At 66.8% G+C, this 114,106-nt stretch carries 106 protein-coding genes, 4 tRNA genes, 1 other RNA gene and 1 pseudogene (2 of these 112 only partly in view); 34 read left to right on the top strand and 78 right to left on the bottom strand.

Annotated elements, in window-relative coordinates; translation table 11 throughout:
* The 8 genes from murA to A4X17_RS14045 all read right to left on the bottom strand — a co-directional run.
* Positions 1–48, bottom strand: partial view of a UDP-N-acetylglucosamine 1-carboxyvinyltransferase gene (gene murA / locus A4X17_RS14080; RefSeq protein ID WP_064296294.1) — the 5' portion only. Its footprint begins 1,323 nt before the window's first position; the window shows 48 of its 1,371 coding nt (coding positions 1–48); the start codon lies at positions 46–48; its stop codon lies beyond the left edge, outside the window.
* 19 nt (positions 49–67) lie between these two features.
* Complete coding sequence (leuD, locus tag A4X17_RS14075; protein ID WP_064296293.1) at positions 68–664, bottom strand: 3-isopropylmalate dehydratase small subunit; 597 nt, start codon at positions 662–664, stop codon at positions 68–70.
* Complete coding sequence (gene leuC, locus A4X17_RS14070) at positions 664–2,160, bottom strand: 3-isopropylmalate dehydratase large subunit (RefSeq protein ID WP_064296292.1); 1,497 nt, start codon at positions 2,158–2,160, stop codon at positions 664–666. The genes leuD and leuC overlap by 1 nt, the downstream gene beginning before the upstream one ends.
* Positions 2,161–2,350: 190 nt before the next feature.
* Positions 2,351–2,650: a DUF4333 domain-containing protein gene (locus A4X17_RS19520; protein ID WP_079705634.1), complete on the bottom strand. Its 300-nt coding sequence runs from the start codon at positions 2,648–2,650 to the stop codon at positions 2,351–2,353.
* 818 nt (positions 2,651–3,468) lie between these two features.
* Positions 3,469–4,395, bottom strand: a complete 927-nt coding sequence (locus A4X17_RS14060) for a hypothetical protein (protein ID WP_064296291.1) — start codon at positions 4,393–4,395, stop codon at positions 3,469–3,471.
* Positions 4,392–5,447, bottom strand: a complete 1,056-nt coding sequence (locus A4X17_RS14055) for a serine protease (RefSeq protein ID WP_064296290.1) — start codon at positions 5,445–5,447, stop codon at positions 4,392–4,394. Before A4X17_RS14055 ends, A4X17_RS14060 begins: the two co-directional genes overlap by 4 nt.
* Positions 5,448–5,611: 164 nt before the next feature.
* Positions 5,612–5,684: transfer RNA gene (locus A4X17_RS14050), tRNA-Glu, on the bottom strand.
* A 108-nt stretch (positions 5,685–5,792) separates the two neighbouring features.
* On the bottom strand, positions 5,793–6,695 hold the full coding sequence (locus tag A4X17_RS14045; RefSeq protein WP_064296289.1) for a diacylglycerol kinase family protein: 903 nt from the start codon (positions 6,693–6,695) through the stop codon (positions 5,793–5,795).
* An 83-nt stretch (positions 6,696–6,778) separates the two neighbouring features.
* Here A4X17_RS14045 and A4X17_RS14040 point away from each other — a divergent pair, with 83 nt between their 5' ends.
* Positions 6,779–7,417, top strand: a complete 639-nt coding sequence (locus A4X17_RS14040) for an MBL fold metallo-hydrolase (protein ID WP_064296288.1) — start codon at positions 6,779–6,781, stop codon at positions 7,415–7,417.
* A gap of 10 nt (positions 7,418–7,427) precedes the next feature.
* On the opposite strand, the gene A4X17_RS14035 is transcribed toward A4X17_RS14040, so the two are convergent.
* A complete protein-coding gene (locus tag A4X17_RS14035) occupies positions 7,428–8,522 on the bottom strand; it encodes an acyl-CoA desaturase (RefSeq protein ID WP_064296287.1) in 1,095 nt (364 codons plus the stop codon).
* A 372-nt stretch (positions 8,523–8,894) separates the two neighbouring features.
* On the opposite strand from A4X17_RS14035, the gene A4X17_RS14030 reads away from it, so the two are divergent.
* Positions 8,895–9,098 (top strand): cold-shock protein, encoded by a 204-nt coding sequence (locus A4X17_RS14030; protein ID WP_056006986.1) that lies wholly within the window; start codon positions 8,895–8,897, stop codon positions 9,096–9,098.
* Positions 9,099–9,270: 172 nt separating this feature from the next.
* Here the strand turns inward: A4X17_RS14030 and A4X17_RS14025 are convergent, their stop codons facing one another.
* On the bottom strand, positions 9,271–9,972 hold the full coding sequence (locus A4X17_RS14025; RefSeq protein WP_064296286.1) for an SOS response-associated peptidase: 702 nt from the start codon (positions 9,970–9,972) through the stop codon (positions 9,271–9,273).
* Between the two features lie 141 nt (positions 9,973–10,113).
* On the opposite strand from A4X17_RS14025, the gene A4X17_RS14020 reads away from it, so the two are divergent.
* From A4X17_RS14020 to A4X17_RS19010, 7 genes are all read left to right on the top strand, one after another.
* Positions 10,114–10,851: a hypothetical protein gene (locus A4X17_RS14020; protein ID WP_064296285.1), complete on the top strand. Its 738-nt coding sequence runs from the start codon at positions 10,114–10,116 to the stop codon at positions 10,849–10,851.
* Complete coding sequence (locus tag A4X17_RS14015) at positions 10,848–12,443, top strand: DNA polymerase Y family protein (protein WP_064296284.1); 1,596 nt, start codon at positions 10,848–10,850, stop codon at positions 12,441–12,443. Before A4X17_RS14020 ends, A4X17_RS14015 begins: the two co-directional genes overlap by 4 nt.
* 44 nt (positions 12,444–12,487) lie before the next feature.
* The gene (locus A4X17_RS14010) at positions 12,488–15,910 is read left to right on the top strand and encodes an error-prone DNA polymerase (RefSeq protein WP_064296283.1); all 3,423 of its coding nucleotides are present in this window, start codon (positions 12,488–12,490) and stop codon (positions 15,908–15,910) included.
* A gap of 154 nt (positions 15,911–16,064) precedes the next feature.
* Positions 16,065–16,541 carry a DapH/DapD/GlmU-related protein gene (locus A4X17_RS14005; RefSeq protein ID WP_079002213.1) on the top strand — a complete coding sequence of 159 codons (477 nt, stop codon included), beginning with the start codon at positions 16,065–16,067 and terminating at the stop codon, positions 16,539–16,541.
* A gap of 107 nt (positions 16,542–16,648) precedes the next feature.
* Positions 16,649–18,055 (top strand): polysaccharide biosynthesis tyrosine autokinase, encoded by a 1,407-nt coding sequence (locus A4X17_RS14000; RefSeq protein ID WP_082916184.1) that lies wholly within the window; start codon positions 16,649–16,651, stop codon positions 18,053–18,055.
* The gene (locus A4X17_RS13995; protein WP_064296281.1) at positions 18,052–18,663 is read left to right on the top strand and encodes a low molecular weight phosphatase family protein; all 612 of its coding nucleotides are present in this window, start codon (positions 18,052–18,054) and stop codon (positions 18,661–18,663) included. Before A4X17_RS14000 ends, A4X17_RS13995 begins: the two co-directional genes overlap by 4 nt.
* A gap of 230 nt (positions 18,664–18,893) precedes the next feature.
* Complete coding sequence (locus A4X17_RS19010) at positions 18,894–19,181, top strand: transposase (RefSeq protein WP_197479089.1); 288 nt, start codon at positions 18,894–18,896, stop codon at positions 19,179–19,181.
* Between the two features lie 23 nt (positions 19,182–19,204).
* Here A4X17_RS19010 and A4X17_RS13990 read toward each other — a convergent pair whose 3' ends face one another.
* The 8 genes from A4X17_RS13990 to A4X17_RS13950 all read right to left on the bottom strand — a co-directional run bounded on the left by A4X17_RS13990 (position 19,205) and on the right by A4X17_RS13950 (position 33,376).
* Positions 19,205–20,884 (bottom strand): UvrD-helicase domain-containing protein, encoded by a 1,680-nt coding sequence (locus tag A4X17_RS13990; RefSeq protein ID WP_197479088.1) that lies wholly within the window; start codon positions 20,882–20,884, stop codon positions 19,205–19,207.
* Positions 20,881–22,491 (bottom strand): ATP-dependent endonuclease, encoded by a 1,611-nt coding sequence (locus tag A4X17_RS13985; protein WP_064296280.1) that lies wholly within the window; start codon positions 22,489–22,491, stop codon positions 20,881–20,883. Before A4X17_RS13985 ends, A4X17_RS13990 begins: the two co-directional genes overlap by 4 nt.
* A 148-nt stretch (positions 22,492–22,639) precedes the next feature.
* The gene (locus A4X17_RS13980; RefSeq protein ID WP_064296279.1) at positions 22,640–25,468 is read right to left on the bottom strand and encodes a DUF4365 domain-containing protein; all 2,829 of its coding nucleotides are present in this window, start codon (positions 25,466–25,468) and stop codon (positions 22,640–22,642) included.
* Positions 25,469–25,789: 321 nt separating this feature from the next.
* Positions 25,790–28,927, bottom strand: coding sequence for a type I restriction endonuclease subunit R (locus A4X17_RS13970; RefSeq protein ID WP_064296277.1), 3,138 nt, complete (start codon positions 28,925–28,927; stop codon positions 25,790–25,792).
* Positions 28,924–29,664 carry a TIGR02391 family protein gene (locus A4X17_RS13965; RefSeq protein ID WP_064296276.1) on the bottom strand — a complete coding sequence of 247 codons (741 nt, stop codon included), beginning with the start codon at positions 29,662–29,664 and terminating at the stop codon, positions 28,924–28,926. Before A4X17_RS13965 ends, A4X17_RS13970 begins: the two co-directional genes overlap by 4 nt.
* A complete protein-coding gene (locus A4X17_RS19515) occupies positions 29,661–30,857 on the bottom strand; it encodes a restriction endonuclease subunit S (RefSeq protein ID WP_064296275.1) in 1,197 nt (398 codons plus the stop codon). Before A4X17_RS19515 ends, A4X17_RS13965 begins: the two co-directional genes overlap by 4 nt.
* A complete protein-coding gene (locus tag A4X17_RS13955; protein WP_064296274.1) occupies positions 30,854–32,419 on the bottom strand; it encodes a class I SAM-dependent DNA methyltransferase in 1,566 nt (521 codons plus the stop codon). The genes A4X17_RS19515 and A4X17_RS13955 overlap by 4 nt, the downstream gene beginning before the upstream one ends.
* Before the next feature lie 171 nt (positions 32,420–32,590).
* Positions 32,591–33,376 carry a hypothetical protein gene (locus A4X17_RS13950; RefSeq protein WP_064296273.1) on the bottom strand — a complete coding sequence of 262 codons (786 nt, stop codon included), beginning with the start codon at positions 33,374–33,376 and terminating at the stop codon, positions 32,591–32,593.
* A 300-nt stretch (positions 33,377–33,676) separates the two neighbouring features.
* Between A4X17_RS13950 and A4X17_RS13945 the strand changes: the two genes are divergently transcribed.
* Together A4X17_RS13945 and A4X17_RS13940 are read left to right on the top strand one after the other, a co-directional pair.
* Positions 33,677–33,982, top strand: coding sequence for a hypothetical protein (locus A4X17_RS13945; RefSeq protein ID WP_157583531.1), 306 nt, complete (start codon positions 33,677–33,679; stop codon positions 33,980–33,982).
* Between the two features lie 45 nt (positions 33,983–34,027).
* Positions 34,028–34,513: a hypothetical protein gene (locus A4X17_RS13940; protein WP_064296271.1), complete on the top strand. Its 486-nt coding sequence runs from the start codon at positions 34,028–34,030 to the stop codon at positions 34,511–34,513.
* A gap of 103 nt (positions 34,514–34,616) precedes the next feature.
* Here the strand turns inward: A4X17_RS13940 and A4X17_RS13935 are convergent, their stop codons facing one another.
* The 4 genes from A4X17_RS13935 to A4X17_RS13925 all read right to left on the bottom strand — a co-directional run bounded on the left by A4X17_RS13935 (position 34,617) and on the right by A4X17_RS13925 (position 36,321).
* Entirely contained in the window at positions 34,617–35,021 is a 405-nt protein-coding gene (locus A4X17_RS13935; RefSeq protein WP_064296270.1) for a hypothetical protein, read from the bottom strand.
* Between the two features lie 42 nt (positions 35,022–35,063).
* Positions 35,064–35,189, bottom strand: a complete 126-nt coding sequence (locus tag A4X17_RS19780) for a hypothetical protein (RefSeq protein ID WP_255376696.1) — start codon at positions 35,187–35,189, stop codon at positions 35,064–35,066.
* Between the two features lie 147 nt (positions 35,190–35,336).
* On the bottom strand, positions 35,337–35,678 hold the full coding sequence (locus A4X17_RS13930; RefSeq protein WP_064296269.1) for a hypothetical protein: 342 nt from the start codon (positions 35,676–35,678) through the stop codon (positions 35,337–35,339).
* 304 nt (positions 35,679–35,982) lie between these two features.
* Positions 35,983–36,321 (bottom strand): hypothetical protein, encoded by a 339-nt coding sequence (locus A4X17_RS13925; RefSeq protein ID WP_157583529.1) that lies wholly within the window; start codon positions 36,319–36,321, stop codon positions 35,983–35,985.
* Between the two features lie 91 nt (positions 36,322–36,412).
* Between A4X17_RS13925 and A4X17_RS13920 the strand changes: the two genes are divergently transcribed.
* Positions 36,413–37,087 carry a hypothetical protein gene (locus A4X17_RS13920; protein WP_157583527.1) on the top strand — a complete coding sequence of 225 codons (675 nt, stop codon included), beginning with the start codon at positions 36,413–36,415 and terminating at the stop codon, positions 37,085–37,087.
* Between the two features lie 189 nt (positions 37,088–37,276).
* Positions 37,277–38,530: pseudogene (locus A4X17_RS19845) on the top strand (recombinase family protein); the annotation flags it as partial.
* 634 nt (positions 38,531–39,164) lie between these two features.
* Here A4X17_RS19845 and A4X17_RS13905 read toward each other — a convergent pair.
* The 4 genes from A4X17_RS13905 to A4X17_RS13890 form a co-directional block, all read right to left on the bottom strand.
* Positions 39,165–39,239 (bottom strand) — tRNA-Gln (locus tag A4X17_RS13905).
* Positions 39,240–39,330: 91 nt separating this feature from the next.
* A complete protein-coding gene (locus tag A4X17_RS13900; RefSeq protein WP_064296264.1) occupies positions 39,331–40,251 on the bottom strand; it encodes an NAD(P)/FAD-dependent oxidoreductase in 921 nt (306 codons plus the stop codon).
* Positions 40,248–41,768, bottom strand: coding sequence for a glutamate--tRNA ligase (gene gltX, locus A4X17_RS13895; RefSeq protein ID WP_064296263.1), 1,521 nt, complete (start codon positions 41,766–41,768; stop codon positions 40,248–40,250). The genes A4X17_RS13900 and gltX overlap by 4 nt, the downstream gene beginning before the upstream one ends.
* The gene (locus A4X17_RS13890) at positions 41,761–42,723 is read right to left on the bottom strand and encodes a LysR family transcriptional regulator (protein WP_064296262.1); all 963 of its coding nucleotides are present in this window, start codon (positions 42,721–42,723) and stop codon (positions 41,761–41,763) included. The genes gltX and A4X17_RS13890 overlap by 8 nt, the downstream gene beginning before the upstream one ends.
* 81 nt (positions 42,724–42,804) lie before the next feature.
* On the opposite strand from A4X17_RS13890, the gene A4X17_RS13885 reads away from it, so the two are divergent.
* Positions 42,805–43,878, top strand: a complete 1,074-nt coding sequence (locus A4X17_RS13885; RefSeq protein WP_064296261.1) for an aminotransferase class V-fold PLP-dependent enzyme — start codon at positions 42,805–42,807, stop codon at positions 43,876–43,878.
* A 6-nt stretch (positions 43,879–43,884) separates the two neighbouring features.
* Here the strand turns inward: A4X17_RS13885 and A4X17_RS13880 are convergent, their stop codons facing one another.
* The 4 genes from A4X17_RS13880 to A4X17_RS13865 form a co-directional block, all read right to left on the bottom strand.
* The gene (locus tag A4X17_RS13880; RefSeq protein ID WP_064296260.1) at positions 43,885–44,649 is read right to left on the bottom strand and encodes a fumarylacetoacetate hydrolase family protein; all 765 of its coding nucleotides are present in this window, start codon (positions 44,647–44,649) and stop codon (positions 43,885–43,887) included.
* Positions 44,650–44,727: 78 nt separating this feature from the next.
* A complete protein-coding gene (locus A4X17_RS13875; protein ID WP_079002206.1) occupies positions 44,728–45,843 on the bottom strand; it encodes a branched-chain amino acid aminotransferase in 1,116 nt (371 codons plus the stop codon).
* 40 nt (positions 45,844–45,883) lie between these two features.
* Positions 45,884–46,939, bottom strand: a complete 1,056-nt coding sequence (locus tag A4X17_RS13870) for a 3-isopropylmalate dehydrogenase (RefSeq protein ID WP_064296259.1) — start codon at positions 46,937–46,939, stop codon at positions 45,884–45,886.
* A gap of 100 nt (positions 46,940–47,039) precedes the next feature.
* Positions 47,040–48,563 (bottom strand): MFS transporter, encoded by a 1,524-nt coding sequence (locus tag A4X17_RS13865; RefSeq protein WP_064296354.1) that lies wholly within the window; start codon positions 48,561–48,563, stop codon positions 47,040–47,042.
* Positions 48,564–48,677: 114 nt separating this feature from the next.
* On the opposite strand from A4X17_RS13865, the gene A4X17_RS19775 reads away from it, so the two are divergent.
* Positions 48,678–49,235, top strand: a complete 558-nt coding sequence (locus A4X17_RS19775) for a TetR/AcrR family transcriptional regulator (RefSeq protein ID WP_064296258.1) — start codon at positions 48,678–48,680, stop codon at positions 49,233–49,235.
* Between the two features lie 120 nt (positions 49,236–49,355).
* Here A4X17_RS19775 and serA read toward each other — a convergent pair whose 3' ends face one another.
* The 3 genes from serA to A4X17_RS13845 all read right to left on the bottom strand — a co-directional run bounded on the left by serA (position 49,356) and on the right by A4X17_RS13845 (position 51,989).
* Positions 49,356–50,948, bottom strand: coding sequence for a phosphoglycerate dehydrogenase (serA, locus tag A4X17_RS13855; protein WP_064296257.1), 1,593 nt, complete (start codon positions 50,946–50,948; stop codon positions 49,356–49,358).
* A 115-nt stretch (positions 50,949–51,063) separates the two neighbouring features.
* Positions 51,064–51,435, bottom strand: a complete 372-nt coding sequence (locus A4X17_RS13850) for a hypothetical protein (RefSeq protein ID WP_082916181.1) — start codon at positions 51,433–51,435, stop codon at positions 51,064–51,066.
* Positions 51,436–51,440: 5 nt separating this feature from the next.
* Entirely contained in the window at positions 51,441–51,989 is a 549-nt protein-coding gene (locus tag A4X17_RS13845) for a DNA polymerase III subunit gamma/tau (protein ID WP_197479093.1), read from the bottom strand.
* A gap of 71 nt (positions 51,990–52,060) precedes the next feature.
* On the opposite strand from A4X17_RS13845, the gene A4X17_RS13840 reads away from it, so the two are divergent.
* Positions 52,061–52,447, top strand: a complete 387-nt coding sequence (locus A4X17_RS13840; RefSeq protein WP_231884398.1) for a DoxX family protein — start codon at positions 52,061–52,063, stop codon at positions 52,445–52,447.
* Between the two features lie 45 nt (positions 52,448–52,492).
* Here A4X17_RS13840 and A4X17_RS13835 read toward each other — a convergent pair whose 3' ends face one another.
* The 6 genes from A4X17_RS13835 to A4X17_RS13810 all read right to left on the bottom strand — a co-directional run bounded on the left by A4X17_RS13835 (position 52,493) and on the right by A4X17_RS13810 (position 58,450).
* Positions 52,493–53,248, bottom strand: a complete 756-nt coding sequence (locus A4X17_RS13835) for a copper homeostasis protein CutC (RefSeq protein ID WP_064296255.1) — start codon at positions 53,246–53,248, stop codon at positions 52,493–52,495.
* Positions 53,249–53,301: 53 nt separating this feature from the next.
* A complete protein-coding gene (locus tag A4X17_RS13830; RefSeq protein WP_064296254.1) occupies positions 53,302–54,213 on the bottom strand; it encodes a carbohydrate ABC transporter permease in 912 nt (303 codons plus the stop codon).
* On the bottom strand, positions 54,210–55,214 hold the full coding sequence (locus A4X17_RS13825; protein ID WP_064296253.1) for a carbohydrate ABC transporter permease: 1,005 nt from the start codon (positions 55,212–55,214) through the stop codon (positions 54,210–54,212). The genes A4X17_RS13830 and A4X17_RS13825 overlap by 4 nt, the downstream gene beginning before the upstream one ends.
* Complete coding sequence (gene ngcE, locus A4X17_RS13820; protein ID WP_064296252.1) at positions 55,211–56,617, bottom strand: N-acetylglucosamine/diacetylchitobiose ABC transporter substrate-binding protein; 1,407 nt, start codon at positions 56,615–56,617, stop codon at positions 55,211–55,213. Before ngcE ends, A4X17_RS13825 begins: the two co-directional genes overlap by 4 nt.
* Before the next feature lie 95 nt (positions 56,618–56,712).
* A complete protein-coding gene (locus A4X17_RS13815; protein ID WP_064296251.1) occupies positions 56,713–57,492 on the bottom strand; it encodes a sugar isomerase domain-containing protein in 780 nt (259 codons plus the stop codon).
* Positions 57,493–57,502: 10 nt separating this feature from the next.
* Positions 57,503–58,450, bottom strand: a complete 948-nt coding sequence (locus tag A4X17_RS13810) for a MurR/RpiR family transcriptional regulator (protein WP_082916179.1) — start codon at positions 58,448–58,450, stop codon at positions 57,503–57,505.
* A 93-nt stretch (positions 58,451–58,543) separates the two neighbouring features.
* On the opposite strand from A4X17_RS13810, the gene A4X17_RS13805 reads away from it, so the two are divergent.
* From A4X17_RS13805 to A4X17_RS13795, 3 genes are all read left to right on the top strand, one after another.
* Positions 58,544–59,569, top strand: a complete 1,026-nt coding sequence (locus tag A4X17_RS13805; RefSeq protein WP_175484374.1) for an N-acetylglucosamine kinase — start codon at positions 58,544–58,546, stop codon at positions 59,567–59,569.
* The gene (locus tag A4X17_RS13800; RefSeq protein WP_082916178.1) at positions 59,566–60,567 is read left to right on the top strand and encodes a Gfo/Idh/MocA family protein; all 1,002 of its coding nucleotides are present in this window, start codon (positions 59,566–59,568) and stop codon (positions 60,565–60,567) included. The genes A4X17_RS13805 and A4X17_RS13800 overlap by 4 nt, the downstream gene beginning before the upstream one ends.
* A gap of 124 nt (positions 60,568–60,691) precedes the next feature.
* Positions 60,692–62,014 (top strand): alpha-L-fucosidase, encoded by a 1,323-nt coding sequence (locus A4X17_RS13795; protein WP_231884397.1) that lies wholly within the window; start codon positions 60,692–60,694, stop codon positions 62,012–62,014.
* An 88-nt stretch (positions 62,015–62,102) separates the two neighbouring features.
* Here the strand turns inward: A4X17_RS13795 and ilvC are convergent, their stop codons facing one another.
* From ilvC to otsA, 6 genes are read right to left on the bottom strand one after another with little or no spacing between them, the layout of a single operon-like run.
* Positions 62,103–63,131, bottom strand: a complete 1,029-nt coding sequence (gene ilvC / locus A4X17_RS13790; protein ID WP_064296249.1) for a ketol-acid reductoisomerase — start codon at positions 63,129–63,131, stop codon at positions 62,103–62,105.
* Positions 63,132–63,179: 48 nt separating this feature from the next.
* A complete protein-coding gene (ilvN, locus tag A4X17_RS13785) occupies positions 63,180–63,689 on the bottom strand; it encodes an acetolactate synthase small subunit (protein ID WP_064296248.1) in 510 nt (169 codons plus the stop codon).
* Between the two features lie 2 nt (positions 63,690–63,691).
* Positions 63,692–65,497, bottom strand: a complete 1,806-nt coding sequence (locus A4X17_RS13780; protein WP_064296247.1) for an acetolactate synthase large subunit — start codon at positions 65,495–65,497, stop codon at positions 63,692–63,694.
* 42 nt (positions 65,498–65,539) lie between these two features.
* Positions 65,540–67,234 carry a dihydroxy-acid dehydratase gene (ilvD, locus tag A4X17_RS13775; protein WP_064296246.1) on the bottom strand — a complete coding sequence of 565 codons (1,695 nt, stop codon included), beginning with the start codon at positions 67,232–67,234 and terminating at the stop codon, positions 65,540–65,542.
* Position 67,235: 1 nt separating this feature from the next.
* The gene (gene otsB / locus A4X17_RS13770) at positions 67,236–68,057 is read right to left on the bottom strand and encodes a trehalose-phosphatase (RefSeq protein ID WP_064296245.1); all 822 of its coding nucleotides are present in this window, start codon (positions 68,055–68,057) and stop codon (positions 67,236–67,238) included.
* Positions 68,054–69,637, bottom strand: a complete 1,584-nt coding sequence (gene otsA, locus A4X17_RS13765; protein ID WP_082916177.1) for an alpha,alpha-trehalose-phosphate synthase (UDP-forming) — start codon at positions 69,635–69,637, stop codon at positions 68,054–68,056. Before otsA ends, otsB begins: the two co-directional genes overlap by 4 nt.
* A 42-nt stretch (positions 69,638–69,679) precedes the next feature.
* Between otsA and A4X17_RS13760 the strand changes: the two genes are divergently transcribed.
* From A4X17_RS13760 to A4X17_RS13750, 3 genes are all read left to right on the top strand, one after another.
* Entirely contained in the window at positions 69,680–70,528 is an 849-nt protein-coding gene (locus tag A4X17_RS13760) for a sugar phosphate isomerase/epimerase (RefSeq protein ID WP_197479087.1), read from the top strand.
* 4 nt (positions 70,529–70,532) lie between these two features.
* The gene (locus tag A4X17_RS13755; protein WP_064296243.1) at positions 70,533–70,721 is read left to right on the top strand and encodes a hypothetical protein; all 189 of its coding nucleotides are present in this window, start codon (positions 70,533–70,535) and stop codon (positions 70,719–70,721) included.
* A 148-nt stretch (positions 70,722–70,869) separates the two neighbouring features.
* Positions 70,870–71,439: a hypothetical protein gene (locus A4X17_RS13750; RefSeq protein WP_064296242.1), complete on the top strand. Its 570-nt coding sequence runs from the start codon at positions 70,870–70,872 to the stop codon at positions 71,437–71,439.
* Between the two features lie 383 nt (positions 71,440–71,822).
* Here A4X17_RS13750 and A4X17_RS13745 read toward each other — a convergent pair.
* Positions 71,823–71,898, bottom strand: a tRNA-Lys gene (locus tag A4X17_RS13745).
* Positions 71,899–72,045: 147 nt separating this feature from the next.
* Here A4X17_RS13745 and A4X17_RS13740 point away from each other — a divergent pair.
* Together A4X17_RS13740 and A4X17_RS13735 are read left to right on the top strand one after the other, a co-directional pair.
* The gene (locus tag A4X17_RS13740) at positions 72,046–72,849 is read left to right on the top strand and encodes an inositol monophosphatase family protein (RefSeq protein ID WP_064296241.1); all 804 of its coding nucleotides are present in this window, start codon (positions 72,046–72,048) and stop codon (positions 72,847–72,849) included.
* Between the two features lie 63 nt (positions 72,850–72,912).
* Positions 72,913–73,896 (top strand): DNA topoisomerase IB, encoded by a 984-nt coding sequence (locus tag A4X17_RS13735; protein WP_064296240.1) that lies wholly within the window; start codon positions 72,913–72,915, stop codon positions 73,894–73,896.
* Here the strand turns inward: A4X17_RS13735 and A4X17_RS13730 are convergent.
* From A4X17_RS13730 to prfB, 12 genes are all read right to left on the bottom strand, one after another.
* Positions 73,893–74,261, bottom strand: a complete 369-nt coding sequence (locus A4X17_RS13730; protein ID WP_064296239.1) for a hypothetical protein — start codon at positions 74,259–74,261, stop codon at positions 73,893–73,895. The two genes, A4X17_RS13735 and A4X17_RS13730, sit on opposite strands and share 4 nt — an antisense overlap.
* A 15-nt stretch (positions 74,262–74,276) precedes the next feature.
* Entirely contained in the window at positions 74,277–74,654 is a 378-nt protein-coding gene (gene mnhG, locus A4X17_RS13725) for a monovalent cation/H(+) antiporter subunit G (protein ID WP_064296238.1), read from the bottom strand.
* Positions 74,651–74,914 carry a monovalent cation/H+ antiporter complex subunit F gene (locus A4X17_RS13720; protein ID WP_064296237.1) on the bottom strand — a complete coding sequence of 88 codons (264 nt, stop codon included), beginning with the start codon at positions 74,912–74,914 and terminating at the stop codon, positions 74,651–74,653. The genes mnhG and A4X17_RS13720 overlap by 4 nt, the downstream gene beginning before the upstream one ends.
* Positions 74,914–75,483, bottom strand: coding sequence for a Na+/H+ antiporter subunit E (locus A4X17_RS13715; protein WP_064296236.1), 570 nt, complete (start codon positions 75,481–75,483; stop codon positions 74,914–74,916). The genes A4X17_RS13720 and A4X17_RS13715 overlap by 1 nt, the downstream gene beginning before the upstream one ends.
* On the bottom strand, positions 75,483–77,051 hold the full coding sequence (locus A4X17_RS13710) for a Na+/H+ antiporter subunit D (protein WP_064296235.1): 1,569 nt from the start codon (positions 77,049–77,051) through the stop codon (positions 75,483–75,485). Before A4X17_RS13710 ends, A4X17_RS13715 begins: the two co-directional genes overlap by 1 nt.
* Positions 77,048–77,527 (bottom strand): sodium:proton antiporter, encoded by a 480-nt coding sequence (locus A4X17_RS13705; protein WP_064296234.1) that lies wholly within the window; start codon positions 77,525–77,527, stop codon positions 77,048–77,050. The genes A4X17_RS13710 and A4X17_RS13705 overlap by 4 nt, the downstream gene beginning before the upstream one ends.
* The gene (locus A4X17_RS13700) at positions 77,524–80,454 is read right to left on the bottom strand and encodes a Na+/H+ antiporter subunit A (RefSeq protein ID WP_064296233.1); all 2,931 of its coding nucleotides are present in this window, start codon (positions 80,452–80,454) and stop codon (positions 77,524–77,526) included. Before A4X17_RS13700 ends, A4X17_RS13705 begins: the two co-directional genes overlap by 4 nt.
* A gap of 137 nt (positions 80,455–80,591) precedes the next feature.
* Positions 80,592–80,960, bottom strand: a transfer-messenger RNA (tmRNA) gene (gene ssrA, locus A4X17_RS13695).
* Between the two features lie 137 nt (positions 80,961–81,097).
* Positions 81,098–81,574, bottom strand: coding sequence for an SsrA-binding protein SmpB (gene smpB, locus A4X17_RS13690; RefSeq protein ID WP_064296232.1), 477 nt, complete (start codon positions 81,572–81,574; stop codon positions 81,098–81,100).
* Between the two features lie 111 nt (positions 81,575–81,685).
* Positions 81,686–82,600, bottom strand: coding sequence for a permease-like cell division protein FtsX (ftsX, locus tag A4X17_RS13685; RefSeq protein WP_064296231.1), 915 nt, complete (start codon positions 82,598–82,600; stop codon positions 81,686–81,688).
* The gene (gene ftsE, locus A4X17_RS13680; protein ID WP_064296230.1) at positions 82,597–83,907 is read right to left on the bottom strand and encodes a cell division ATP-binding protein FtsE; all 1,311 of its coding nucleotides are present in this window, start codon (positions 83,905–83,907) and stop codon (positions 82,597–82,599) included. The genes ftsX and ftsE overlap by 4 nt, the downstream gene beginning before the upstream one ends.
* 99 nt (positions 83,908–84,006) lie before the next feature.
* Positions 84,007–85,116: a peptide chain release factor 2 gene (prfB, locus tag A4X17_RS13675; protein WP_064296229.1), complete on the bottom strand. Its 1,110-nt coding sequence runs from the start codon at positions 85,114–85,116 to the stop codon at positions 84,007–84,009.
* Positions 85,117–85,162: 46 nt separating this feature from the next.
* On the opposite strand from prfB, the gene A4X17_RS13670 reads away from it, so the two are divergent.
* Entirely contained in the window at positions 85,163–86,431 is a 1,269-nt protein-coding gene (locus A4X17_RS13670) for an MFS transporter (protein WP_064296228.1), read from the top strand.
* Positions 86,432–86,453: 22 nt separating this feature from the next.
* On the opposite strand, the gene A4X17_RS13665 is transcribed toward A4X17_RS13670, so the two are convergent.
* The 4 genes from A4X17_RS13665 to A4X17_RS13650 are packed head-to-tail and all read right to left on the bottom strand — an operon-like array spanning position 86,454 to position 87,978.
* The gene (locus tag A4X17_RS13665; protein WP_082916175.1) at positions 86,454–86,909 is read right to left on the bottom strand and encodes a hypothetical protein; all 456 of its coding nucleotides are present in this window, start codon (positions 86,907–86,909) and stop codon (positions 86,454–86,456) included.
* Positions 86,910–86,911: 2 nt separating this feature from the next.
* Positions 86,912–87,400 (bottom strand): hypothetical protein, encoded by a 489-nt coding sequence (locus A4X17_RS13660; RefSeq protein ID WP_064296226.1) that lies wholly within the window; start codon positions 87,398–87,400, stop codon positions 86,912–86,914.
* Entirely contained in the window at positions 87,375–87,800 is a 426-nt protein-coding gene (locus tag A4X17_RS13655; RefSeq protein ID WP_231884396.1) for a TadE/TadG family type IV pilus assembly protein, read from the bottom strand. Before A4X17_RS13655 ends, A4X17_RS13660 begins: the two co-directional genes overlap by 26 nt.
* A complete protein-coding gene (locus A4X17_RS13650; RefSeq protein WP_064296224.1) occupies positions 87,784–87,978 on the bottom strand; it encodes a hypothetical protein in 195 nt (64 codons plus the stop codon). Before A4X17_RS13650 ends, A4X17_RS13655 begins: the two co-directional genes overlap by 17 nt.
* 123 nt (positions 87,979–88,101) lie before the next feature.
* Here A4X17_RS13650 and A4X17_RS13645 point away from each other — a divergent pair, with 123 nt between their 5' ends.
* On the top strand, positions 88,102–89,505 hold the full coding sequence (locus tag A4X17_RS13645) for a recombinase family protein (protein WP_064296223.1): 1,404 nt from the start codon (positions 88,102–88,104) through the stop codon (positions 89,503–89,505).
* 27 nt (positions 89,506–89,532) lie between these two features.
* Here the strand turns inward: A4X17_RS13645 and A4X17_RS19315 are convergent, their stop codons facing one another.
* Entirely contained in the window at positions 89,533–89,706 is a 174-nt protein-coding gene (locus A4X17_RS19315) for a hypothetical protein (RefSeq protein ID WP_157583524.1), read from the bottom strand.
* Between the two features lie 403 nt (positions 89,707–90,109).
* Between A4X17_RS19315 and A4X17_RS19840 the strand changes: the two genes are divergently transcribed.
* The 3 genes from A4X17_RS19840 (at position 90,110) to A4X17_RS13630 (ending at position 95,397) form a co-directional block, all read left to right on the top strand.
* The gene (locus tag A4X17_RS19840) at positions 90,110–90,331 is read left to right on the top strand and encodes a helix-turn-helix transcriptional regulator (RefSeq protein WP_082916174.1); all 222 of its coding nucleotides are present in this window, start codon (positions 90,110–90,112) and stop codon (positions 90,329–90,331) included.
* Positions 90,332–90,533: 202 nt separating this feature from the next.
* Positions 90,534–92,426, top strand: coding sequence for a site-specific DNA-methyltransferase (locus A4X17_RS13635; protein ID WP_064296221.1), 1,893 nt, complete (start codon positions 90,534–90,536; stop codon positions 92,424–92,426).
* Position 92,427: 1 nt separating this feature from the next.
* A complete protein-coding gene (locus A4X17_RS13630) occupies positions 92,428–95,397 on the top strand; it encodes a type III restriction-modification system endonuclease (protein ID WP_064296220.1) in 2,970 nt (989 codons plus the stop codon).
* 14 nt (positions 95,398–95,411) lie between these two features.
* On the opposite strand, the gene A4X17_RS13625 is transcribed toward A4X17_RS13630, so the two are convergent.
* The 8 genes from A4X17_RS13625 to A4X17_RS13585 all read right to left on the bottom strand — a co-directional run bounded on the left by A4X17_RS13625 (position 95,412) and on the right by A4X17_RS13585 (position 103,750).
* Entirely contained in the window at positions 95,412–96,065 is a 654-nt protein-coding gene (locus A4X17_RS13625; protein WP_231884401.1) for a recombinase family protein, read from the bottom strand.
* Positions 96,066–96,518: 453 nt separating this feature from the next.
* Complete coding sequence (locus A4X17_RS13615) at positions 96,519–97,085, bottom strand: hypothetical protein (RefSeq protein WP_064296217.1); 567 nt, start codon at positions 97,083–97,085, stop codon at positions 96,519–96,521.
* A gap of 490 nt (positions 97,086–97,575) precedes the next feature.
* A complete protein-coding gene (locus A4X17_RS13610; RefSeq protein WP_064296216.1) occupies positions 97,576–99,507 on the bottom strand; it encodes an AAA family ATPase in 1,932 nt (643 codons plus the stop codon).
* The gene (locus tag A4X17_RS13605) at positions 99,504–99,908 is read right to left on the bottom strand and encodes a hypothetical protein (RefSeq protein ID WP_064296215.1); all 405 of its coding nucleotides are present in this window, start codon (positions 99,906–99,908) and stop codon (positions 99,504–99,506) included. The genes A4X17_RS13610 and A4X17_RS13605 overlap by 4 nt, the downstream gene beginning before the upstream one ends.
* Entirely contained in the window at positions 99,905–100,123 is a 219-nt protein-coding gene (locus A4X17_RS19310; RefSeq protein ID WP_157583522.1) for a hypothetical protein, read from the bottom strand. The genes A4X17_RS13605 and A4X17_RS19310 overlap by 4 nt, the downstream gene beginning before the upstream one ends.
* A 602-nt stretch (positions 100,124–100,725) precedes the next feature.
* The gene (locus tag A4X17_RS13595) at positions 100,726–101,658 is read right to left on the bottom strand and encodes a type II secretion system F family protein (protein ID WP_064296213.1); all 933 of its coding nucleotides are present in this window, start codon (positions 101,656–101,658) and stop codon (positions 100,726–100,728) included.
* The gene (locus A4X17_RS13590; protein WP_064296212.1) at positions 101,655–102,524 is read right to left on the bottom strand and encodes a type II secretion system F family protein; all 870 of its coding nucleotides are present in this window, start codon (positions 102,522–102,524) and stop codon (positions 101,655–101,657) included. Before A4X17_RS13590 ends, A4X17_RS13595 begins: the two co-directional genes overlap by 4 nt.
* Positions 102,521–103,750 (bottom strand): CpaF family protein, encoded by a 1,230-nt coding sequence (locus A4X17_RS13585; protein ID WP_064296211.1) that lies wholly within the window; start codon positions 103,748–103,750, stop codon positions 102,521–102,523. Before A4X17_RS13585 ends, A4X17_RS13590 begins: the two co-directional genes overlap by 4 nt.
* Before the next feature lie 96 nt (positions 103,751–103,846).
* Between A4X17_RS13585 and A4X17_RS13580 the strand changes: the two genes are divergently transcribed.
* The gene (locus tag A4X17_RS13580) at positions 103,847–104,239 is read left to right on the top strand and encodes a ribonuclease inhibitor (protein WP_231884395.1); all 393 of its coding nucleotides are present in this window, start codon (positions 103,847–103,849) and stop codon (positions 104,237–104,239) included.
* An 85-nt stretch (positions 104,240–104,324) separates the two neighbouring features.
* Complete coding sequence (locus tag A4X17_RS13575) at positions 104,325–105,068, top strand: NAD(P)H-hydrate epimerase (RefSeq protein ID WP_064296209.1); 744 nt, start codon at positions 104,325–104,327, stop codon at positions 105,066–105,068.
* A gap of 68 nt (positions 105,069–105,136) precedes the next feature.
* Here the strand turns inward: A4X17_RS13575 and A4X17_RS13570 are convergent, their stop codons facing one another.
* Entirely contained in the window at positions 105,137–107,050 is a 1,914-nt protein-coding gene (locus A4X17_RS13570; protein WP_064296208.1) for an anthranilate synthase family protein, read from the bottom strand.
* Positions 107,051–107,292: 242 nt separating this feature from the next.
* Between A4X17_RS13570 and A4X17_RS13565 the strand changes: the two genes are divergently transcribed.
* Both A4X17_RS13565 and A4X17_RS13560 read left to right on the top strand, forming a co-directional pair.
* Positions 107,293–107,374 (top strand) — tRNA-Leu (locus A4X17_RS13565).
* 52 nt (positions 107,375–107,426) lie between these two features.
* Positions 107,427–108,173, top strand: a complete 747-nt coding sequence (locus A4X17_RS13560) for a DedA family protein (RefSeq protein WP_064296207.1) — start codon at positions 107,427–107,429, stop codon at positions 108,171–108,173.
* Positions 108,174–108,227: 54 nt separating this feature from the next.
* On the opposite strand, the gene A4X17_RS13555 is transcribed toward A4X17_RS13560, so the two are convergent.
* From A4X17_RS13555 to murI, 4 genes are all read right to left on the bottom strand, one after another.
* Positions 108,228–109,139 carry a cation diffusion facilitator family transporter gene (locus tag A4X17_RS13555; RefSeq protein WP_064296206.1) on the bottom strand — a complete coding sequence of 304 codons (912 nt, stop codon included), beginning with the start codon at positions 109,137–109,139 and terminating at the stop codon, positions 108,228–108,230.
* Positions 109,140–109,216: 77 nt separating this feature from the next.
* Positions 109,217–109,852 (bottom strand): RdgB/HAM1 family non-canonical purine NTP pyrophosphatase, encoded by a 636-nt coding sequence (gene rdgB, locus A4X17_RS13550; RefSeq protein WP_064296205.1) that lies wholly within the window; start codon positions 109,850–109,852, stop codon positions 109,217–109,219.
* Positions 109,852–110,586 (bottom strand): ribonuclease PH, encoded by a 735-nt coding sequence (gene rph / locus A4X17_RS13545; protein WP_064296204.1) that lies wholly within the window; start codon positions 110,584–110,586, stop codon positions 109,852–109,854. The genes rdgB and rph overlap by 1 nt, the downstream gene beginning before the upstream one ends.
* A complete protein-coding gene (gene murI, locus A4X17_RS13540; protein ID WP_064296203.1) occupies positions 110,579–111,424 on the bottom strand; it encodes a glutamate racemase in 846 nt (281 codons plus the stop codon). The genes rph and murI overlap by 8 nt, the downstream gene beginning before the upstream one ends.
* An 87-nt stretch (positions 111,425–111,511) precedes the next feature.
* Between murI and A4X17_RS13535 the strand changes: the two genes are divergently transcribed.
* Positions 111,512–112,840 (top strand): nicotinate phosphoribosyltransferase, encoded by a 1,329-nt coding sequence (locus tag A4X17_RS13535; protein ID WP_082916173.1) that lies wholly within the window; start codon positions 111,512–111,514, stop codon positions 112,838–112,840.
* 43 nt (positions 112,841–112,883) lie between these two features.
* Here A4X17_RS13535 and A4X17_RS13530 read toward each other — a convergent pair whose 3' ends face one another.
* The gene (locus A4X17_RS13530; RefSeq protein WP_064296346.1) at positions 112,884–113,159 is read right to left on the bottom strand and encodes a DUF3039 domain-containing protein; all 276 of its coding nucleotides are present in this window, start codon (positions 113,157–113,159) and stop codon (positions 112,884–112,886) included.
* Positions 113,160–113,254: 95 nt separating this feature from the next.
* Positions 113,255–114,106 carry the 3' portion of a hypothetical protein gene (locus tag A4X17_RS13525; RefSeq protein ID WP_064296202.1) on the bottom strand. It continues 720 nt past the right edge of the window, so the window shows 852 of its 1,572 coding nt (coding positions 721–1,572); the start codon falls outside the window, past its right edge; the stop codon is at positions 113,255–113,257.

Genomic DNA, 114,106 nt, shown 5'->3' with positions numbered 1-114,106 from the left:
TCCGACCGACGAGCCTGCCGCCTGTGACGCCTGGACGAGTGAATTCAAACCGGTACCTACTGCCTTGCTACTTGACGGGAATGGTGCGGGGCAGCCAGTTCGGCCGCCGGGCTTCGAATGCGGTGATCTGCTCCTCGCTACGGAGCGTCAGCCCGATGTCATCGAGTCCTTCGATGAGCCGCCACCGAGTGTAATCGTCGACCTGGAACGAAACCGTGAGATCGCCCACCGTGATGGTCCGGGAGATGAGGTCGACGACGGAATCCGCGCCTGGAGCGGCCTCGATCGCGGCCCAGAGCTGCTCGAGCTCCTCCTCCGTGACCTGGGCGGCCAGGAGGCCCTGCTTGCCGGAGTTCCCGCGGAAGATGTCGCCGAAGCGGGACGACACGACGACCTTGAACCCGAAGTCCCGCAAGGCCCACACGGCGTGCTCACGCGACGAGCCGGTGCCGAAGTCGTGCCCCGCGACGAGGATGCTGGCACCCTCGTAGACGGGCTGGTTCAGGACGAAGTCGGGGTCCTGACGCCACCCCGCGAAGAGCGCGTCCTCGAAGCCGGTCTTCGTGACCCGCTTCAGGTAGACGGCGGGGATGATCTGGTCGGTGTCGACGTTGGAGCGCCGCATCGGAGCGGCGATGCCGGTGACGGTCGTGAACTTGTCCATCAGGCGTGCACGCCTTCCTGCTCGGTGGCGGCATGTCTGCCGGGCTCGACCTCGAGGTCGCCCGGGCTGGAGAGCGTTCCACGGATGGCGGTCGCCGCGGCGACGAGCGGCGAGACGAGGTGCGTGCGGCCACCCTTGCCCTGACGGCCCTCGAAGTTCCGGTTCGACGTCGAGGCGCAGCGCTCGCCCGGAGCGAGTTGGTCGGGATTCATCCCGAGGCACATGGAGCATCCGGCGAACCGCCACTCCGCACCGAAGTCGGTGATGATCTTGTCGAGCCCCTCGGCCTCCGCCTCGATCCGAACCCGGGCGGAACCCGGGACCACCATGACCCGCACCCCCTCGGCCTTCGTGCGGCCCTCGATGATGGATGCGAACGCCCGCAGGTCTTCGATCCGGCTGTTCGTGCAGGAGCCCATGAAGACCGCGTCCACCGGGATCTCCTTCATCGGAGTGCCGGCCTCGAGCGCCATGTACTCCAAGGCGCGCTCGGCGGCGGACCGCTCGTTCGGGTCGGCGATGGCCGCCGGGTCGGGCACGTTCTCGCTCAGCGAGACGCCCTGTCCAGGGTTGGTGCCCCACGTGACGAAGGGCTCCAGCGTGTCGGCGTCGAGGAAGACCTCGGCGTCGAAGGCGGCGCCCTCGTCGGTCGCAAGCGTGTCCCAGTAGGCGACGGCCTCGTCCCAGTCGGCTCCGGTCGGTGCGTGCGGACGACCCTGCAGGTAGTCGTAGGTGATCTGGTCCGGGGCGACCATGCCGGCGCGGGCACCGGCCTCGATCGACATGTTGCAGATCGTCATGCGGCCCTCCATGGAGAGCGCACGGATCGCCGAGCCGCGGTATTCGAGGACGTAGCCCTGCCCGCCGCCGGTGCCGATCTTCGCGATGACGGCGAGGATGATGTCCTTCGCGGTCACCCCCGGCCGCAGCGTGCCCTCGACGGTGATCGCCATGGTCTTGAACGGCTTCAGCGGCAGCGTCTGCGTGGCCATGACGTGCTCGACCTCGCTGGTGCCGATACCGAAGGCCATGGCCCCGAAGGCGCCGTGGGTCGAGGTGTGCGAGTCGCCGCAGACGACCGTGATCCCGGGCATCGTGAGGCCGAGCTGCGGCCCGACGACGTGCACGATCCCCTGGTCGAGATCGCCGAGGGAGTGGATCCGCACCCCGAACTCCGCGGCGTTGCGACGGAGGGTCTCGATCTGCGTACGGCTGGTGAGGTCGGCGATCGGCTTGTCGATCGCGAGCGTCGGGGTGTTGTGGTCCTCGGTCGCGATCGTGAGGTCGACGCGACGCAGCGGCCGGTCGGCCAGGCGGAGGCCGTCGAAGGCCTGCGGGCTCGTCACCTCGTGGACGAGGTGCAGGTCGATGTAGATGAGGTCGGGCGTGCCGTCCTCACCCTTCACGACGAGGTGGTCGTCCCAGACCTTCTCGGCGAGCGTGCGTGGATGCTCGGGAATGCTCGGGACGGACGGATCGGCGTTCAGCTGCGACATGTCGTGGAATTCCTTCAAACGATGAGTGGTCAGGCGTCAGCGACCTCCGCGACGAGGGAGCCTGGAACTAGGCCTCGTCGCGGCTGGGAAGGAGGAGCAGCCCGGACAACATTCGCCCAGCGTACCACCCGGTCCGTGGCGAAACCGTCGGCACCGTCGTCGCTCCAGGGGACGCCGGGCCGACACACTGCTACTTCGGCGCGTCGATCCCGACGCGGTACTGCCCCTGGTCGTTGATGACCTCGACGGCCACCGGGTAGCTCTTCGCGTTGTACGAGAACGTGCACTCGAACTGCGTCCCGGTCGTGGCCGGCTGGTCACTCGGGCATTCGACCTTCTCGACGTCCGCGAGGCCGAAGTCCTGCTTGAGCACCTCGGCCACACCGGTCTGCACCGAGCCGCGGTCGAGCATCGGCGTGAACAGGCGACCGACCGAGAGGAGGGTGAGCGGGACGGCGATGAGCGATGCGGCGACCGCACCGATGAGCACGCCGATCCAGAGCTTGCGCCCGAGCGGTTTCCGGGCGGGTTTGCGGCTCGCAGCAGGCTGCTGGCCCGCGACGCCGTACTCGGGGCCGGGACGGAACGGACCGGTCTGCTGTGGACCGGACTGCGATCCTTGCTGTTGCGGACCTGGCTGGAACGGGCCGGTCGGGTGCTGCGCCTGTCCCGGACCGAAGGGCTGTGGCGCGGTCGGGCGTGCCTGACCGTAGGGCGGCTGACCCTGTGGCCCCTGAGGCTGACCCTGCGGCTGGCCCTGAGGCGCGCCGAACGGACGTCCCTGTGGAGCCTGGCCGGGGGCCTGACCCTGCTGAGGACCCCCGGGCGCGTGACCGGGCTGACCAGTCGATGTCGAGGGCCGGAACCCGTCCGGACCGCCTGGCCGCCCGTGCTGCTGCGGCTGCTGGTTCGGGCCTGCGTTCGAGGGCCGCTGCTGCTGCACCCACGGCTGCCCACCGGGCGCGCCGGCGAACGGCGCTCCAGGCTGGGTGGGCGGCTGCGGCGCTGGACCGTTGGACTGCTGCCCTGGGGCGCCTCCCTGCGGACGGGGCCCTCCACCGGTCTGACCAGGCGAGGACGGATGAGACGGGCCGTTCTGCGACGGGACGCCCTGCGGTGGTCTGTTCTGACCCTGCGGCGCACCGTTCTGCGGTGCACCGTTCTGCGGCGGCGTCTGAAGCTGCGGGCTTCCCGGTCCGAACTCCAGGCGGGGTGCGTTCGGGTCGGGGAATCCCGGCGGCTGCTGGTCGGGGCGCAGGGGGCCGCCGACCGGAGGCTTTCCGAGGTCCTCGGGTTTCTGGTCGTCGGTCATTTCCTCAACTCCTCGATCCGATCCCAGAACGCGGCCTGATCGGCCGCCGGGATCACCGTCACGTCGAATCCTGATGGTGCGGTCGGCAGGTCTTCGAGCGTCGACGTACCCGACACCTCGAAGCCGGCCTGCAGTTGCAGCTTGGTCTCGCTCTCGACCGTCCCGCTCAACTCCATCTTCACGAGGCCGCCCTCGGCGTTCTGGAAGATCGTCACCGGGAGGAGCGTCGCGAGGTCGTCCTCGCTGAACGACGAGACGAGGTCGTCCGGGAGGTCGAAGAGCGTCCCGACGGCCAGCACGCTCTCGAGGCTCGCGCTCGTCGAGATCTGCGAGGAGCCGTCGTTGCGCATCGAGACGACGACGCTGCTGAGCGCGCCGTCCCCCGAGCTGCGAGTGGTTTCGACCGCGCTGTAGATGTCGCACGCGATGGAGATACCGGGGTAGACGCAGGCCGGCCCGAGCGAACCCTCGGCGTCCTCGTCAGCCACGTACTGCGTCTGGACGGCCACCCACTCCGTGGGCGCGAGCTCCTTGAGTTCACCGCCGAGCAGCAGGAGGTCGTAGTCGACTCCCGCCTGGTGATAGATGTCGACGGTGTCGCCGTCGGCCGAGCCCTTGTCCTGGCTGAACGACGCGGTCGGGTCGCCGAAGAGCACGACCGAGTCGTTCTCGTGCGACTCGAGGTCTCCCGAGACGGCGTGGACGTATGCCGACCCGATCACGTCCGGCGCCTGGCCGATCTGGGCTGACAGCAACTCCAACCTCGCCTCGGCGAGATCCTGCATATAGCTCTGCTGGGCGGCGGCGTCGGGGAACGCCGATCCGGGCGTCGTGCACGCGCTCAAGGCGAGCGCGGCGGTCCCGGCCAGAGCCAGGACGCCGATCCGCCGCCGGCGTCGCGTCATACTCGCGCTGGCGGTCATGACCCCTCCGCCAGAGCATCGTTGTACAGGGTGAGCGCCCGCTGTCCGAGGACGGGGCCCTCGAGCCAGGAACCGTCGCCGCGTGAAGTGACCGAGGTGACGTACCCGGCGCCGGTGGCGGGATCCAGCCGGGTGAGCCAGCCCCCGCCCGAGCAACCCGGGGTCATGAGGCAGTCGACCCGGTAGCCGGCATAGCCCTTGGTGGCGGCCTGGCTCGCGCAGTAGCGCTGCGACTGACCGTCGAACGGTGCGGCGGACGGATACCCGATCACCGTGATGCCCTCGGGCGGCGTACCGAACGAGATGCCCTGACCGCCGGTCACCTCCTGGATCTTCTGGCCTGCAGCGTTCGGGGCGAGCCGGATGAAGGCGAAGTCGTAGGCCCAGCCGTTGCCGCTCGTCGCACCGCTGGCGTCCGAGGTCGCCTCACTCGTGAACTCGTCGGGGACGTAGGTGCTGACCCCGGCCCACTGCCCATAGGGCTGGGTCTGGCCGTTGGCCGCGTCGGCCGGGATGAAGATGATGTTCTCGGCGAGCTGTTTGCCGTACGTGTCCCAGACGCAGTGGCCCGCCGTCAGGACGAGGTCCATGGTCGGGGCGTTGACGACGCTCGCGGAACAGACGTACGTGGCACCGCCGATGGAGAAGTACAGACGTCCCTGCGTCGCCGCCGCCAAGCCGGTCGCCGGGTAGGGGTCGCCGGCTGCTGTCGGGGTGATGGCCTTGACGTCGACGTCGGGACCGACCCCGGTACTCGGGTGCACGACCACGCCGGTGGCCTGGTCGCCCGTGAGCGTGTCCTCGCCCGGCTTCAGATCCGGAGCCGTCGCTCCGCCGAACTTGTCGTCGGTCCAGTAGTCGTTGACCTCCTGGGGGCTCGCGTCGAAGTCCTTGCGCAGGGTGTCGTCGGTGCCGCCGGCCACGTCGACGACCGGGCCCGCACCGCCGGCCACGGCCTCCCCCGTCACCGGGATGGAACACCCCGTCAGCAGCGCGGCGAGGATCAGGACTGCGGCTGTCGCCGGAGCGCGGCGCTTCTGCTTCACGGTCACCCGGCCAAGCTAGCACGCAGCGGCGCTCGGCGAGATCGGTGCGGGCCCTGCCATCCGCGCATCCTGGAGGGCCTGCGTGGACATCCCGGGGCAGGCTCGAGCCGCCGAATGAACGAAGCCCCGCTTCCTGATGACTCAGGAGAGCGAGGCTTCGTTCGGTGTTGTGACCCCAACGGGATTTGAACCCGTGCTGCCGCCGTGAGAGGGCGGTGTCCTAGGCCGCTAAACGATGGGGCCGTAAGCAACGGATATGAGTATGCCATACGATTTCGAGCCGTACAAATCGAGGCCACCAGCGGCATCCGACGGGCGTGTCGCGCGGTGCTCGCGGTCGGGTGAACAGGCTCAGGCGAGCACGCGGAGGGCTCCGGGGACCACGTCGATCGCGACCGGCAGCGGACCGATGCGCTCCCCGTCGGCATAGGCCGTGATGCCGTCCGCGGCGATCGAGACGGAACGGACCCGCGACAGGCGCACGATGTCGAGGCCGGTGTGGGCACCCGAGAAGACCTTGGGGAACAGCCGGAGGAACCGGAACCGGGACACGGGTGCGACGACGAACAGGTCGAATCGGCCGTCGGCGAGGTCCGCCTGCGGCGCGATGAGCATGCCACCACCGATCGAGGTGTTGTTCGCCACGGCGAGGAGGACGGCGTCGACCGTCTCCGGCGTCCCGTCCACGGTCAGCTCGTACCGGCGGGGTCGCAGGGCCAGGAGCTCTCGGAGGATCGCGATCGTGTACCGACTGCGACCGCGCGGCCGTCGCATGCGGTTCGCCCGTTCGTTGACGAGGGCGTCGAACCCTGCGGACACCGCACCGACGAACCAGGTCGTCCGCTCGCCGTCCGTCACCGTGCCGGCGTCGATCACGCGCGGCCCACCCTCGAGCGCACGGAGCAGGGACGCGATCGCGGCTGCGGGATCCCCCAGCGGGATCCCGAGTCCCCTGGCGATGTCGTTGCCCGTGCCGGACGGGACCACGCCGAACGGCAGGCCCGAGTCACGCACCGCCTCGACGGCCAGACTCACCATGCCGTCGCCACCGACGACGACGAGCGCGTCCAACCCAGCCTCGATGGCAGTCTGCACCGCGCTCCGGAGCTGCCCGACGGTCTGCTCCTGCAGGCGGACGGCGCGGTGCCCGGCTTGCTCGAGGGCGTCGAGCACCATCGGGCCGACGGCTCGGGTCGAGCCGAACGACGCGGTCGGGTTGATGGCGACGCCGATGCGTCGGGGCTGCGTGGTCACCTGCCGATTCTGACAGGCCCACGGCGGCCGGATACCCGGATGACCGGGTTGCCCCCGGCGCTCCCACGGTATTCACTCGTCCTATGAGACTCACGAAGTTCGAACATGCAGCATTCCTCCTCGAGACGGACGGCGCCAAGCTGATCGTCGACCCGGGCGCGTTCACGTCCCCGATCGCCGATGTGGAGCACACCGCGGCGGTCCTGATCACGCACCTGCACCCCGACCACTGGACCGCGGAGCACCTCGACCGCATCCTCGCCGCGAGCCCGGAGGCGGTCCTCTACGGACCGGCCGGTGTCGCCGCCGCCGCGGACGGGTACGACATCACCGTCGTCGCCCCGGGAGACGTGGTCGAAGCGGGGCCGTTCACGCTCCGGTTCTTCGGCGGGACCCACGCGGTCATCCATTCGTCGATCCCGGTGATCGACAACGTCGGCGTCCTCATCAACGACCTCGTGTACTACCCCGGCGATTCCTTCGCCGTCCCCGAGGGCGTCGACGTCGACCTCCTGGCCGCGCCGGCCGGTGCACCGTGGATGAAGATCTCCGAGGGCATGGACTTCGTCACCGCCGTCGCCCCGAAGCGCGCGTTCGGGACGCACGAGATGGTGCTCTCAGGGCCGGGACAGAGCATGTCGCACGACCGCCTGCAGTGGGCGACCGAACAGGGCGGCGGGACCTACTACCCGCTCGCCCCGCTCGACACGCTCGAGGTCTGAGACCGGACGACTACCGGCGGCGGAAGTTCGCCGCCGCCGGGCAGTCGAACGGGTCGCGGGCTGAGAGTCCGACCCGGTTGAGGTACTCGATGACGATGGCGTAGGACTGCAGCAGGGTCGTCTCCGTGTACGGCACCTGCTGGGTCTCGCAGTGCTCTCGAACGATGACGCGAGCACGGGCCAGAGCCGGACGAGGCATGCTCGGGAACAGGTGGTGCTCGATCTGGTAGTTCAGGCCGCCCATGAAGGTGGCCATGCCGAAGCCGCGGACGTTGCGCGAGGTCAGCACCTGCTTGCGGAGGAAGTCGAGCTTCATGTCGGCCGGGATGATCGGCATGCCCTTGTGGTTCGGCGCGAAGGACGCACCCATGTAGACGCCGAAGACCGCGAGCTGGACGCCGAGGAACGCGAACGCCATGCCGACGGGCAGGAAGAGGAAGATCGCGGCCAGGTACAGACCGACGCGGGCGACGATCATGCTGATCTCGGCGGCGCGGCCGTCGACCTTGCCCGGACCGAAGAGGGTCTTGAAGGACAGCGCGTGGAGGTTGATGCCCTCCAGCATGAGGAGGGGGAAGAAGAGGTAGCCCTGCTTCCGGGTGATCAGCGCCTGCAGGCCCTTGGCCTTCGCCGCGTCCTCCTCGATGAAGGAGATCGTGTCGATCTCGATGTCGGGGTCCTTGGTGACCTGGTTCGGGTTCGCGTGGTGGCGCGTGTGCTTCGTCATCCACCACGAGTAGCTGATGCCGACGATGCCCGCCGCGAGGAAGCGACCGGCGCGGTCGTTCGCCCGGCCCGAATCGAAGACCTGACGGTGCGATGCCTCGTGGGCGAGGAAGGCGAACTGGGTGAGGATGATGCCGAGCGCGCCGGCGATGAGCAACTGGAACCACGACTCGCGGAGCAGGACGAAGCCGGTGACGCAGCCGAGGAGCGCGATCACGAGGAACGAGAACGTGAGGATGTAGAACGTGCGGTGGCGGCGGAGGAGTCCTGCTTCGCGAACCGTCTTCAACAGCGACGAGTAGGAGCTGGTGATGTTCGCAGCGCCGCGCTTGCGGGGGCTCGTGGCACGAACCGGGCCGAGGATGGCTTCAGTTGACATGGGCACTCCGGAGGAATCGTGTCGACTTCCCAGCCGGGATGGTGAGCGGACGCTCGGGCGAGCATGAGCTCTGCAGATGGCCTCAGCCTACGGTCGACGGCTGGGGAATCACCGCACACCGCGAGATCCGCTGGAGATACCCAGGCATCACGACGAATGTCGGAAAAAGATGCGGAATTGGCCAATCCGTTACATGATCGGCTGCCGTTTCGAGCCGAGATGGGCTAACGTGGATCGAAGTTGTTGTGTTGCGCAGGTATTTCAAGCCGCGTTTCCACCGATGGATACGCTGCTTTTCTGAGGAGCGAGCAAAGAACACCGCGACGAACGGGCCCGAAAGTCGGGAACGGTCACTCATGAAAGAGGAAATACATGTCAACTGGAACTGTGAAGTGGTTCAACGCCGAAAAGGGCTTCGGATTCATCACTCCTGACGACGGCAGCGCCGACGTCTTCGCACACTTCTCCGCCATCGCGACGAGCGGCTACCGCTCGCTCGAGGAGAACCAGAAGGTCGAGTTCGAGACCAACCAGGGCCCCAAGGGCCTGCAGGCCGAGAACATCCGCCCCCTCTGATTCTCTGATCAGTCGGAGCTGACGATCCGAGCGGCAGGTCATTCCAGCCCTCGCGTCTGAGACACCGGGAACCGCCCCTGACGTTCGCGTCAGGGGCGGTTCTGTGTGTCCGGGGTAGATTTCGTGTCTCCGGGGCGATTCCGTTCCGTGCATCCGGCCGACTCTCCTGCGGCTACTCCTGGACGGGGAGGATGAGCTCCGGTCCATCGCCCTGCAACGGCGCCACCCGGTGGAAGACGAGCTGCTCGGCGACGTCGGTCGCTGCGGACACCATCTCGTCGACCTCGTCCTGGTCGGCCTCGTGGTGCGGGTCAAGCCAGGCGTCCCAGCATTCCGGAGGCAGCGTCACGGGCGTCCGTGGGTGCAGCTCCTGCAAGGGACCGACCGCCGGCCGCGTGAGGATGGTCGCGCTCAGCACCCAACGCCGCGGGTCGTCGTCCGGTCGCGAGCGGTCGCGCCACCACGAGTAGAGGGCCGCGAAGACGATCGGTTCACCACCAGCGGTCTGCACGTAGTACGGGGTCTTCGTCGCGCCCTCGGTGTGCCACTCGTAGTACCCGGCGGCGGGGACCAATGCGCGCTTCTGTTTGACCGATGGCGCGAACGTGGGCTTGGTGGTGACCTCCTCCGCGCGAGCGTTGAAGGTCGGGTACTGACTCTTCAGCTCGGTGGCGAACGACGGCACGAGTGACCACCGCGCCGATTCGAGCCGGCGGACCGCCGGCCCCGTCTTCACCGAGTCGAGGATGATCGGGATCTGCTCGGTCGGGCGCACGTTGTACGAGGGCCCGGGCAGCTCGGCAGCCGCGTGGTCGATGTCGAAGAGCTCGATGAGCTCCTCGGTGGATTCGGTCACGACGAAACGTCCGCACATGGGCCCAGCGTACCGGGCGCCGCTGACACCGCGGACCGCGTGTCGGTGGGATGCCGGACCATGGTCGAGTCATCCATCAGTCGTCGTCGTGACCGGATCGAGCCGGTTGACTTGTTCGAAGATATGTTCGAATATTGAGCCATGGCCCTCCGCGCACTCGTCGACTCCCCCGTCAGGGCGGACACCGCGACCGAGCTGCACGAACTCCAGGGGCGCATCAAGCGGATGCAGGGGACGCGCCTCGACACCCGATCCCTGCCGACCGCTCCTGAGCTCTCCCGGCTCCTGCCCGGTGGCGCCCTCCAGGCCGGAGGCAGCTACTCCGTGCTCGGCTCCACGGCGCTCGCCATGTCGCTCATGGCCGGGCCGTCAGCAGCCGGGACCTGGTGCGCCGTCATCGGTCTCCCGTCGTTCGGCGTGGAGGCGGCGGCCTCCATGGGCATCGACCTCGAACGACTCGTCCTCGTCCCCCAGCCCGGTCCGGACTGGCTCACGGTCACCGCGGCCATGGCCGACGTCGCCGGCGTGCTCATCACAGCGCCTCCCGGACGGATCGCCCCGAGCGACGCCGCCAGACTCGCGGCTCGCCTCCGGCAGCGCGAGGCCGCACTGATCGTCCTCGGTTCCTGGCCGCAGAGCGATGCGACGTTGCGCGTGACCGAGAGCTCCTGGAGCGGCCTCGGGGCGGGGCACGGACATCTCCGGCATCGGCGACTCACCGTCAGCTCGATGCTCGGCCAAGGGGCTTCGGGCCGGCCCAGGACCGCGCACCTGACGCTGCCCCTGGGATCGACCGAGGGTCGCACCGCGCCGCTCGCCGGCTCCGGCCTCCTCGACGACGACACGGTCGTCCGGCTCCCGATGGTCGTGAACCGATGACGACCGAACCGCCTGCGGGACAGGTCGAGCGCACCATGGTCCTCTGGTGTCCCGACTGGCCGATCGTGGCGGCACGACTCTCTGGAACGCTGTCCGAGGACACGGCCGACGCTCCGCTGGCCCTGGTGGAGCATGGTGAGGTCCTGGCCTGCGACGCCAGCGCACGTCGAGCAGGAGTGCGGCGTGGACTCCGTGTCCGCGAGGCCGAGGCCCGCTGTCCGGAACTGGCGACCGCCGACTACGACCCGGTCGTCGACACCCGCGCCTTCGAGCCGGTCCTCCTCGGCATCGAGGAGCTCATGCCGGGCGTCCAGCCCTTCCGGGCCGGGCTCTGCGCCATCCGATCCCGAGGACCGAGCAGATACTACGGCGGCGAGTCGGCTGCGGCAGAGGTCCTCCTGGCCCGCCTCGACGAACTCGGTGTCCCCGATGCACGGATCGGCATCGCCGACGGCCCCTTCGCCGCGGAGCAGGCCGCGAGGTCCACCGCGTTCCAGCAGGACGGTTCCCGGATCATCGCCATCCCCTCCGGGGCCTCTCCCGCCTTCCTGGCCCCACTCCCCCTGTCCACCCTCGGGCGCCCCGAACTCAGCTCACTGCTGCACCGGCTCGGGATCAGCACCCTGGGGGCGTTCGGCGCACTGCCCGCGACCGAGGTCCGCGACCGCTTCGGCCCCGACGGCGCCCGAGCGCACCGCCTCGCAGCCGGCGCGGACGCCCGAAGCGTCGTCCCCCGCGTGCCACCCACCGAGCTGGCCGTGTCGATCGCCTTCGAGCCCCCGCTCGACCGCATCGACCAGCTGACCTTCGGGTTCCGGCAGTCCGCGGAACGGTTCATCACCGGCCTGGCGGAGGCCGGCCTCGTGACCACCGCGATCACGATCAGCATGCGGAGCGAGCGCGGGGAGCGCTCCACCCGCACCTGGCTCCACCCACGCTGGTTCACCGCCGGCGACGTCCTCGATCGCGTGCGCTGGCAGTTGCAGGGCGCGTCCGACATCGATCACGGACTCGCCTCCCCCGTCGAACTCGTCGAGGTCGTCCCGGAGACCCTCGACGACGCCGCGGAACACGAGGAAGGACTCTGGGGCAGCGGACCGGACGAACGCATCCACAGCGGACTCGCCCGTGTCCAGAGCATGCTCGGCCACGACGGCGTCGTGACCGCGGTGCCGTCCGGCGGCCGCCTCCTCCTCGACCGCCGCATCCTCGTCCCCTGGGGCAGCGTTCCGCCGGGTGGTGAGGCGGCCGTGGCCGAACGTCGGAACCGGCCGTGGCCCGGGACCATCCCGGGAGCGGCTCCGTCGACCGTCTTCGACACCGCCGTGCCGGTCGAGGTCGTCGACGCGACGGGTCAGACTGTGGCCGTCGACGAGCGCAGCACCGTGAGTGCAGCACCAGCACGGTTCTTCGCCCTCTCGGACTGGCACGTCATCCACGGTTGGGCCGGCCCCTGGAGCATCGACGAACGCTGGTGGGACGACGACGGCCACCATCGCGTCCACCGTCTCCAGGTCCTCGACGATGCGGGTGACGCCTGGCTGCTCCTGTTGGAGGAGCAGCACTGGAGGGCCGAGGCCCGCTACGACTGAACCGCATCGCGTCCGCACCACACCGCATGACGAAGGAGCCCAGCATGGGATGGAACAACCCCCCGGTCTCATGGTCGGAGTTCGAGCGCCGTCTGTCCGACGCGAGCCGTCCGGCCACCCTGCCGCTGGGAGCCGACGGTGGGGACAGCCCGGCCTGGTCGCGGAAGCGTCAACCGTACGTCCCCGAACCACCGGAGCAGCGCCCGTCGACGACGCGGGTCCCCTATGCGGAACTCCACGCGCACTCGAGCTTCAGCTTCCTCGACGGCGCGAGCCCGCCGGAGCGGCTCGTCGAAGAGGCTGCGGCACTCGGCCTGCACGCGCTCGCGCTCACCGACCACGACGGTTTCTACGGTGTCGTCCGGATGGCCGAGGCGGCGGAACGGTTCCCCGACCTCCGGACGGTCTACGGTGCCGAACTGTCCATCGGCCTGGACCGGCCGCAGAACGGCGTCCCCGACCCCGTCGGGCATCATCTGCTCCTGCTCGCCCGTCGAGCAGAGGGGTATCACCGCCTGGCCGGCGCGATCACGGACGCACAACTCGCCGACGGAGCCGAGAAGGGCCACCCGATCTACGACCTCGAGCGGCTCGCCGCCTCCGTCGCCGGCCACGTGACCGTGCTCACCGGGTGCCGTAAGGGGTTCGTCCGCACCGCGCTCCGTGAGCACGGTCCGGAGGCCGCCGCCGCCGCGGTCGACCGACTCGTCGCCCTGTTCGGTCCGGAGCACGTCGTCGTCGAGTTGAGCGACCACGGCCACCCGGAGGACTCGGCGGAGAACGATGCACTCGCCGAGATCGCGGCGTTGCTCGACCTCACCGTCGTCGCGACCGGCAACGTCCATTACGCCACGCCCGAGCAGCATAGACTCCAGACCGCGCTGGCGGCCGTCCGAGCACGACGCAGCCTCGACGAACTCGACGGATGGCTTCCCGCGGCCGGAACCGCGCACCTGCGGAGCGGAGCCGAGATGGCGGACCGGTTCGCAAGATACCCCGGAGCGGTGGCACGGAGCGTCGAGCTGGCGGATGAACTCGCCTTCAGCCTGCGGGCGGTCCGCCCGAAGCTCCCGCGACAGCGCGTCCCGGAGGGCCATACGCCCATGAGCTGGCTCCGGCATCTGGTGCTCGAAGCCGTCCCCGTCAAATACCCCGACGCCACTCCCGAACACCTCCGACGCATCGAACGGGAACTCGAGGTCATCGAGCAGAAGGACTTCCCCGGGTACTTCCTGATCGTGCACGACATCGTCAGTTTCGCCCGCGGCCGTGGCATCCTCTGCCAGGGACGCGGTTCCGCCGCGAACTCGGCCGTCTGCTACCTGCTCGGGATCACCGCGGTCGACTCGATCTTCTACGAGCTGCCGTTCGAACGGTTCCTCTCCAGTATGCGGGAGGAGGAGCCCGACATCGACGTCGACTTCGACTCGGACCGGCGCGAGGAGGCCATCCAGTACGTCTACGAGACCTACGGACGCCGCAACGCCGCTCAGGTCGCGAACATCATCAGCTATCGGCCGAAGTTCGCCGTCCGCGACACCGCCAAGGCGCTCGGGTACAGCCCCGGTCAGCAGGACGCCTGGTCGAAACAGGTCGAGCGTTGGGGCGGGGTCATGTCGAGCACCGACCACGACATCCCCGAGCGCGTCGTCGGCCTCGCGCAGCAGATGCTCACCCTGCCCCGGCACCTGGGCATCCACTCGGGTGGCATGGTCCTGACCGATCGCCCGGTCGGCGAGGTCTGCCCGATCGAGCACGGGCGCATGGACGGTCGCACGGTCCTCCAGTGGGACAAGGACGACTGCGCCTGGATGGGTCTGGTCAAGTTCGACCTCCTGGGTCTCGGCATGCTCTCGGCCATCCAGTACTGCTTCGACCTCGTGGCCGAGCACACCGGAGAGCGCTGGACCCTCGAGACCATCCCGAAGGACGAAGCAGGGGTCTACGACCAGCTCTGCCGGGCCGACACCATCGGGGTCTTCCAGGTGGAGAGCCGCGCGCAGATGGGCATGCTGCCGCGTCTGCTCCCCCGCCGGTTCTACGATCTCGTCATCGAGGTCGCCATGATCCGCCCGGGGCCCATCCAGGGCGGCGCGGTACACCCCTACCTGCGCCGGAAGACCGGCCAGGAGCCCATCACCTACCTCCACCCGAGCCTCGAACCGGTCCTCGAACGCACGCTCGGCGTGCCGTTGTTCCAGGAGCAGCTCATGCAGATGGCGATGGCCGTCGGTGGGTGCTCGGCTGAGGATGCGGACCTCCTGCGCCGGGCGATGGGATCGAAGCGTGGCGAGGAGAAGATCGAGAGCCTCAAGGACACGCTGTACCTCGGCATGGCCGGCAACGGCATCGTCGGTGCGGACGCCGATGCCGTGTACGCCAAGATCCAGGCCTTCGCCAACTTCGGCTTCGCCGAGAGCCACTCCCTGAGCTTCGCCCTCCTCGTCTACGTGAGCGCCTGGCTGCGCCTGCACTACCCGGGGGCCTTCCTCGCGGCCCTGCTCCGGGCGCAGCCCATGGGGTTCTACTCGCCGATGACCCTCGTCGCCGACGCCCGCCGACACGGCGTCTCCGTCCTGCGTCCCGATCTGCATCGCTCCGGCGCACAGGCCGGCCTCGAAGCGCTCGACCCGGAGGCCGCCCCAGGCGCCCCGATCGCTCCCGGCGGGCGCACGCGCTGCCTCGAACACGAGCAGGGGCCGACCGGGCTCTTCGATCCGCTCCTTCCCGACGATTCGGCAGGACACCGGCGCGACGGCGCACTCGCCGTCCGGCTGGGTCTCTCCTCCGTCCAGGGGATCGGTGAGGAGCTCGCGAAGCGGATCGTCGCCGAACGGGAGTCCGGAGGGCTGTTCACCAGCCAGGCCGACCTGGCCAGGCGGATCGGCCTGAGCTCCTCGCAGTTGGAGTCGCTGTCGGCGGCGGGCGCCTTCGACGGATTCGGCCTCACCCGTCGTGAGGCGATGTGGGGCGCAGCGCAGGCCAGTCGGCATCGTCCCGACCAGCTCGAGGGGACGTTCACGACCGTGCAGCCGCCGTTGCTCCCGGTTCCGACGGCCGCCGAACAACTCATCTCCGACATCTGGTCGACCGGGATGTCGACCGATGACCACCCCATCCGCCACGTCCGTGCCGAACTCACACGACGAGGTGCGCTGCGGTCCGACGAACTCCTGACGGCGCAGACGGATCGTCGCGTGGAGGTCGGGGGTGTCGTGACGCATCGACAACGGCCGGCGACGGCGAGCGGCATCACCTTCATGAACCTCGAGGACGAAGCGGGACTCGTCAACGTGATCTGCAGTGTCGGCGTCTGGAACCGGTATCGCCGCGTGGCCAGGGAAGCCCCGGCGATGGTGGTCCGCGGCATGCTGGAGCGATCACCGGAAGGCATCGTCAATCTGGTGGCGGATCGGTTGGAAGCGCTCCGGATCGGGGCGAACACCCGTTCGCGCGACTTCCAATGACCGGTCACGACCAAACCGCGGCGGCCTCCTCCTCCGAACACCCTCTACAGCACAGCACGAGACTCATGGGATTCCCAGGCAGGCCCCGGGAAGGAATGACCGGGAGCCACCCGGCGTTGTCCCCAGTGTTGAGTAGACCAGAAGGGGGTCACCCATGGCGAGAGTGTACGAAGAGATCGAAGGCCGGACCGGCGAGGTGGAACGGTACCGTCACCACCCGAACGGCAAGGGCATGGTCGCAGCTCGTGCACTGATCGATCCGTCGGCGTTCATCGAACGCACCACCTTCGTGGAGGCTGACGCGGACATCCGTGCCAACGCCTGGATCGGTGCCGGAACCTGGATCGACCGGTCCGCGGTGATCGGCGAAGGCGCCTTCATCGGCGCGAACGTCCACATCGGGGAGCGCTGTGTCATCGGACGCGGAGCAAGAGTCGGAAGCGACGCCCGTCTCGGCGCCGACGTCCAGGTCGCCCACGGCGCGAGCGTCGATCGGGACGCCAGGGTCGCAGACCGCACCGTGGTCGGCAGCGAACGACCGGTCATGACCGAACCGACGGTCCGTCAGACGAACCGCGCCCCGCGCCGACCTCGTGCGAACGGCACCGACCGGTTCGGGAAAGCCGCCTGACCGGCAGACCGCCCCACCACCGCCACGCAGGGCCCGGACTCGTGAGTCCGGGCCCTGCGTCGTCTCCGCTGCGCGAGAGGCACATGCCAGACGACTAACATATCAGGATGGACCTGAAGGACTACCTGCGCATCCTCCGCCATCGCTGGCTGCTCATCGTCGCGATCACCGCAGGAGCAGCGGCGCTCGCCCACGGGTACACCCTCATCACCCAGCCCGTGTACCAGTCGACGGGCCAGCTGTTCGTCGCCGTCACCGGCGGCGACTCCGTGGGCGATCTCAATCAGGGCAACGCGTTCGCCCAGAGCCGCGTCGCCTCGTATGTGATCCTCGCCACCGGTTCGACCGTGCGGTCCACGGTGGCGGAGCGCCTCGACCTCGACCCCGCGTCACTCGTCGGGACGATCTCAGCGTCCAATCCTGCACAGTCGGTCCTGATCGACATCTCCGCCGTCGACAGCGATCCGGTCGCGGCAGCCCGCATCGCGAACACCGCAGCCCAGGTGCTCGTCGACCTCGTCGACGACGTCGAGAGCGCCGACGAGGTGGACGCTGGCGGCGCACCGGGCGATCCGACCCCGGTCGGGCTGACGATCGTCGAACAAGCGTCTCCACCCCTATCCCCTGTCGCGCCCAACGCGCTGCAGAACCTCACGGTGGGTGTCCTCATCGGCCTCGCCCTGGGCGTCGGGATCACACTGCTCATCGAGGTCCTCGACACCCGTCTCCGCGGTCGCGCGGCGATCGAGAAGCTCACGGACACGAGCATCCTCGGCGCCTTCCACACGGAACCCGCCGACACGGCCCAACTCATCCTCGGATCGACGGAGAGCTACAGCCGTCGCGCCGAGAGCTTCCGGCAGCTTCGGACGCACCTCCAGTTCGCCTCCATCGACGGCGGACTCCGCAGTGTGATGGTCACGTCCTCGGTCCCGGGCGAGGGGAAGAGCACCACCTCGGCGAACCTCGCGCTCGTCCTCGCGGAGGCGGGGAACTCCGTCCTCCTCGTCGATGCGGATCTGCGCCGACCCCGCCAGCACGAGATGTTCGGTCTCGAGGACGCGGTCGGGCTCACGACCGTGCTCACCGGCAGGATCAGCCTCGGCGATGCGGCGCAAGCGGTCGACGGGGCGGGACGCCTAGCCGTCCTCACCTCCGGCGAGCTGCCGCCGAATCCGAGCGAGCTCCTCGGATCAGCGGCGATGGAGCGCGCGCTCTCGGAGATGGAACGCGCGTACGACGTGGTGATCATCGACACGCCCCCACTCATCAACGTCTCGGACCCGACAGCGCTGTCGACCCTTGCGAGCGGCGTCCTGCTCGTGGCGTCGGCCGACGGGCGACTGCACCGCGACCAGCTCCGGCAGTCGCTCGAGAACCTCAGCTTCGTCCAGGCGAAGCTCCTCGGAGTCGTCCTCAACCGTGTCGAGGTGGCTCGGGGAGAACAGTCGTCGTCCTACGCGTACTACCACCGGACAGACCCGACGCGTCGACCAGGGCGGACCACGGCATGAACACCCCGCTCGATCCGCATCCGACGCGGATCCTGATCGTCTGCACCGGCAACATCTGTCGATCCCCGTATGCCGAGTTCCTCCTCACGAGCGGGTTGGCGGAGGTCGAGGCGTGCGGCTTCGAGGTGCGGAGCGCCGGGACGGGCGCGCTGCGCGGACACCCGATCGACCCCTCGAGCGCGGCACTGCTCGGTCCACTCGCCGCGACGGCAGCCGGCTTCGCCGCGACGCAGCTCACCGCGGGCCTCGTCACTCGACAGGACGTCGTCCTGACCATGACGCGGGAGCATCGTGGCGCCGTCCTCAGGTTGTGCCCGGAGGCGCTGCGTCGGACCTTCTCCCTGCGTGAGTTCGCCCGACTCCTCGACACCGTCGGGTCGGGACGGCTCCCCCGTTCGCGAGCAGGGCGCTGGAAGCGTCTTGGCCCCGAACTGGCGGCCAACCGCACGGGCGCACGACTCCCTGATCCGGCGCAGGACGACGTCGTCGACCCGTTCGGCCAGGGACCAGAGGTCTTCCGTCGGATGGCCTCGCAGATCATCCCGGCCGTCGAGCGCATCATCGCATTCGAGCGCACGGCCGCCCATGAGGATTCCGGACCGCGGTGAGGACGTCGGCGTTCCTCGGCGCCCACCGGCCAACGGACGGGCTGATCACGCCGGAAACGACGAAGGCCCGCGATGATCGCGGGCCTTCGTCGTGATGTTGCCGTCTGGCTGGCCTTATCCGCCTCTGTTCAAACCATACCGGGTCAGGCTTTACCCCTGGTGGACTGGCAAAGCTACGCGCGGGCGGCGGACGGGATTCGGTGTCCCGACCACCACGAGGCCGCACCAGCGTGCCACTGACACAGCGGTTCACGGCGGGACAGGTGAAGCGGATTGTTGCCGACTACGAAGCCGGCGACAGCGCGACGTCGATTGCGCGTGAGCATGGCGTTGCACCATCCGCGCTGCTCCGCTTCCTGCGCCAGCAGCACGCTGTGATCCGCCAATCTGGCGTAACGGACAAACACGCTCAACGGTTGATTTCGGAGCACGCGGCAGGTGCAACGCTCGCCGAACTTGAGCGGCGTCACCATCTCTCGCATGGAGCTGTCTTCCGCGCCCTTCACCGTTTCGACTGACCTCCCGTGGTCGAATCGTCGGATCAGCGGGCTGTCAGCGCGTCCCAATCTGAAGCATTCAGCCAGCCGCGCATCTCGGCATCGTCCATCGGGCTCGCTGTTCCGATCTCCGTCAGGAACCTCGTAGGGCTCTTCCTGCGCGGGGTTCCACTCCGGTCGGGGACGGTCAGCGCATAGCTCAGGACGACACCATGTCTCGCCCGGGAGAGCATCACCGAGAGGACGCGCGCCTCCTCGGCAATCGACTCCGGCGTTGTGGCACGGAAATCCGGCATCGTTCCATCCTCGGCACCGACAACGATCACCCAGTCGAACTGCTGCCCCTTTCCTGTATGGCCGGTGAGCAGGTGAATCCCCGGTTCCGTGATCAACGTAGTTCCAGTGCCGACACGGATTCGGCCACGTACAGACGCTGCGGTCTCTCCTGAGACGAGAAGGTCGTGGCACCAGTCCAGCGCTTCCCTGAGCTCGTTCTTGTTCTCAGCCACAGAGGAAAAGTCCGCCACGTCGCGGAGATAGGTCAGCGGGTCTGCTGCTGCGAGCATCTCTGGGACATTCAGCTGACGCAGGAGGCTCTTCAGTAGGTTGGCGGTGTCCGTGTCGAGCACGGCGTCGTCCCAGCGGTATACCTCGACGGTGGCTCCGGCGAGGGCGGCATCGACGAAGCGACGGCGTGGCCCAGTGCGAGCAACGATGCCAACGCGATGGTTCGGAGCATGCTCTATTAGCGTGACGGCCAGTCTTGCAGCCCACTCCGCTTCCCCCGCGGCCGTATCGTGTCGAACCCACGACTTCATTCCCCCGCCCGGCCACGAAGCCGGGCTCGCTGACGTGAGCGAGGTTCCGCCAGTGAGCCTCGAAAGAGAGTTGACCATGGCGAGCACGGCAGGAGACGAGCGATGAGACTCGGAAAACTCGACAACTTCAGAGCACTCATCGCGGACAGCTTGGCTGACCTCGTTAGGGCTTGCTCCGGCGAAGCCATAGATACCTTGCGCAAGATCGCCGGCGAATGTTGTGCGCCCGCGGCCGATCACATTCACGATACGAAGCTGCTGCGGAGTCAGATCTTGAAACTCGTCGACGACGACCGCACCGAAGTGCGCGTTGTAGAGCGAAGCGACTTGCTCGTTGGCAAGAATCAGCTCCGCCAGACGCGGAAGATCGTCGTATGTCAGCCTTCCTGCCGCCACACGCTCTTGCTCGATGCGCAGAGCTGCCTCGCGACCAGGTGCCTCCAGATAATCGATCACCTCCGCGTCCGTTCGTCCATCCTGCTTCGCGACACGAAGTGTGCGCTGCACTTCTGCTGACGTATTGAAGTCGAAGTTGAGCTCTCGACATCGCTGTCCCACCCAGTCGTTCTCCGGGAACTCGATGTCCTCAGCTATCCCGATGACATTCCCGTGAGCTCGGATGAGCCGAGCTGCGACGCCATGGAAGTTGGCGACGCTCACTCGATCACGGAGTACTGCAGCAGGAAGGTACGCCTTAAGTCGTTCGCGAATGTTGTCGCGAGCCCGGTTGGAGAACGCGGTCACAAGCACTTTCTTCGGTGCTGCAACGTCGCCACGGCGCAGAAGGCCTTGGATGCGCAGCGCGAGCGCCTCCGTCTTGCCACAGCCAGCCGGGGCAATCACGAGGAGGTCGGGAGCCGTCGCATCTCTGATTCGTTCCTGTGCAGCGGTCGGAGTGATCGTCACGACGCGATCTCCGTCAGCAATTTCTCGATGCTCTGGATCGACGCGACGTCGTCCTTCGTGAGGACGGCCGCAACGGACAAAGCCGCCCGCACCTTGTAGTCGCTTTTCCGACGACAGAATGCTGCAACATCAGCGGCCGTGCGCACTCCCCCGTCGCCGCTCGCTGCACAGTTCGCGAGATGAGCTCGACTGAACTGCCCGCTCGACTCGAGCGCGCTCCACACCCGATCGTGGCCGAGTGCCTGCACGTACTCGTCTTCCAGGTCCGCGACGGAAACCCACACAGAATGGTCCGCCAGATCGGCCGCCTCGACTCCGAGCTTCGCTGCAGTGTCTGCAGCCGCGTCGTCGTCGATCAAGAGCGTCATCGGTACGTCGAAACCGTTTGGTCCGAACAACTTGTCGACAGGCCCCATTTCGCCGGCGCCGCCTACCTCGAGGACAGAGATACCGAGTCGATCGAGCGATCGGTTCGTGAGTTCAGCGGACCGTTCGAGGATGATTCGGTCAGAGATACCCTCGACTGCGACGACGCGCTGCGCGGTCAACGGTTCGAGCTTGTCGCGAACCCACCACCGGACGAACATTCGCTCGTCGCCAGACATGAAGCCGCTCTTCGGTTGAACGACGGAGCCGCCGGCCTTGACTACGACGATCAAATTGGGGTCGAAGGCGCCCACGATGTCAGGTGAGCGCGTCGCGATGATCTTCTGATTGGCCCCCTCGCGCAACAGGCGCGCGAGGCTGCGTTGGCTCGTCGGGTGGAGGTGCACTTCGGGTTCATCGATACCGACCAGATTCGAGCCGACGCTCATGAGGTCGTAAAGCGCGATGGCGTAGAGGGCGCGCGAACCGTCAGATTGCTCGGAGAGGTTGCGCGGTACCCCATCCTTCAGCACCTGAAGACGTACGTCGCTGAGTACGTCCTCGGTGGCCGATGCGGAACTCACGAAACTCAGATCGGCTGGCTCTACCTCTTTCGGCAGGGCGCGTGACAGCTGGCCGGATAGATCGACCCGGAGGCCGCCGAGCACCCCGGAGCCATCGAGAGCGGCCTGGAACTCCTTCGCCGCGGCCTCGAACGCAGAAGCCTCTCCCCCGAGTACGACGTTGGCAAGCAAGTCGTCAACGGGCGATCGACGCCCGTCGCGTAGATCTCTCGTCTGAGCTGTCGCACTGAGGAACTTCCAGCCCAACCCTTCAAGCTGATCGCGCGAGAGTTGCCGACTTGTTCCGCTCGCTGGAGCAGTGCGCGTGATCGAGATCGACTCGTTCTCGTCTGCGTCGACGGTGAGGCGAACGAGCAGGGAGAGATTACCCGTTTGGGCGTCAACTTCGATCTCGTCCGCGAACAAGGCTTGCTCGTCGCTGGAGAAATCGACCAGCATCACCTCGACCACGAGAGGCTGCGCTGCGTCTCTGAGGTCATCTACGCCGAGGTTGGAGTACAGCTGAGCTGTGCTTGCCCCGAGCACGAGATCCAGGCACCGAAGGAGCGAGGACTTTCCGACATCGTTCGCGCCTACCAGCACGAGGTGGTCGCGCACCTCGATATCTAGGTCCTGCAGACGCTTGTAGTTCTCAACTTTCAACCTCGACAGCTTCATGCTGCTTACCCTTCTCTGCGCGCCAGCCCCAGTGCCACGCGAAGATTCTCATTTAGATAACGTCGCTGAATAAAGACAAAATGCAGTACACCGAGCGAGGTGTCCATCACGGCGAACGAATCGCGCTTATGCAGACGGTCTCGGAGACTCATTCGCGGTCACCCCCGACGTCCTCGGCTTCAGCGCGGTCCCACGTGCGCAGAAGCTCCGTCACATGCGCTCGAACCACTGCTGAGGGGTGGGATGCGAGTTCGTTAGCGAGCACTTCCGCACTTGCAGAGCGGCCAGTCTGGAACAGCGTGCGCGACACTCGCGTTGCCAGCTCGACACCCGGCTCACTCAGCAGTTGAGTCAATACGCGGCGACTTTGTTCACCAGCCACATCCAGTGCCAGCCACTCCGCGAGGGCGCCAGCCACCGCGGAACGGATCTCGAGGTCGCTGTGGGTTGATAGTGCAGCCAGCGCGCCCAGCTGGCTCGGCTCTCGCCGCATCGCAATCAGCCGGATGCCGGCCTGGATCCGATCCGGGGCACCGCTCAGCAGGTCAGTCACAGTGTTGTCGGACGCCTCGTCGGGCGAGATGAGATTGAGAAGCAGCAGCGCGTCGCCTCGAATATCTGCCCTATTGAAAAAGCCCAGGCCATGGTTCGGATCTGGCGTTCGTGACGCCAGCCGCGCCAGGGGCTCGCGAAGCTGCTCGCGCACCGCATCGGGAATCTTCTCTGAAAGCCGGATCAACAGATTGACACCGGAAGCGAGATGGTCTGGGGATGATTGCTCGTCGGCTATCGCGGCCACGCAGGCGTCCCAGTCGGCGGCGGCCGGATGCCACAGATTGAGCAGTACGAGCGTATGCAAGGCGTCGTTAGAACTGCCATAGCCATACATGCCTTTGTGCGCGGAGTCGATATTGCTGCGCACGGCCTTCGCGGAGCTCTCGATCATCCCTGATGCTGCCCGTTCAGGTAGTTCGGTGACGTTGCCCCAGCTGGCCAACGCGGACGTGTCGCCCTGCGCGATGCGGTCGATAAGGCCGGCTCGGAGCTCAGGATCACGGCCCGCGAGTAGTGCCTCGATCGCATTGGCGAGCACAGCTGTGTCTCCGCCCGGTCTAGCCCGGAGTTTGTTCAGCTCCGCCTCGGACCAATCGAGGTCACGAACATTGCGGACCAGCAATGCATATCCGCGGGCGATCAGCTCGTCGTCGACCGGTGGCAAGCTGCAGACCCATGATCGAACTTCCGCCTGAATCTCCTTGGAACAAGCTACGAACGTCCGCGCAAGCGCCAACGCGAGCGGCTCCTCGTAGCGAGGGTTCGACGGGCGAAGTCGCTTGAGCCGCCTACCCGGATCTGCGAGCTCGGAGAGCAGCATCCGGGCGGCGCGATCAGCCACGGCCGTTGGAAGGACCTTGCCAGCCAGCCCTAGCAGCTCCAGGTCCGAGTGGAGTGAGTCTCGCGTAGATCGCCGCAGATCTACGCGCTCCGCGACGTTCACGAGCGCAGCCACCGGACCGATATCGAGCAATCGCGTCACTGCATGTTTGATGTCACTTTTCGATCCCGCGAGCAAGAAGAGCTCGAGGGCGCTGCTCACCGAGTCCACCTCGCGCGAGGTCATAAGAATGTGGCGTGCGAGCTGGCACGCCTCGTAGCGCCACGAAGAGGTATCGCCACCGAAGTTAGAGATGAGCATCGCGGCACGGATGTTGGTCCAGGTTTCGTCGGAGCCGCCGATCGTGATCGACTTATCGTTCGCCCACGTCTTGAAGGCGTTCTCGAGATGCTTGCCAAGACCGACGGACATTTTCTGTCCGCGCCACCACGAAGCAGCGTTATCGCGCGCCTTGATCATCTGCTCGAGGTCTGCAGCTGCCCAGCCGCTCAGAGTGAACAGCATGTCTGCAGCCGTTCCAGACAAGAAGCGAGCCGTTGGATCCTCTGGCGCAGTCTGTCCGATCATGGCGACTTCAAGGGCGATGCTTCGAGCCCGCCGAAGCGAACCGTCCAGGAGCAAGTTTCGCGCGAGATGCAGTCTCAGCCATGCGTGATCGACCGGGTTGTAGTCATCGCGCTCTTCGAGTGACCTCGTAAGGAGCTTGATAGCGGAACGCACCTTCCCGTCCTCGAACAGAGCGGATGCATTCATCACTACGGTAGCGGCGCGCTGCTCAGGGGTCGTTTCTGCCGTAGTTAGCTCCTCGAGCGCTGCACGCTCGCCCTTCTCCACCCAGGTGAGGAGCGCGGCGTACAGTCGCCACTCGAAGTCATCATCGGCAGCACTCACCGTGGGATCAAGAAGCGGCTGCTTGTCCTCGTAGTGCCTGTGGACCTCGAAGAGACGAACCGAGGACACAAGAGCGACCGCTTGCGCAGCGGTCACCGTATCGGTCGAGGCGTTGCCGTGGGGTGCGATGAGCCTGGGAGCAAGGAGCGCATACCTCAACTGCGAGTTGTCCGGAATCTCCTGCCCAGGGGTCCAAGCGCTTCCTTCCCAAGTCTTCCCAGTTGAGCTGCTGAGGGCGACTTCGAGCAAAGCCTCGAAATGATCTAGATCTACGGTCTGCGTCTTCGGGACGAAGACCTTTCGCCCCTTGCCCGTAGAGATGACTGCGTCCTCGACGATGTGGACCCAATAAGAAACCTTGGCATCCTTGTCGTAGAAGACAAGGATGTGCGGGACTCGGTGAGTTGTCCAGTAGTCGAAGTGTTCTTCATCGTCCGCGTACCACCAGCCCTCCCGGCCCTCGTGAGTCGCAGGCGCATCGAACTCAAGAGCCCAATTCTTGACCTGCGCACCTACGAGAGCCCCCAGGTCGAAGCGGCGCGCGTCCCGAGCCATGACGAATAGGTCGGTGCCTACGTCGTGCTCGAGGTTCGGGATGGCACCCCATCCCAGTTCCTCGAACTGCCCTTTGACAAAGCTCTGCCCGGAGGTGCCCTTCGCGTTGTTCTTCGGGGCTCGCATCGCAGCCATTACGCGTCCCACTCCTCTTCCACGAGCGGCGGCCTGTTCAGTCCATCTCCGCGCAGTCGCCAGTCGAGTAAATTGCGATCCATGAGCCTCGAGAAGCGGCTTCTATGGCCTCCCTCAAAGTAAAGAGTCAGCTCGCGAGCAATGGCACACTCCCCTCCTTCAAGCAACAAGAACGGATCGATGAACAGCTTGGTATCGACCGTCAGATGTGGGTCGAACCAATCGTCATCAGCTGTCGGAGTGACGCAGAAGTGCTCCGAGAGACGCATGGCTACGCGCACCCCCAGGAGGATTGCGCCGAAGCGACGACTCGATAAGTGATCATCGCTGCGCCTCACTGCCCGCCAGCACTTCGGCCTGCTCGAGCACAAGCTCGATTGCCTTGGCTTCTGCGTCTGGCGGGTAGTCGTACTTCGCCAGCAAGCGCCGAACCTTCGTGCGCATCGCAGCTCGCACTGAATCCTTGAGATTCCAGTCGATCGTGGCGGAAGCACGCACTGCGGTGACCAGCTCCTGCGCGATCTTCTTGAGTGTATCGTCCCCCAGCTCGAGCACCGCGGCATCGTTGAGCCGGACGGCGTCGTAGAAGGCAGCCTCGTCCTCCCGCAGCCCAAGCGACTTGTGGCGGGCGTCCTCGGCGCGCATCGTCTTGGCGAGCTTCACCAGCTCCGCAATGATCTCTGCCGTCGTCAGCGACCGGTTCGTGTAGCGGTTGATCGCTTCTTCGAGCTGCTCGGAGAACTTACGCGCCTGCACGACGTTCGTCCGCTGCACTGTGCGGATCTGATCGTTGAGAAGCCGTCGAAGCAGCCCCATCTGGAGGTTCGGCTTCTCCTTCTCCGCGAGCGAGTCGAGGAACTCCTCTGACAGCAGCGATAGTTCAGGAGTCTCGACACCGGCCAGTTGATAGACGTCGATCACCTGATTTGCCGACACGGCCTCGTTCAAGAGCTGACCGAGGGCGGTGTCGATCTCGACGCTTCCGATCCCACCACGCCCCGAGTCAGGGTTCTGGATCTTGAGAATCGCCGCGCGTACGTCGGTGAACAGACGGACGTCGTTTCGAATGGCGGCCGCTTCGTCACGTGCGCCGGCCAGCGCGAATGCCTTCGCCAGCGCCAGCACCTGATCGTTGAAGCGGCTCGTTCGATCCGGATCGGCCATCACGAAGTCGAGCACCTTGGCATACTCAGCGAGACGCTGCGATGGTGACAGCGCCGGAGATGCGTCATACGTCACGCCATGAAGTAGTCCGCGCACGACATCGTGCTTCTCGAGCATGATGTCAACCATGTCCTCGATCGGCACACCTGCCTGATCGCGGTCGGACGGTGAGTACTCGCTCAGCGCGCTCTGCAGGTTGTCGAAGATGCCGATGTAGTCGACGATCAGCCCGCCCGGCTTGTCCCGGAACGTTCGGTTCACGCGGGCGATGGCCTGCATCAGTCCTGCTCCCTGCATCGTCTTGTCGACGTACATCGTGTGCATCGACGGCGCGTCAAAGCCGGTCAGCCACATGTCTCGCACGATGACCAGCTCAAGCGGGTCGTCAGCGTTCTTCGCCCGCGCCTTGAGATCCTTGCGCACGTCCTTCGAGTGAATGTGTGGCTGGAACTCTGCCGGGTCTGCGGCAGATCCGGTCATGACGACCTTGATCTTGCCCTTGGCGGGATCGTCGGAGTGCCACTCCGGACGCAGCGCCACGATCTTTTCGTAGAGGCGCACCGCGATGCGGCGGCTCATCGTCACGATCATGCCCTTACCGAGGATTGACTCGCGTCGCTTCTCCCAGTGCTCGACGATGTCGGCTGCGACCATGTCGAGGCGTGCGTCGGCGCCGACGATCGCTTCGAGTCGTGACCACCGCGACTTGGCGGCCGTGGCAGCGTCCTCTTCGACTTGCTCGGTGACCTCTTCGACGAGTTCGTCGAGTGCGGCGTAGTCCTCGGCCGAGAGATCGACCTTGGCGAGGCGAGATTCGTAGAAGATGCGAACAGTTGCACCATCCTCGACAGCACGCGTCAGGTCGTAGACGTCGACGTAATCGCCGAACACCGAGCGCGTCGACTTGTCTGCCGAGTCAATCGGCGTTCCGGTGAAACCGAGATAGGTAGCTCCCGGCAAGGCGTCACGCATGTGTTTCGCGAGACCGGCCTTGAGCCGTCCGCTGCGGTCAAGGTACTCGCTGAAGCCGTACTGAGAGCGATGCGCCTCGTCCGCGATCACGATGACGTTGCGTCGATCCGTGAGCACGACGTTCGCGTCACCGTCCTCGCCAGGTGCAAACTTCTGGATTGTCGTGAAGACGATGCCGCCGGATGCGCGGGTCAGCCTTGTGCGCAGATCCTTGCGGGTCTCGGCCTGGACAGGCGATTCAGGCAGGATGTGCGCTGGTGCGAAGACCTCTTCGTAGAGCTGGTTGTCCAGGTCGTTACGGTCGGTGATGAACACGAGCGTCGGGTTGGCCATCCGCGCATCACGCATCACCTTCGCGGCGTAGAACACCATCTCGAAGCTCTTGCCCGAACCCTGCGTGTGCCAGACAACACCACCGCGACGGTCACCGGCCGGGCTCGACGCTTGAATGGTCGACTCGACCGCAGCGTTGACTGCCCAGTACTGGTGGTACTTCGCGACGCGCTTGATAAGAACGGAAGTCTTCTGCTTCGTGACCTTGTCCGTCACGGTCTCACGGCTGAACACCACGAAGTTGCGGAGCAAATCGAGGAAGCGGGTCTTGTCGAAGACACCCTTAGCGAGCACCTCAAGCGCCGGCCGGTCGGTGATCACCGTCCTGCCGTCCATCGTCTTCCATGGAGCATAGTGCTCGAACGCGCCGCTGTAGCTGCTCATCGCGGCAGATGTTCCGTCGGAGATGACCGTCACAGCGTTCGCCAGGAACACCGACGGAATGTCCTTACGATACGTCTGCACCTGGTTCCAAGCGGACTTGAGCGTCGCGTGCTCAGCGGCCGGGTTCTTGAGCTCCAACAGCGCCAGCGGGATTCCGTTGACGAACACGAGTACGTCGGGGCGGCGGTTCTTGCCGTTCTCGACAATCGTGAACTGGTTAACCGCCACCCAGTCGTTGCGCTCGGGCTGCTCGAAGTCGATCAGGTTGATCGTGCGCGTCCGGAGGATGCCGTCGGAGCCGCGCTGCTCGACGGGCACCCCTTCGGTGAAGAGCTTGTGCAGCCGGTGGTTTTCGTCGATAGCGCTCTGCGACTCGGCCCGGCGCACGCGCTTGATGGTCTCAGCGACCGCATCGTTGTCGAGACCGGGGTTCAGGAGTCGAATCGCGTCGCGCAGTCGCTCCCACAGGAAGACTTCCTCGTACGAGTCACGCTCAGCCGCGGCTTCGCCCGGTGCGAGGCTCGGGCCGTGCAACGTGTGATAGCCGAGCTCTGCGAAGTACTCGAGCGCGGCCAGCTCGACGATGTTCTCGTTGAATGCGGTCATGAGGCGACCTCCAGCGTTGATGCGTCCACCCACCGTGCGAGCACGCTGAGGGCGGCCAGATACTCCAACGCCTGTTGCTCGGGCATCTCCTGGCTGGCCTCGTGTGCGAGCGGATTCCGGATGCCAGCAAACACGCCCTCGGCGAACGTACGAGCACCGCGCTGAATCGACTTGAATGTCGAACTGCCGTCGTCCTCCATCCGGTGCAAGCGCGGCTTGCCGGCACTCGGTGGCTGCTCACTGAACGCCTGGTTGAAGAGATCGGTCTCACTGAGATTACGGCGACCGACTTTGTTCTGGGTCTCGGCGTTCAGCTTCTTGATCGCGCCCTCGACAGCCTCGCGGTAGTGGCCGGACTGCCACAGCGAGGAAGCTCCGCTCCAGATCCAGGAGTGCAATTTGGCGGCTGACAACTCTGGAGCGTCATCACCCAGGTTCTTGCGAATCTCTTCCTGCCGCTCCAGCTCCGCCTTCGCGCGGATGGCCGCTTCACGATGCCGTGTCCAGCGGTTGCTTTTGCGCAGTTCGATGTCTGTGCGCCAGCTCGGGATGACCCGGTCGAAAACCTTCTCCACGACCTGTGCTTGCTGCGCCACTTCGGTATCCGAGGCAGCGGTGCTGGACTTGTTGGAGAGCGATACGACTCCGTTACCGACGTAACTATTGTTGGTCATCACGGTCTGCTGGATGAACTTATCCAGCTCGCCAAGAGCCCACTCGATGTTGAGTCCCGTCACACTGCAACTCCTTCGACGGGGATGCGCCTGCGTCCGAAAAGGAGTTCGGGGAGAAGCGAGTCGCGAAGGGTGGTCACACGATCCGACTCGATGCGTAGGCTCTCGGCTCGCATCAGCAACGCGAGCGTCGACTGCTTCACCTCCAGCGCTGCGCTTCTGAAATCTGGGACTTCGATCGCGAGCGCGTCATCAGGTCGCACTCTTTGGTGGCTGCCCGACGTGCCTGTCACGCGCTTCGGTAGCTCTTCACGGAAGAACGGATCGCGCACTGCCAGCCACACGGCCGCCAACTCGAGGCCATCCTCGGCCGTCAATACCAGGAACTCGGTCGATGCAAGTGCCATTGCCTCTGTCCCAGCGGTAACCCACCATGTGCGATTGAATCGCGGATTAAGGCGCGAGAGGAGAACCGCGTGCTGCGGCACCCTGAGCTTGTTGCTCATAATTCTCGCTGCGGCGGCGCGCTCAGGCCGAGCCCCGGAATCGAACGCGGGAAGGCTGAAGTGGTCAACCACCGCGTCGCCAAGTTTGGACGGATTCGCTGTCTCCTTGATGGACTTTGCAATGATCCTGAGTGGAACCGTCGGAAGGCCTGCCCCAAACTTTTCGGACTTCGCATCGAGCAGGTCGGATATCAATGCGTTCGCTCGCCGATTCGACTCGATCTTGTCGTCGAGCGCGCTGAGGGTCGAAGCGACCTCCCGCTGATACTCAAGTGACGGCAAGTCCAATTGGAACTCCAGGATTCGTCCTGGCGATGTGTGATGCACCGTGCTGCCCGACGAGCTGGCAAGGACCTCTGCCCTATAGTCCGACGCTCGCATTCGATACTCGAGCCAACTCTGATCGACGTCGGGAGACGTGATCGATATCAAGCCGATTCGCTGGTTGTGGAGAGCTGTGAGTCCAGGCGGCAGGGAGGGCACGGTCGCGGCATACCCGAGGGTGTCCATGTTCTTGCTTAGGTCAGTCATCGTGACCACAAGATCGCCAGGACGAAGCACATATTCCTCGGGCGGGATCCCTTTGAAGTACTTGAGTCGGTTGAGCTTGAATCCTCCACCAATGGAGAAGTTGCCCGGGGTCACCAAGAAGTGCGGTTGCCGCTCAGTCGTAATGTCTTCGCCTTTGAACGCGAAGCCATGCTTGATCTTGATGATGTCTCCCAGCGAGACTCGGCGCCCTGGAGTCATGAAATCTGACCCAGTCTTTCCCGCACATGCTTCTCCAGGTCAGCGCCCCGGTCGAACTCTGCCAGCAGGGCTTCGGTTAGCCGCTTGATCTTCTCGTCGATCGGCTCATCATCCGCTTCGGCTTCGGCCGCACCGACGTACCGCCCCGGAGTGAGCACGAAGTCATGCTTCTCGATCTCGTCGAGCTTTGCGGCCTTCGCGAAGCCGGGCACGTCTGCGAAACCACCGTCGCGATTGCGCCACGAGTGATACGTATCGGCGACCCTCGCGATGTCGGCGTCATCGAACACTCGCAGCCGACGTGACTCCATGGTGCCGAGCTTGCGAGCGTCGATGAACAGCACCTCGCCGCGACGCTCACGGTGTCCGTTGCCGTGGCGCTCCTTGCTGATGAACCAGAGTGACACCGGGATTCCGGTGTTGAAGAAGAGCTTGTCCGGCATCGCCACGATGCAGTCCACAAGATCTGCCTCAACGAGCTTGCGTCGGATCTCACCTTCGCCGCCGCTCTTCGAAGAAAGTGAGCCATTCGCGAGCACGAAGCCTGCTGTGCCCTTCGGGCTCAAGTGATGGATGAAGTGCTGAACCCAACCGAAGTTGGCGTTGCCCTGTGGCGGTGTCCCATACTTCCAGCGCGGATCATCCGCGAGCTTCCCGTCCCACCAGTCGGAAACGTTGAACGGCGGGTTCGCGATGATGAAGTCGGCGCGAAGGTCTGGGTGCAGATCCTCTGTGAATGTATCGGCTGACTTCGGGCCAAGATCGGCTTCGATGCCTCGCAGCGCGAGGTTCATCTTGGCGAGCTTCCACGTCGTGTCCGTGTACTCCTGCCCGTAGACCGAGATGTCGGTGCGCTTACCGCCATGTGCCTTCACGAAATCAGCCGACTGAACGAACATGCCGCCTGAGCCCGCGGCCGGGTCATAGACGCGCCCCTGGTACGGCTCGAGCATCTCGACGAGCGTCTTAACAACGCTTCGAGGCGTATAGAAGGCGCCAGCATCCTTGCCGGTCTCCTTGCCGGCGAACTGCCCGAGGAAGTACTCGTAGACACGTCCGAGCACATCGTCGGCTCCGTGGTCGTCGGTACTGGTGAAGCCGATGCCGCCGATCAGGTCGACGAGCTCGCCGAGGCGACGCTTGTCCAGGCCGTCACGTCCGTAGTTGCGTGGGAGCACACCTCGAACAGACGGGTTCTCCTTCTCAATGAGATCCATCGCGGTGTCGATGTCCTGACCGACTGTCGTCAGCTTCGCCCGTGACTGCACGTATCCCCAGCGAGCGTTCTCGGGTACCCAGAAGACGTTCTGGCTGATGTACTCGTCGCGATCCTCAAGGAAAGATGAGACCCGCTCCGGCTTGATCCCGTCCGCGAGCAGCTCCGACTCCAGTGATCCACGACGCTCCTCGAAGCGGTCGGAGATGTACTTCAGGAAGACGAGGCCGAGCACGACGTGCTTGTACTCGCTCGGCTCCTGGTTCCCGCGCAGCTTGTCGGCAGCGTCCCACAGCCGCTGCTCCAGCGTCTTCGTTGGTTTCGGCTTTGCGGTTCGTCCTGCCATGGCGTGTTGCGGTCTCCTTAACGCCGATCAGGGCGCAGATTAATGGTGTCGGGTCACTTATCCCACGGTATCGGCCGACTATGACATTCGAGCCGAGGACACCTCAGGTGAGACTTCGTGTCGCGTTCCAGCCGGGAGGTAGCTCGCCTCAACCTGATGCCGATAACTGCCCTAAGTTATATCCTGAACTGGGCTTTTCGTGAATAGTGATCGATCAGGGTCGCTGTCCGGGTCGCGCTCGACCTCGACCGGCATCAACTCGGCCTCGGCGTCCGCGTCGATCTCCGGGGCAGCCTTGAGCATGAGTGTCACCTGCCGAACGACTGCCTCCGGACGGTTACGCGCCATCTCGCGCTGCAGCTCAGAGATCGCTTCATCATCGGCGACCTGAACCGATGACAGCAGCTTCCACTGCTCGTCAGCGAACTTCCTCGCCTCGAACAGTGCCCGGAAGCGGGCGTACCACTCTTCCGGACTCATCTGAGGCTTCCCGACGGCGACATCGGTTCCGGGTGCCGCTGCATCTTCATGCGCGGGCGGAGTCTGCGCGACGATGACGCTCGCCTCGTCCACGTCAGCCTCTTCAGCTTCGCTCCCCTGCCCGCGCACCTTCTTCCAGAATGACCGGACTGCTGGCAGCGCTCGCTCGTTGATCATGCGCTGCACGTGCGGCATCGCCTTGCGGATCAGAACGTACCCGCCTGCCGCGGCGCCGATCACAGCCAAGATGAGGAGCGCCGCGGCCTGTGCGTCGGCATCCGAGTCGGAGTCGCTGTTCGGCGACGTCGAGTCGTAGCTGTACTCGTCTTCGTCGTCCGGATCCTCGGGGTGGAACGACGCATGATCCGACAACTTTCCCTCGCTATCGAAAAGCAGCTGGCTCAGCCCGCCGTCCTTCGCCTGCCCCGGCGTCAGCGAGTCGTCGTCGTACTCGAAATACCCGTGGATCTTGACCATGCACTTCCCCAGTGTTCGTTGAGACTCAGTCAACACCAGCGGGCAGACATTCAGACACCACGGGCGGCGACGGCCGCGATCAACACTGCCGCGCGACCCCGAGAAACTTGGGGATCGTCGCAAAAACTACAACGGAAAGTGACCTGAAATGGGTTCTCAAGACGACACCTCTTCCTCATAATCAGGGCCACTCGGGGGCGACCGCCCGCGAGCCTGATTAGAGGGGATTGTCAGATGTTAAAGCGTTTGAAGTCACGGGCAGCCGTCGCCATCGGCGCGTTTGCCCTCGTCGCGGCGAGCATGACGCTCACCGCCGCTCCCGCCAACGCCGCTGGCGGCACGGTCACCTGTGCATCCAGCACTCCCGTCGGCATGTGGGTCGAAGTCCAGAACGGTACGGATGGCTTCGCCACGCTCTCTTCCACCGCCAACCCGCGGGTGAAGAACTGGTCCTACAACACGCAGGGCAAGCGCTTCCGCGTGTACGTCGGATGTGGCGGCACCGCGCAGACCTGGGGTTCGTCGATCACTTCCAACTGGTCGACGAGCGGTTCGACGATCAGCTGCGCTGACGTCGGCTACAACCGCACCTGCCGCATCGGCTGATCTACGACCTGGACCAGGTCGAGAAACTGGTCCGCTCACAACGCAATGATTAAGAACTATCGCACCACCCAAGTCCTCGCTATCATCTTCGGCATCACCACCGTGGTGCTCTTCTTCATGAACCGACAAGGGACCCTGCTCTACTACATGTCAGAGGGCGGCGCCTGGCTCATCACAATCGGCAACTTCGCATTACTCTGCATCTCTCTGGCACTCTTTATCGCCGCTCGCGCGACGCGAAACAGGCCGCGCGGCCGTGAGCTCGACACGCTCCATTCTTTCGCCGATCGCAAGGTGTACGAGACCATGGCACGGCCAGAAGCCATCCCGGTTCCAAGCCAACTACTTGAACAACTGGCGCAACCGCTCGACACCGCTGACATCCCGATCGCTGGCGGCGTCGGTCTCGATCACGTCCGTTCAGGTGAGACAGTCAAGCTGACTGCCATCGACGACGGTACTCGCTTCGTCGTCGTTGAAGTAGACGAAGTGACGAGTGAACTCGTTCGCGTGCATCGCTCATCCTTCTAGCGCTCAACGTGAAGAAGGCGGCACCGACCGGAGAGCGCCGAAGCACTCCATCCAGCCGATGCCGCCATGTTGCCGGCCTGTGGTGAGGCACGACGGCGACGGGTCACGAGCCTGATCGCGGCCGTCCATCTACGACGGATACAACTTCGACGCACTCGGCATCCGGCCAGCGCTCCTGAAGCACGACAGCCCACGCCAGCGCATCGAAGTAGCTCGCGAAGCGCGCGGACGACATGAGCACACTCGGATCCCCCGCCCTCAGTGGCAATACGATCTGCGCCAACTTGCTCAGCGGGTGCACATCGCGTCCGGGCGCGTTACCGAGCCTGACGGTGATGCCGTGCTCGACAGGGTCGGTCAGCGTTCGCCGCATCGCCTCGGGAACATCCGTACTCTCACCATCGGCGTCAGGCCACCCGACGATCACGGCGTCGCCCACGAGCAGTGACTCGCGTGCAGCAGGCACGTAGTACCACCACAGAAACGACGCCCGTGAGTTGAACGGCAACCGCCGAGGCAACCCGATCTTGTTGACGTAGATCGTGACGCCTTAGTCCGGCACGTCCACGGCTTCGAAGTAGCCATCGACGCAGCGCGTGTAGTCGCTGGCGTCCGCGAAGTCGCGCACCACCAGTTCCTCCCGATCATCTGCCGGGAGGTAGATCCCTCTGACCATCGTCATCTCCTTGCTCTATGCGGCCGGCGAACCAGTTGGCTCTCCTGGCAAGCCGCGGCAGAGCAACGAGCAGCAGGTGGATAGCGGCAGCCGTCCCGGAGGAGCACGTTAGCGCTCGACTCCGGGAACGACCACCGTCAGAGATGATCAGGCGCCGGATGATGCCTGCTTGGATGCACGAGCGGTCGGCTTGGCGGTCTTGCCGCCCAGCACTGCCTCGATCGCATTGCGACGCGTCTCAGCGTCGCGTTCGATCTCGGCACGCACCTGCTCAGCACGCCTGAGCACAGCCGGATCGGACTTGCTCGTCTCGACCCAGTGCTCCAGCGCGAGTCGCGTCTGCTCCGTGAGAGATCGCTCGTTCAGCTGCGCCAGGATCTCGAGCTGCGCCCGGGTTCCGTCGCTCATGCGCACCGACAGCGGGCGCAGCGGCCCCATGCCGTTCTCGTGCATCGTGCCGCCCATCTCGGCGGCGGTCTCCTCGCTCATGGCGAGACCTCCTTCATGCGAGCGACCCGCGATCCAGGACGGATCACGTTCAAGTCGCTCTGCATGAACGAGGACTCGTGATTATGACGCGTCAGGCAGCAGCGTCAATATTCCGTTCGGGAACGTTGTAATTTCTACGGCACAAGAAGCCTTGAGAAAGCGAAAGCACTCGACGTTCAGGAGCGGCTCGGTAGTCTCGTTTAGCGAGTGAACGATCCCACCAGAGTTGCTTTGATCGCGCGTGCGCGGACTTCCTTCTCGCAGCCGTCGACGACACATCCCCCGCTCACCTCACGGTCACCCGTCAGGAACTTTCGGTGATCTGCTCGATGCAGAATGGGCGATTGTAGTCCGTGTCTCTGAGAACGGTCACGAGATGGGACGTCCCGGGGAAGCCGATCAGAACCTCTCGATCGTTCGCACCTGGATCGAGGTTCCAGGCGCCCTCGCTGTTCATCGCGTCAGCGTAGAGCCAGTCATAGCCTTGGTGCCTGCCGCTCCGATTCTCCCAGCTCGGGCAGAACCAAAGCGGCACTTCGCTCGCCGCTGGGAATCCCGCTTCCGCCCAGTCGGCCACAAAATCGATCGGCTCCTCCGCGTCGCTCGCGAAGACCGGCTCCACGAAACGCAGCTGACCTGCCACGTGGTCCGCGACTGTGCGTAGCGCAGTGAAGCTCTGCTCGTCGGAGAACTCGTCGATGCGGTCGGGCCGACACATTGTACTCATCTCGCAGGTGACTGACGGTTTCACCTCGCGGGCTATTTCCTTTTTGAGAGTGTTCCGGTCAGTTAGTGTCGGTAAACCGTGCGACGAGTGCTCGTACGCGGAGGGACTGCATGTCCGAGAGCTCGAAGCCGTCAGGATCCGAATCGCTCGCAAGGAGCACGCGCTCCGAGGCTTCGCTCTCTTCGACGTCGAGCATGATCCGAGCACGCACCTCGTCCGTCCCGAGGACGACAGCTGGATCGCGGAGCCGCTCCCCCACCCGCTCGGAAACGTCCGAGTCCTCACCACGAGAACAATCGGCGACGAGCACGTCATCTTCCGAGTGCCCGGCACCGCATCGGGCGTTGACATCGCCGCCACCGTCGAGGTGCTCCACCGCCTCGAGGTCGACCAGGACGACGCACTCCTGGCGTATCTGACGCTCCCGGACGTGCACGCGATGCAGGACGATCTGATGGAGGGATTTCACGAGAACTTCGTCGGAACCTACCCGGACAATGAGGCAGCGCTGCGTGCACTGAGTCCGCTAACCGGATGGGAGTCCAGCCTCGCCGACTGGTGCATCCATCACGGCATCGAGTTTGACGCGCTCAACTGGAATCTCGACCCGCTGATCTCACGTCTCGCGGAGGTATACGACCTGATCGACCTGAAGGGGCGCGTCCATGCCTTCATCAAGTAGCGGCAACCGGAAGCAACGTCGAGATCGTCAGCGGAAGTCCGGAAAGGGTCGCGTGGTCGTCGTTCCCGAACCTCGCGAGGAATTCAACTATCACCTGCTGGCGCGCCTCCTGATTGTCATCGCTGAGCGCGACGGGTTCAGGCGGGGTCCCGGCGGGCGGAACGCTTCGAACGAGGGGAATCCGAGCCAATGACGAGCGATGCCGAACGAGGCGAAAACTACAACGACGCCACGACCCCAGGGTTGGAGCCCGAAGTGCCCCGATTTCGCGAGGAAGGACTGGACTTCCCTCGCCGTTCGAGCGTAAATGCGGAGGACCTAAACGGAGGACCCCCTATGGAAACGGCGAAAAGCCCGACCAGCACCACGTCATTCAGCGACCTCGAGCAGCTGCTCGGTGTCAACGCACCACGGCCCGCTCAGGCAAGCGTGGACCTCGCACAGGCTGTCGTGTACCTGCGTGTGTCTACGCCTCGGCAGATGCATACGGCTTCGGACATCGACGAGGACGGCAACAGCATCGCGACACAACGCGTGGAGACGCTACGGAAGGTGCGCGAGCTCAAGGCGACGATTTCGCGCGAGTTTGTCGAGCCCGGCCAGTCCGCGCAGACCATCGCAAAGCGGGCCGAGTTCAAGAAGATGATGCGCTACATCGACGAGCACCCCGAGGTGAAGTACGTCGTCATCTACATGCGCTCCCGTGTCTTCCGAAATTTCACCGACGCAGCCATCACGAAGCGAGAACTCCTCGAGAAGGGCGTGCGCCTGATTTCGGCGAAGGAGGAATTTGGCGACGGCTACATGGCCGATGCGATGGAAGCCATCACCGACGTAATGAACGAAGTGCAAGTCCGCATGAACGGCGAGGACGTGCGCGTGAAGATGGCGCACAAAGTCGAACAGGGCGGCTCCATCGGGCGCGCCAAGCTCGGCTACCTCAACGTCCGGAAGGAGTTCAGCGGGCGCCTCGTCAACACGATCGACGTAGACCCGGATCGGGCGCCGCTTATCCGTTGGGCCTTCGAACAGTACGCGACTGGTCGTCACTCCGTCGCACAGCTGGCCGACATACTCACCGATCAGGGGCTGACCATGCGACCTTCACCGAGCCGCCCTGCTCGTCCGATCAACAAGTCGAGCCTGGCCAAGATCCTCCGCGACCCGTACTACACCGGGATCGTTCGTTATAAGGGACGCCTCTTCACCGGTAGGCATGAGCCCATCGTGACGAAGGAACTCTTCGTCAAGGTGCAGACGATCCTTAACTCGCGCAACCGCGATGGCGACCGCGACATGAAGCACTTCCATTACTTGCGGGGGCACCTTATCTGCGGCGCCTGCCACGCCGCCGGGCGTCTCAGTCGGCTCGTGTACAGCCAGAACACCGGCAACGGCGGAACGTACGAGTACTACACCTGCGCCGCCCGTAACCGCGTTGGTTGCCCCACGACCGGCTTCCGGATCGAAGACATCGAGGATCAGATCATCGACAAGCTCAAGCTCATACGCCTCGACGCCGACGTCATCGGGAAGCTGCGGGAGCTGCTCACGCAGACGCTCCAGAGCATGATCGACGCTGATGCCGACGCCAAGTCGGCGTTGCAGCGAGAGCTCAGCGATCTGGAAGCTCAGGAAGAGCGCCTCGTGGAACTCGCGGCTGACGGCAGTATCTCGACGCCGAGGCTTCGTGAACGGCTGGAGCAGGTCGTGATGCGCAAGGGCGTCATCGCGGAGAAGCTCGAACAGTCTGTCGAGCGACTGCACTATGGCGCTGAGACTGCGCTCGCCTACCTCGATCTGCTCCGAGACCCTGCTGAGCTGTTCAAGAACGCCAAAGACGACGTACGCCGAGAGTTGCTGGCCGTCTTCTACACCCGCACTCGCGTCTACCGAGTACCTGAAGGAGTCATGCTCGGCGTCGAACTCACTGAGGTGAACGAGGTGTTCCAGAGCCTCGGCAACGCAGTCCTCGCTGCGTCAACAAACAAAAAAGCTCCCCGCGATTCAGCGGGGAGCTTGTCGTTGAACTCCGAAAATTCAGTTCTTTCGTTCCTCGGTTTAAACAAGGACACTCTGGCTGGGGTACCTGGACTCGAACCAAGAACAACTGAACCAGAATCAGTCGTGTTGCCAATTACACCATACCCCACTGTCAGAACCGAAGCCCCGACCGAAGAACAACACTAGCCTACGGAGGCGGCCGTCTCAAATCGAAGCGTCCCGGGCGCGTCGCGGGTCACTCAGCTGGGGACGCCAGCGAGGTCACGGTTGAGCGCTCTGGACACCCGAGCGCCGTTCCCGGCCGCGACGATGAGCTGCTGCGGACCGGGAGGCGTGATGTCGCCGGCGGCGTACACACCCGGCACGGACGTGCGACCCCAGGCGTCGACCACGACGTAGCCGTCGGTGTCGCGATCGAGGGCGAGCCGTTCCAGATATCCGAGGGGCACGGCCCACTGCGGCCGCACGAAACCGCCGGAGCGTGGGATGAGCACACCGTCGCCGAGGCGGACACCGGTGAAGCCGTCGCGACCGCCCTCGAGCTCCGCGATCACACCGCGCTCGACCCGGATGCCCGCGGAGGCGAGCGCGGCCTCCTCCGGGCCGGTCACGGTGCCGGTCCCGTTCGTGAAGACGATGAGGTCCGACGACCACTGTGCGACGAGGATCGCCCATTCCGCCAGGTCCGCCGTCTCGCCGATGAGCGCGAGCGGCGCGTCGGCCTTCTCGTACCCGTCGCACTCGACGCAGCTGTGCAGATCCGTTCCGTAGAAGGCCCGCAGATTCGTGACCTTCGGCAACGTCTCCGTGAGACCGCTCGCGACGACGACCGTCCGGGTCACGACGTCGCGATCCGGCTCGCCGCGGACCCCCTGGGCGACGATGTGGAAGCCGTCAGCAGTCGGCTCGATCGACTGCACGGACGCGAACTGGACCTCCGCGTTCGCGTACGCCGCGACCTCCTCGCGCCCCATTCGCCGGAGATCCAGCGGAGCGATGCCGTCGCGGGTGAGGAAGCCGTGCGAGCGCAGCGTCGCAGCGTGCCGTGGGCGATTGCCGTCGAGCACGAGGATGCGCCGACGCGCGCGCGCCAGGTTCAGCGCGGCCGAGAGCCCCGCGGGTCCCGCGCCGACGACGACGACGTCGTACGAGTCGCTCATGACGCGAGGTGCGCGGAGAGCCGATCGAGTCGCGTGATCGATTCCGTCTTCCCGAGGATCTCGAGCGACTCGAAGAGCGGCGGGGAGATCCGACGCCCGGACGCGGCGACACGCAGCGGGCCGTAGGCGATACGGGGCTTCAATCCGAGGCCCTCGATGAGCGCGCCGGCGAGCGCGTCCTGGATCGAACCGGCCGCCCACTCCGACTCGGGGACGAGCTCGAGGGCACCGATGGACGCGGCGAGCACCTCGCCGGCGTTCGCCGGAAGACCCTTGAGCGCGTCCTCCTGGTACTCGAGCTCCGCGGCACCGCGGAACAGGAAGCCGAGGAGCGCGGGGACCTCGCCGAGCAGCGCGATGCGCTCCTGGACGAGCGGGGCGGCCTGCTCGAGCACGGCCTGCTGCGCCTCGGTGACGGGCTCGCTCACCACACCGGCCTCGACGAGGTACGGCGTGATGCGGCCGAGGAAGTCGGCCGGCTCCAGCAGTCGGATGTGGTCGCCGTTGATCGACTCCGCCTTCTTGAGGTCGAAGCGCGCCGGGTTCGGGTTGACGTCGACGACGTCGAACGCGGCGATCATCTCGTCGATGGAGAAGACGTCGCGGTCGCCGCTCAGCGACCATCCGAGCAGCGCGAGGTAATTGATGAGCCCCTCCGGCACGAAGCCGCGGTCGCGGTGGTGGAAGAGGTTCGCCTCCGGGTCGCGCTTGGAGAGCTTCTTGTTGCCCTCACCCATGACGTACGGCAGGTGACCGAACCGTGGGACGAAGGTCGTGAGACCGATGTCGATGAGCGCGTGGTACAGCGCGATCTGTCGCGGCGTCGACGGCAGCAGATCCTCGCCGCGGAGGACGTGGGTGATCTGCATGATGGCGTCGTCGACGGGGTTCACGAGCGTGTAGAGCGGCTTGCCGTTCGGGCGCACGAGGACGAAGTCCGTGAACGACCCGGCGGGGAAGGTGATCTCGCCGCGCACGAGATCGTCGAAGCTGAGGTCGTCGTCCGGGACCCGGAGACGGAGCGCCGGTTCGCGGCCCTCGGCTCGGAACGCTGCGCGCTGCTCGTCGGTGAGGTCGCGGTCGAAGTTGTCGTACCCGAACTGCTTCGGCCGGCCGGCCGCCTCGTTGCGGGCGTCGATCTCGTCGGCGTTCGAGAAGCTCTCGTAGAGGTGCCCGGCAGCCGTCAGCCGCGCGATCACGTCGGCGTAGATGTCGCTCCGCTCGGACTGCCGGTACGGCGCGTGTGGTCCGCCGACGCCGACGCCCTCGTCCCAGTCGAGCCGCAGCCACGTGAGCGCGTCGACGAGCTGCTCGTAGCTCTCCTCGCTGTCGCGAGCGGCATCGGTGTCCTCGATCCGGAAGACGAGCTTGCCCCCCGTGTGCCGGGCGTACGCCCAGTTGAACAGCGCCGTGCGGACGAGACCGACGTGCGGCGTGCCGGTCGGCGACGGGCAGAACCGGACGCGGACGTCGGTGCCGGAAGCCGTGGAGAAGGGGTGCGTAATCGTGTCAGACATCGCCTGTCATCTTAGTCGCGCCGCCCAGGGACGCGGCGATCCGCAGGAGTGCAGCGACGGCGGGGATGCGGTCCGCGTGCTCGGCGCTGACGAGGTGGAGCGCCCGGTCGTCGTCGTTGCGCGTCGGCAGCACGACCACCTCGGTCGGCAGCTGCGCGGCCGCGAGCGCGAGCGTTGGTAGCAGGGCGACGCCGAGCCCGGCCGCCACCAGGGCGGTGACCGCGATCGCATTGTCGGTCTCGTGCGCGATGACGGGCTCGAAGCCGCTCGACCGGCAGAGGCCGAGGAGATGACCTCGGCAGCGCGGACAACCCGCGATCCAGCGCTCACCGGCGAGCGCCGCGAGGTCGACCTGTCGGTCACCGGCTCGAGCGTGGCCGACCGGGAGCACGAGACGCATCGGGTCGGTTCCGAACCGGCGCACCCGGAGCCCGGCCGCGCTCTCCCGATGCGGGTCGTCCGGGTCGTCCGGGTAGCTGAAGGTGATCGCGACGTCGGCTTCACCGGCACGGACCGCGGCGACGGCCTCCGGCGGTTCGGCCTCGACGAAGGAGACCCCGATCCCCGGATGCTCGTCGGCCAGGCGAGCGAGGAGCTGCGGTACGAGCATCGACGACGCCGAAGGGAAGGCGACGAGGCGCACCCGACCCCTCCGCAACCCCGCGAGTGCCGCGACCTCCTCGGACGCCGCGCGCACCGCTCGGTCCACCGCCACCGCGTGTCCGGCGAGGATCGCACCGGCCTCGGTGAGGCGGACGCCCCGACCGACGCGCTCGACGACCGGCATGCCGAGCCGCCGCTCGAGCCGGCGGAGATGCTGGCTCACCGCGGGTTGGCTCGAGCCGAGCGCTTGCGCGGCGGCCGTGATCGACCCGGTCGAGGCGATGGCGCCGACGACGAGGAGGGAAGCGGCGTCGAGGGTCGATGACGAGGGATGCGGTGAGAGGGTGGACACCCTCGAAGCATAATCCACGGTTATAGTTCTCATCGAGAGCTAGTCCTTGTCGCATGGATGTCGGGCGAAGAGACTGGATGCATGAGCACCCTCAGCCTGCAGGAAGCCAGCGGATCCTTCCCATCCGCACCCGGCTACCTGGCCGCCTGCACGCTGGGACTGCCGACGATCGGCACGACGGACGCCGTCATGGCCGACCTCTCCGCCTGGCAGGCTGCTCGAACCGATGCAGCCGCCTACGGCGCGGTCGTCGAGCGCGTGCGCGGTTCCTTCGCCGAGCTGGTCAACGTGCCCCTCCGCTCGGTCGCGATCGGATCCCAGACCTCCGCCATGGTCGCCATGGTCGCGGCGTCGGTGCCGGACGGCGCCGAGATCCTGTGCGTCGAGGGCGACTTCAGCTCGCTCGTCGCCCCGTTCCTCATGCAGGCGCACCGCGGCGTGCGTGTCCGCCACGCACCGCTCACCGATCTCGCCGCCCACATCGACGCCTCGACCTGGCTCGTCGCCTACTCCGCGGTGCAGTCCGCGACCGGCGCGGTCGCCGACGTGGTCGCCATCCGTGAGGCGGCGGCCGTCCACGGCGCGCTGACGCTCAACGACCTCACCCAGGCCGCGGGGTGGCTCCCCGTCGACGCCTCGGCCGACGACATCACCGTGTGCCACGCCTACAAGTGGCTCTGCGCGCCACGAGGTGTGGCGTTCATGACGGTGCGCGACGAGGTGTCGGACCGCCTCCGACCGAGCCAGGCCGGTTGGTACTCGGGCGACGACGTCTGGTCGTCCTGTTACGGACCGTCGTTGCATCTCGCCGAGAGCGCTCGACGGTTCGACGTCTCCCCCGCGTGGCAGGCCTGGGTCGGCGCCGAGCCCGCCATCGCCCTCTTCGCGGCGGTCGACGCCGTCGCCGTGTACGAGCACGACACCCGGCTCGCAGCATCGCTCCGGGAGGGCATCGGCGAGAGCCGGTCGCTCCTGACGGGAACGGCCTCGGCGATCGTGACGTGGACGGACCCCGATGGACACGACCTCCGGGCGCTGCAGTCGGCCGGGATCACCGCATCGGGTCGCGCGGGCCGTGCGAGGGTCGCGTTCCATCTCTGGAACACCGACGACGACGTCGCCGCTGCGCTGACCGCTCTCGGCCAGCGCAGCTGACGCGGGTCAGGGCCGGCGGCCGGTGTTCCGGAGGATGCCGATGCCCGAGACCTCGACCTCGACGACCTGCCCGTCGGTGAAGGGTCCGACGCCGGCCGGGGTCCCGGTCAGGATGACGTCGCCCGGGAGGAGCGTCCAAACGGCGGACGCGTACTCGACGATCGCACCGATGGAGTGCACCATGTCGGAGAGCGGGGCGTGCTGGCGGACCTCACCGTCGACTCGGGTCTCGATCGTCGCGCCGTCGAAGGAGAACTCCGTCTCGATGTAGGGGCCGAGCGGGCAGAACGTGTCGAAGCCCTTCGCCCGGGCCCACTGACCGTCGGACTCCTGGAGGTCGCGGGCCGTGACGTCGTTCGCGATCGTGTAGCCGAAGATGACCTCGTCGGCACGCTCCGCGCTGACGTTCTTGGCGACGCCGCCGATCACGATGGCGAGCTCACCCTCGAAGTCGATGCGCTCGGACTGCTTGGGGAAGACGACGGCGTCTCCCGGCCCGACCACGGAGGTGTTGGGCTTCAGGAAGAGCAGCGGCTCGGTGGGAGCCTCCCCGCCCATCTCGGCTGCGTGGTCGTGGTAGTTCTTACCGACGGCGACGACCTTGGAGCGAGGGATGACCGGCGCGAGCAGGACCGCATCCGCGAGCGGGACACGCTCCCCCGTCGGTTCGAAGCCCGAGTAGAGCGGATCGCCGTCGAGGACGACGAGATCCGCATCGTCGATGATGCCGTAGCGGATGGCCTGATCGTGACTGAAGCGAGCGATTTTCACCACTCCAGCCTATCCCGAGGTGCCCCGGCGACACGGAAGCCCCGCACGAGGTGCGGGGCTTCCCAGGCTGCTCGGAGGCTACTCCGCGTCGAGCCGCGTCATCCACCCGTGACGGTCGGGCAGGCGGCCGTACTGGATGTCGGTCAGTTCCTGACGCAGCGACATCGTGAGTTCGCCCGCCGGAGCGTCGGCGTCGCCCACGGTGAAGTCCTTGGCCTTCAGCTGCGCGATCGGTGTGACGACCGCAGCCGTCCCGCAGGCGAACACCTCGACGATGTCGCCGCTCTCGACGCCTTCGCGCCACTCGTCGATCGTGACCCGACGGCGCTCCACCCGGTGTCCACGGTCCTCCGCGAGCTGCAGGATGCTGTCGCGGGTGATGCCCTCGAGGATCGAGTCCGACTCCGGCGTGACGAGCGTGCCGTCGCGCTTGACGAGGACGACGTTCATCCCGCCGAGCTCTTCGATGTAGGTCGCCTCCTGTGCGTCCAGGAAGAGCACCTGGGCGCACCCGTGCTCGTACGCCTCGGCCTGCGGGAGCAGGGAGGACGCGTAGTTGCCGCCGGTCTTCGCCGCCCCGGTGCCGCCCTTGCCCGCACGGCTGTAGTCGGTGGACAACCAGATGGACACGGGGGTGACGCCGCCCGTGAAGTACGCGCCGGCCGGGCTGGCGATGACGTAGTAGTTGACCTTCTTCGCCGGGCGGACGCCGAGGAAGGCCTCCTTGGCGAACATGAACGGTCGCAGGTACAGGCTGGTCTCCGGCGCGGACGGCACCCAGGCGCCGTCGACGGCGATGAGCTGCTTGATCGACTCGACGAAGTACTCGACCGGGAGCTCCGGCAGCGCGAGCCGCTTGGCCGAGCGCTGCAGGCGGCGGCCGTTGGCGTCGGGGCGGAACGACCAGATGGAGCCGTCGGCGTGACGGTACGCCTTCAGTCCTTCGAAGATCTCCTGGGCGTAGTGGAGGACGGCGGCGGCCGGGTCGAGCGAGATCGGACCGTACGCCTGGACCCGCGGGCGGTGCCATCCACCGCGCTCGGACCAGCAGATGTCGACCATGTGGTCGGTGAAGTGCTGCCCGAAGCCCGGATCGGCGAGGATCACGTCGCGCTCGGCGTCGGGGACGGGCTGCTCGTTGGGGGTCACGGTGAAGGCGAGCTCGCGCTGCGCCATGGGGAGGTTGATCGTCATGATGGTGTCTTCCGTCGTGATCTGCGTGTCTGGTGGGCGTCTACCGGTTCGCCGCGAGGGCTGCGATCGCATCGCCGACCTCGGTCGTCGTGCGTGCTGCGCCGGTGCGGGCGGCGATGTCGGCGGTGACGGCAGTGGCGACTCGCGCCGCCTCCGTCTCGAGCCCGAGATGCGACAGCATCAAGGAGACGGAGAGGATGGCGGCGGTCGGGTCGGCCAGCTGCTTCCCGGCGATGTCGGGCGCCGATCCGTGGACGGGCTCGAACATGCTCGGGTACGTGCCGTCCGGGTTGATGTTTCCCGAGGCCGCGAGTCCGATGCCGCCGCTGATCGCGCCGGCCAGATCGGTGAGGATGTCGCCGAAGAGGTTGTCCGTGACGATGACGTCAAATCTAGCAGGATCCGTGACGAGGAAGATGGTGGCCGCGTCGACGTGCAGGTAGTCGACCGCGACGTCGGGGAACTCCGCGGACACCGCGTCGACGACGCGCTTCCAGAGCGACCCGGCGAAGACGAGGACGTTGGTTTTGTGGACGAGGGTGAGCTTCCCCCGACGCGCGGCCGCAGCGGCGAACGCATAGCGCACGACCCGCTCCACCCCGTACGCGGTGTTGACCGACACCTCGTTCGCGATCTCGTGCGGCGTGCCCTGGCGGATCGCTCCGCCGTTGCCGACGTACGGCCCCTCCGTGCCCTCGCGGACGACGACGAAGTCCACGTCGCCGGGCTCGCTCAGCGGGCTCGGGACGCCCGGGTACACGACGGTCGGGCGCAGGTTGACGTAGTGGTCGAGGCTGAACCGGAGCTTGAGGAGCAGCCCTCGCTCGATGTTCGCGTTCACGAGCCGAGGGTCGCCGGGCACGCCGCCGACCGCTCCGAGGAGGATGGCGTCGTGCGAGGCGATCGCGGCGAGGTCCGCGTCGGTCAGCACGTCGCCCGTCTCGAGGAACCGTGCGGCGCCGAGCGAGAAGGGCGTCTGCTCGAACTGGACGTCGCCACCCTGCACCGCCGCATCGAGGACCTTGAGCGCCTCGCCGACGACCTCGGGACCGATCCCGTCGCCGGGGATGACTGCGAGCTTGACGGTGCGGGACATGCGACTCCTGAGGATGCGACGACGGTGTGCGCCCAGCTTAACGCCTCCGACCTCGGGCGGATCGTGCCACCCGTCTCCGGGTGGCACGATCGACAGAGCGCTACCGGACCCGGCGCAGACCGATCGCCGCGACGAGCATGGCGGCCACGATGAGGCCGACGCCGATCCACGCTGCGACACCGACACCGCTGTCGAAGGCGTGCCGCGCGGAGTCCATGAGTGCACCCGCGAGGTCGCCGGGCAGCTGCGCGGCGACGTTCGCCGCACCACCCAGGGTCTCCCCCGCCGCCTGCTGCTGCGCAGCGGTCAGTCCGTCCGGCAGGACGACCGACGACCGGTAGGAGGCGGTGAGCACGGTGCCGAGCGTCGCCGTGCCGAGCACCGCGCCGAGCTCGTACGCGGTCTCGGAGACACCGGACGCCGCGCCGGCCTTCTCCGGCGGCGCACTCGCGATCACGAGTTCGTTCGACACCGTCTCGGCGGACCCGATGCCGAGCCCGAGGGCGACGAACGCGAGACCGATCCCGAGGGCCGACACGTCTCCCCCGGTGATCGCGATGGAGGCGTATCCGACGGCGGAGACGACGAGTGCGATCGGGACCACGATGCCCGGACGGACCCGCTTGGAGATCGGCACGATCACGAGGCCGGCGATGATCATCACGATGAGCCCGGGGAGCAGGACGAGCCCGGCGTCGAGCGGCTGCAGGCCCAGCACCAGCTGCAGGTGCTGCGACACGAAGAACAGCCCACCGACGAGCGCCGTCACGCTCAGCAGGTTGATGACCACGGCGCCGCTGAACGAGGCCTGCCGGAACAGGCTCAGGTCGAGCAGCGGGTGCTCGAGGCGGAGCTGACGACGGATGAAGAGGACGCCGCTGACCACGCCGACGACCATCGAGACGACCGTGAGCAGGTCGAAGCCGGCTTCCGCCAGGTGCTTGATGCTGAACACGAGTGGCGTCATGGTCAGGAGGATGAGCAGGATGCTCGGGACATCGATGCGTCCGGGGTTCGGGTCCTTCGACTCCGGGATGAGGAAGGGCGCGAGGACGACGAGCGGCAGGAGGACCGGTACGGCGAGCAGGAACACCGCACCCCAGGCGAAGTGCTCGAGGATGATCCCACCGACGATCGGCCCGAGCGCGCTGCCGGCGGCGAACCCGCTGGCCCAGACGGCGATGGCGAACCGTCGCTGGTCGCGGTCGAGGAAGATGTTCCGCAGCAGCGAGAGCGTCGACGGCATGAGCATCGCTCCGAAGAACCCGAGCGCCGCTCGAGCCGCGATGAGGAGCTCGGCGCTGGGCGCGAACGCCGCGGCGACGGAGACGACACCGAATCCGACGGAGCCGATGAGCAGGAGGCGACGACGTCCGATGCGGTCGCCGAGGCTACCCATCGACACGAGCAGGCCGGCGAGGACCAGCGGGTAGACGTCGACGATCCAGAGCAGCTGCGTGCCGGTCGGGGTGAGCGCGCTCGAGATCGCGGGCAGCGCGAAGTTGAGGACGGTGTTGTCGACCGACACCAGCAGGACGGGGAGCATGAGGACGGCGAGCGCGAACCAGGCTCGCCGGCCGGCACGGGGAGCGGCGACGGCGGTGGGTTCGGTGGCGGTGGACACGGGGACCTCTTTCACAGCGTGGAGAACGGCGCCGGTCGGGCGCCGCCTGCTCGACTATACCGTCCAGCCGGTATAGTATCAATCCGAATCCGACGAGCCGAATACGATGGAGCCATGGCGAAGCAGACCGCAGCCCGAGAACGCGTCCTCGACGCCTTCGCCGAACTCCTCATCGAGCAGGGTGAACGCGCCGCCACCCTCGACGCCGTCGCCGCGGCGGCCGGCGTCTCCAAGGGCGGTCTGCTCTACCACTTCGGCAGCAAGGAGGCCCTCGTCGACGGCCTCATCGAGCGGCTTTCAGACATGAGCGAGGCCGACACGGCGCGGATGCTCGCGGCCCCGGAGGGTGTCGTCGAGTACTTCGTGCGGACCTCCGTCGACTGCGGCACCCCGTTCGACCGGACGATCATCGCCGTCGCGCGGCTGGCGCAGGGACAGCACGCTCAGGCGAGCGAGGCGATGGCGGACATCCGCCGGAGCTGGTTGCGCACGGTGGAGGACGCCGTCGGCGATCCCGACACCGCCCGCGCGATCGTGTTGATGTCCGACGGCCTCTACGCCAACACGGCGCAGCTCGGCATGGGGGTCAGCGATCCCGATGAGGGCAGCGACGAGTCGATCGAGCGGCTCCTGGCCGTCATCGCGCGACTGCTTCCCGCCGGCGGTCGCTGAGCCGCGACCCCCGCCGGGCGTACCGAAGCGGCGAAGGCGTCTCGGCGTCGGCGTCTCGACCTAGCGACCCGATGCCCCGCACCGGTCGGCACGGGGCATCGGGTCGCAGCGGCGGTCGGGCTACTGCTCGGTGATGTCGATCTCGCGGAGCAGCGTCGCGTCGATCGTCTCGCGGATGACCTCGAGGACGTCGTCTGCGACCGGTGAGTCGACCGTCAGCACGCTCAGCGCAGGGCCGCCGGCCTCGTGACGGGCGATCTGCATGCCCGCGATGTTGATGCCCGCCTCGCCGAAACGCTGACCGTAGACGGCCACGATGCCGGGCCGGTCGGTGTAGACCATCACGATGTGGTGCTTCGCGAACGGCACCTCGACGTCGTAGCCGTTGATCTCGACGATCTTCTCGGTCTGCTTCGTGCCCGTCAGCGTGCCCGACACCGAGATCTGCGATCCGTCGCTGAGAGCTCCGCGCAGCGTGATGACGTTGCGGTACTCCTCGCTCACCTCGTCGGTGAGCAGGCGCGTGACGACACCGCGCTGCTCGGCGAGCAGCGGAGCGTTCACGTACGAGACCGTCTCGCTGACGATGTTCGTGAAGATCCCCTTGAGCGCGGCCAGCTTCAGGACGCTGACGTCGTACCCGCTCAGCTCGCCGTGGACCTCGACGTCGACGCTCGTGAGCGACGAGGTCGACAGCGCGGCGAAGACCTGACCGAGCTTCTCGACGAGCGGGATGCCGGGACGGACGTAGGGGTCGATCACACCGCCGGCGACGTTGACCGCGTCCGGGACGAGTTCGCCGCCGAGCGCGAGGCGCACGGACTTGGCGACCGAGACGCCGGCCTTCTCCTGCGCCTCATCGGTGGAGGCACCGAGGTGCGGCGTCACGATCACGTTCTCGAGCCCGAGCAGCTTCGTGTCGGTGGGCGGTTCGCTGACGAAGACGTCGAGGCCGGCACCGGCGATGACATGTTTCGACAGCGCTTCGTACAGCGCATCCTCGTCGATCAGGCCGCCGCGGGCGACGTTGACGACGTAGGCCGTCGGCTTCATGAGCGCGAACTGCGGGCCGGCGATCATGCCCGTCGTCTCCGGCGTCTTCGGCATGTGGATCGTGATGAAGTCGGACTGCGCCAGCAGCTCGTCGAGCGTGACCAGCTGCACCCCGAGCTGCTGCGCACGAGCGGACGTGATGTAGGGGTCGTACGCGATGACGTTCGTGCCGAAGGCCTGCAGACGGGCCGTGATGAGGGCACCGATACGGCCGAGGCCGATGATGCCGATGGTCTTCTCGTACAGCTCGGTACCCGTGTACTTGGACCGCTTCCACTGCCCCTGGGCGAGCGCGGCGTGCGCGGCCGGGATGTGGCGGGCGAGGCTCAGGATGTGCCCGACGGTGAGCTCGGCCGCGGAGATGATGTTCGACGTCGGTGCGTTGACGACCATGACGCCGGCCGTCGTGGCCGCCTTGATGTCGACGTTGTCGAGACCGACACCCGCGCGCGCGACGACTTTCAACCGGGTGGCCGCCTGGATGGCCTCTTCGTCGACCTTGGTCGCGGATCGGACCAGGATGGCGTCGGCGTCGGCGATCGCCGCGAGCAGAGCCGGGCGGTCCGTCCCGTCGACGGAGCGCACGTCGAAGTCGGGCCCGAGGGCGTCGACGGTGGCTGGTGAGAGTTCTTCGGCGATCAGTACGACCGGTTTCGACACGGAACGGTTCCTTCGCAGTAGCAGTGGGGTGGGCAGCGCGTCGGTGTCCGGCGGCCATCGCAAGCCTATCGGAGGCGCACCGGGCGCTTCGTCGTGTGACGAGGCGGCGGCCGGGTCAGACGGAGAGGTCGATCAACTGCTGGGCGCCGAACATCGCGAGGACCGACAGCGAGATCGCCGCGACGACGCACAGTGCGACGAGGTAGCGCACGGCCTGCTCGCCGAGCGACCGGTCGCGACCGGTCCAGAAGGCGATCGCGAAGGCCACGATCGGCACGAGCAGGCCGCCGATGAGGACGACCCAGCCGAGTGGCAGCACCGGCACGGCGAGGCCGTTCGCCGTTCCGACGATGCCGACGAGGTTGCCGACGGCCTCGAAGACGTCATAGGCGAAGAACAGGCCGAACAGGACGGCGATGGACCAGCTGAGCCAGCCGGGCCGCTCGGCGGCGGGTTTCGACACGGGGTCCGCGGTGGTGGAGGGCATCAGGGTCACACTCCTCGGAGGAACGGCCAGGGCAGGATGAGCACGACACCGAGCAGGAGCATCGCGATCCTGACGACCGGTCTGCCGCTGCGGGTCAACCAGAGGGTCGCCGCCATCCAGACGGGTCCCGCGGCGACCGCGAGTCCCTGTCCGAGATCGAACATGAATCGGCCGACCGCGTCGCTCGGGACGGCCGCGTCAGGACGGAACGCCGAGATCAGCCAACCGACGCTGTACAGCAGGAAGACCCCACCGAAGATGCCCAGCGTGACGAGCATGACCGAACTCATCTGCTCGCGCTCTCCGGCGGCAGCCTCATCCGCGACCCCATCGGTCGGCTTCGCGACGTCGACCTCGACAGGAGGGGCCACCGGTTCCGCGACCGGACCGGCCGACTCCGAGGCCGACGGGACCGCCGCGGTCGCCCGATCACGCGTGATCGGCTCCTGCGATGCGGGCTCGAGCGTGGTCCGGTCGCCGGAAGCCGAGGCGTCGAGCGTCGGATCGTCGTCGCCCGCCCAGCTCAGCGCGTCTTCGTCCCGCGGCTCAGTCATACCGTCAGCCTATCGCCGCCGGGCCGACCACCGAGTGCGGCGATCCGGACTCGACGGAGCAGAATTGCCTGGTGAACCCGTTCCAGCTCCTGCAGTCCGTCCTGACCGTCGTCCTCGCGATCATGTTCATCGGCATGGGAGTCCTCCACTTCCTGCCTGGACCGGCGAAGACCATGGCCGCGATGATCCCGGGACCCTTCCGGAACAGCACCATCACACCGCGGATGCTCGTCGTCGTCACCGGTGTGTGCGAGATCGCGGGCGGCGTCGGCCTGCTCGTCCCACCCACCAGGCTCGCCGCAGTGGTCTGCCTGATCGTGTTCCTCGTCGCGGTGTTCCCGGCGAACGCCGCGGCCGCACGCCAGCCCGAGCGGTTCGGTCGCCTCGCCGTACCGTTCGTCCCACGACTGATCGGTCAGCTCGTGCTGATCCTCGCCCTCGTCATCGTGGCACTCTGATCGCTCGATAGGACCGATCGACGATCCCCTCGGTGGCGACGGATCTCAGACGGCGACGGCGGCGCGCCTGGCCGCGGCAACCGCGCGAGCGACGGTCGTCGCGTCCGTGATGTCGTAGCTCGGCGACCCTCCGCCGGGGCCGGTCTCGGTGACCCGGCCGGCACGACGACGGGCGGACAGGTGCACCGCGTCGACACCCGCCCGGGCGAGGGCGGGGATCGCATCGATCGTGACGCCGCCACCGGCCATGATCTGCATCGAGCTGTCACCCCTCGAGGCCATCTGCGCGAGCTTCTCCGCGCCGTCGATGCTCGCGCGCGCGCCGCCGGACGTCAACAGACGGTCCACACCGGCGTCGCGCAGCTGGTCGGCGGACCGGACGGGGTCGGTCGTGGCGTCGACGGCCCGGTGGAACGTCACCGCGAGCGAACCCGCAGCCTGACGCAGCTGAGCCAGCGCCTCCAGGTCGATCGTCCGGTCGGACCGGAGGGCGCCGACCACGATGCCCGCAGCACCCGCGGCCTCGAGCGCGAGGATGTCGCCGGACATGACGTCGATCTCCGCGGGCGAGTAGACGAAACCACCCTCTCGCGGACGCACGAGCACGTGCACGAAGTCGCTGAGCCCGGCTTCGTCCGCAGCACGGACCGCCGCCATGACCAGTCCGATGGAGGGGGTGAGCCCACCGGTGCCGAGGGCCTGGCACAACTCGACCCGCTGGGCTCCCTCGCGGATGGCGATGCGGACCCCCTCCACGTCCTGGACGGCGATCTCGACGGCGATTGGCGACTGGAGGCTCATTGGACCCATTGTTCCAGTGATCCGCTCGAGCCGAGGACGCGCACGCCGCTGCGCTACTTGTCCGTGCCCTGCGACACCGAACCCTGCAGCTGTCGCTGGAAGATCAGGTACACGATGAGCACGGGGACCACGGTGATCACGGACGCCGCGAAGAGCGCACCGAAGTCCACCGAGTACCCGGCCTGGGCGGCGAACGACGCCATCCCCTGCGTCAGGACGTAGTTCTGCGGGTTCGAGTTGAGCGCCACCGGCAGGAGGAACTGGTTCCACAGCCCGACGAAGTTGAGGATCGCGACGGTCGCGAGCCCCGGCCTCGCCATGGGCAGCATCACCTGGAAGAAGGTCCGCCACTCCCCTGCTCCGTCGATCGCGGCCGCCTCCGCGATGGAGACCGGCAGCGACTTGAAGAACGAGAACAGGAAGAACACGGTGAACGGGAAGGCGAACGCAGCGTAGGTGAGGATGAGTCCCGGGAGCGAGTTGAGCAACCCGAGGCTCTGCAGCACGAAGAACAACGGCACGATCGCGAGGAACACCGGGAAGGTGAGACCGGCGAGCATCAGGTAGTAGATGGCCCGGCTCCCGAAGAAGCGGAACCGCGCCAGGACGTACGCACACATCGAGCCGAACAGCATGGTCACGATGAGGGCGCCGAACACCACCACGATCGAGTTCAGGAAGAAGCTCCCGATACCGGCCGTCGTCCACGCGTTCACGTAGTTGTCGAAGCTCCACGTCGACGGCAGTGAGAACGGCGAGGCGAAGATCTCGGAGCTCGTCTTGAACGACGACATGACCGTCCAGAGCAGCGGTACGACGACCACGATCGACCAGATGATGAGCACCGTGTGCGATGCCGTCCCGACGACGCGGTCGCCCGTGGTCGGCTTGCGGCTGGCCGGTGTGCGCGTGCCGGTTCCGACGACCGCCGGGTTCGCGGTCGTCGCCGTGGTCTGGACGGTCATTCCGCCACCCCTTCATCGTTGCCGCCGGTGAGCCGGCTGACCAGGAAGACGACACCGGCGAACATCAGGGTGACGAGCGCGAGCACGACCCCCATCGCACAGGCGTAGCCGAACTGGCCCTTGGTGAACGCCGTCGTGAACAGTTGCTGCGACATCACGAGCGTCGTGTTGGAGGGGCCGCCGCCGGGGTTCAATGCGGCCATGTACACGAACGCGTCGAGGGCGAGGATGCCCATGTAGATGTACGCCGTCTGGATGTTGTCCCGGATCAGCGGGACCGTGATCGTGAGCGCGGTCCGCAGGCGACCCGCCCCGTCGATCCGTGCCGCCTCGTAGACCTCGGCCGGCACGCCCTTGATCGCGGCGATGAAGAGCACCGTGTAGAACCCGATGAGTCCCCAGACGATGACGAACATGGTCGCGATCATCGCCGTGTCCGGCGAACCGAGCCAGGCGAAGGACGTGAACTGGTCGAGCCCGATGCCGGTCAGGAAGCCGTTCAGCAGGCCGGACGACGGGTCGTAGATCTGCTTCCAGATGAGGCCGATGACGATGGCCGGCACGACGTACGGGAAGAAGGTGATCACGCGGTACACGCTCGAGTTGCGGAGGCCGCGGATCGGACCGTTGCTCGGTCCACCGATCGTGATGAGGGAGGCGAAGAGGAACGCGATCCCGAGGGTCACGAGCGGCAGGACGATCGCGAGCGCGACGCTGTTGCCCATGGACTGGAGGAAGGTCTGGTCCTGGAAGAGCTTCGTGTAGTTCGAGAACCCGACGAAGTCCATTCCCGGGGAGAACCCGGACCAGTTCGTCAACGAGTAGTACGCCGCTTGCGCGAACGGCGACACCACGAAGACGACGTACCCCACCACCGGCACGATCAGGAAGACCAGGAAGAACGTGACCCGGTCGAACGTGAAGTCCCGGCGGCGCAGCCGCCGGGCGGCGGGAGGGGTAGCCCCTCCCGCCTTCCCGAGCGGTGTGCCGACAGCCGTCATTTGACAGTGACCTTGTCCACGGAGTCGTCGTTGCGGACCTTGTCGGAGATGTCCTGCATGCCCTTGGTGAGCGTGGCGACGTCGGAACCGCCCTGCAGGAACGTGTTCCACAGGACGAGGAGGTCCGTGTTGAGCCCGTACAGGTCGATGAAGTTCCACGAGAACACATCGGAGCCGGCGTCGTTCAGCATCTTCACCTGGGACACGAGCGCCGTCGAGCCGAAGCCGTCCTCGGGGATCGTGTCCTTGACGATCGTCGACGAGAAGGTCGTCTTGGCGAAGTTCACCGCGGCGTCGTTCGACAGCATGGCCCGCAGGAACTCCTTGCCGCCGCCGACGTTCTTGCCCTGCGACGGGACGATGAAGCCTTCACCCGCGGTGCTGTGGAGCGCCGTGTACGGCAGGGCCGAGTTCGCGGTGACGGTCGGCTCCGGGGCCCCCGTCATCTTGAACCCGTCCTTCGTCTGGGTCTTCATCTCGTTCTCGATCCAGCCACCCGAGGGGTAGAGGATGAAGTCCTCCGAGTTGCTCCACTGGGCCTGGGCCGCGGTGAACTGCGTCCCCGCACCGCCGGGCTTGATGTAACCGGCGTCGACGATCTGCTTCATCGCGGTGAGCACGTCCTGCACGGCCGGCTTCGACCAGCAATCGGCTTCGAGGTTCTCGAGCGCGAGACGGACCTCGTCGCCACCCTCCTTGATCGCCGAGGCGATCGCCATCGTGAGGTAGTAGGTGGCCGCCTCGGTGCCCCAACCGAACAGGTACTTGCCCTGCGCTTTGGCCTTCGCACCGAGGTCGAGCGCCTCGGCCCAGGTCTTCGGGGGCGTCCAGCCGTTGGCCTCGAAGAGTGCCGCCGAGTACCAGATCGCGTAGACCGTCAGCACGTAGTTCAACTGCACGAACTTGCCGTCGAAGGTGCCCGGCTCGACGACACCCGGGTACAGGGTGTCCTTGATGACCTTGCCCTCGTAGTTCTTCGCCTCGATGACGTCCGTCAGGTCGGCGAGCTGCTCGCGGATGGTGTTGATGCCGATGAGGCCGGCACCGCTGTTGTCGATGACGTCCGGCGGGTTGCCGGCGACGAACCGCGGCTGGAGGGTCTGCGCGATGTTCGTGGCGGCCGTGACCTTGACGGTCGAGCCCGCCTGCTGCTTCTCGACGAGCTTCCCGGCGAACTCGGTGTACTCGATGCCGTACCCGCCCTTGAAGATGACGGCGTCGACGGTCGAGTTGGCGGCCATCCCGAACGGGTTGTCGGCCGAGACCGGTCCGCCGGTGGTCGTCGCCCCGCCTCCGCCGCCGACACAGGACGCGAGCGTCCCGCCCAGCGGGAGGAGGATCGCGGTCGCGAGTGCTCCTCGCAGGAAATCGCGGCGTTGGAGCGTTGCTGGCTGCTTGTCCATCGGTCTACCTTCCAGTGATTCGAGTGTTGCCCGGGTGTGGTGCTGTCGGGGTGGTGTTGTCGGGTGTGTGGTGCGGGTGCAGCGACGCCTCGGGTTCAGGCGTCACGTCTGATCCGGCCTCGGTAGCGGTCCTCGAGCACACTGTTGTGCTCGTCGCCGCCCGGGATGTTGGCCGAGATGTAGAGCGGTGGGGTCTCGCCGGTCGCCGCGATCCTCGCCGCGACGCCGATGGTGAGGAGCTGCGCGAGGTAGGCCGCCGTGATCGAGGACACCGCGCCGACCGGGACGCCGTCCTGGACCTCGATGGTCGCGTCACCGAACGGAGCACGGTTGTCGAGCACCACGTCGGCCACCTCGGAGAGCCGCAGCCCGCTCGGGTGCTTCGGCTCGACGCGCGAGGTGTGCTCGAGCGAGGTCACGGCGATGACGGGGTGGCCGTGTTCCTTGGCGATCAGGGCGAGTCCCACGATCGACCCGTTGACGCCGGAGTTCGACGCGATGATGAACACGTCACCCTCCCCCACCGGAGAGATCGCGAAGAGCTCCGCTGCGACATCGCCGCTGCGCTCCAGCGCGGCACCACCGAGGTCGTCGACGGACCGTGCGCCGCGGAGGACGACGTCCCGCAGCGCGATCTTGTTCGTCGGGATCAGTCCACCGGCGCGTCCGGCGATCTCCATCGCGAACGCCTCCGAGTGGCCGGTGCCGAACGCTTGGATGACCGCTCCGCGCTCGAGGGCCGCGACCAGGAGGTCGATCGCGGGATCGAGTTCGCCGGACCGTGCCGCCCGGGTGATGTCCGCGAGGCGCGAGGTCACCTCGTCGGTGTAGCGATCGAGGTGATCGGTCCAGCTCGTGGTGGATGCGGTGCTCATTCGGTTCCTCTCAGACGCCCACGGGCGAGGCGGTCTCGGACAGGGCGCCGGCCTTGGTCGGTCGGCGGTGCGGGGCGACCGCGAGGGCGGAGGCCGCGAGGCGCTTCGTCGTGCGCTCGAAGTTCTGCTGCGCGACGAACAGGTACAACAGATCCAGGACGAACAGCTGTCCGTGCTTGGCGGAGAGGTCGTCGGGCTGCAGGAACCGTTCGTGGGCCGAGGTGATGATGGCCAGCGTCGACGCGGCGACGAGCGGAGAGTCCGGGTTGTTGCTGATCGCCACGGTGAGCGCGCCCGCGCGACTCGCCTGGCGGAGCATCTGGATGGTCTCCTCGGTGCGCCCGGTGTTGCTGATGCCCAGGGCGACCGAGTCGGGGCCCTGGATCGCGGCGCTCGTGAGGCCCGCGTGGACCTCCGACCAGGCGTGCGTGCTGATGCCGATCCGGTACAGCCTGGCCTGCATCTCGTCGGCGAGCATCGCACTGCCGCCCACACCGTAGATGTCGACGTTCCGGCTGCGCGCGATGGCTGCGGCGATCTCGAGCATGACCTCGAGGTCGATCACGTCGGCGGTCTCCCGCAGCGTCCGGGTGTGCGCGTTCAGCAGCGTGCTCAGGACGTCCGGCGCCGAGTCGTCGGGGCCGAACGCCCGGCCGATGTCGGTCTGCCAGGAGTCGCGAGCGGTGCTGCGACCGAAGTCCTTGGCGAGGTCGACCCGGAACGGCGCGTAGCCGGTGTATCCGATGATCCGGCAGAAGCGGGTGATGGTCGCCGCTGAGACGCCCGAATCGGCGGCGAGTTCACCGATCGTGAGGGTCAGGGGGGCGTCGGGGTTCTCCAACAGATAGTCCGCGATACGCAGCATGACCCCGGACATCTCCGGCATCCGCGACCGAATCCGGTTGGTCACGCCGGTGGCGTGCTCGACCGGTGGGTCGGTGCGGATGGAAACAGTCATGGAAATTCCTTTTCTCCTTCGTTGGAGTGACGCGAAACTGATTCTTACAGTACGTTGTGGCCCACGGCAACATGTTTCGAGATGATGACGATGATGAAAACAACTCTGGCGGTCGACGCCGGCGGCACCTCGTCCCGGGCGGTGCTCGTCGACGCCTCCGGACGTCGCCTCGGTTCCGGTCGGGCGGGCGGCGGGAATCCGACCTCGTCCGGCGTGGACAGCGCCGCCACGCAGATCGCGCTCGCAGCTCGTGCCGCGCTCGACCTGGCCAGGACGACGACGTCCGTGTCGCCTCTCCCGTCCGGGTCGCCCGTGGTGATCACGCAGGCGGGGCAGGTGTCCGACGCCTATCGCCGCGCCCTGGACGCGCACCTCGTACCGCTCGGACTCGGACCGGTCGTCATCGAGCCGGATCTGCTCGGCATGTACGGCTCCGGCTCGGCGGCGCCCGACGGCGTCGTACTCGTCGCGGGGACCGGGAGCGTCGCGGGACGGATCAGGGACCGTCTCGTCGTCCGAGAGGTGGGCGGCGCCGGCTGGCTCCTCGGTGATGGCGGCTCCGGATTCTGGATCGCCCGACGCGTGATCCGCGCGGTCGCCGCCGATCTCGACGGCATCGGACCCCGCACGGGCCTCACCCCTCTGCTCTCCCAGGCGATCGGGTCCACTCCGGACCCGTCCTCATCCGGTGGCGCCGACCACCGCCGGTCCCCGGTACTCGACACACTCATCCGCTCGGTGAACGACGGTCCCCCCATCGCCATCGCCCGCCTGGCGCCGCTCGCCTTCCAAGCCGCGGACGACGAGGTCGCGCGGTCCATCCTCGACGCTGCCGTGGACCGTTTGGCCGTCCTCGTCGAACGGGTGCTGGCTCCGGATCCGGACCACCGAGAGCGCACGCTCGTCGTCGGCGGCAGCGTGCTCGTCGACGGACTCCTCCCGTCCGTCCCCTCTGCCGCGGAGCGCCTGTCATCGGCTGCCGCCGGGGCCCGACTCGTCCCGGTCGCCGACGGCCTCGTCGGAGCCGCCGCCCTGGGCATCAGAATGCTGGGCGGGGACGTCGACGACGCGACCCTCAGCCGCCTGCGCGAGGACCTGGCCGCAGGGGCGACGCGGTGACGGCGGACCGGATCGCCGTCATCGGCACCGGTGCCATGGGACTGGCGCACGTCCGCGCGCTCGCCGGACTCGGTGCAGCGGACCGGATCGCCTACCTGTGCTCGGCCCGGTCGCCGAGAGCCATGCCGGAGGCACCGGCCGCACGACTCACCACCTCGGTCGACGAGGTGCTCCTGGATGCCTCCGTGGGCATCGTCGTCATCTGCACGCCGACCGACACCCATCGGGACCTCGCCGTCAGCGCGCTCCGTGCCGGCAAACACGTCCTGCTGGAGAAACCGATCGCCCTGACGCTCGCCGACGCCCACACGATCCTGCGCACCGCCGACGCGTCCGACCGGATATTCATGGTCGCGCACGTCGTCCGGTTCTTCGGCGGGTACGAGGCGATCGACGACGCGGTGCGCGCCGGCGCCGTCGGCACACCCCTCGCCGTCACGGCCGAACGGCTGAGCTCCCCTGCCGCCCCGTCACCGTGGTGGCAGGACGAGCGACGCTCCGGCGGCCCCCTCGTCGACTTCGCGATCCACGACTTCGACCAACTGAACCAGCTCCTCGGCCAGCCCCGATCGGTGTCAGCACGCCGCACCGGCACCGGTCGCCCGATCGAGACGACGGTCGACTACGCCGACGGCGGCATCGGGCGTGTCCTCACCTCCATGGAGCTCCCGCCGGCCTTCGGCTTCAGCTCGGCCATCGAGGTGCTGGGCAGCACCGGGCTCATCGCCCACCGATTCGTCGGCGCGTCCCCGACCCACACACCGCCGCTCGCGGTCGACGCGCTCGGGTCGGCCGCCGCGCACGGCCTCGTCGACCTCGACGAGGCCGATCCCTACCGACGGCAGATGGCCTCCTTCCTCGACTGCGTCGATCGAGACGTCCAACCGTTCCGGGTGACCGGCCGGAGCGCCCTCGCGGCCTTGACCGTCGCGTTGGCGGCGAAGGCGTCATTGGACACCGGCGTGCCCGTGCAGGTCTCCGAATCCCACGGCGTCTGAGTCACCGACGCGCGCCACCCTCGTCGACCCCGCCCACGCCGGCCACCAGACGGCAGACATCCGACCTTTCGTGTTAGCCTGCCCCCGCACCGCCGTGAACCCACTCGACGATCGAAGGGCCGCCGTGACCGAGACCACCATCCCCAGACCCGACACCGCCTGGTTCGACGAGGCGAGATTCGGACTGTTCCTGCACTGGGGCCTCTACGCCCTCCCCGCCCGCCACGAGTGGGTGCAGACGCGGGAGCGCCTCTCGGCCGAACACTACGAGCGCTACCGCGAACACTTCGATCCCGACCGGTTCGACCCCCGCGCCTGGGCCAAGCAGGCCAAGGCGGCCGGCTTCCGGTACGCGGTCCTCACGACGAAGCACCACGACGGCTTCTGCCTGTGGGACTCGGCGCTCACCGACTTCACGTCCACGCACACGCCCGCCGGCCGCGACCTCGTGGCGGAGTTCGTGGAGGCCTTCCGCGCCGAGGGGCTCCGGATCGGCTTCTACCACTCGCTCATCGACTGGCATCACCCCGACTTCACGGTCGACGGCATCCACCCGCGACGAGAGGACGCCGAGGCGCTCGCCGCGAACGCCGACCGGGACTGGTCCCGCTATCGCGATTATCTGCACGGCCAGGTACGCGAGCTGCTCACCGGCTACGGCCCGATCGACTACCTCTTCTTCGACTTCAGCTACTCGCAGGGCATCGAGGGCCTGCCGGGGAAGGGCGCCGCCGATTGGGGCTCCGAGGAACTCGTCGAGATGATCCGCGGGCTGCAGCCGGAGATCCTCATCAACGACCGCCTCGAACTCCCGGGCGACGTCACCACCCCGGAGCAGTACCAGCCCGTGGTGACGCCGGTCGGTCCCGACGGCGAACCCGTCCGGTGGGAGGCCTGCCAGACCCTAAACGGCAGCTGGGGGTACGACCGTGACAACCTCGACTACAAGTCGCCGGAGCTGCTCCTGCGGATGCTCATCGATTCGGTCTCGAAGAACGGCAACATCCTGCTGAACATCGGACCGACCGCGCGCGGGACGATCGATCCGCGCGCGATCGAACGACTCGAGGTCCTCGCCGACTGGTTCGCGCTCCACGAGCGGGCGATCCGAGGATGCGGCCCGTCGGAGTTCAGCAGTCCGACCGACGTCCGGTACACGCAACGGGGCGACCGGCTGTACGTGCACGTCTTCGCCTGGCCGTTCGTGCACCTGCACCTGCCCGGTCTCGGCGGCCGGGTGCGCTACGCCCAGCTGTTGTCGGACGGCTCCGAGGTGCCCTTCCAGATGCATCGCCCGGAGCACGACCTGCCGAACCAGCACACCCAACCGAAGGGACTCGGTCCCGACACGGTGACCCTGCACCTGCCGATCGGTGAACCCGACACCCCGATCCCGGTCATCGAGATCTTCCTCGAGCCCGGCACGAACGGAGCGACGACGGCCTGAGGTCTTCCGCAGACGACGGAACGCCCGCCCCGACGGATCGGGGCGGGCGTTCCGGCTCGGTGCCGCTGAGCGGCTGGACGAGCGGAGACTAGCGGGCGACGCTGCCGTCGACGTAGTCGTCATCGTTCGAGGCGTTCCACGCGAAGAGCTTGCGCAGCTCGCGACCGGTGGCCTCGATCGGGTGGTCCTCACCCTTCTTGCGCAGCTCGAGGAACTCGGGCGCGCCGGCGTCCTGGTCGTCGATGAAGCGCTTGGCGAAGGTGCCGTCCTGGATGTCCTTGAGGACCGCCTGCATGTTGGTCTTGACGCTCGGGTCGATGACGCGCGGGCCGGAGACGTAGTCGCCGTACTCGGCCGTGTCGGAGACGCTCCAACGCTGCTTGGCGATGCCACCCTCCCAGATGAGGTCGACGATGAGCTTCAGCTCGTGGAGCACCTCGAAGTAGGCGATCTGCGGCTGGTACCCGGCCTCGGTGAGGGTCTCGAAGCCGTACTGGATCAGCTGCGAGACACCACCGCACAGGACGGCCTGCTCGCCGAAGAGGTCGGTCTCGGTCTCCTCGGTGAAGGTGGTCTTGATGCCGCCGGCACGGAGGCCGCCGATCGCCTTGGCGTAGGACCAGGCGAGCGCCCAGGCGCCACCGGTCTCGTCCTTCTCGACGGCGACGATGACGGGGACGCCACGGCCGGCCTCGTACTCGCGACGGACGGTGTGGCCCGGTCCCTTCGGGGCGACCATGAAGATGTCGACGCCCTCGGGAGCCTCGATGTAGCCGAAGCGGATGTTGAAGCCGTGGCCGAAGACGAGCGCCTTGCCCGGAGCGAGCTGGTCCTTGATGGACTCGGCGAAGATCGTGCGCTGGTGCTGGTCCGGAGCGAGGATGACGATGACGTCGGCCCATGCGGAGGCGTCGGCGACGTTCTTGACGGTGAAGCCCTGCTCCTCGGCCTTGGCGATCGACTTCGAGCCGTCCTTCAGGCCGACGACGACCTCGACACCGGAGTCGCGGAGGTTGAGCGCGTGTGCGTGGCCCTGCGAGCCGTAGCCGATAACGGCAACCTTCTTGCCCTGGATGAGCGACAGGTCTGCGTCCTGGTCGTAGAAAATCTCAGTCACTGGTGGTTCTCTCCTTGGTTGTGGTTTCGCAATACGTCGCAGATGCGACTAGTTCTTGAAGACGCGTTCGGTGATGGACTTCGAGCCGCGCCCGATGGCGAGGAGACCCGATTGGGCGATCTCCTTGATGCCGTAGGGCTCGAGCACCTTGAGGAGCGCGGTCGTCTTCCCGGAGTCGCCCGTGACCTCGATCACGAGGGCGTCGGTCGCCACGTCGACGACGCGGGCCCGGAACAGGTTGACGGCTTCCAGCACCTGGGAACGGGTGGAGTTGTCGACGCGGACCTTGATGAGCAGGTGCTCGCGCTGGACGGACTGCGCCGGATCCAGCTCGACGATCTTGATGACGTTGATGAGCTTGTTCAGCTGCTTCGTCACCTGCTCGAGCGGAAGCTCCTCGACGTCGACGACGACCGTGATCCGGGACAGGCCCTCGATCTCGCTGTGGCCGACCGCGAGGCTCTCGATGTTGAAGCCCCGGCGGGCGAACAACCCGGCGACGCGGGTCAACAGACCGGGCTTGTCCTCGACGAGGAGGCTCAGGACGTGGCTGCTCATGCTCAGGCCTCCTCATCGAACGACGGACTGTGGTCCTTGGCGTACTGGACGTAGCTGTTGCTGACACCCTGCGGCACCATCGGCCACACCATCGCGTCCGCACTCACCACGAAGTCGATGACGACCGGACGGTCGTTCGTCTCCAGGGCGAGCTTGATGGCGGCGTCGACCTCCTCCTCCTTCGTCACGCGGATCGCGAGGCAACCGTAGGCCTCGGCCAGCTTGACGAAGTCGGGGACGCGGATGGTGTCGTGCCCGGTGTTCAGGTCGGTGTTCGAGTACCGACCGTCGTAGAAGAGCGTCTGCCACTGTCGGACCATGCCCAGTGAGGAGTTGTTGATGATCGCGACCTTGATCGGGATGTTGTTGATCGTGCAGGTCGCGAGCTCCTGGTTGGTCATCTGGAAACAGCCGTCGCCGTCGATCGCCCACACGTGGCGATCGGGCTGGGCCACCTTGGCGCCCATGGCCGCTGGGACCGAGTAGCCCATGGTCCCGGCACCACCGGAGTTCAACCAGGAGTTCGGACGCTCGTACTTGATGAACTGCGCCGCCCACATCTGGTGCTGGCCGACGCCCGAGGCGAAGACGCCCTCCGGACCGGTGATCTCGCCGATGCGGGAGATGACGTGCTGTGGCGAGAGCAGACCGTCGGTCGGCTCGGCGTAGCCCAGCGGGAACTCCTCGCGGAGGCCGTCGAGGTAGGACCACCACTCGGCGATGTCGGGGGTGACCTCGCGGGCGGCCGACTCGAACGCCGACTGGAGGTCGACGATGACGTCCTTCGCGTCGCCCACGATGGGGACGTCCGCGATGCGGATCTTCGAGATCTCTGCCGGGTCGACGTCAACGTGGACGACCTTGGCGTTCGGCGCGAAGAGCGAGGCCTTGCCGGTCACGCGGTCGTCGAACCGCGCTCCGAGCGACACGAGCAGGTCGGCCTCCTGCAGCGCGAGCACTGCCGGGACGGTGCCGTGCATGCCGGGCATGCCGAGGTGCTGCGTGTGCGAGTCGGGGAACGCCCCGCGAGCCATGAGCGTCGTCACCACCGGAGCCCCGGTCGCCTCCGCCAGCGCGAGCAGTTCCTCGGAGGCCTTGGAGCGGATCACGCCGCCACCGACGTACAGCACCGGCTTCTTGGCGTTGACGAGCAGCTGCGCAGCGGCCTGGATCTGCTTGCCGTGCGCCTTCGTCACCGGGCGGTAGCCGGGCAGGTCGACCTTCGGCGGCCAGATGAACGGCGCCTCGGCCTGCTGGGCGTCCTTCGTGATGTCGACCAGCACCGGTCCGGGACGGCCGGTACCCGCGATCTCGTAGGCCGCGGCGATGGCCGCCGGGACCTCCTCCGGGGTCTTGACGAGGAAGGAGTGCTTCGTGATCGGCATGGTGATGCCGACGATGTCCGCCTCCTGGAACGCGTCAGTGCCCATGAGGGTCGAGAACACCTGACCGGTGATCGCGACCATCGGCACCGAGTCCATGTAGGCGTCGGCGATGGCGGTGACGAGGTTCGTCGCGCCGGGGCCGGACGTCGCGATGCACACGCCGATCCCGCCACCGGCGGCGGCGTATCCTTCCGCCGCGTGGCCGGCGCCCTGCTCGTGTCGGACCAGGATGTGACGGAGCTTCGTCGAGTCCATCAGCGGGTCGTAGGTCGGCAGGATCGCGCCGCCGGGCAGACCGAAGATGTCGGTGACCCCGAGGAGCTCGAGCGATCGGACGATCGCCTGGGCTCCCGTCAGGATCTCCGGTGCGGCCGGGGCCGCAGGTGTTCTGGGATGAGGCACGGGTTGGGATTCCGTGGGCATGATGATTCCTTCAGCGATGAGATGCACGAACGAGATGCTCGGTTATCCCGTGATCGCGCCCTCCGCTGCGGAGTGCACGAGACGAGAGTACTTTGCGAGAACGCCACGGGTATAGCGCGGGGGAAGAGGCGCCCAGCCGTCGCGGCGGGCTTCCAGCTCTGCTTCGTCGACGAGTAGGTCGAGCGAGCGGCCAGCGATATCGACCCGTATCAGATCACCATCGCGCACGAAGGCGATCGGACCTGCGTCCACCGCTTCGGGTGCTATGTGGCCGATGCACAGTCCGGTTGTGCCGCCTGAGAATCGACCGTCCGTCAACAGTAGTACATCCTTGCCGAGTCCGGCGCCCTTGATGGCGGCCGTGATCGCGAGCATCTCGCGCATCCCCGGTCCGCCCTTCGGGCCCTCGTAGCGGATGATGACGACGTCGCCCTTGTTGATCTTGCCCTCGGTGAGTGCGTCCATGGCACCGCGCTCACGTTCGAAGACCCGCGCGGGTCCTTCGAAGACCTCGGCGTCGAATCCGGCCGTCTTCACGACGGCGCCCTCGGGCGCGAACGACCCCTTGAGGATCGTGATGCCGCCGGTCGCGTGGATCGGGTTGTCGAGCGTGCGGATGACCGTGCCATCGATCGGGTCGGGGTTGATGTCGGCGAGGTTCTCGGCGACGGTCTTGCCGGTGACGGTGAGGCAGTCGCCGTGCAGCAGACCTGCGTCGAGCAGCGCCTTCATGACGACGGGGACGCCGCCGTGACGGTCGACGTCGTTCATGACGTACTGGCCGAACGGCTTCAGGTCGCCGATGTGCGGCACCTTGTCGCCGATGCGGTTGAAGTCGTCGAGCGTGAGGTCGACCTCGGCCTCGCGGGCGATCGCGAGCAGGTGCAGGACCACGTTCGTCGATCCGCCGAAGGCCATCGCGACGGCGATGGCGTTCTCGAACGCCTCCTTCGTCAGGATGTCGCGCGCGGTGATGCCGAGTCGGAGCATGTTGACCACGGCTTCGCCCGAACGGTGCGCGAAGTAGTCGCGACGGCGATCGGCCGAGGGCGGCGAAGCCGAACCCGGGAGGCTCATCCCGAGCGCCTCGGCGACCGACGCCATCGTGTTGGCCGTGTACATCCCGCCGCACGCACCCTCGCCAGGGGCGATGGCGCACTCGATGCGCTTGAGGTCCTCTTCGCTCATGTTGCCGGCCTTGCAGGCCCCGACCGCTTCGAAGGAGTCGATGATCGTGACCTCCTTCTCGGTGCCGTCGGAGAGCTTGACCCAGCCCGGCGCGATCGATCCGGCGTACAGGAAGACCGAGGAGAGGTCGAGTCGTGCGGCCGCCATGAGCATTCCCGGCAGCGACTTGTCGCAGCCGGCGAGCAGGACCGTGCCGTCGAGGCGCTCGGCCATGACCACGGTCTCGACGCTGTCGGCGATGACCTCGCGTGAGACGAGCGAGAAGTGCATGCCCTCGTGGCCCATCGAGATGCCGTCGGAGACGGAGATGGTGCCGAACTGCAGCGGGTATCCCCCGCCCGAGTGCACGCCCTCCTTGGCCCCCTGTGCGAGACGGTCGAGCGAGAGGTTGCAGGGGGTGATCTCGTTCCACGAGCTCGCGATGCCGATCTGGGGCTTGTCCCAGTCCTCATCGCCCATGCCGACGGCGCGGAGCATGCCGCGCGAAGTGGTCGCCTCGATCCCGTCGGTGACGGCACGACTGCGTGGTTTGATGTCGATCTCTGGCATTTTAAGAGTCTACGGCTTCCTTGTTGCTTCGATATTCCGCGAGCATGCCGAGGACGCGCGCGATCTCCGAGGGTCCTTCGACCCTGAAGTCGGCGGCGGTCACGCCGGCACCGCTCTTCACCCCGAGGTCGCCGGGGCCGAGTGCGCCGAACGCGTCCTCGTCCGTGACGTCGTCGCCCGCGTAGAACACGGCATCTGCTTTGGTGTACCGCCGGAGGTGTTCGACGGCTTCGCCCTTGGTCGCGCTCCTGAGCGAGAACTCGAGGACGTTCTTGCCCTCTCGAACCGTCAGGGCGCCGAACTCGTCCTTGGTGTGGGCGAGTGCTTCGAGGTGGGCGATCCTGGAGTCTTCTTCACTGGCGAGCCTCGTGTGCAGGGCGAACCCTGCCGGCTTCCGCTCGATCCAGACATTATCGTAACCCTCCGCGACGTCCTGGAGGATCCGTTGGAGGGTCTCCCGCTGTTCGCGTTCCTCGTCGTCGAGGGCGAGGGCGTCATCGGGGTTGTCGAGCCGGATCTCGACGCCGTGCGAGCCGGCGAACAGGGCGTGGTCGGGCAGCTCGGCCACCGCCACGAGACTGTCGATCGCGCGCCCGGACACGAGTGCGACACGCGTCCCGGGCAGGTCCATCAGCGCCAACACGGCCTTGCGGGCCGCGGGCAGCGCGCGCGCCTGGTCCGGGTCGTCGACCTCGGGGGCCAGGGTGCCGTCGAAGTCCAGGGCCACCAGGAGCTTCGGGACGTCGGCCAGGCGGCGGAGTTCCGCGCGCAGTCCGAGGGGAAGCCCCCCGAGGGTGTCGGTGGGCTCGTCGGTGGTGCTCATGACTGGGTGGTGCTCCCCTGCTCGATGGTCGGTGACTGGTCGCGCACGCGCTGCAACTCGTCGAGGAACGACGCCGACCACCGCGCGACGTCGTACTCCATGACGCGCTTGCGCAGCGCTCGCATGCGACGACCACGCTCGGCCTTCGTCATGTGCACGGCCTGGAGGATCGCCGACTTCATCCCCTCGATGTCGTGCGGGTTGATCTTGAGGGCCTGCTTCAGCTCGTCGGACGCGCCGGCGAACTCGCTCAGGACGAGGACGCCGTCGTTGTCGTAGCGAGCCGCGACGTACTCCTTCGCGACGAGGTTCATGCCGTCGCGCAGGGCCGTGACGAGCATGACGTCGGCGGCGAGGTAGAGCGCGGCCATCTCCTCACGGGGGTACCCGTGGTGCAGATACTGGATCGCGGTGTGGCCGATGGTGCCGAAGTCGCCGTTGATCCGGCCGACCGTCTGTTCGATGTCGTCGCGGAGCTGGCGGTACGTCTCGACGCGTTCGCGGCTGGGGCTCGCGACCTGGACGAGCGTGACGTCCTCGACCGCGAGCTTGCCCTGTGCGAGGAGTTCGCCGAAGGCCTTGAGTCGGTGCCCGATGCCCTTCGTGTAGTCGAGACGGTCGACGCCGAGCATGATCGTCTCCGGGTTGCCGAGCTCCTCGCGGATCTGCTTGGCACGGGCGATGATGTCGGGGCGCTGCGCGAGGGCTTGGTACCCCTTGCTGTCGATCGAGATCGGGAAGTGCCGGGCGATCACCGTGCGGTACGGGGCGCCGCGCTTCGAGGCGGCCGGTGCGGCGTCCGTCGTGACCGACACGAGTGCCGCGTCGAGCGGGACCTGGATCGCGGCCCCCTTCGTCTCGTACCCGAACAGGCGGCGGACCGCCCGGGAGAAGTTGCCCGCGTCCGCGACGCGCTGGAAGCCGATGACGTCGGCGCCGAGCAGTCCCTCGATGATCTGGCGTCGCCACGGGAGCTGCGAGTAGATGCCGTAGGCCGGGAACGGGATGTGGTTGAAGAAGCCGATCGTGAGATCGGGTCGCAGCTCACGCAGGATCTTCGGCACGAGCTGCAGCTGGTAGTCCTGCACCCAGACCGTCGCACCGTCGGACGCGGCCGACGCGGCGGCCTCCGCGAACCGTCGGTTCACGGCGACGTAGGAGTCCCACCACTCGCGGTGGTAGCTCGGCGGAGCGATGACGTCGTGGTAGAGCGGCCAGATGGTGTCGTTCGAGAAGCCCTCGTAGTAGCGGGCGATCTCGTCCTCGGACAGCGGGACCGGGATGATCCACATCTCGTCGTTGTCGAACGGTTCTATCTCGAGGTCGGCCGAGCCGGCCCATCCGATCCATGCGCCGTCGGCACCGCGCATGACGGGTTCGAGGGCGGTCACGAGTCCACCGGGTGAGGTCCGCCAGCTCTCGACACCGTCTGCGTCGACGACGCGGTCGACCGGCAGCCGGTTGGATACCACGATGAAGTCGAAGGTCGACGCTGATCCGCCGTCAGGCGCGGAATATCTGGTGATGATGGCCCTCCCGGGGTACTCGGGTTCGCTGTTCAGGCTAGCAGCGTTCCGCATGGCGAAACCGCGTGTTCAGACGGCGAGCATATGCTTGCGCTGATGATCCGCCATGGCATGAGCACCTCCTGCGTCTACCCGCTGGGAACCCGGCGCGCGTTCGAGTTGGCCGCCGAAGCCGGCTACGACGGCGTCGAGGTCATGGTCACCCAGGACCGCGTGACGCAGGACGCCGACGCGCTGCGCGCCCTCGCCGCCGAGACCGGGCTGGACATCCTCTCCATCCACGCGCCGGTCCTGACCCGGACCGCGTTCGTCTGGGGCCGCGACCATCGGGAGAAGCTCCGGCGCTCGGCGGAGCTCGCCGCCGCCGTCGGAGCGTCGACCGTGGTCGTGCACCCGCCGTTCCGCTGGCAGCGGCGCTACGCGCACGCCTTCGTCGACCTCGTCGCGGAGCTGACCGAGACGCACGAACTCGAGCTGGCCGTCGAGAACATGGCGTGCTTCCAGAGCCGCGGGCTCCGGGTTCAGCCGTTCGCCTTCGGGTACGACCCGGCCCCACTCGCCTGCGCCGCCCTGACGCTCGACTTCTCCCACGCGGCCCTCGCGGGTGAGGACTCGCTCGAGATCGCGACCCGCTACGGCGACCGCCTCCGACACGTGCACCTGTGCGACGGGACCGCGCCGTCGCCGCGGGGTGCCTTCCTCGACGAACACCTCCTCCCGGGCGCCGGTGAGCAGCCGGTCGCCGAGGTCCTCGAGCTGCTGCGCGCGGCGGACTGGTCGGGAAGCATCGTCGCGGAGGTCCACCTGCCCGCGACCGGCGGCGACACGCTCCGCCTGGCCCAGCTGCGGGCCTCACTGGCCTTCGCGAAGCGTGCGTTCGCTAGCACAGGCGAGAACCCGAAGGAAAGCCCGGATGCGGGGGGCCTCCCCTACCGGCTAGCGTGAAGACATGCGCAAATTCCTCTTCAACGGCAGCATGATCTCCACGGTCTTCGGCGGGATCTCCGCCCTCCAGGCGACCCGACAGGGACCGCGGGACTGGAAGCTCGCCCTCCTCTGGGTGAGCTGGGGCATCTCGCTCGCCCTCGCGATCAGCTCGGTGATCGACGACAGCAAGCAGGCGGAGATCGGCCGCTGAGGTCGCGCCACCGGCGCTACCACGTCCGCCCGGCAAACCCGAGAATTGGGGCGCTCGCCCGCGTGTCTCCGCGTCGTTCCGCGCCTCGTGATCGACAATGAGGGCAGTCCAGCCTCACGGATGATCCGCTTTCGATGAAGGGCCCGCCATGTTCGGTCGCCGACGCCACGCAGCACCAGTCTCCGCATCGAAGCTGACCGAGAAGCAGCTGTTCGACCTCGTCCACGCTCGACTGGCGAGCGAACTCGGCGCCAACGGCGCCTGGGTGCTGTCGCGCCGCACCCCGAGCTCCGGCGACGAGATCTTCCACGAGGTCTACGCCCAGCAGCTCGCCCACGAGATCGCGACGGACATCGACCTCGAGCAGGCAGCGGTGACGGTCCGCGCCGAGGCCGCTCCGGCGCGTGGATGGCGCCTCTGGTCACGCGGTCAGGAGGAGTCCGCGGTCGACGCCGCCGACGAGGTCGGGTCCCTCGAGGTCGCCGAGTCGCCCGTCGCCGAGGAACCTGCCGCCGTCACCGAGACCGTCGACGCGCCGTCCGAGGCGCAGGCTGGTGACGACCACCCCGAGGCCGCGGCTGTCGACACTGAGCCGACGCTCGTCGAGCGGACCCTCCTCGAGCCGCAGCACTACCCCATCACCGTCTGGGCCGAGCCCGAGTTCATCGACGCGAGCCTCGTCAACCCGGTGCCGGCGCGCCGCAGCTCGGTCGCCTGAGCAACGAAGCACGTCGACAACGGCCGTCCACTCCGGTGGGCGGCCGTTTCGTCGTACCGGACCCCTGAGCGGGCATGACGCCTCATCGAACCCGAATCGATGAGGCGTCACGGCGCTGGTGGGCACGAATGTCCGACCGTCGCTCTGCTCCGCACGGTGGGGTGACCACGCGGAGGCTTCCGTCGGCAACGGCAGGACCCGATCCCGCCATGCTGCCGACCCTTCCAGGGTCTCATGCCTGGGCCCCGCTGCCTCCCGATGACGCGAATCGGACGGGAGCTGTCGCGAAACGTTCCCGGAGCGTTTCATCGGGTCGCAGGCTCGAACATGAATCGAGCCGAAACGCAGAACGGCCCCGTCTGAAGACGAGGCCGTTGCTGGTGTGGTGCACCCCCCCGGACTTGAACCGGGAACCCACTGATTAAGAGTCAGTTGCTCTGCCAATTGAGCTAGAGGTGCGTGGTTTCGGAGTGTTCCGAACCGAGATATGACACTAGCACCCAACTGGCCCGGGTGCGAAATCGAGCCCGTCGGCGTGTCGCGGAGGCACATCTGCGGCCCTTCGGGCGTCGTCCGATCAGGCCCGCGCGACCCTATCCTGGAGGGGTGACCGAACCCGTGACCGTCTCCCCCGCCGACCTCGATCTCGCGCTCCGGCTCGCCGACGCGGCCGACCGCATTGCCATGGGCCGCTTCGAGGCACGCGACCTCGACGTCTCCACCAAGCCGGACCGCTCGCACGTCACCGACGCCGACCTCGCCGTCGAACGCGCCATCCGCGGCATCCTCGAGACCGAGCGCCCGGACGACGGCGTGTTCGGCGAGGAGTACGGCGCGCAGGGCCCGACGGATCGACAGTGGATCATCGACCCGATCGACGGGACGGCGAACTTCCTCCGCGGTGTCTCGAACTGGGCGACGCTCATCTCCCTCGCCGTCGACGGCGTCCCGGTCGTCGGCGTCGTCAGTGCACCCGCCATGCACGCCCGCTGGTGGGGCGCCATCGGGCACGGCGCGTGGGGCATCCGGTTCGGTGAGACCACCCCTCGCCGGCTGTCCGTCTCGGGCGTCTCCGACCTCGCCGACGCGTCCTTCAGTTTCCAGAGCATCGCGCAGTGGGCCTCGGTCGGGCGGATCCCGCAGCTGCTGGCCCTGTGCGGCTCCCTGTGGCGCGATCGGGCCATCGGCGACATGTGGCCCTACATGCTGCTCGCCGAAGGCTCGATCGACGCCGTGGCCGAATTCGGCGTGCAGGAGTACGACCTGGGCGCCCACGTGCCGATCGTCCTCGAGGCCGGCGGTCGCTTCACGGACATCGACGGCATCGAGACCATCTCCACACGGAGCTCCCTCGCGACGAACGGCCGCCTGCACGACGCCTTCCTCGCCGAGCTGCCGCCCGTCGGCTGACACGGGCGCACGGCGCGGCGCAAGCCCGCCGAGCGGGATCCGAGCGCGTCGTACGCTGGGCGGATGGTACGACTGAGGCGCAGCGACGTGAACGGCCAGGGCATCCGACGGGTTCGATCCGGGCGCGGTTTCAGCTACCGTTTGCCGGACGGTTCACTCCTCGACGATCAGGAGATCCGAGCCCGGATCGACGGCCTGGTGGTCCCTCCCGCCTGGAACGACGTCTGGATCACCCCCTACGCCAACGGGCACATCCAGGCGACCGGGATCGACGCGGCCGGGCGGCGGCAGTACCTCTACCACCCGTCCTGGCGCGAGCGTCAGGACCGGAGCAAGTTCGACCGAGCCCTGGCCCTCGCCGAGGCCCTCCCCGCCGCGCGAGGTCGGGTCACCCGCGACCTGCGGCTCGAAGGGTACCCGCTCGCACGGGTGTCGGCCGGCGCGTTCCGCATGCTCGACACCGGGTCCCTGCGCGTGGGCGGTGAGCAGTACGCGGAGGCCAACGGCAGTCACGGCCTGTCGACCCTCGAGGGTGCGCACGCTCGCGTGAGCGGCGACATCGTCGCACTGAAGTTCCCGGCGAAGAGTGGGCAGCCCTGGGAGTCCGACATCGTCGACGCCGACCTGGCCTCACTCATCCGCTCCCTGAAGCGCCGTGGACCGCACGCCCGCCTCCTGGCCTGGAAGGACGGGAACCGGTGGCGGCACCTCCAGGCGAGCCAGATCAACGACTACGTCCGGGCGCAGACGAACGGCGAGTTCACCGCGAAGGACTTCCGGACCTTGCACGGCACCGTCGCGGCTGCGGAGAGCCTGGCGAAGACCGGACCCGTGCAGACCAAGACGGCACGCTCGAAGGCGCTCGCACAGGCCATGCGTGACGCCGCAGCGGTCCTCGGCAACACCCCGGCGATCGCGAAGTCCAGCTACGTCGACCCGCGGGTCGTCGATCGATACACGCACGGCGAGACGATCCCGCCGGACGGTCGCGGCTCACCGGAGACGGCGCTGCGCGTCCTGCTCGTGGGGACCGACGACCCGGCCTAGTCGTGATCCTGGTCGTGGGACTCGGCGCCCGCGTCGCGCGGCGCTCCGTTCCCCGCAAGGTATCCCTCGACCTCGGACTCCGGGATGAGCTGCAGCCCTCGGGGGGTGTGCGATGAATCCGAGAGGACCTCGAGCCACGCACGGTTGAGTTCCGGCGGGCGGCTCCCGAAGAAGCGGAACTGCAGCGGGATGCTCGGGGACAACCACAGCGAGCGTCGACCGGAACCGTGCTCGGAATCGTTCGCCCAGCTGAGGAAGAAGCTCTCCTGGCGGCGCAGCTTCGCCCCGATGACGGCCTTCAGGTGCGCGAGCGCGCGGTCTTCGATCTCGTACTCGTCGCCGGACCCGTAGATGAGCATTCCCATGGGGACATTCTGCCGCTATTCGGGCGTGTGGCCGGGATGTCGTTCCTCCCCGAGTTCTTCGCGTCCCGCGAGCTCGTCGCGGACGAGGACGGCCTCGTCGAAGTTGCCGCTGCGGTAGGCCGCCCGGGCGACCATGTGCGCGGAGATCGGCGCGGTGAGGCTCTGGAACACGATGATCGCGATCGCGATCGTGATGGTCCCGACCGTCGGGCTCGAGACGGCGACGTCCGCCATGATCGCGATGAGCCCGAGGATCTGCGGCTTGGTCGCCGCGTGCAGGCGGGACAACACGTCGGGGAAGCGCAGCAGGCCGACACCGGCGGCGAAGCACATGATCGCCCCGACGAGCACGAGGGCCCCGGTGACGATGTCTCGGATCAGCTCGCCGGTCATGCGTCGTCCTGCTTCGACATGAACCGCGCGACGCTGACCGAGCCGACGATCGCGAACATCGCGAGCGCCAGGAGGACCGGCAGGCCGTCCGTGTGACGGTTGATCGCCATCTCGGCCCCGATCGCGCACATGACGGTGGCGACGAGCACGTCGGAGGCGATCACGCGGTCGAGCAGGCTCGGCCCGCGGATGATCCGGTAGACCGCCGCGAGGGCCGCGGCACCGAACAGCACGGAGACGATGATGATCACGACGAGCATCACTGCCCCCTTCCGATCGAGACGTGGTCATGGTCGTGGCGGAGGGCGTCCGCCTCGGCGCGGGAACCGATCGCGAGGATGAGCCGTCGCTCCGTCCCGAGGACCTCGGCGACGACCGCGTCGATGTCGGCGTCGTCATGCACGTTGAGCGCGTGCAGGTAGAGCGTCGAGGCCGTGCGGTCGAGGTCCACCACGATCGAGCCCGGGACGATCGAGACCGCCTCGGCCGTCCAGCTCATGATGAGGTCGGAGGTCGTCCGCAGGCGGACCGCGATCACCGCGTTGCTGGACCGGAACCTCGGCTTGAGGACGAGCCACGCGATCTCCGCACTCGCCCGCACGATGTCGACGAGGAGCTTGCCCAGGAAGATCGCGGTCCGCCAGAGGTTGATGCGGCCGCTCAGCTCGACGGCCGGCAGGTAGAACAGGAACGACACCAGCAACGCGACCCCGAGGCCGGTCACGAGGGTGAGCAGGTCGAACATCCCCCAGAGGAGACACCAGAGCAGGATGAGTCCGGCCAGGAGGAGGGCCTGGCTGAACAGTGCGCGACGACGTGACGGTTGCATTACTTCAGGTGCTCCGTTCCGTCGGGGAAGACCGCGGTGATGTAGTTGTCCGGGTCCTCGATGTTCTCCGCCGCGCGCGTGGCCAGTCCGAAGAGCGGCCCCGCGAAGACCGTGAGGGCGAGGGTCAACGCGACCATGCCGGTCGTGGCACCGATCATCGGGCGCGAGATGGTCTTGGTGTCGACCGAGCCCGAGTCCTCGGGGCTCTCCGCGAGCTGGTCGAGCAACGGCGACGAGTATCCGGCGACCTCGTCCTTCCCACGCCAGAAGCCCATGTTCCACACGCGCGCCAGGGCGTACAGGGTCAGGAGCGAGGTCGCGGCTCCGGCGGCGATGAGGATGTACGACAGCGGGTCGCCCAGGGCGACACCCGCCTGGAACAGCCCGATCTTGCCGAGGAAGCCCGAGAACGGCGGGATGCCGCCGAGGTTCATCGCTCCGATGAAGAACAGCACGCCGACGATCGGGGAGGCCTTCAGGATGCCGCCGAGCCGGGAGATGGACGTCGTCCCACCGATCCGCTCGACGAGACCGGTGGTGAGGAACAGCGTGGTCTGGACGACGATGTGGTGGACGATGTAATAGATCGTCGCGGCGGTCCCGGCGACCCCGCCGACGGCGATGCCGAAGATCATGTAGCCGATGTGACTCACGAGGGTGAACGACAACAGTCGTTTGATGTCGGCCTGGGCGACCGCGCCGAAGATACCGATGAGCAGGGTCAGGAAGGCGATGACCATCAGCGGTGTCGCGAGCGGCACCTCCTTGAAGATGAGCGTGTCGGTCCGGATGATCGCGTACACACCCACCTTCGTCAGCAGGCCCGCGAACACCGCCGTGACCGGTGCCGGCGCAGTCGGGTAGGAGTCGGGCAGCCAGAACGACAGCGGGAACACCGCCGCCTTCACCGCGAACCCGAGCAGGAGTGCGGCGCAGAGGATCGCCTGCACCTCCATCGGCAGGTCGCGCACGCGGTCCGCCACGAGGGCGATCGTCACCGTGCCCGTCGCGCCGTAGATGAGGGCGATCGCAGCGACGAAGAGCAGCGACGACATGAGGCTGATGACGATGTACGTGACGCCGGCGCGGATCCGCGCTCCGGTGCCGCCCAGGGTGAGGAGGACGTAGCTGGATGCGAGGAGCATCTCGAACCCGACGTACATGTTGAAGAGGTCGCCCGCGACGAAGGCGTCGAACAGCCCGGCCGCCAGGACCAGGTACGTCGGGTGGAAGATCGACACCGGCGTCTCGCGGTCGCCGTCGACGATGCCCTGGCCGATGGCGAAGATGAGGACGCCCAGCAGCATCAGGGCGGCGACGAGCAGCATGATCGCCGACAGCCGGTCGACGACGAGCACGATCCCCCAGGGCGGGGACCAACCGCCCAGCTCGACGACGATCGTGCCGCTCTGGTCGACGGCCGCGAGCAGGATCGCGCTGATCACGGTCACCGCGGTGAGCGCGATGACGCTGATCGCCACCTGCGTCTTGCGGCGGTTGCGGAACATGAGCGCGATCGCCGAGCCGATCAGCGGGATCATGACCACGAGCGGGACGAGTGCGTTCATTCGCCTGCCCCCTTCCTGGTCGTCTTGCGATCGTCGCCGTGCTCGTTGCTCTCGTCGAGGACCCGTTGGATGGCCTCGTCGTCCAGGTCGACCTGGTTGAAGACCGCCTCCGTCGCCGCCTCGGTGTCGTCGGCGTGCTCGTCGCTGAGGGTGTCGCCCTCGTCGCCGAGCTGCGCCAACCACCAGGTCCGGTAGATGAGCGCCAGGATGAAGGCGGTCACGCCGAAGTTGATGACGATGGCCGTGAGCATGAGCACCTGCGGCACCGGGTCGACCATGCGTTCGTCGGAGGCGGTGCCCGTGACGAGCGGTGCGGTGCCGCTCGGGCCGCTCATGATCAGGATGAGCAGGTTCGTCGCGTTACCGACGAGCACGAACCCGATGAGGAACCTGGTGAGGCTCCGCTCGAGCATGACGTACACCCCGGTGCCGTACATGACGGCCATCAGGACGACGAGGGTCAGTGAGGCGCTCATCGCTCGACCTCACTCGCCGAGAACTCGTCCGTACTCTGCTCGTCGATGTCGGCTTCCTCCTGTTGACGGTCGACTTCGGCCCCGAGACTGCGCAGGATGTCGAGTGCCAGTCCGACGACGACGAGGTAGACGCCGATGTCGAAGATGCTGGACGTGCCGAACGAGAGGTGCCCGAGGATCGGGACGTCGGCCGAGAAGTATGCGGACTGCAGCGCCTCGCCGCCGAAGAACAGGGACCCGACGGCCGTGCCCACCGCGAGCAGCAGTCCGACGCCGAGTACCTTGCCCGCGTCGATCGGCACCGCTTCGCCGAGCTCGTAGCGTCCGCCGGCGAGATACCGCATCACGAGCGCGAGGCCGGCGAGCAGACCACCGGCGAAACCGCCGCCAGGCTCGTTGTGGCCGACGAAGAGCAGGAAGACGGAGACGACGATCGCGGGGTGGAAGAGGAGCCGAACGAGGACCTCGAGGAGGATCGAACGGTTCGCCTCGGCGATCGCCCGGCCACCGATGAGCCATGAGTGCCGCCCCACCGCGTCGCGAGGCGCCTCCATCTCGCTGTCCGCGAGGTGGGGGTCCGACACGACCTGGGATCGGAGGCCCGGGATACGTCGGCGCCGCGCACCGCTGAGGCGCGGGACCTCGGCGCCCCGCTGTGAGACGAAGAGCAGGCTCGCGATACCGGTGGCCACCACGACGAGCACGGAGATCTCCCCCATGGTGTCCCAGGCCCGGATGTCGACGAGCATGACGTTCACGATGTTCTTGCCGTGGCCCTCCTCGACGGCGAGCCGTGGCAGCTCGGTCGCGATGCTCTCGGCCTGCCGCGCGCCGAGGGCGATGACCCCGATGAGCCCCATGACCAGGCCGGTCAGCGTCCCGATGACGACCCGACGGACGCGGTGGACCGGGGCGTTGCGCTGGGCGATCTTGGCCGGCAGTCGGCGGAGCACGAGGACGAACACCACGATCGTGATCGTCTCGACGAGGGCCTGAGTGAGCGCGAGGTCGGGAGCGCCGTGCAGGGCGAACAGTGCGACGAGCCCGAACCCGGTGACGCCGACGAGGAGCACAGCGGCCATGCGCTGCTTCGCCCGGGCGGCCGCGATCGCCGCGGTCGCCATGATGAAGGCGATGGCCACCTGGGCGGGATAGTCCCACAGCCGGATCTCGCTCGGCCAGGCGCGCCCGAGGAGGGCGATCGTGCCGAGGGTGAGGACGAAGACCACGAGGATGGTCGAGAGGTACTGGACGAGCCCGCCGCGCTGAGCGAACAGGGTGACCTTCGCGGAGAGCCGGTCGATGCCCTGGGTCGCCGCCCAGTACCCCTTCGAGGAGTCGATGAGGGGTGGCAGGCGGTCCTGCAGACGAGCGACCGGGAGCCTCCAGCGGAAGAGCAGCAGACCGAGCAGCACCACGGCGGCCGAGATGCCGAGCGCCGGCTCGAGGCCGTGCCAGAGCGCGAGGTGGTAGTCGCCCTCCCCCACGGAGTCCGCGTAGGGCGCGAGCACCGTGTCGATGGGCTTCGTCGCGAAGCCGAGAGCGATGGTCGCGACGGCGAGGATGCCCGGCGCGATCATGATCGTTCCGGATTCGGCATGCAGTTCGGTCGGCGCGGCGCCGCGCCGGTCTCCGAAGGCGCCCCAGAGGAACCGGGCGCTGTACGCGACGGTCAGCACGGAACCGACGGCCGTCCCGATGATCGCTACCCAACCCCACACGTCGCCCTCGAGCGCGCCCTCCAGCAGTGAGGTGAAGACGGCCTCCTTCGCGACGAACCCGAAGAGCGGTGGGATGCCGGCCATCGACGCGACCGCGATCGCCGCGATGACGGCGAGCACCGGCGTCTGACGCCCGAGACCGGACAGGTGCCTCCAGTCACGCGTCCCAGCGCGGTGGTCGATGATGCCGACGACGAGGAAGAGTGCCGCCTTGTAGATGGCGTGGGCGAGCAGGAGCGCGACGGCGGCCAGGGCCGAATCACGGGTGCCGTACCCCGAGATGACCATGAGGAATCCGAGTTGGCTCACCGTTCCGTAAGCCAGGACCAGCTTGAGATCGTACTGACGCAGCGACCGCCAGGCACCGGCGACCATGGTGAGGACGCCCAGGCCGACGAGCATCGCATCCCAACCCGGGGTGTCGGCGTAGCCGGGAGCGAGTCTCGCGACGAGGTAGATCCCGGCCTTCACCATCGCCGCAGCGTGCAGGTATGCGCTCACGGGCGTCGGTGCGGCCATCGCGGCCGGCAGCCAGAAGTGGAACGGCACGAGCGCGGATTTCGAGATCGCCCCGACGAGGATGAGGAGGATGGCGACGGTGGTCGCGGGGCCGGTCAGACCCTGCTCGACGATCGAGGCGAGCGAGGTGCTCTGCGCCTGCACGGAGATCATGATGACGCCCACGAGCATGACGAGCCCGCCGAAGGTCGTCACCAGGAGCGCCTGGAGCGCGGCACCGCGACTCTCCTTGCGATCGGTGTAGTGCCCGATGAGCAGGTAGGAGAGCACACTCGTGATCTCCCAGAACATGAACATGACGATGATGTCGTCGGCGGTCACGAGGCCGAACATCGTGCCGGCGAAGGCGAACAGGAGCGCGGCGAAGCGACCGAGGCCGGGCTCGGTCGACGAGAAGTAGCGGCCGCAGTAGAGCAATACGAGGGCACCGACGCCGGTGACGACGAGGGACAGCAGCCAGGCGAGCGTGTCCATCCGGAATGAGAGCGCGATGCTCAGTTGCGGGATCCACTCGATCGTCTCGACGACCGTGCCGCCGGCCGTGACCGTTCCGGTCTGGAAGAGCGTCCAGACGAATGCCGCCGCGGGCATACACGCGATGACGTAGAAGACCTTCGTCGACAGCACTCGAGTGAGTGCGGGCGTGGCGACGGCGATCGCAGCAAAAACAAGCAGGATTGTCGCCATGCAGGTCTCCCGGGTGGTGGCGGCCTCTGGACTCCCAGGTTAGCAGCCCGTCGGTACCCCTCCGACCCCAGGAACGACGACAGGCCCCCGCCGAAGCGGGGGCCTGTTGTCGACTCGGCAGCGTGTGACAACGTCCGGAGTGGAGATGGGGGGAATTGAACCCCCGTCCACTGCTGTGATTCTGCGCCTTCTACGGGCGTATCCCTTGACACGTTCTACTCGGCCCCGACCATTGACAAGGGCATCTTGGTCGACGGGCCCAGCCGAAGAAAAGTCCCGGATGACGTCGCGGCTCCGTCATCCAGCAAGTCCCCTAGATGACGCCAGGATCCGAGACGGGGACACGCTCGGTCTGACGGACTATCGGGCTCGCTTAAGCAGCGAGGGCGAAGTCAGTGCGCTTAGAGTTGGCACTTGTTGTTTTGCAGAGATCGTTAACGAGATAACCCTGCATCCTCGACCCGCTTCTCGCAGTTTCGCAGGCAATGTCGAAACCGATCATCCCCATGGACTCAGCGCCTCGGAGAACGAGGCGAAGAGGGTCGTTGTCACACGCTGTCGAGTTGTCAATCCACCGCGAGCGGTGGACGAGCACCTTGCGGTGCAGCTTTCAAGTGTACCGCGCCGGGGTGGCGCCTGTCACCTATTCGCCGAGCCGGTTCCTGGTGGCCATCGCACGCGCGGCCTCACGGGTGTCCTGCTTCTCGCGCAGGGCATGCCGCTTGTCGTATTCCTTCTTGCCCTTCGCCACGGCGATCTCCACCTTGGCCTTGCCGTCCTTGAAGTAGATCTTCAACGGCACGAGGGTGAAACCACCGGGGGCGATCTTGTGGGCGATCTTGTCGATCTGCTCGCGGTGCAGCAGCAGTTTGCGCTTGCGCCGCGGCGGGTGGTTCGTCCACGCGCCCTGGCCGTACTCGGGGATGTGCACCGCGTCGAGCCAGGCCTCACGGCGGTCGATGAAGGCGTACCCGTCGACGAGCGACGCCCGCCCGGCTCGCAGCGACTTCACCTCGGTACCCGTCAAGACCATGCCGGCCTCGTAGGTGTCCTCGATCGTGTAGTCGTGGCGGGCCTTGCGATTCGTGGCCACGACGTTCTCGCCCCGTTCCCTCGGCACGGTGTACTCCTGACGTTCTGGTTCGGATCCATCGGAACGGACCGGCCGCGATCGCGGCAGCCTGTCAGTCTAACGCAGAGCGAGCGGTGCGGTGGCCGCACTGCCTCCCCGCTAGACCTTGAGGTACCGCGAGATCGCGAAGTTGGCCGAGATCGCCGCCAACAGCACGCCGACGAGCAGCAGGATCGGGAGGACCACGAAGGCGTCACCGAGATCGACGAAGTTGACGTACCGCATGCGGTCCGCCAGGTATCCCTGGACGAACACCTGGACGATGGTGATCACCGCCCCGGCCGCGAGGATGGAGCCGATGAGCGCGGCGAACACACCCTCGAGGATGAACGGTGTCTGGATGAACCGGTTCGATGCACCGACCAGTCGCATGATGCCGAGTTCCCGGCGTCTCGAGTACGCCGACAAGCGGATGGTCGTCGCGATCAGCAGGGCCGCGGCGACCAGCATGAGTGCCGCGATCCCGATAGCCGTGTAACTGGCGATGTTCAGGACCGAGAAGATCTGGTCGAGGTACTGGCGTTGATCCGTCACCTGCTCCACGCCCGCGACGCCGGAGAACGCCTCGACGAGCACGTCGGACTGCGAGGCGTCCTTCATGTTCACCCAGAAGGTCTCGGGCAGCTGGTCCGCCGTGACGAACTGTGCGATGTCGTTGCCCTTGAACTGCTCTTGGAAGTTCGTGAACGCCTGCGCCTGGTCCTCGAAGTAGAACTTGTCCACGAAGGGGGCGAGGGTCGACGACTCGAGGGCGCTCTGGACGGCGGCGCGCTGTTCTTCGGTCGCGGCGCCGGCGGCGCAGGTGTCGCCCGCACTGTCGGCGGTGCAGAGGTAGATCGCGACCTGTGCGCGGTCGTACCAGTAGTTCTTCATCTGGCCGATCTGCATCTGTAGCAGGACGGCCGTACCGACGAAGGTGAGCGAGATGAACGTCACGAGCACGACGGAGACGACCATCGAGACGTTGCGACGCAGGCCGTTCCAGACCTCGGACCAGATCAGTGCGAGTCTCACTTGGTCGGCCCCACGTTCTGCTCTCCGTCTTCAGTGCCGCGCGCCGCGGCACGCAGGCCGAGTCGCTCTGCGAGCGACAGGTGTTCGACCTCGATCGGGTCGATCTCGTTGCGTGCCGGGAGCCCGATGGGGCCCGTGGCGTTGCTCAGGCGTTGCGGAGGCGCGACCTCCGGGACCGCAGCCGCCGGTGGAACGGCGGGCTCCGCTTCCGGCGTCGTCGGCTCGGCCTCGGGCGCTTCCGGTGTCGATTCCTCGGCTCGCGTCGCCGGCGACTCAGGCTCGGCGACGGGTGCTACGGCCGGTTGCTGGATCGGCGTCGAGCCGGACACCCGGGTGACGACCTCGTCGGTGTCGGCCTGCGGTGTGGTCTCGCGCGAGACCGCGGCGGGCGCGGTCGGTGCGGCTGGAGCGATCGGCGTGGCCGCGGTGGCGGCGACCGCGGCTGCGGCCACGGCACTCGTCGTGGGCTCGGAGCTGGCAGCGACGGACGAGGTCGTGGTCGTCACCGGAACCGAGGAGGTCTCGACGACGGGTGAGACCGGAGTCGAGGCCGTTGCGGGAGCTGACTGTGCCGCCGGAGCGGCAGCCTTGGAGGATCCTCTGACGAGACCCGGGATGGCCGCGGTCGTGCCGTATCCACCGTGGCGTTCGTCACGGACGATCTGACCGTCCTGCAGCTCGATCACCCGGCGCTGCATCTGGTCGACGAAGCCGGCCTCGTGCGTGGCCATGACGACCGTCGTCCCACCCGCGTTGATGCGCTCCAGCAACTGCATGATGCCGGCGCTGGTGGCGGGGTCGAGGTTACCGGTCGGTTCGTCGGCGAGCAGGATCTGCGGCTTGTTGACGATGGCGCGGGCGATGGCGACGCGCTGCTGCTCACCACCGGACAGCTCGTGCGGCAGGCGCTGCGCCTTGCCGTCGAGTCCGACCATCTTGAGGACGTCGGGGACGGCCTCCTGGACGAAGCCGCGCGACTTGCCGATCACCTGGAGGGTGAAGGCGACGTTCTGGTAGACCGTCTTGCTCGGCAGTAGACGGAAGTCCTGGAACACGACCCCGAGGCTGCGCCGGAAGTACGGCACCTTGCGGTTCGAGATGGAACCGAGGTCGTGGCCGAGCACATGGATCTTGCCCTTGCTCGGCTTGTCCTCCTTGAGCATCAGGCGGAGGCAGCTCGACTTCCCCGACCCCGAGGCGCCGACGAGGAAGATGAATTCTCCCCGGAGGATCTCGAAATCGACGTCGTTGAGCGCGGGACGCGAGGTTCCCGGATACTTCTTGGAGATGTGATCAAACCGAATCATGGCTCCTTGAGCTTAAGGAGCGACCTGCCGATTACGGGCAGGACACGCCCGCGATCCGTACCCTGTACGAGGGCTGGGCGAACACTATGCCGCCCCGCGCTACTCCGCCTTCGACATCGACCGCCAGCGGATGCCCGCGGCGATGAACCCGTCGAGATCGCCGTCGAACACCGCTGCGGGGTTCCCCTGCTCGTGCTCCGTCCGCAGGTCCTTGACCATCTGATACGGCGCGAGCACGTAGGAGCGCATCTGGTCGCCCCAGCTCGCCGTGATGGTGCCGGCCAGCTCCTTCTTCGTCGCGGCCTCCTGCTCCTTCTGGATGAGGAGGAGTCGCGACTGGAGCACGCGCATGGCTGCGGCGCGGTTCTGGATCTGGCTCTTCTCGTTCTGCATCGAGACGACCGTGCCGGTCGGCAGGTGGGTGATGCGCACGGCGGAGTCGGTGGTGTTGACCGACTGTCCACCGGGGCCGCTGGACCGGAAGACGTCGACACGGATGTCCGACTCGGGGATCTCGACGATCTCCGTCTCCTCCATGAGCGGGATGACCTCGACGGCGGCGAAGCTCGTCTGACGCTTGCCGGCGGCACCGAAGGGGCTCATGCGCACCAGGCGGTGCGTGCCCGCCTCGACGCTCAAGGTGCCGAAGGCATATGGCGCGTCGACCTCGAAAGTGGCCGACTTGATGCCGGCCTCCTCCGCGTAGCTCGTGTCCATGACGGTGACCGGGTACTTGTGCTGCTCGGCCCATCGCAGGTACATGCGGAACAGCATGTCGGCGAAGTCGGCGGCGTCCACACCGCCGGCACCGGCGCGGATGGTGACGACGGCGGGGCGCGGGTCGTACTCGCCGCTCAGCAGCGTCTGCACCTCGAGGTCGCCGAGCACCTTCTGGAGGCTGACGAGCTCCTGGCGGGCCTCTTCTGCCGACTCCTCGTCCTGGGCGTCGGTCGCGAGTTCGATGAGCACCTCGAGGTCGTCGAGCCGGTTCGCGATGCTGGTGATGCGGGCGAGCTCGGACTGACGGTGGCTCAGGGCACTCGTCACCTTCTGCGCGTTCGTCGTGTCGTCCCAGAGATCCTGGGCACCCGCCTGCTCGCTCAGCGTCGCGATCTCGGCTTCGAGACGGTCGACGTCGACGACGGTGCGGATGTCGTCGAAGGTCGAGCGGAGGGTACTGATCTGTGTGGAGAGGTCCAAGTCAAACATTTGGCTTCAGCCTACCGCGCAGGGCCACGGGCGTACGATCGAGGGGATGACTTCCGACGAACGCCCGTTCCAGCTGCGCTCCGTGGCCGTCTCGGTCTTCCTCCCCACGCTCCTGTTCTCGATCGGTGAAGGCGCCATCATCCCGATCATCCCGGCCGTCGCCGGGAACCTGGGGGCGACGCTCGCCGTCGCAGGCGTCATCTCCTCGCTCATCATGCTCGGCGAACTCGTCGGCGACGTCCCGTCAGGGTGGATCGTCAGTCGGATCGGCGAACGCTTCGCGATGATGTGGGCGGCGCTGCTCGCGGTCGTCGGGGTCGCGACGGCGGCCATCTCCCCCAATCCGTTCGTCCTCGCCGTGGGCATCTTCTGCATCGGGCTCGCGACCGCCGTGTTCGGTCTGGCACGGCACGCGTTCATGACGACGTACGTGCCGATGCGGTACCGGGCGAGGGCGCTCTCCTCCCTCGGCGGTGTCTTCCGCGCCGGCACGTTCATCGGACCGTTCCTTGCTGCGGGCGTCATCCACCTCACCGGGACGTCGCAGGCGGCGTTCTGGGTGATGGTCGTCTGCTGCGCTGGCTCCGCGATCACCCTGCTCGTCCTCCCCGACCCGGCGGAGATGTTCGGGCGACCGCCGTCGACGCGCACCGCCGACGGCGAGGAGCGGACCGAGGGCGAGGAGCTCGCGTCCGAGGAGTCGAGTGGTCTGATTGCTTCGATTCGAGCGCACGGCGCCGTCCTCACCCGGATGGGCACCACCGCGGCGCTCGTCGGCGCCCTGCGGTCGTGTCGGGCGGTCCTGCTCCCCCTGTGGGCCGTGAGCATCGGCGTCTCGGAGACGGACACGGCGCTCATCATCGGCGTCGTCGGTGCGGTGGAGTTCGCCCTCTTCTACGCCAGCGGTCAGGTGATGGACCGCTGGGGGCGGATCTGGACCGCCGTCCCCTCGATGATCGGGCTGGGCTCCGGGTTCATCGTCCTGGCCTTCACGCACGACCTCGATGAGGCGCGAGTCTGGTTCATCGCCGTCGCGCTCGTGCTGGCACTGTCCAACGGGCTCGGTAGCGGCATCCTCATGACCCTCGGCTCCGACCTCGCGCCACCTGAACGTCCCGCGCCGTTCCTCGGCGCCTATCGCTTCCTGGGCGACGCGGGCACCGCCGCGGCTCCACTGGCGATGTCCGGGATCACCGCAGCTGCGTCGATCTCCCTCGCCGCCGGCACCATCGGCGGTGTCGGGCTCATCGGCGCGTTCCTCCTCTTCCGGTTCATCCCCCGCTTCATCGACCGAGGCACGCGCCCGTTCCCCTGATCGTCGGGAGGCCCGTCCGCCGTCACCAGAAGACACTGCGAGCACTCGCGGTCGCCTCGATCCGGAGGCCCTGCGGGACGAACAGCGTCAGCATCGGTGGACGCCAGTCCGACGCCAGCGAGACCTCCGCGCTCCGGCCGTCGGGCGTCCGCGCCGCGACGATCTCGACTCCGGTGAGCGCACCCGCACCGCCGTTGATGAGGTCGTCGCGTGCACTCGACCGGACCGAGTCGTCATCGAGGGCGGGTCGGAAGGTCCCGTCGGGCTGGATCGTGACGTCGTCGATGGAGAAGGACTCCGCGGCGGTCGCGGCCAGTCGGTCGGCGAGGTCGAGGAGCCGCTTGTGCTCCACGTACAGGGAGGTGGCGGCGCTCCCGACGAGGACCACGGCGAGCGCCACGACGGCGAATCCGATCGTCAGGAGCATGGTGGACCCGTCCTCCTCGCCGACGTCCAGATGTCGTCGTCTGCCCGGCACCCTCATTCCGCCTCGCTGAACCGGTCATCGAACCGGGAGATCGGTGCCGTGACGGCGCCGGTCACGGGGACCGCGGCCTGGACGCCGAGGATCTCGGGCATGAGCGGCAGGACGACGAGGATGTCGACGGTGACCGTGACGGCACCGCCGCGCTGCCCGCATGGGAGACCGGCTGGCGCGCAGTCGAGCGTGACGGACGACTGGGACCGGTCGAGCCCGAAGTCGTCGAGCGCGAGTGCGAGCGAGTCCTCGACGCGGTCGCGACCCGTGGCGTCGTCGTCGGCCCGCGCGTAGAGTTTCGCCGCCTGCGCCGCGGCCCCGCCGGCTGCGAGCATTGCCGCCTGCACCTCGGCGAGCGCGACGACGAGATACACGATCGGCACGAGGAGGACCAGACCGACGGTGATGAACTCGAGGGAGGCCGATCCGTCGTCGTCCCGTGCGGTCGGTCGGGGACGCAGCTCATCACTCGAGTGTCTCGAGGACCGCATGACCCTCCACCTCCAAGACGCCGGGCAGTCCGATCAAGCCCACGACCGGAAGCGGTGCGCGGACGGTCACGGTGACGATGCCGACTCCGCGCTGTTCGGCCAGCGTGGTGCTGACGTCACCGGTGTAGCCCTCCCCCACGGCGACGGCGATGAGCTGGCGTGCCCGGTCGGCGCCGTCGAGCAGCTCGGTGTCGGCCAGTGCGCCGAACCGGGCTCCTTCCGCCGCGGCGTCGATGAGCGTGTTCCGGACGTGGAGGGCGAGCGCGAGCTGGACCACGGACATCATCAGGACGGTGAGGATCGCTCCGACGAACACGAACTCGGCGACGGCTGATCCGTCGTCGCCGCGCACGAGCCGCGTCCGCCATCCGCCGATCTCGCGCTCAGATGCCGGAGACACGGTCGATGGCCTGTTCGAACACCTGCGTGAGTGCCGGGCCCGCGACACCCCAGATGAGGAGGACGAGCCCGGCCGTCATGAGCGTGATGAGGACCCAGCCGGGGACGTCGCCGCGCTCCTCGGCGAGGAAGGAGCGACTCCGGTGGAGCGTGCGGTCGAGGAAGGAGGGGGAGGACATGTGGAACCTTTCGTCAGAAGCCGGTCCGGAGCACGAACACTCCGGGGAAGACGGCGATGATGATGGACAAGGGCAGGATGAGGAAGACGAGGGGGCACAACCCTAGGTAGTAACCTTTCTTGCATGCCGATCATCCCCGCAGCGAGTTACGCACGTATCAGTGAGAAGGTCGCCACCCGCGACAAGGTGGCCGACCAACACGACCAGAACGAGTTGCATGCCACTGCACGTGGCTATCGGATCGTCGCGCGCTACACCGACGACGGCATTAGCGCGCTCGGGCACAAGACGCGCCCCGGTTTCGAACGAATGCTCTCCGACGCTGAGACCGGCGCGTTCGCCGTCATAGTCGCAACAGAGGAGGAGCGCCTTGCGCGCAACGTCGAGGAGAAGCTAGAACTGCACGCGGCCTGCGAGGTGGCGGGAGTCGTCTGGGACACGGCGCGAGACGGTTACGTCGATCCGGCTACAGATTCAGGCGAGTTCATGTCGACCATCCGTGCAGCGATGGGGCGCATCGAGTCGAAGCGCAAGGCGCGACGCCAGCGTGCCGCTTCCGACGCCCGAGCAGCGGACGGCCTCCCAACCGCCCGCCCCGGGTACGGGTACCGGCGCGAAGATGGGCGCGACGTCATCATCGAGGCGGAGGCCACAGCCATCCGTGAGGCAGCGCGCCGCGTGTTGGGCGGGGACTCCCTCCGTGGCGTCGCGGCTGACTTCAGAGTTCGCGGCATTCCGTCTCCGGCTGGAGCGGCTTGGCAGGGCGCCACGTTGCGGCAACTCATCCGCCGACCGTCGCTCGCTGGGCTCCGCACTCACCGCGGTATCGTCGTCGGCAATTTTGATGCGGAGCTACATCCGGCGATCCTCGACGAAGACACTCACGTTCGGCTGGAGGCGCTGCTCACCGACCCCAGCCGGGCACAAGGCACGGGCGGTCGTACTCCAGTTCACTTGCTATCGGGGCTGGCCGAGTGCGGCCGGTGCGGTGGTCGTATGAAGAGAATTCCACCGTGGACACCGAAGCCGGGCCAGAAGTCCAAGGCGGTCAAAGCTGCGTACGCGTGTGGGAATTGCCACAAGGTGCGCCGACGTCAGGAACCAGTGGACGAGTTCGTCACTGAAGTCATCCTGCGCCGTCTCGAACAGCCGGATGCCGCTCAGCTATTCAGTCATGGCGACGAAGGTGGCGCCCTTGCGGCCCGCGATGCTATCGCCACCATCGACGCACGGCTCGCGACGGCAGCTGACCAATTCGCCGAGGGCGTGCTAACCGGCGACCAACTGCGCCGCATTACCGAGCGACTTCGCGGCGACCGTCAGGCGCACGAACGCACCGTGGCTGATTCAATGCCCGCTCGCGTGCCCTCGGGCGTGGTGGGGCCGCTCGCCCGACAGACCTGGGCTGGTCTGCACATCGACAGCCGTCGGGCCGTCATTGACGCTCTGGCCCTGATAATCATCGAGCCGAGCGGCAGCGGGCGGGCGTTTGACCCCAACCTGATCCGCATCGAGTGGCGCTCGTAGCACGAACTCCCGCGTCAGCCGTGGCGCTCAGCCCGCGCAGACTGCATCGGTAGCAAATCCCGACGGGTGCTCGGCAGCGTTGTAGTCCGGTGAGGTCGGGCTGACGCTGTCCGAGACCTCGACTCGGTTCACAACTGGGAACTTCTCGCCGGCCTGCACCGCGTGATCGCAGATGTAGAGCATTGCAGTGGTGGCGATCATCTGAGCCTGCTCGTTGGTCGTCTCCGTCGGCACGTAGATATACGCCTTCCGCGCAGACAGGCGAGCGCTCTCGAATTCAGCTCCCGACGCGGTGAGGAAGGCCTCCAGATCGAGCGGAGCAACTTGAGCGGGAGTCTCTGAGGCAGTGGGCGTGGCGGGCAGGACGCTCTGGGTGGACTGGTACGTCCCAGAGCGACTTCTACCGCCGCTCGGGTCCACAAGGGCGCTGACACCGCCAGCTACAACAACTACCACGACTAGCCAGACCCACCATTTCAAGTACCACGCTTTCTTTGATGCCGGGACTAAAGGTTGCGGTGACTGCTCGACCATAGTGGCGCTCCCCAGCTGATGTGACTTATAGTCCGTGGACTCATTGTCAGCTTAGCGTCACCGTGAATGAGTGCCTCTTCCTCCCCACCGCGCCGCCTTCGGTGCGCGCGTGCGCGAACTCCGGGTCAGCCATGGCTGGTCACAGGAGGACTTCGCGCACCGTGCGAACCTCGATCGCACATACGTATCCGGCATAGAGCGCGGTCGGCGGAATCCGACGCTCGACATCATCCACCGCCTTGCAGAGACCCTCGACGTGCCCGCAGCAGACCTTCTCACGGAGCGCTCCTAGGCCAAGGAAGCGCAATGCATGGTTACGCACCCCCACGGACTAGTCAGGTCGAGGCATCGCCCGTGACACGGAGTTCGTTGCCCGTGAGGGCTCAGTGAAGCGAGCCGCCGACAGTTCACCCTTCTGCCCGAAGGGCCCCCTTCAGGCACGCCGTCTCGCCGTGTTGCCAGGGGAGCTCGATCTTGTGAGAAGATCGTGACCGATGATCAAGGACCCGCATGAAGCGAACGAGACGGCAACCCCGAGTGATTTTGAGGTCGCACGCCTCCGCGTAGCCTTGCCGGAATACTTCGACAAGGACGGCGGCTTTATGTTTGACCGCCTCCAGGAGGCGCTGCGTTCGGGCGAAGTAAATCTAACGCGCGAGGGCTACCAGCTCAAGTTTCTTGGAAAGTCCTACGCCAAGTACCTGACCTCGACGAAGACCGAAACTGTCGTCGTGCCTGATCTCGAGCACAACACGGATGCCGCTAACGAGAAATCCGAGAACCTCTACATCGTCGGCGACAACCTCGACGCGCTTAAGCACCTCCTCGGTTCTTACGGTGGCCAGGTGAAATGCATTTACATTGACCCGCCGTACAACACGGGATCTGACGGCTTCGTCTATGTCGATGACTTCGGATTCACCGCGAAGCAACTCGTCGAGAAGATCGGCCTCGGTGAGGATGAAGCAAAGCGAATCATCGATCTGCAGGGCAAGTCATCGCATTCGGCTTGGCTGACATTCATGTACCCTCGGCTGGAACTTGCGAAGCTGCTTCTCGCTGACGACGGCGTCATCTTCATCAGCATCGACGACAACGAGCATTCCAACCTCAAGGCCCTTTGTGATGAAGTATTTGGCGAGCAGAACGCCGTCGGGAGCTTGATCTGGAAGAGCAAGTCAGGCGGCGCAAATGATTCCGGTCAGGTCGCGGTGGACCACGAATACGTGGTCGCGTACGCTCGCAATCCCGAGGCTGCGGTTCTCGGACTGGATCCGCTTGCGACTGCCACTACGTCCTACAACCGATCGGACGAGAACGGGCGCTACTCGCTCGAACGGCTCGACAAGCAGAATCTGACCTATTCACGGTCGATGGATTACGTCCTGGTGGGGCCGGACGGCGAGGAGTACCACCTAGGGCATAAGGACGCTGAGAGCCCTAATGCCATCTGGAGGTGGTCGAAGGACACCATCGCGGAGCGCGCGTCCGAGCTTGTCTTCGAAAATGGTCACGTCTATACGAAGAACTACGAGAAAGACGCTGGCGTGCCGCGTTCCCTCCTCGTGGACGAGCGTTTCGGGCGATCCCGCACCGGCAGCACAGACATGGGGAGCCTGTTCAATGGCAAGACATTCTTCAAGAACCCCAAGCCAGTCAAGCTCATCTCGCATCTGATTCGCGTCTCGACCCGCGTAGATTCACTGGTACTTGATTTCTTCGCCGGCTCGTCGACCACTGCTGAAGCCGTGATGGCCGTCAACGCAGAGGATGGAGGTTCGCGCCGCTCGATCCTCGTTCAGTTGCATGAGCCGGTCGATCCTTCGTCCAATCGGTACTCGAAGGCTGCATATGCGGCAGGCTACAAGTTCATCGACGAAATCGGTCGAGCACGTGTCGCGAGGGCAGCTACAAGAATACAGACCAAAACGAACGCAACCATCGATTACGGCTTCCGCCTGTTCCGCCTCGAACAGCCCAGCGAGACGACGCTAGACGAGCTCCAGTCGTTCGAACCTGCTGCCAACGATGCGCTCTTCGCGGGGGACTTCGTGTCGAAGTTCGATTCCAACGGAACGCCAGGGGCCGTGGTGGCGCTCTCGACGTGGCTGCTCCAAGACGGCTTTGGCCTGACGCCCGACGTCCAGAAAGTGCAGCTCGACCAATACGAGCTGCCGCTCTGTGGCGACTCTGGCTATGTCATCCGGCCTGGCATGACGAGTGATGATCTCGTCGCGCTGGTGACCAAGCTTGAGACGGGCGATTTGGATCTCAATCGGTTGGTGGTCTTCGGCTACTCGATGACGTTCTCTGCCATGCACGAGCTGAAGCAGAACCTGAAGTCGCTCAAATCGGGTCGCACTGTCTCCATTATCGAGCGATTCTGATATGCAGATCCGCCTCCAGACCCTTGAGCATCAGCAGCGCGCTCTAACTGCTCTTACACGCGTCTTCGACGGGGTGGAGCTCGACGCCAGCGCGCCATCCGAGGCCAACGTTGCCTTCGATCTGGGCGATCCGCAGCTCGCGCAGAACATTGGAGAGATCCAGGCGGGTGTCCTTGACGGCATCGATGCGATTCCGCGTCCGTGGCGTGGCCGCGTGGACGATGGCGTGCTCGGTATTGATGCAAAAATGGAGACCGGCACTGGCAAGACGTTGGTATACACGCAGCTGATGTACGAGCTTAATCGGCTCTACGGATTTACGAAGTTCATCGTCCTGGTGCCCTCGACGCCGATTAAGGAGGGCACCAAGTCCTTCATTCAGTCGGAGTATGCGCACAAGTACTTTGCCGATGCGTACGGCGGTCGGCTGAGCCTTCAGTTAGACGTCCTCGACCCGCAGAAGCGCTCGAAGGGTCGCAAGATGTTCCCCAGCGCCATCGCGAATTTCGTGCACAGTTCGCGCCTTTCACAGGGCCGAATCTCCGCTTTGCTCATGACCGACGGGATGCTTCAGTCGAAGGCAACCATGTCGAGCAGCTACGACCAGGTAGTGCTCGGCGCTGCGAGTGTCCCTTACGAGGCGCTGCGGGCAACTCGTCCCATCGTGATCATCGACGAGCCACACCGCTTCCGCCGAGAGAACAAGGCCTACCAGACGATGGTCGATGAGATCCGGCCTCTCGCAATATTCCGATTCGGCGCAACCTTCCCGAAGCTCGATAAGAGCGGCAAGACTGACTACAACAACCTGGTCTTCAACCTCGGAGCAGTCGAGGCGTTCAACGAGCAGTTAGTCAAGGGCATCCAAATCCAGTATCCCGTCGCCGCAACTGGCGAGACCACCCGACTGAAACTCACGAGCGTCTCCGCCAGCAAGCCGAAGAGGGTGACCTTTCAGAACGTGGACACTGGTAAGCCAGTCACACTCGACTTAGGCGAGTCCCTTTCGATCGCTGACGGAGCGTTCGCTGGCATAACTGTCAAGTCCATCGGTAAGACCGATCACCCGGCCATCAAATCCGGCGCGACTCTCTCGAACGGTCAGATACTGGCGACCGGTGACATCCTGGCCGCTCAGGTTTACTCGGACACATACCAGAGCCTGATGATGGATCAGGCTCTAAGGAACCACTTCGAAGCCGAATGGGCGAACTTTCGTCGGGCTACCAAAGTAAAGACGCTAACGCTGTTCTTCATCGATTCGATCGAGTCCTATCGCGGAGCCGATGGCACAAGTGGCCACTTGCGCCAGCGTTTCGAAGAGTTGCTGACCAGGAGGCTCGGTGCCGAGATCGAGAAACGGGAGGACGACAGCTCGCCTGTAGCCCAGGATTACGTGGCTTATCTGAGGGCATCGCTCGCCAACGTCTCTGCGACGAATGCTGGCTACTTCGCCGCCGACAATTCAATATCCGATGAGGCGATCAAGCGAGAGGTCGACGACATCCTCCGCAACAAGGAGGCGCTGCTCTCGTTCGATGAGGTCGACGGCACCGTAAACACACGCCGCTTCCTGTTCTCAAAATGGACGCTCCGCGAGGGCTGGGATAACCCCAACGTCTTTCAGATAGTGAAGCTGCGCTCCTCGGGCTCCGAGATCTCGAAGCTTCAGGAGGTTGGCCGCGGCCTCCGCCTTCCTGTCGATTCCAAGGGATCCCGTTTGTCTGGTGAACAATTCTACTTGACTTACCTGATCGACTACACCGAACGATCGTTCGCAAACTCATTGATCTCCGAAATTAACTCGGATGCCGCAACTGATTCCGCTCCGGTCAAGGAGTTCCTGCTCAAAGTTGCTACCGAACTTGGCAAGACTGAGACGGAGCTCTTCATCGAGTTGCTCCAGGCGGGCTTGATCGACACTGACAAGAACGTTGCGCCGGGGCGCGAGGGCGACTTGTACGCCGCTTACCCCGCGTTCAACTCGACCGGCCTCAAGCCAGACAAGGTCATACATGGCGACCAGACAGTGAAGGTCGGCATACGCCCTGCTCGGTATGCAGAGCTGAAGGAGCTCTGGGAGACGATCAACGCGAAATACTACCTCCGCCTTGATGACCTCTCGGTGACGGAAGTTGATTCGTGTATCGATGCGGTGCTCAACGCCGAGGTCTACCGCCCGATGGTCGGGCGTTTCACACAAGATGTCCTCGTTCAAGGTGAAGAGTCCGGCCTAGAAGTGCACACAGAAACAAAGAGCACCTTCAACGCGACCGAAACGATTGCATACGGTGAATGGCTCAAGCTTGTTCATTCGCAAACCGCCCTGCCGATTGAGCGGGTGCACGCCGGACTCGTACGTAGGAACGGTTCAAAGCTGCTCCCTAAGGACTTTTTCAACAAGGCAACGCTCGGGCAATTTGTAGCTCAGTTCACTGAGTGGATGGAGCAGAACTTCCTCGAGCGCTTCTCGTACTCACGTATCGAGGGACCCGTGGGTGGCACTTCGCTTACGGACGCTGACGGGTTGCCGCTCAGTAGTATCGTCCAAGGCAACATCGGCATTCACCGCGACAACATGGCCACTGTCCCAGACAAGTTTCTCTACGACGCCTTCGTGTACGACTCGCCGAAGGAGCATGACACGATCCGGGACTCAAACCTGGACGAGGTCATTGTCTTTGGAAAGATCCCTCGAAAGTCAATCAGGGTCCCGCTTTACTTTGGCGGCACCACGAGCCCGGACTTCATGTACGTAATCAAGCGCGGCGAGAGACTTTCATTGAACTTCATTGTCGAGACCAAGGACGTGGAAAAGAACTCAGATATGCGTGAGAGTGAGCAACTGAAGATGAAGGCGGCGAGGCGGTTCTTCGAATCAATGAGCTCCGAGGCGTTCGACGTCACATTCCAACCTCAAGTTAAGCGTGACGACATCGTTGCGATGATCAGACAACTGCTGGCGTCGTAGGGCCGACTCCCGCGCTACGCCTCCGAGGCCGACCCTTGGCGCTGGAGGCGCTTCTGAGCCTTCGCGACCGTGTCGGCTGACCACTGCGCACCACTTGCGGTAGCGAGCCCTTCGCAGTTGAGCTGCGCAGCCGTCTCCGCGAGGGTAAGCGTGGTTCGCAGGATCAGTAGCCGGTCTCCGGTGCTCCGCAAGAGGGTGGACACCCGGCCCATGTGCCTGCCCTGACGCTTAGCCGCCTGCATGGCGGCAGACGTACGCTCACCAATCACGCGGCGCTCCCACTGCGCCACCGACATCATTACGTTGGCGACCAGCTCGCCCGTCGGAGTCGATGTGTCCACACCCAGGTCGATAGCGACGAGCGCCCACTTCCTTGCTCGGGCCAGTTCGAGCACGCCGGCGAAGTCAACGACGGAACGGCTCAGACGATCGAGCTTTGCGACCACGATGCCGTCAACGTCGCGGTGGTTAGGAGTGGGACGGAGGCGGGCGAGCGCAGCCTGCAGCTGAGGGCGGTCGAGGGATTTGGCGCTAACGCCTGCGTCCTCATGCCAGACCACGTTCCAGCCGTGAGCGTCCGCGTACCGCTGGATCGTCTCCTGCTGAGCTACTAGGCCGAGCCCACTATTGGCCTGCTCGTCCGTGGACACACGCAGATACCCGATCATGGTCGTCACCGGCCTGCCGCCTCAGGGTACCCGCGCTTACAAGCCTCACGCGCCGCGGTCCTGGTGGAGAAGCCGCCGATTGCGATGTGGCACAACTGCGCCTCACCGTCTACCTCGTACTCGCAGCGAGCGGTGTATCGGTCCTCGCTGAGAGCGGTAACGATGTAATGACGGGTGATTGCTGGCATGTGCGCGACCTTCGTTCATATTCGAACGAATGTTCGAATAACGTGAACTATGCCTGAAGGGGACCCTTATGGCAAATGGCACCTATGTTTCGAATCATAAGTTTCGCTCTCGACGAGATCTAGACCCTGGCGAGCGTCGCCAGTTCCTGCCATCCACGAACCCCTCTCAGCGCACGCTCTCGGATCTGGCGACTGCAAGACGGTTGCATGCACGCCAGAGGCCCCCTCGCCACGCGAGAGAGCCCCTGGATGACGGTGGAAACGATCAGTCCTGGGGTGCAGAGAACGTGATGCTGTTACTCATGTTCAGCGCCGCCCCGCTCCCGTTCGCCTCGACGTAGGCCAGCACCTCCGCAGCCTCGGCCGTGTCGGGGAATGCAGATTGGTAGACCTCCGCGACGCCGACCATTCCCGTGTTCCGTGCCCGCGTGCCGATCGCGTGTGCCATCTCCGAGTCGCCGTTCCGGATCGCATCTTCGAGCACGTCGAGAGCCTCGCGTTTGTCGTCGATCTTGCGGGCGCGGGCGGCAGCATCACGGCGCAGCAGAATCGAGTTCGCATCCGACGACTGCGGTCCGCGAAGATCCCGCTCGGCCTTGTCACGCAAACCCTTGATGAATCCCGCCTGCTCATCCTTCAGTGCGGCGAGCTTGCTCTTGGTCTCGGAGGCAAGGGCATCCAGCTTGCCCCGCTTGGCGAGGTCGCTGGTCATCGGGTCATCCTTGATCGCCTGGCGGGCAATGCGGTGCGCATCCTTCACTTGCGCGGCCTGATCCTTGTAACCGTGCAGCGCCGAGGTCAGCGTGTTCTGGACTTTCGTTACTTTGCTCATAGTGTTCCTTCTCCTTTGTTGGATGGTCGCCGAGGAAGTACCGCCCCGGCTCGGGGGTCGATCGTTAGGTACGTCCTTTCGGGCCACGGTCGGCCCCAGCCCAGTAGCCGTCGGCCTTGGGCGCTTTCGCGTATGCGTCACACAGATCAGTGATGGGGCACCTGGCACAGATCGACGCGCACTCGCCCCGCTGCTCGTCGGTTCGAGAGTCTGCGACGAAGAGAGGCACATCGCTGCAACCTGGCGCGTAGCACTCCAGCGCATCGTTCAGGGCGCCCCAGGCGTCGTAAGCGCTACCGGCCACGGTTCGGTCCTCCTGCGTCAGGCGTGAGATGTCCATACAGCCTTGAGCTTTTTGCGGGATCAGGTGCTGCCTGTTGGTTCGTCCGTAGGGGGACCGGGCTGACTGGCCCCACTGGCCCCACTGCACTAGTTGCAGCAGTTGGGGCAGTTGGGCCAGTTGGTTCAGTGGGGTTAGTTAGGCCAGTCATTACCGCTCCCCCGGCGTTGGCCCAACAGCAGGGGACTGTGCCGCGTCTTCCTTACCCGGCAAATACCAGAACGTCGTTCGAGGGAACCCCTCCGAGCGGGTTTCGACCTTGACGCGATGTCGTGCGCGCTTGAGAGCTGACTCCGAGTGACCGGCCTTGCGGCCTTCGTCTTTGACGCGTGCCGACCCGACCACACCCGTCATCGAGAGGAAGTCGTGAAGCCACTCCGCCGCTTCCTTGAGGGCGGTGCGGTCAGTGTTCTCCGTGCCCGAGCGCTCCATCACGGCGCTGATGGATTCGCTGACCTCAGCACCCCATTCGAGCCGCCCGGTCCAGGCTGTGCCCTCGTCAGTGTCCACAGCAGCCGACACGATGGTGAACGACAACGTCGGCAGATTGGCCCGCCCCAGGTTGTTCTTCGGGGTGCCGAACAGCTTGCGCTCTTCTTCCTCGTCGTCCGGGTCGATCACTACCGTGTGGACACTCCGCGCTACTGCGGTGAACGCCTTCGATCCCATGATGAGCTGGAGCGGATCGGTGCTACCGGACTTGTTGTGATGAATAAGCCCAAGCACCGACATACCCACGCGGTCGGCAACATCAACAATCGGCTCCAGCGCCACGCGAACCTCGGAGTCCTTGTGCGTGTCCTGATCACCCAGGCGACTCATGAGCGGATCAAGTAGGAGCAACCCCGCATCGACCTGCGCAGCAGCCTGCTCCAATAGCTTGAGGTCCTTGATCACGTTCATGCCGACGTAGACCTCATCGGCACTGCGTACCGCTACTCGGAACACCTTGTCGAGGTCAGCCCGCGCCGCGATGAGCCTCGGCACGATGGTGTGCTCCCACGAGTCCTCAGTCGCGGCGATCAGCACCGCGCGAGGCTTGCCAGACAACTCACCCGGAAGCCTCCCACGAGTGATCTGAGCGACGAGCCAGTAGGCCAGAGTCGACTTGCCGATGCCCTCCCGCCCTGCCAACAGCGCCAGTGTGCCGATGGCGATCCGGCCGTCCCACAGCCACTTGACCGGGCGAGGCTTGATGGCCGACGCGGGGGTGAGTTGGAGCGCCCGTACGCTGCTGTCGGCGCCCCCGGGCGTGACCCTGGCGACCTTCGACTTTCTGTCCGCTCGCACTTCGCTTTGGACCCGCGTAATAGCTTTTGCCCACGCCCGGTCGAACGCGATGAGGTATTTCGGGTCGGGGTAGTCGTTGGTGTACCGTGCCCGCGCGGCCTCGTACGCTTCCCGTCGACCGCCACCAAACGTCAGCCCTGATACGAGCGGGGTGATCCGCCGAAGGAGGTCGCCGTTGTCCACTCCGTCCTCTGGGAAGATGGTCGCCATTCTGCGCGCCTTTGCAACGCTCGCCTTCTGCATCGCGTCGGCGGGGCTGCCCTCGGCCTCGAGCCACACTTCCAGGTCGGCCATGTCGTAGTCCCAACCGTCCTTCTTGTGGACAATCGCCCACTCCGGGGCGGGGGCCAGTCGGGGCTTCTTGGTCAGGGTTGGCCCGTTATAGACGATTAGGCCGATGCCGCTGCGAATGTCCACACCGGGCATGCCGTTGAGGTCGCGGTCGATGGTGAGTTCTATGCCCTCCGGTGCCCGGTAAATGTGGTGCGCGCCGTTGCCGCGGCGACTCGCATAGTTGAAAGTGCGAGGGAGATCGTGGCCCGCCTTCTCCAAGCTCGCAAAGCCGTCTTTGCCGTTCTTGCGATCCAAGTCCACAACCACGATGCCGCTGAGACCACAGTGAACACCGATGCGCTGACGTGGATCGTCGGCCCACCACTTACGAATTTGTCTCAGCGAGCGCGATGCGCCCCTGTCCCAGCCGAATCCCTGGAGGAACTGGCCTCGGGGAGTCATTGGGAACACGTAGAAGCCCGCACGGGCCAGACTGAGCGCGGTGTCGGGATTGGTCACTCGCCGGCCTCCGGCTCTTCCTCGTCAAGCTCGATCACCACGCGCACGCGCGCGGACTGATCCGGCGCGAAGTACACGACTCCCTCGCACTCCTCACACTTGGGGTATGTGCGGTCGACCGCGGGGGTGCGACCCAAGTGGTGCTCCCAGAGCGAAAGCAGACCCCAACGGAAGGCTTCCTCAGTGGGCCACGAGGCGAAGTCGTACTGAAACGACCCGGCGATGCTGTAGACGTGGATGTACCCGTAGCCGTGCTTCGTCAGATCGGCGAGCATGACCCCGCGTTTGACCCACGGCTCCAGCCATTCGGGAGGAGGGCCGGAGCGCAACTCCTCGTTCTGCTCGGCCTCGGTCAGGCGCTTCTTGCCTGGGTAGCTGGCCGGGGTGAAACGTCGGGTCATCGCTGGCGCCCCGTCCCGAGCAGTCCCGACAAACGCTTGATTTGGTCAGGCGTGAGCGGTGGCGCCCCAGCCAGGTTTCGCTCTATCGCGTCGGCTATCTTGGCTTCGGCCAGGTTGCGCCAGGCTTGTGCACGGCGCTCGGGATCAGGTGCGGTGCGGGGTGCGAATGCCTGCGCCTTTTCCATGGCGAGGCGCTGCAGATGTGTCTTGGACACGAGAAAGGACCCTTCAGCGGGGGGCACGAAAACGTGCCTGAAGAAGGTCCCCGCTGAGGGTCCTGAGGTTTGTTCAGTTAGAAGTCGACTTACCCGTCAAGCGGGTCGTGAGGACCAAGTGTTTGGGAGAGCTAGTCGAGACTGATCTCCGTGCGGCCAAGGGTGCGCGCCGCGTCCAAGAGGAAGTGTAGCCGTGTCTGAGTGACCTCAGCACCGCCCGGGAACTTGTACCGAACGTGCATCTCGCCCTTCGGGTCCCCGGTTGTAGGACTCCAGATGAGGGCATAACCCTCACCGAGCTCCGGCCGGAAGCCTGGCAGCGGCACCCACGCGCCCCTGCGATCGCTCCACCTCGACACGAGGGTGCCATGTGAGACGAGATTGACAGTAGCAACCATGTGTACTATTATGCCCACTAGCCAGCGCTGGGCCAAGTGGCGGGCACAAAGCCCAGGTCAGAGGGCGAGTCGCCCTGGTAATGCGTAGCCGTGCGCGCCCTGGGTATGGCTGCCCCGCCGGGCTGGCCAGGCATAGCTTGGCGGGCCAGGCTGGGCTTGCCGGGCCTCTCAGCGACAGCTCAGAGCCGTTTGCGCCGACATGCACTAGGTACGCCAGTGCGCCTGCGCCGATGAGGCTACAGGCGTCCAGTGGAAAGGTGTTAATCCGCAGTTGTGCGGCACGAGCATCGCGACCTCTTTCTTCCCGGCGGATTCGAGGAGACGGCGTTTGGCGATGTCGCGTCCATCGTGTGCGTGATCGAGGAGCACGGCTGCGACCGGTGTGCCGCGTTCGAGCGCGCCCAGGATCTGGTCGACGCATCGCGACAGCATCGGCATCGCGAGTCGTGCCTCGAACTGCCGGAGTGCGGTGGCGAACGGGATACCGGTGGAGACGTCCGCCATCACCCGGCGGAACTCCCTGCCGAGCTCCCCGCTGGACCCGATGCGCGCCACGCGGTCCATGGCGTCCGTGATCGCCTCGCCCGCCGCGAGACTCAGACTGAGGAACTCGAGCACCGTCGGCAGCTCCTCCTCGATCCGCGCGAGGCGGCGACTGGCGGCGAGTGCCAGCAGCTGGTCGCGGAGGACGATTCCGGCCACCGCCCCGACCGCGGGGAGCGGTGCGGCGAACGGGAGCGCCAGTCGTCCGTTGCTGAAGGAGAACACGGCGAGCGCCGCGGCGACCGCGAAGCCGCCGAGCCCCCACAGGAGTTGCAGCAGTCGGTACCGCTCGAGCGTCGGTCCCCCGGCTTGACCCAATCGACGGATGACGAGTTCCTGATCGGCGCCGACCAGGCCGAGCGACCATCGAACGGCCCGGAGGACCGGCACCAGCAGGGTCCCGAGGACCGGTAGCGGGTCGGTCGAGCGGCGCGCGGCTTGTGAGCGGGCGTCGCTGGAGAGGTCGGCGACGTAGGGGGCGATGCGGTCCGCGAGCCGCGGTCGTCCGAGTGCCGGCAGGAGCATCGCGAGCGCCCAGAGGCCGACCCCGAGCACGGCTCCGAGGCTGAGCGCCCACGCTCCGTCGGCACTCACCGGAACCACCGTCGTTCGGGCTGGAGGCGTCCGACGCGGAGCATCGCCTGGTAGGCGAGGGCGGAGACCACGACGCCGGCGATGATCAGGACCGCTCCTTCCCGGGAGTTGTAGGCGGCGGACGCCTCCGGCCGGGACGACAGGAGCAGGAGGATCGCCCAGGGTGCTGCGACGCCCAGCCTCGCGGCGTTCACCACCCAGGACTGTCGCGCCTCGGCCTCGGCTCGGATGGCCGACTCCTCGCGCAGCCCCGCGGACAGCGCTCGGAGCACCGCCGGCAATTCCGTGCCTCCGACGTCGCGGGCCATGCGCACCGTCTCGAGGATGCGGTCCGCGACAGGGTCGGCGAGCGCGGTCTTCAGGTCGTCGATGCCGTCGGCGAAGCGGCCGGCAGCCCGGTAGTCGGCGCTGAACGCGGCGAACGCCGGGCGGAGCGGTGCGGGTCCGACGGTGTCGAGCGCGGCCACCGCATCCGGGAGCGAGAGCCCTGACCGGATCGCGGACAACAGGTGGTCCACGACATCCGGCCACAGTCCCCGCTGCAGGCGACGTCGCGAGATGGCGCGGGCTCGGAGCACGATGACCGGTGCGACGAGTCCGGCGACGGCGACGACGGCGGTCAGCGGCAGGACACGGCAGAGCGCCTGGACCACCGCGCCGGAGACGAGTCCGGCGAGGACGGAGACCACGATGGCGGCCGCCCAGTACCGACCGGGCAGACCGGCCAGGATCAGGAGTTCGCGGAGCGCAGCGACCGGCCGCCATCGCTCCAGGGTGTCGCGCAGCGGCTCAGGGTCGGGCCACCACCAGGGGGCGACGGTGAGGAGGAGCCCTGCGGCGAGGACCGCTCCGACGACGAGACTCATCGCTCGCCGACGGCGAGGATCGAGGCGAGCGAGATCCCGGCCGCACGGTACTTCGCGTCGTTCAGCGGGAAGCGACCGGTCGCGCGGAGCTCTCCGTCGCGGTGCTCGAAGAGGGTGGAAGCCTCGATCGTGTGGGACTCCCCGCTCCCGCCGACCGCGATGATCTCCGCCACCCGTCGACGTCCGGACCGGTCGAGCTCGCAGTGCACGACGAGGTCGACACAGGACGCGACGGCCGGGCGTACGAACCCCGAGTCGATGTTCCGACCCGCGAGCAGTGGCAGCGTGCAGAGTTTGCCGATCGCGTCGCGCGCGGAGTTCGCGTGGATACTGCAGAGCCCGGGCAGTCCGCTGTTGAGGGCGATCAGGAGGTCGAGGCTCTCCGCCTCCCGGACCTCACCGACGACGATGCGGTCCGGCCGCATCCGGAGCGCTTCCTTGATGAGCCGACGCAGCGTGATCTCTCCCGTGCCCTCGAGACTGGCCTGCCGGCACTGCATCGCGACGACGTCGCGGTTGCCCGGCGCGAGCTCGAAGGTCTCCTCGACGGTGACGATGCGGAGGGCTGGGTCCAGCGCCGCGATGAGGGCGCCGAGCATCGTGGTCTTACCGGCCTGGGTCGCGCCGGACACGAGCAGGTTCGCGCCCGCGGTCATGCTGGCGCGGAGGAACTCGGCGGCCTGGTAGCTGATCGACCCGGCGGCCACCAGCTGACCGAGGTCGCGGATCCGCGCGGAGAACTTGCGGATGTTGATGGACATGTGCCGACGCGTGACGTCGGGGATGACGACGTGCAGCCGCGAGCCGTCCGGGAGCGAGGCGTCGACGAACGGGTTCGCGAGGTCGACCCGTCGACCGGTGGCGCGCAGCATCCGCTCCACGAGGTCGCGGACGTCACCTTCCCCGAGGACCACGTCCGTGAGCTCCGACACCCCACCACGGGCGACGAACACCTTCGTCGGCTCGTTGATCCAGATCTCTTCGACGCCCGGATCATCCAGCAACGGCTGGATCGCACCGAACCCCGTCACCGCGGCGAGCACCTCGCTCGTCATCCCGTGCTCGTCGTCGATCAGCGGCGTCGTGTCGTTCAACGCCCGCTCGTTATAGCGACGCACCTCCTCGCGGGCGATCCGCCCCGCTCCCCCACGCCGACCCGGCTCCCCGAACTCCTCACGCACCCGGTCGCGCACGCGCGCCGTGATGATCTCCGCCGCTGTCCCCATGCGGCCATCCTGACGAACACCGGCCACACCCCGCAGAAGTTATCCACAGCACCACTCGCTCGACGCCCCATGAACCGGTCACTAGGCTCGGGAACCGTGCCGACCACCTTCCGCATCGACGGCTCCCGCATCCACGACATCGCCTCGTTCTACGGGGTGATGAACGAACTGCTCATGCAGGACGAGGACTGGGATCTCGGCCCGAGCCTCGACGCCCTCGACGACGTCCTCTATGGCGGAATCGGTGCGCTCCGCGATCTCGAGGACGTGCACTTCGTCTGGACTGACCACGACGCGAGTCGCACCGCACTCGGCATCGAGGCCACCCGCGCCTGGTTGCAGGAGAAGCTCGACCGGGGCGCACCGTTCGACACCGCCCGGATCACCACGCAGCTCGACGACCTCGACGCCGGCCGGGGCAAGACCTACTTCGACCTGCTCCTCGAGGTCTTCGCCGGCCACCCGGACATCCGACTCGAACTCGCCTGAACCGGTCGATCCGGCGGCTGTTCCGGTGCCGGTCCCCGATCGCAACCGCTTGCGGCGGTCGACACGAGCCGGAAGAGTGGGCTCCATGATCAACGGCTACACCGCAGACCAGGTCCGAGCCGCAGAGGCACCGCTGTTGGACGCCGGGGAACCGCTCATGGCACGGGCCGCACACGGCCTCGCCGAGGAGCTGCGGGCGGTGCTCGCCGACCGCGCGGAGGGCCTCGAGGGCGAGGCACCCGACCTCTGGAAGATCCTGCTGCTCGTCGGATCAGGCGACAACGGCGGTGACGCCCTCTTCGCAGCGGCGGAACTCGCCGGCACGACCGGTCCGGACGACGTCCCACTCGACCTCGTCGTGGCCACGACCGGTGACCACGCCCATGAGGCGGGTTACGCCGCCGCCGTCGAGGCCGGCGTCCGCTTCCTCATGAACTCCCCCGCCGAGCCGGACGACACCGCTGACGAGGCCAAGGGCGCCGCGCTCGTCGTCGACGCCGTCTTTGGGATCGGGGCCAGCCGGAACCCCACGCTCCGCGGTGCGCCGAAGGCGATCGTCGAGGCGGTCCTCCCGGTCGTGCAGAGCGCGGGCGGGCCGACCGTCGTCGCCGTGGACGTCCCGAGCGGTATCGACCCCGACGAGGGAAGCGTCCCCGAGGGCGCCGTCCTGCCGGCGGAGGTCACGGTCACCTTCGGCGCGGTGAAGGCCGGGCTGCTCATCCCACCCGGCTCGGCCTACGCCGGCGACGTCCGCCTCATCGACATCGGTCTCGGACCGCAGCTGGCCGACGTCACGCCGTTCACGACGCTCGACCAGGCGGACGCCTGACGAGCAGCCACACACGGTCCACCGCCTGGACGGTCAGCATCACCGACCGTCCAGGCGGTGTATGACGTTCAGGAGCCGACGGCAGCAGCCGATCGCCCTGATGCGACACCCGCGAGCGCGTGGCCCGCGAGCGAGCCGAGGGTTCGGAGTCCGTCGCGCGACAGCACCGACTCGAGGTGCCCCTGGACCGACGCGAACCCGCGACCACGCATCGCGAACACGTCGCCGGACCCCGCATCTGCAGCGATCTCTACCCCGCCAACCGGAGCCTCACCCGCCAGCCGTGCGGTGAAGGTGTTGTAGAACCCGATCAGCGACTGCTTACCGAAGAGGTCGAGGTCGAGCTGCAGCCCCTGTCGTGGCGCGTCGAGGCGTTCGATCGGCAGCCCGAGCTGGATCGCCAGCACCTGATGACTCAGGCAGACGGCGAGCAGTGGCGCTCCGGCGGCAAGACGCGCGGACACGATCTCGTGCATCCGACGAACCCGCGGGTCGGCGAGGTCGAGCGGGTCGCCCGGCCCCGGGCCGGCGACGAGGAGGTCGACGTCCACGAGCGCGTCGGTCACCGCCGACCAGTGCTCCACGCTGACGGTCATCCCGAAGTGGCGCAGCTGGTGGGCGAGCATAGCGGTGAACTCGTCCTCGGCGTCGACGATGACCGCGGTACGGCCCGACAATGAACCGACGGGCGCCGGGTGCTGCGGCTGCAACCAGAAGGACGCCAACCGCTCGTTCCGCGCTCGGAGCGCGTCCTGCACACCGGGTTCCGCCGCGAGGTCGACGGTCGGGCCGAGCTCGGCGGGTGCCATGACGCCGAGCGCGGTCAACACGCCGGCCGCCTTCGCGGCTGTCTCGGCGACCTCCGACTCGGGATCCGAGTGACGGACGAGCGTCGCACCGGCGGGCACGCGGACGAGGCCTGCGTCGTCGACATAGGCGGTGCGGATGAGGATCGGTGCGTCGAGTTCGTAGTCGCCGTCGCCCACCGGGGTGAACAGCGCGAGCACACCGGAGTAGTAGCCGCGCGCGTTCCGCTCATGGCGGGCGATGACCGAGCACGCGTTCTGCATGGGCGAGCCCGTGACCGTCGGTGCGAACATCGTCAACCGCAGGACCTCGCGGACGTCGAGCTCGCTCGTCCCGGCGAGCAGGTACTCGGTGTGGGTGAGGCGCGACATCTGCTTGACGTAGGGGCCGAGGATGCGTCCACCGGAGGCGCACACCCGGCTCATCATCTTCATCTCCTCGTCGACGACCATGAAGAGTTCCTCGGTCTCCTTGACGTCGCCGAGGAACGCGCGGAAGTCGTCGCCCGTCGCGCCGGAGCGCGGGTGGCGGAAGGTGCCGCTGATGGGGTTCATGGTGACGGTGCGTTCACCGGTCGAAGCGTCGCGGGCGACCGCGACGTGGCGCTCGGGCGTCGCACCGGCCATCGAGACGCCCGGGGTGTGCACGGCGAACGTCCAGTAGGCGCCGGTCTCCCCCGACAGGAGCGCCCGCAACCAGGCGAGGACCGCGCGCTCGGCCGGCACCTCGGTCGTCGCGGTGAACTCGCGTCGGATGACGAAGTTGGCGCCCTCGCCGCGTCCGATCTCGTCCTCGATGACGCGGCGCACGATCGACGCGTAGTCCTCGTCGGAGACGTCGAACCCGCCGTCGACCAGCGGGACAGCGTCGGCGGGGAGTCGCTCGAGCATGTCGTCGAGCGTCACCGTCTCACGCTCGCTCACCACGAGGCAGCGCAGCGGAGCGCCGTCATCCATCGCCGCGAAACCGCGCTCGCGCACCTGGCGATAAGGCACGAGCGTGAGGACCTCGGGCTGGTGGTCGTCGCCGGTGGCTCCGAGCGGGATGTCGGCGAGCGACTCGACGTCGACGACCTCACCCGTGTAGAGGTCGACGGTGTCGCTGCCGTGTCGGCGGAGCACCGCGAACGGGAAATCGGGGCCGGCGTGCAGCACGCGGTGGAGCAGGGTGGTCATGGTGGTGTCCTCAGGCTGGGACCGATCCGACAGGGCCTCCGAACGAGAACGACCGCCCTGTCAGGCGGTCGAGTCGTCGTGTGTGCACGTGCGCGGTCCGCCTAGGAGGCGGGCCACCAGCTCGTTGCACACGTCGTTCGCATGGAGCCGAGCATACACGGGCCGACCCGGGCTCCGCTGTCCGTGGCTCCTCCCCGAAGCTCAGGACGTTCCCGACCTCGCTCCCGTAGACTGAGCGGGCCGCGGGAGTGGTGGAATTGGCAGACACGCAGGATTTAGGTTCCTGTGCTTTCGAGCGTGAGGGTTCAAGTCCCTTCTCCCGCACGCGACATCGTCGTACGCCGTTCCATCCCTCCCCCGACAGCAGGAGCTCCGCATGGTCCACACCGCCCTCATCCCCTGGCTCGACCCGGAGGGCATCATCACCGCCGTCGGTCCCTGGGCCCTCGTCGTGGTCTGCGCGATCGTGTTCGCCGAAACCGGCCTCCTCGTCGGATTCCTGCTCCCCGGCGACACCCTGCTCGTCATCACCGGTCTCCTCGCGTTCGGGTCCGCCCGCGTCATCGAGATCGACATCTGGTGGGTCTGCCTCGCGATCGGGTTCTCGGCGTTCCTCGGCGGCGAGGTCGGGTACCTCATCGGGCACAAACTCGGGCCGAAGGTGTTCGAACGCAAGGAGTCCGGTCTCTTCAGCATCAAGAACGTCGAGCGGACGAACGCCTTCTTCGAGCGCTTCGGTGCCCTCGCGGTCATCCTGGCGCGCTTCGTCCCGATCGTCCGGACCTTCGCGCCGGTCGCTGCCGGCATCGGCCACATGAACTACAAGAAGTACTCGCTCTACAACCTCATCGGTGCGCTCATCTGGGGCGCAGGGCTCACCTTCTTCGGCTACCTGCTCGGATACATCCCCCCGGTCGCCACCTTCGTGCAGAACTACATCGACGTCATCCTCATCGGAGCCGTCGTCCTCACCCTCATCCCGACCACCTGGCACTACATCCAGTCGAGCCGGAAAGCGAAGGCGCTGCAGGGCACCATCACCGAGGAGGAGCGTCGGGCCGCGGCTTCGAAGCTCGCCGACCAGGACGTCTTCAAGCGCGACCGCGGGAACGACACGGTCTGATCGCCGGTGGCGCCGCTCGCGCGAGTGGCGCAACAACCGGACCCGCCCCGCGCGTCAGCGGTGGTGCGACTCCTCGTGGGAGGCGTGTTCCTCGGGCTCCAGCTGGAACGTCGAGTGCTCGACGTCGAAGTGGTCGTGGAGGCACGAACCGAGACGGTCGAGCAGCTCCCCCGTGCCACCGTCGGCGAACACCTCCTGCCGGGCGACGACGTGGGCCGAGAAGACCGGCTGGCCGGACGTGATCTGCCAGACGTGGACGTCGTGGACGGCGACGACCCCGTCGGTGCCGAGCAGGTGGTCCCTGATCTCCTGCACGTCCGTGTCCGAGGGCGCGGACTCGCTGAGGACGTGGACGACGTCGCGGAGCAACGACCACGCCCGCGGCACGATCATCGCGGCGATCGCGAGCGAAGCGATGGCGTCGGCCTGAGCGAAGCCCGTCAGCATGATGACGACCGCGGCGATGATCACGGCGATCGAACCGAGGAGGTCGCCGAGGACCTCGAGGTACGCGCCGCGCATGTTGATCGACGTGTCACGGCCGCCGCGCAGCACCTGGAGGGCGACGAGGTTCGCCACGAGACCGATGACGGCGACGATCAACATCGGAAGGCTCTTGACCTCCGCGTCCGCCGGCTCGACGAGGCGGGACACCCCCTCGATGAGGACCGACACCGCGACGGCGATCAGGATGAGCGCGTTGATGAGCGCGCCGAACACCTCCGCGCGCTGATACCCGAAGGTCTGGCGATCGGTGGCCGGGCGCGCGGCCACGATCGTGGCGACGAGCGCGATGACCAGCCCGGTGAGGTCCGACAGCATGTGCCCGGCGTCGGCGAGGAGGGACAGCGAACCGCTCACCCAGGCACCGACGAGTTCGACCACGAGGACGGTCGCGATGATGGCGATCGCCACCGCGAGTCTCCTGCGGTTGGCGGTGCCGGCGTGTGCGTGATCGTGACCCATGATGCATCAACCGTAGGAGCTTCCCAGCGCCCGCGGAAGGGTTCATGCCGAGATAGGAATGGTCCTGAGTATCATGCTCAGCTGGCGGTCGACGCGGGCCCCTCGGGCACGAGCCGCTGCAGCACCGGGACGAGCGCTCGGAAGGCGAGTGCGCGGTGGCTCAGCTCGTTCTTCTCAGCCGGTGACAGCTCCGCCGCCGTCCGATGCTCGCCGTCCGGGATGAACGCCGGGTCGTACCCGAAGCCGTTGGTCCCCCTCGGCTCCGTCGCGAGGGCTCCGCGCCAGGTGCCGACGGCGACGTGCTCGAACGGCTCCATCCCGTCGATCCCAGGCGGCACCACGAGGGCGAGGTGGCAGGCGAACCAGGCGGCACGATGCTCCTCGTGCACGTCCCGCAGCTGATCGAGGAGGAGGGCGAGGTTCGCGGTCGAGTCGTGCTGCGAGCCGGCCCAGCGCGCCGAGAAGATGCCCGGCGATCCACCCAGGATCTCGACGCCGATGCCGGAGTCGTCGGCGAGCGCGATGGAGCCGGTGTGGGCGGCGGCGACCCGAGCCTTGATCAACGCGTTCTCGCTGAAGGTCGTGCCGTCCTCGACGGGCTCCGGGCCGTCGTAGGCGAGGACCGTGATCCCGGGGACGTCGCGGCTGACGAGCCGCTGGAACTCCTCGACCTTGTGCTGGTTGTGCGTCGCGAGGACGATCTCGACGCTCATCAGCGTCCGAGGGCCTCGAACTGGATGGCCTTGAGCGACGCAGCGCCACCGACGGCGAGGTCGAGCAGGGAGTCGAGTTCGCGGCGGTCGAACGGGGCACCCTCGGCCGTCCCCTGCACTTCGACGAACGATCCGCCGCCGGTGACGACGACGTTCATGTCGGTCTCGGCGCGCACGTCCTCGACGTAGGCGAGGTCGAGCATGGGCACGCCGTCGATGATGCCGACCGAGACGGCCGAGACGCTGTCGGTGAGGGGCGACGCCTTCTGCGAGATGAACTTCTTGCCGCGCGCCCACTCGATCGCATCGGCGAGGGCGACGTAGGCGCCGGTGATCGCCGCTGTGCGGGTGCCACCGTCCGCTTGCAGGACGTCGCAGTCGATGACGATCGTGTTCTCGCCGAGGGCCTTGGTGTCGATCACGGCGCGGAGGCTCCGACCGATGAGTCGCGAGATCTCGTGGGTACGACCGCCGATCTTGCCCTTGACCGCTTCACGGTCCATCCGCTCGTTGGTGGAACGGGGCAGCATCGCGTACTCCGCGGTGACCCAGCCGCGACCCTTGCCGTTCAGCCAGCGCGGCACGCCGTTGGTGAAGGACGCCGTGCAGAGGACCTTCGTCCGGCCGAAGCTGATGAGTGCCGAACCCTCGGCCTGCTCGCTCCAGCCGCGCTCGATCGTGATGGGACGCAGCTGGTCGTTGGTGCGGCCGTCGGCGCGCGCGATGTCACTCATGGATGTGCTCCTCGAACTGGTGGGATGGAAGGTCGATCACGCCGGTCTGAACGAGCGAGACGGTGGAGATCTCCCGACCCATCAGACGGTTGGCGAGGGCGAGGAAGTCGTCGGCGCTGCTCCCGGTCGCCTCGTACCGGTGGGTGGCGGGTTCGCTGCTGTCGCGCAACAGGTCACGGGTGACGAGTACGCGGTAGACGTCGTTCGCGGTCTCGGTGTCGCTCGAGACGAGCGACACCTGCGGACCCATCACGTAGCTGATCGCGCCCTTGAGGAAGGGGTAGTGGGTGCATCCGAGGACGACGGTGTCGACGCCGGCGTGCCGGAGCGGCGCCAGGTACTCCTCAGCGGCCTCGAGGAGGTCGGGGCCGGTCGTGACGCCGGCCTCCACGAACTCGACGAACCGGGGGCAGGCCTGGCCGAACACCGTCAGCTCGGGATTGACCTCGAACAGGTCCTGATACGCCCGCGAGTTGATCGTGCCCTCGGTCCCGATGACGCCGATGCGCCCGTTCCTCGTGCTCCGGACCGCGGTCCGCACAGCGGGCTGGATCACCTCGACCACGGGGACCGAATAGCGTTCTCGGGCATCGCGGAGCATGGCCGCCGATGCGGTGTTGCAGGCGATCACCAGCATCTTCACGCCCTGGTCGACGAGCGAGTCGAGGACCTCGAGCGAGTAGCGCCGCACGTCGGCGATGGGCTTCGGACCGTAGGGCGAGTGAGCCGTGTCGCCGATGTAGATCACGGACTCGGCGGGGAGCTGATCGCTGACCGCTCGCGCCACCGTGAGTCCGCCGACGCCGGAGTCGAAGATGCCGATGGGTGCGTCGTTCACGATGACCCAGCCTACCGCCCCTGCCGATCGACGTCGCTGACCGACCGATCACCACGTTCCGAGCACGCTCGCGGCTAGGCTGAACAGGTGCACGAGTCCTCAGCTCTCCTCACCGACCGATACGAACTCACGATGCTGGACGCCGCCCTTCATCGCGGCACCGCGGATCGGGAGTGCCTGTTCGAGCTCTTCGCCAGACGCCTCTCCGGCGGCCGCCGCTACGGCGTCGTGGCCGGCACGGGCCGCTTCCTCGAACTGCTCAAGCACTTCCGCTTCGGTGAATCGGAACTCGAGTGGCTGCGCGAGGAGGGCGTCGTCAGCACGACGGCGCTCGACTGGCTCGCCGACTACCGCTTCTCGGGTTCGATCTGGGGCTACCGCGAGGGCGAGGTCTTCTTCCCCGGTTCGCCGATCCTGGTCGTGGAGGGCACGTTCGCCGAGGCCGTCATCCTCGAGACGCTGGCGCTCAGCGTGTTCAACTACGACAGCGCCGTCGCCACGGCTGCCGCCCGCATGACCTCTGCGGCTGGCAGCCGTCCCCTGGCCGAGATGGGCTCCCGTCGGACGGGCGAACGGTCGGCCATCGCCGCAGCCCGGGCGGCGTACATCGCCGGCTTCAGCGCCACCTCGAACCTCGAGGCCGGACGCAGCTGGGGCATCCCGACGATGGGGACGGCCGCGCACTCCTTCACGCTCCTGCACGACTCCGAGGAGGACGCCTTCCGAGCCCAGATCGACACGATGGGCGCCGGGACCACGCTGCTCGTCGACACCTACGACATCGAGGAGGCCGTGCGACTCGGCGTGCGCCTCGCGGGCCCGGAGCTCGGAGCCGTGCGCATCGACTCTGGCGACCTGCCGATCGTCGTCGACCAGGTCCGCCGCCTCCTCGACGGACTCGGCGCCACGTCGACCCGCATCACGGTCACCAACGACCTCGACGAGCACGCCGTCGCCGCCCTGGCCGCATCCCCGGTCGACTCCTACGGCGTCGGCACCTCCGTGGTCACCGGCTCCGGCTCCCCCGCCATGGGCATGGTCTACAAGCTCGTGGCGCACCGTGACGACCAGGGCGACTGGATCAGTGTCGCGAAGAAGTCGGCCGAGAAGGCGACCGTCGGCGGCCGCAAGACGGCTGCGCGGGCCTACGACCGGCACGGGGTCGCCCGCGAGGAGCGTATCTACCTCGGCGACGGTCCGGCCGGCGAACACGAGGGTGCGGCCGACGCCGCCTCGGAACGTCCCTTGATGGTCCAGCTCGTCGAAGGCGGACTCGTGGACGAGCAGTACCTCGGCGCCGCGGGGACGCGCCAGGCGAGGGAACACCGGGCACAGGCGGTGGGGGAACTGCCACCCCGGGCCGTCAGCCTCACCCGCGGCGACCCCGTACTCCCGACCGTGTACCTCGAAGACTGACCGCGGCGACGCGTCTCAGCGTCGGCCGCGGTGCGCTCCAGCGTCAGTCGCGGAGGAGCTTCTCGTAGATCTCCTTGCAGGCCGGGCAGATCGGGAACTTCTCGGGGTCGCGACCCGGCGTCCACTTCTTGCCGCAGAGCGCCTTCACCGGCTTGCCGCTCAACGCCGATTCGAGGATCTTCTCCTTCTTGACGTAGTGCGAGAAGCGCTCGTGATCGCCGGGCTCGATGTTCTCGCTCTCGATCAGCTCCTCGAGCTCACGATCCATGATCGCCGTGCTCCCACCGTCGGGCGTGCCACCGGGATCGATCGTGCTCATCTGCTGCTTCGTGCTGTCATGCTGCGCCATGGCTCCATGGTACCGCCGGACGGCACCCGGGTCTCCTGCGGGCCGATCCGGTCGCCGACGTCGGGTCAGTGCGAGCTGGCGAAGCCGACGATCTCGGGGCTGCGGCGATCGAAGACGCGACCGCCGGCGAAGATCCCGATCACGAGGACCAGGATGCCCGTGCCCGCACCGACCGCGAGAGCCCCGAAGTTCCAGTTCGGCTCACCGGTGAGCCCGAGCACGGCCAACCAGCCGGCGGGAATCGTGAGCAGGACCGTACCGAGCAGGCTCAGGAACTGCGCGGACATGCCGCTGCTGCCCGGCACCTGCGGCTGCTGGAACGGGCTGTCGCCGGGAAGCGACGTCGGGTATGGGAACCGCGCGGACACAAAGCTCGCGATACCGGCACCGCTGAACAACAGGCACGTGCTCACACCGATCATCGACGGCAGGGCGTCCCAGTCGCCGTAGAACAGGATACTCAGCGTCGACCCGACCGCGATGAGCGGGATGCCGATGAGGAGCACGGGGAAGAGCCGGCCGATCCGGTCCGATCGTCCGCGGACCCCCGAGGCGACGTGCAGCCAGACCGCGGTCGAATCGAAGGCGAGGTCGTTGTGCAGGAGCCAGCCGAGGAACCAGCACACGACCGGGAGTGGGACGAGTGCGAGGACGTTCATCGGGATGCCGGCGACGAGCATGGGCACGAAGAAGATGAAGGGCGCGATCGGGATGATGACGAGGGAGACGAGGTACCGCGGGTCGCGCAGCCAGTAGGTCATGCTCCGAGCGGCGATGGCTCCGGACGGGGAACCGGGGAGCAGGTCGAACCAGCCCAGACCGGTGCTGTCGCGGCCCGTCCCGAGGCGTTCCGGCGTCACGAGCAGTCGGGCGACGAACGCCTGCCAGGCGAACCAGAGCAGCGCGATGGTCGCCGC

Origin of the sequence: Plantibacter sp. H53, assembly GCF_001650455.1 — a bacterium.
GTDB lineage: Bacteria > Actinomycetota > Actinomycetes > Actinomycetales > Microbacteriaceae > Plantibacter > Plantibacter flavus_A.
Note: the sequence above shows the minus strand (reverse complement) of the source record. Positions and strands in the feature narration are given on the sequence as shown.

What these genes read in the sequence shown, in the direction of transcription:
- leuD (WP_064296293.1), bottom strand. Translation starts at nt 664, where the DNA reads ATGGACAAGTTCACGACCGTCACCGGCATCGCCGCTCCGATGCGGCGC.
- leuC (WP_064296292.1), bottom strand. Translation starts at nt 2,160, where the DNA reads ATGTCGCAGCTGAACGCCGATCCGTCCGTCCCGAGCATTCCCGAGCAT.
- A4X17_RS14060 (WP_064296291.1), bottom strand. Translation starts at nt 4,395, where the DNA reads ATGACCGCCAGCGCGAGTATGACGCGACGCCGGCGGCGGATCGGCGTC.
- A4X17_RS14040 (WP_064296288.1), top strand. Translation starts at nt 6,779, where the DNA reads ATGAGACTCACGAAGTTCGAACATGCAGCATTCCTCCTCGAGACGGAC.
- A4X17_RS14035 (WP_064296287.1), bottom strand. Translation starts at nt 8,522, where the DNA reads ATGTCAACTGAAGCCATCCTCGGCCCGGTTCGTGCCACGAGCCCCCGC.
- A4X17_RS14030 (WP_056006986.1), top strand. Translation starts at nt 8,895, where the DNA reads ATGTCAACTGGAACTGTGAAGTGGTTCAACGCCGAAAAGGGCTTCGGA.
- A4X17_RS14025 (WP_064296286.1), bottom strand. Translation starts at nt 9,972, where the DNA reads ATGTGCGGACGTTTCGTCGTGACCGAATCCACCGAGGAGCTCATCGAG.
- A4X17_RS14020 (WP_064296285.1), top strand. Translation starts at nt 10,114, where the DNA reads ATGGCCCTCCGCGCACTCGTCGACTCCCCCGTCAGGGCGGACACCGCG.
- A4X17_RS14015 (WP_064296284.1), top strand. Translation starts at nt 10,848, where the DNA reads ATGACGACCGAACCGCCTGCGGGACAGGTCGAGCGCACCATGGTCCTC.
- A4X17_RS14010 (WP_064296283.1), top strand. Translation starts at nt 12,488, where the DNA reads ATGGGATGGAACAACCCCCCGGTCTCATGGTCGGAGTTCGAGCGCCGT.
- A4X17_RS14005 (WP_079002213.1), top strand. Translation starts at nt 16,065, where the DNA reads ATGGCGAGAGTGTACGAAGAGATCGAAGGCCGGACCGGCGAGGTGGAA.
- A4X17_RS14000 (WP_082916184.1), top strand. Translation starts at nt 16,649, where the DNA reads ATGGACCTGAAGGACTACCTGCGCATCCTCCGCCATCGCTGGCTGCTC.
- A4X17_RS13995 (WP_064296281.1), top strand. Translation starts at nt 18,052, where the DNA reads ATGAACACCCCGCTCGATCCGCATCCGACGCGGATCCTGATCGTCTGC.
- A4X17_RS13985 (WP_064296280.1), bottom strand. Translation starts at nt 22,491, where the DNA reads ATGAAGCTGTCGAGGTTGAAAGTTGAGAACTACAAGCGTCTGCAGGAC.
- A4X17_RS13980 (WP_064296279.1), bottom strand. Translation starts at nt 25,468, where the DNA reads ATGGCTGCGATGCGAGCCCCGAAGAACAACGCGAAGGGCACCTCCGGG.
- A4X17_RS13970 (WP_064296277.1), bottom strand. Translation starts at nt 28,927, where the DNA reads ATGACCGCATTCAACGAGAACATCGTCGAGCTGGCCGCGCTCGAGTAC.
- A4X17_RS19515 (WP_064296275.1), bottom strand. Translation starts at nt 30,857, where the DNA reads ATGACTCCAGGGCGCCGAGTCTCGCTGGGAGACATCATCAAGATCAAG.
- A4X17_RS13955 (WP_064296274.1), bottom strand. Translation starts at nt 32,419, where the DNA reads ATGGCAGGACGAACCGCAAAGCCGAAACCAACGAAGACGCTGGAGCAG.
- A4X17_RS13950 (WP_064296273.1), bottom strand. Translation starts at nt 33,376, where the DNA reads ATGGTCAAGATCCACGGGTATTTCGAGTACGACGACGACTCGCTGACG.
- A4X17_RS13945 (WP_157583531.1), top strand. Translation starts at nt 33,677, where the DNA reads ATGACGCTCACCGCCGCTCCCGCCAACGCCGCTGGCGGCACGGTCACC.
- A4X17_RS13940 (WP_064296271.1), top strand. Translation starts at nt 34,028, where the DNA reads ATGATTAAGAACTATCGCACCACCCAAGTCCTCGCTATCATCTTCGGC.
- A4X17_RS19780 (WP_255376696.1), bottom strand. Translation starts at nt 35,189, where the DNA reads ATGGTCAGAGGGATCTACCTCCCGGCAGATGATCGGGAGGAACTGGTG.
- A4X17_RS13930 (WP_064296269.1), bottom strand. Translation starts at nt 35,678, where the DNA reads ATGAGCGAGGAGACCGCCGCCGAGATGGGCGGCACGATGCACGAGAAC.
- A4X17_RS13900 (WP_064296264.1), bottom strand. Translation starts at nt 40,251, where the DNA reads ATGAGCGACTCGTACGACGTCGTCGTCGTCGGCGCGGGACCCGCGGGG.
- gltX (WP_064296263.1), bottom strand. Translation starts at nt 41,768, where the DNA reads ATGTCTGACACGATTACGCACCCCTTCTCCACGGCTTCCGGCACCGAC.
- A4X17_RS13885 (WP_064296261.1), top strand. Translation starts at nt 42,805, where the DNA reads ATGAGCACCCTCAGCCTGCAGGAAGCCAGCGGATCCTTCCCATCCGCA.
- A4X17_RS13875 (WP_079002206.1), bottom strand. Translation starts at nt 45,843, where the DNA reads ATGACGATCAACCTCCCCATGGCGCAGCGCGAGCTCGCCTTCACCGTG.
- A4X17_RS13870 (WP_064296259.1), bottom strand. Translation starts at nt 46,939, where the DNA reads ATGTCCCGCACCGTCAAGCTCGCAGTCATCCCCGGCGACGGGATCGGT.
- A4X17_RS19775 (WP_064296258.1), top strand. Translation starts at nt 48,678, where the DNA reads ATGGCGAAGCAGACCGCAGCCCGAGAACGCGTCCTCGACGCCTTCGCC.
- A4X17_RS13850 (WP_082916181.1), bottom strand. Translation starts at nt 51,435, where the DNA reads ATGCCCTCCACCACCGCGGACCCCGTGTCGAAACCCGCCGCCGAGCGG.
- A4X17_RS13845 (WP_197479093.1), bottom strand. Translation starts at nt 51,989, where the DNA reads ATGACTGAGCCGCGGGACGAAGACGCGCTGAGCTGGGCGGGCGACGAC.
- A4X17_RS13835 (WP_064296255.1), bottom strand. Translation starts at nt 53,248, where the DNA reads ATGAGCCTCCAGTCGCCAATCGCCGTCGAGATCGCCGTCCAGGACGTG.
- A4X17_RS13830 (WP_064296254.1), bottom strand. Translation starts at nt 54,213, where the DNA reads ATGACCGTCCAGACCACGGCGACGACCGCGAACCCGGCGGTCGTCGGA.
- A4X17_RS13825 (WP_064296253.1), bottom strand. Translation starts at nt 55,214, where the DNA reads ATGACGGCTGTCGGCACACCGCTCGGGAAGGCGGGAGGGGCTACCCCT.
- ngcE (WP_064296252.1), bottom strand. Translation starts at nt 56,617, where the DNA reads ATGGACAAGCAGCCAGCAACGCTCCAACGCCGCGATTTCCTGCGAGGA.
- A4X17_RS13815 (WP_064296251.1), bottom strand. Translation starts at nt 57,492, where the DNA reads ATGAGCACCGCATCCACCACGAGCTGGACCGATCACCTCGATCGCTAC.
- A4X17_RS13810 (WP_082916179.1), bottom strand. Translation starts at nt 58,450, where the DNA reads ATGACTGTTTCCATCCGCACCGACCCACCGGTCGAGCACGCCACCGGC.
- A4X17_RS13805 (WP_175484374.1), top strand. Translation starts at nt 58,544, where the DNA reads ATGAAAACAACTCTGGCGGTCGACGCCGGCGGCACCTCGTCCCGGGCG.
- ilvN (WP_064296248.1), bottom strand. Translation starts at nt 63,689, where the DNA reads ATGAGCAGCCACGTCCTGAGCCTCCTCGTCGAGGACAAGCCCGGTCTG.
- A4X17_RS13780 (WP_064296247.1), bottom strand. Translation starts at nt 65,497, where the DNA reads ATGCCCACGGAATCCCAACCCGTGCCTCATCCCAGAACACCTGCGGCC.
- ilvD (WP_064296246.1), bottom strand. Translation starts at nt 67,234, where the DNA reads ATGCCAGAGATCGACATCAAACCACGCAGTCGTGCCGTCACCGACGGG.
- otsB (WP_064296245.1), bottom strand. Translation starts at nt 68,057, where the DNA reads ATGAGCACCACCGACGAGCCCACCGACACCCTCGGGGGGCTTCCCCTC.
- otsA (WP_082916177.1), bottom strand. Translation starts at nt 69,637, where the DNA reads ATGCGGAACGCTGCTAGCCTGAACAGCGAACCCGAGTACCCCGGGAGG.
- A4X17_RS13760 (WP_197479087.1), top strand. Translation starts at nt 69,680, where the DNA reads ATGATCCGCCATGGCATGAGCACCTCCTGCGTCTACCCGCTGGGAACC.
- A4X17_RS13755 (WP_064296243.1), top strand. Translation starts at nt 70,533, where the DNA reads ATGCGCAAATTCCTCTTCAACGGCAGCATGATCTCCACGGTCTTCGGC.
- A4X17_RS13750 (WP_064296242.1), top strand. Translation starts at nt 70,870, where the DNA reads ATGTTCGGTCGCCGACGCCACGCAGCACCAGTCTCCGCATCGAAGCTG.
- A4X17_RS13735 (WP_064296240.1), top strand. Translation starts at nt 72,913, where the DNA reads ATGGTACGACTGAGGCGCAGCGACGTGAACGGCCAGGGCATCCGACGG.
- A4X17_RS13730 (WP_064296239.1), bottom strand. Translation starts at nt 74,261, where the DNA reads ATGGGAATGCTCATCTACGGGTCCGGCGACGAGTACGAGATCGAAGAC.
- mnhG (WP_064296238.1), bottom strand. Translation starts at nt 74,654, where the DNA reads ATGACCGGCGAGCTGATCCGAGACATCGTCACCGGGGCCCTCGTGCTC.
- A4X17_RS13720 (WP_064296237.1), bottom strand. Translation starts at nt 74,914, where the DNA reads ATGCTCGTCGTGATCATCATCGTCTCCGTGCTGTTCGGTGCCGCGGCC.
- A4X17_RS13715 (WP_064296236.1), bottom strand. Translation starts at nt 75,483, where the DNA reads ATGCAACCGTCACGTCGTCGCGCACTGTTCAGCCAGGCCCTCCTCCTG.
- A4X17_RS13710 (WP_064296235.1), bottom strand. Translation starts at nt 77,051, where the DNA reads ATGAACGCACTCGTCCCGCTCGTGGTCATGATCCCGCTGATCGGCTCG.
- A4X17_RS13705 (WP_064296234.1), bottom strand. Translation starts at nt 77,527, where the DNA reads ATGAGCGCCTCACTGACCCTCGTCGTCCTGATGGCCGTCATGTACGGC.
- A4X17_RS13700 (WP_064296233.1), bottom strand. Translation starts at nt 80,454, where the DNA reads ATGGCGACAATCCTGCTTGTTTTTGCTGCGATCGCCGTCGCCACGCCC.
- ftsE (WP_064296230.1), bottom strand. Translation starts at nt 83,907, where the DNA reads ATGATTCGGTTTGATCACATCTCCAAGAAGTATCCGGGAACCTCGCGT.
- prfB (WP_064296229.1), bottom strand. Translation starts at nt 85,116, where the DNA reads ATGTTTGACTTGGACCTCTCCACACAGATCAGTACCCTCCGCTCGACC.
- A4X17_RS13670 (WP_064296228.1), top strand. Translation starts at nt 85,163, where the DNA reads ATGACTTCCGACGAACGCCCGTTCCAGCTGCGCTCCGTGGCCGTCTCG.
- A4X17_RS13660 (WP_064296226.1), bottom strand. Translation starts at nt 87,400, where the DNA reads ATGCGGTCCTCGAGACACTCGAGTGATGAGCTGCGTCCCCGACCGACC.
- A4X17_RS13650 (WP_064296224.1), bottom strand. Translation starts at nt 87,978, where the DNA reads ATGTCCTCCCCCTCCTTCCTCGACCGCACGCTCCACCGGAGTCGCTCC.
- A4X17_RS13645 (WP_064296223.1), top strand. Translation starts at nt 88,102, where the DNA reads ATGCCGATCATCCCCGCAGCGAGTTACGCACGTATCAGTGAGAAGGTC.
- A4X17_RS19315 (WP_157583524.1), bottom strand. Translation starts at nt 89,706, where the DNA reads ATGATCGCCACCACTGCAATGCTCTACATCTGCGATCACGCGGTGCAG.
- A4X17_RS13635 (WP_064296221.1), top strand. Translation starts at nt 90,534, where the DNA reads ATGATCAAGGACCCGCATGAAGCGAACGAGACGGCAACCCCGAGTGAT.
- A4X17_RS13630 (WP_064296220.1), top strand. Translation starts at nt 92,428, where the DNA reads ATGCAGATCCGCCTCCAGACCCTTGAGCATCAGCAGCGCGCTCTAACT.
- A4X17_RS13625 (WP_231884401.1), bottom strand. Translation starts at nt 96,065, where the DNA reads ATGATCGGGTATCTGCGTGTGTCCACGGACGAGCAGGCCAATAGTGGG.
- A4X17_RS13615 (WP_064296217.1), bottom strand. Translation starts at nt 97,085, where the DNA reads ATGAGCAAAGTAACGAAAGTCCAGAACACGCTGACCTCGGCGCTGCAC.
- A4X17_RS13605 (WP_064296215.1), bottom strand. Translation starts at nt 99,908, where the DNA reads ATGACCCGACGTTTCACCCCGGCCAGCTACCCAGGCAAGAAGCGCCTG.
- A4X17_RS13590 (WP_064296212.1), bottom strand. Translation starts at nt 102,524, where the DNA reads ATGAGTCTCGTCGTCGGAGCGGTCCTCGCCGCAGGGCTCCTCCTCACC.
- A4X17_RS13585 (WP_064296211.1), bottom strand. Translation starts at nt 103,750, where the DNA reads ATGGGGACAGCGGCGGAGATCATCACGGCGCGCGTGCGCGACCGGGTG.
- A4X17_RS13575 (WP_064296209.1), top strand. Translation starts at nt 104,325, where the DNA reads ATGATCAACGGCTACACCGCAGACCAGGTCCGAGCCGCAGAGGCACCG.
- A4X17_RS13570 (WP_064296208.1), bottom strand. Translation starts at nt 107,050, where the DNA reads ATGACCACCCTGCTCCACCGCGTGCTGCACGCCGGCCCCGATTTCCCG.
- A4X17_RS13560 (WP_064296207.1), top strand. Translation starts at nt 107,427, where the DNA reads ATGGTCCACACCGCCCTCATCCCCTGGCTCGACCCGGAGGGCATCATC.
- A4X17_RS13555 (WP_064296206.1), bottom strand. Translation starts at nt 109,139, where the DNA reads ATGGGTCACGATCACGCACACGCCGGCACCGCCAACCGCAGGAGACTC.
- rdgB (WP_064296205.1), bottom strand. Translation starts at nt 109,852, where the DNA reads ATGAGCGTCGAGATCGTCCTCGCGACGCACAACCAGCACAAGGTCGAG.
- rph (WP_064296204.1), bottom strand. Translation starts at nt 110,586, where the DNA reads ATGAGTGACATCGCGCGCGCCGACGGCCGCACCAACGACCAGCTGCGT.
- A4X17_RS13530 (WP_064296346.1), bottom strand. Translation starts at nt 113,159, where the DNA reads ATGAGCACGATCGATCCCGGTGGCACGCCCGACGGTGGGAGCACGGCG.